Below are 110,871 nucleotides of genomic sequence, written 5' to 3' on the forward strand. Positions count from 1 at the left end.
GGGTGCGCGAGGTCCCGGGCGGGGCCTTCTCCGCGTACGCCTGCGGCGCGCTGCGCGGCGGCGACACCGTCGACGTGCTGCCCCCGCTGGGGCACTTCACCTCCGCGTTCGCCCCGGACCGGGTCCGCCGGTACGGCGCGGTGGTGGCCGGCTCCGGCATCACCCCGGTGCTCGGCCTGGCCGCGACCGCGCTGGCCGTCGAGCCGGGGAGCACCTTCACCCTGGTGTACGGCAACCGCACGGCGAACACGGTGATGTTCGCCGAGGAGCTGGCCGACCTGAAGGACCGCTACCCGACCCGGCTGCACCTGGTGCACGTGCTGTCCCGGGAGATGGGGGAGTCGGCGCTGCTGTCCGGGCGGATCGACGCCGACCGGCTGACCCGGCTGCTGGACTCGGTCGTGCCCGGCGACGAGATCGAGGAGTGGTTCCTCTGCGGCCCGTACGGGATGGTGGTGGACGCCAAGGCGGTGCTGGCCGGTCGCGGGTGCCCGACTCGGCGGTGCACACCGAGCTGTTCCACGTGGACGCCCCGCCGGAGCCGGTCCGCCGGGAGACCGACCGGCCCGGCGCCGGCGCCGAGGTGACGATCCTGCTGGACGGCCGCTCGTCGAGCTTCACCATGGGTCGGGACGAGCGGGTGCTGGACGCGGCGCTGCGGGTGCGTGGTGAGCTGCCGTACGCCTGCAAGGGTGGGGTCTGCTCGACCTGCCGGGCCAAGGTGACCGAGGTGAGGTGACCATGGCGCGCAACTACGCCCTGAGCCGGACGAGGTCGCCGCCGGCTACGTGCTGACCTGCCAGTCCAGCCCGGTCACCGACAAGCTGACCGTCGACTACGACGCCTAGCGGCAAACACCACAAGGTGCCGTGGCGGCGCGACCCCCGAAGCCGACGCGGCGCGCCACGTCCATTTCTTGTCCGAACGGTTCGGACAGCGGTAACCTTCAACTGCCAGGGGCACTAGCCCCGTGGAAGTGGACCCGGCAGCCTTCCGGACGGTGGGTGGGCCGGGTCTCGCGCTGTCTGCGCCTCGTCAGACCTGTCGCGACTCACTGACCATGCGACGGATGGAGTTCCTCCAGCGCCCGCCTTTGGCCCAGCACCACGCCAGCGCGTCGGGAATGGCCAGCAGGCACTCCTCGTGAGCACGCAGCTGGTCGTAACGCAGCCTCCCGTCCACCCCGCACTTCCTGACCTGCTCGAAGAGCAGGCGCTGATCGGCTTGGAAGGTCGAGTCGTCGCGTTCCAGGACGAGGGCGGGCAGCCCCGATCTTTGCCGCGTGCTCCACCAGAGAGACGAGGCATGCCTCGCGAGCGACCCTGGCGTTGCGATGGTGCTTCGCGTCGAAGATGACGGCGTGCGCGGAGAGCGCGAGAAGCCCGTCGACGATCTGACGGCGCCGGTCGTCCCTCTCCTTGTGGAAGTGGATACGGCGTTGGCCGGGCAGGATGAGATCACGAATCGACCGGCGCGCAGCGGTCAGATCGGCCGGGTGCATGACCACGGCGGCGACAAGAAGCCCTCGCTCCTTGGTCTCGTCGACGAAGACGTGCGCGGTCATGGGACGAGGCCGCCTTCCTGTCGCTGCTCAGACCTGGTCAGGCGTTGACGATTTCCCTGATGCGTCGAGCTTCTGGCGGGCGGTCAGGCCGGCGGGGTTCTTGTGCCGATGACGTCCAGCTCTGCCCGGACGTCACAGTCGTCCGGCTGTAGGACGGCATCGATCACACGCGCTCGAGGGCCGCCGTCCCGGACGTAGATCCAGACCGTCTGCGACTGCCGTGGCTCGGCGTTGAGCGCCGCGTCGAGCCGGTGGGAGGGGAAGAAGCCGAGGCCGGTCGCCCTGAGCGTGTCGGCGATCTCGGCCAGGACCCAGCGGCCGAGCTTGCGGTAGCCCAATTCGGTCCGCAACTCGCCGAGGGTCGCTTCCGTTAGTCCTCCGTCCGCTCGGCAACGGGCGGCGATGCCTTGAGCGTTTTCCGTCTCGCTCACATCCCACTCCAGTGCGTCGATGGATCTCGACAAGATGATGCGAGATGCTAAACATCTTGTCAACAACCGCCGAACATTTTATATCGATCTTGGCGATATGATTGAGCAGGTGGGTTCGGCTCACACCGGAGGGCCCGGTACGGCGGCTTCCATCGGTGGCGACGTACGCTCGGGGATGTGACGCGAACCGGGAGATCGACGACATCCTGCAACGCGGCGCGGACGGCGGGCGGATCACGCCCGAGGAGGCCCTGCTGCTCTACACCGACGCGCCCTTCCACGCGCTGGGCGAGGCGGCCGACGCGGTCCGGCGCCGCCGCTACCCGGACAACATCGTCACGTACCTGATCGACCGCAACATCAACTACACGAACGTCTGCGTGACGGCGTGCAAGTTCTGCGCGTTCTACCGGGCGCCCAAGCACTCCGAGGGCTGGACCCACCCGACCGAGGAGATCCTGCGCCGCTGCGGCGAGGCGGTCGAGCTGGGCGCCACCCAGGTCATGCTCCAGGGCGGGCACCACCCGGACTACGGCGTGGAGTACTACGAGGAGCTGTTCTCCTCGGTCAAGAAGGCCTACCCGCAGCTCGCCATCCACTCGATCGGGCCGAGCGAGATCCTGCACATGGCGAAGGTCTCCGGCGTGAGCCTGGACGAGGCGATCGCCCGGATCAAGGCCGCGGGCCTGGACTCGATCGCCGGCGCCGGCGCCGAGATGCTGCCGGACCGGCCGCGCAAGGCGATCGCGCCGCTGAAGGAGTCCGGCGCCCGCTGGCTGGAGGTCATGGAGCTGGCCCACCGGCAGGGCCTGGAGTCGACCGCGACCATGATGATGGGCACCGGCGAGACCAACGCCGAGCGGATCGAGCACCTGCGGATGATCCGCGACGTGCAGGACCGCACCGGCGGCTTCCGGGCCTTCATCCCGTGGACCTACCAGCCGGAGAACAACCACCTGAAGGGCCGCACCCAGGCGACCGCGCTGGAATACCTGCGGCTGATCGCGGTGGCCCGGCTCTTCTTCGAGACGGTGCCGCACCTCCAGGCGTCCTGGCTCACCACCGGTAAGGACGTGGGCCAGCTCGCGCTGCACATGGGCGTGGACGATCTCGGTTCGATCATGCTGGAGGAGAACGTCATCTCCTCGGCCGGCGCCCGGCACCGGTCCAACCTGCACGAGCTGATCGGCATGATCCGCTCGGCGGACCGGATCCCCGCCCAGCGCGACACGCTCTACCGCCGGCTCGCGGTGCACCACACGCCCGCCGACGACCCGAGCGACGACCGGGTGGTGTCGCACTTCTCGTCGATCGCGCTGCCCGGCGGCGGCGCCGGGAAGTCACTGCCCCTGGTCGAGGTGAACTGACGCGGCTCCACCGTTCGGCTGGACGGCCCGTCGATTCCGGTGAAGCTTCGGCGTGGATCTCGACGGGCCCGTCGGCGGGCCGCTAACGTGCCCGCTCGGCACCGTCCATCAGGGCCGCGAGCTGCCAGGTAACAGGTCGGCGGCGACCCGGTCGAGGGCGGTACCGCGCGCCGTCGCGGCGACTACGCTGGCGGCGTCCGGCGGACCGTCGTCCTCCATCGGCCCATGAGGGCCGTTCACATAACGCACCGCGGCAAGGGCGGGATGGTGACCATCCCGCCCTTGCTGTCGGTGGCGGTCAGTGGGAATTGCAACCGTACGGCGCTGGCGCGTCGATGCGTCGCTCCGGTACCGTCCGTTCGTTCCGTGCCCGATCGGCACGTCCCTACCCCCGGGGAACCATGACCTTCCGATACCGCTCCACGCTGGCCCGCGCCGGCGTGGTGGCCCTGCTCTCCACCGCCGCGCCGGTCGCGTTCGGCGTGCCGGCGCAGGCGGCCGACCTGGCCGACCTCGTCCTCGCCCCGATCAGCACCGGGCTGGCCAGGGGCGTCGAGGCGGCCCAGGCAAAGCCGGTCAAGTTCACCGTCACCAACGTCGGCACCGCCACCGCCAAGGACGTCAGCGTCCGGGTCAAGGTGGACGATCTCAACCCGAAGCGGGTGGGCTACCTGCGCCCGGCCGGCTGCCGGGTGGTCTCCCCGCAGCTCTTCGACTGCCTCCTGGGCGACGTGCCGGCCGGCACCAGCGAGGACTTCGGCATCCCGCTGTTCAGCACCGGCGGCAAGGGGACGGCGGCGTGCTGACCGTCGGCGTCTCCACCACCACCCCGCAGCCGAACACCGCCGACGACATCGTCGAGCTGCCGATCCGGGTGACCAAGCCGGGTTACGACCTCACCGCCTGGGTGCAGGACATCCAGGACAACGTCGTGGTCAACGGCGCGGTGCGGGACGAGCCGGACCTGAAGCCGGTGCGTCGGGGCAGGACGGTCCCGCTGGACTGGGCGGCCTACAACCACGGCAGCCAGTCGCCACCGTGTCGTCTACGGCCTCACGCTGCCCGCCGGGGTCGCCTTCGTCGACCTGCCGGAGGCTGCGTGCGCCAGGAGGTGCTGGGCAAGCAGCAGGCCGTCTGCGAGGACGCGGGCGCGGTGATCCGGCCCGGCCAGTACTACACCGCCGGGGTCACCGTGCGCGTCGGCGACGACGTGACCGACCGTGCTGCACGAGGGCGACTTCTTCGCCTACGGACTGGACCGCGCCGGGCACGCCGGACGAGGCGCCCAAGGCGGCCAGCCAGGCGCAACGACGCACCTTCGCCGAGGTCGACGAGCTGGACAACCACACCATCTTCGAGGCCTTCGTCGACCTGTCCGCCGAGCCCACGCCCGGCCCCAGCGGCACCCCGCAGCCGACGCCGACCGCCGAGCCGACCCCGAGCGGCGGCGCGACCGCGGTCCCGACCCCGACGGCGGGTGGCGGCAACGGCGGTGGCTCCGGTGACGGCGGCCTGCCGGTGACCGGTGTGCAGGTGGGCCTGATCGGCGGTGTCGGCGCGGTCGTCCTCGCCGCCGGTGCGGCGCTGATGATGCTGTCCCGGCGCCGCAAGGTGGTCCTGGTCGCCCCGACCGAGGAGCGCACCGAGGACTGACCGGAGACGGTTATTGGACGAGGGTGGGGTGGGCGACCACCCCGCCCTCGTCGCGTACCCGGGGGGAGCCGGGGCCGGCGTGGCTGGCAGAGTGGAGGGGTGAGCCGTACCCCGCAGGGCCAGCGCGCCAGCCTGGACAAGCAGCCGCACGAGGTCGCCGCCATGTTCGACGGTGTGGCGGCCCGCTACGACCTGACCAACACCGTGCTCTCCTTCGGGCAGGACCGGTCCTGGCGGCGGGCCACCCGGGCGGCGCTCGGCCTGCGCCCCGGCGAGCGGGTGCTGGACGTGGGCGCCGGCACCGGGGTGTCGACCGAGGAACTGGCCCACTCCGGGGCGTACGCGGTCGGCGCCGACCTGTCGCTGGGCATGCTGCACGCCGGCAAGCGCACCCGCCCGGCGGTGCCGCTGCTGGCCGGGGACGCGCTGCGGCTGCCGTTCGCCGACGCCAGCTTCGACGCGGTGACCATCTCCTTCGCGCTGCGCAACGTGAGTGACACCGACGCCGCGCTGCGCGAGCTGGCCCGGGTGACCCGGCCGGGCGGACGGCTGGTGGTCTGCGAGTTCAGCACGCCGGTGAACCCGGCGTTCCGCACGGTCTACCTGTCGTACCTGATGCGGTCGCTGCCGGCGGTGGCCCGCGCGGTGTCCAGCAACCCCGACGCCTACGTCTACCTCGCGGAGTCGATCCGGGCCTGGCCGGACCAGGCCGCGCTGGCCGCGCGGATCGGTGCGGCCGGGTGGGGCCGGGTGGCCTGGCGCAACCTGACCGGCGGCGTCGTCGCGCTGCACCGCGCCGTCCGGGACTGATCCCTCGGTCGACTCAAACCGACCATTTCGTGAATATCCGGTTCTGGTCTACTTTGTCCCGTAGGCTCGCCCCCATGACGGGATCGGACCAGGTCGCCACCGACGACGACGCCGCCGAGCTGATCGCCCAGCTCAGGGAGTTGGCCGGGGCGGATCCCGCGGACGTCCGTCAGGTCGTCGCCGAGGTGCTGGCGGCGTTGGACCGCGCGGCCGGGGGCGCGCTGCGCGACCATCTGCCCGAGGCGATCCGCCTCGACGCCGGCCTGGGGCCGGCCACGCCGGCCCGCCCGTGACCGATATCCACATCCTTACCGGCGGGTTTCCGTGAAGTTAGGCACCCCTGGTCGCATACAGGTGTAACGCCGGTCATAGACTCCAACCCGATCGGCTTGTGAAGCATTTCACGAGCATGCGGGAGGAGGCGCGGATGACCGCGGTGGAGAACGACGCCGACGTCATCGTCGTGGGCGCCGGTCCCGGAGGATCGGCCACGGCGTACCACCTGGCGCGGCACGGCGTACGCGTGCTGCTGCTGGAGAAGACGGAGTTTCCCCGGGAGAAGGTCTGCGGCGACGGGCTCACGCCCCGCGCCGTGCGGCAGCTGATCCGGATGGGCGTGGACACCTCGCCCGAGGCCGGCTGGCTGCACAACAAGGGCCTGCGGGTGATCGGCGGTGGGGTACGCCTGGAGCTGGACTGGCCCGACTGGCCAGCTTCCCCAACTACGGCCTGGTCCGGACCCGGCTCGACTTCGACGACCTGCTCGCCCAGCGTGCCGTCGCCGCCGGCGCGAAGCTGCGCACCGGGGTGAACGTCCTGACCCCGGTGCTGGACGCGGACGACCGGGTGATCGGCGTGCAGGCCGAGGTCGGCCCGGACAAGGAGCCGGCCACCTTCCACGCGCCGCTGGTGGTCGCCGCCGACGGGGTCTCCGGCCGCTTCCCGCTCGCGCTCGGGCTGACCAAGCGGGAGGACCGGCCGATCGGCGTCGCGGTCCGCCGCTACTACCGCTCGCCCGCCAAGCACGACGACGACTACCTGGAGTCCTGGCTGGAGCTGCGGGCCAAGGGCAACGACGCGCTGCTGCCCGGCTACGGCTGGATCTTCGGCCTCGGCGACGGCCGGGTGAACGTCGGCCTGGGCGTGCTCAACTCCTCCTCCGCGTTCGGCAAGACGAACTACCGGCGAGCTGCTTGGCCAGCCAGACTGGTGAGCCAGTCGCCGGTAGTTCGTCTTGCCGAACGCGGAGGAGGAGTTGAGCACGCCCAGGCCGACGTTCACCCGGCCGTCGCCGAGGCCGAAGATCCAGCCGTAGCCGGGCAGCAGCGCGTCGTTGCCCTTGGCCCGCAGCTCCAGCCAGGACTCCAGGTAGTCGTCGTCGTGCTTGGCGGGCGAGCGGTAGTAGCGGCGGACCGCGACGCCGATCGGCCGGTCCTCCCGCTTGGTCAGCCCGAGCGCGAGCGGGAAGCGGCCGGAGACCCCGTCGGCGGCGACCACCAGCGGCGCGTGGAAGGTGGCCGGCTCCTTGTCCGGGCCGACCTCGGCCTGCACGCCGATCACCCGGTCGTCCGCGTCCAGCACCGGGGTCAGGACGTTCACCCCGGTGCGCAGCTTCGCGCCGGCGGCGACGGCACGCTGGGCGAGCAGGTCGTCGAAGTCGAGCCGGGTCCGGACCAGGCCGTAGTTGGGGAAGCTGGCCAGGTCGGGCCAGTCCAGCTCCAGGCGTACCCCACCGCCGATCACCCGCAGGCCCTTGTTGTGCAGCCAGCCGGCCTCGGGCGAGGTGTCCACGCCCATCCGGATCAGCTGCCGCACGGCGCGGGGCGTGAGCCCGTCGCCGCAGACCTTCTCCCGGGGAAACTCCGTCTTCTCCAGCAGCAGCACGCGTACGCCGTGCCGCGCCAGGTGGTACGCCGTGGCCGATCCTCCGGGACCGGCGCCCACGACGATGACGTCGGCGTCGTTCTCCACCGCGGTCATCCGCGCCTCCTCCCGCATGCTCGTGAAATGCTTCACAAGCCGATCGGGTTGGAGTCTATGACCGGCGTTACACCTGTATGCGACCAGGGGTGCCTAACTTCACGGAAACCCGCCGGTAAGGATGTGGATATCGGTCACGGGCGGGCCGGCGTGGCCGGCCCCAGGCCGGCGTCGAGGCGGATCGCCTCGGGCAGATGGTCGCGCAGCGCGCCCCCGGCCGCGCGGTCCAACGCCGCCAGCACCTCGGCGACGACCTGACGGACGTCCGCGGGATCCGCCCCGGCCAACTCCCTGAGCTGGGCGATCAGCTCGGCGGCGTCGTCGTCGGTGGCGACCTGGTCCGATCCCGTCATGGGGGCGAGCCTACGGGACAAAGTAGACCAGAACCGGATATTCACGAAATGGTCGGTTTGAGTCGACCGAGGGATCAGTCCCGGACGGCGCGGTGCAGCGCGACGACGCCGCCGGTCAGGTTGCGCCAGGCCACCCGGCCCCACCCGGCCGCACCGATCCGCGCGGCCAGCGCGGCCTGGTCCGGCCAGGCCCGGATCGACTCCGCGAGGTAGACGTAGGCGTCGGGGTTGCTGGACACCGCGCGGGCCACCGCCGGCAGCGACCGCATCAGGTACGACAGGTAGACCGTGCGGAACGCCGGGTTCACCGGCGTGCTGAACTCGCAGACCACCAGCCGTCCGCCCGGCCGGGTCACCCGGGCCAGCTCGCGCAGCGCGGCGTCGGTGTCACTCACGTTGCGCAGCGCGAAGGAGATGGTCACCGCGTCGAAGCTGGCGTCGGCGAACGGCAGCCGCAGCGCGTCCCCGGCCAGCAGCGGCACCGCCGGGCGGGTGCGCTTGCCGGCGTGCAGCATGCCCAGCGACAGGTCGGCGCCGACCGCGTACGCCCCGGAGTGGGCCAGTTCCTCGGTCGACACCCCGGTGCCGGCGCCCACGTCCAGCACCCGCTCGCCGGGGCGCAGGCCGAGCGCCGCCCGGGTGGCCCGCCGCCAGGACCGGTCCTGCCCGAAGGAGAGCACGGTGTTGGTCAGGTCGTAGCGGGCCGCCACACCGTCGAACATGGCGGCGACCTCGTGCGGCTGCTTGTCCAGGCTGGCGCGCTGGCCCTGCGGGGTACGGCTCACCCCTCCACTCTGCCAGCCACGCCGGCCCCGGCTCCCCCCGGGTACGCGACGAGGGCGGGGTGGTCGCCCACCCCACCCTCGTCCAATAACCGTCTCCGGTCAGTCCTCGGTGCGCTCCTCGGTCGGGGCGACCAGGACCACCTTGCGGCGCCGGGACAGCATCATCAGCGCCGCACCGGCGGCGAGGACGACCGCGCCGACACCGCCGATCAGGCCCACCTGCACACCGGTCACCGGCAGGCCGCCGTCACCGGAGCCACCGCCGTTGCCGCCACCCGCCGTCGGGGTCGGGACCGCGGTCGCGCCGCCGCTCGGGGTCGGCTCGGCGGTCGGCGTCGGCTGCGGGGTGCCGCTGGGGCCGGGCGTGGGCTCGGCGGACAGGTCGACGAAGGCCTCGAAGATGGTGTGGTTGTCCAGCTCGTCGACCTCGGCGAAGGTGCGTCGTTGCGCCTGGCTGGCCGCCTTGGGCGCCTCGTCCGGCGTGCCCTCGGCGCGGTCCAGTCCGTAGGCGAAGAAGTCGCCCTCGTGCAGCACGGTCTCGGTCACGTCGTCGCCGACGCGCACGGTGACCCCGGCGGTGTAGTACTGGCCGGGCCGGATCACCGCGCCCGCGTCCTCGCAGACGGCCTGCTGCTTGCCCAGCACCTCCTGGCGCACGCAGCCCTCCGGCAGGTCGACGAAGGCGACCCCGGCGGGCAGCGTGAGGCCGTAGACGACACCGGTGGCCGACTGGCTGCCGTGGTTGTAGGCCGCCCAGTCCAGCGGGACCGTCCTGCCCCGACGCACCGGCTTCAGGTCCGGCTCGTCCCGCACCGCGCCGTTGACCACGACGTTGTCCTGGATGTCCTGCACCCAGGCGGTGAGGTCGTAACCCGGCTTGGTCACCCGGATCGGCAGCTCGACGATGTCGTCGGCGGTGTTCGGCTGCGGGGTGGTGGTGGAGACGCCGACGGTCAGCACGCCGCCGTCCCCCTTGCCGCCGGTGCTGAACAGCGGGATGCCGAAGTCCTCGCTGGTGCCGGCCGGCACGTCGCCCAGGAGGCAGTCGAAGAGCTGCGGGGAGACCACCCGGCAGCCGGCCGGGCGCAGGTAGCCCACCCGCTTCGGGTTGAGATCGTCCACCTTGACCCGGACGCTGACGTCCTTGGCGGTGGCGGTGCCGACGTTGGTGACGGTGAACTTGACCGGCTTTGCCTGGGCCGCCTCGACGCCCCTGGCCAGCCCGGTGCTGATCGGGGCGAGGACGAGGTCGGCCAGGTCGGCCGCCTGCGCCGGCACGCCGAACGCGACCGGCGCGGCGGTGGAGAGCAGGGCCACCACGCCGGCGCGGGCCAGCGTGGAGCGGTATCGGAAGGTCATGGTTCCCCCGGGGGTAGGGACGTGCCGATCGGGCACGGAACGAACGGACGGTACCGGAGCGACGCATCGACGCGCCAGCGCCGTACGGTTGCAATTCCCACTGACCGCCACCGACAGCAAGGGCGGGATGGTCACCCATCCCGCCCTTGCCGCGGTGCGTTATGTGAACGGCCCTCATGGGCCGATGGAGGACGACGGTCCGCCGGACGCCGCCAGCGTAGTCGCCGCGACGGCGCGCGGTACCGCCCTCGACCGGGTCGCCGCCGACCTGTTACCTGGCAGCTCGCGGCCCTGATGGACGGTGCCGAGCGGGCACGTTAGCGGCCCGCCGACGGGCCCGTCGAGATCCACGCCGAAGCTTCACCGGAATCGACGGGCCGTCCAGCCGAACGGTGGAGCCGCGTCAGTTCACCTCGACCAGGGGCAGTGACTTCCCGGCGCCGCCGCCGGGCAGCGCGATCGACGAGAAGTGCGACACCACCCGGTCGTCGCTCGGGTCGTCGGCGGGCGTGTGGTGCACCGCGAGCCGGCGGTAGAGCGTGTCGCGCTGGGCGGGGATCCGGTCCGCCGAGCGGATCATGCCGATCAGCTCGTGCAGGTTGGACCGGTGCCGGGCGCCGGCCGAGGAGATGACGTTCTCCTCCAGCATGATCGAACCGAGATCGTCCACGCCCATGTGCAGCGCGAGCTGGCCCACGTCCTTACCGGTGGTGAGCCAGGACGCCTGGAGGTGCGGCACCGTCTCGAAGAAGAGCCGGGCCACCGCGATCAGCCGCAGGTATTCCAGCGCGGTCGCCTGGGTGCGGCCCTTCAGGTGGTTGTTCTCCGGCTGGTAGGTCCACGGGATGAAGGCCCGGAAGCCGCCGGTGCGGTCCTGCACGTCGCGGATCATCCGCAGGTGCTCGATCCGCTCGGCGTTGGTCTCGCCGGTGCCCATCATCATGGTCGCGGTCGACTCCAGGCCCTGCCGGTGGGCCAGCTCCATGACCTCCAGCCAGCGGGCGCCGGACTCCTTCAGCGGCGCGATCGCCTTGCGCGGCCGGTCCGGCAGCATCTCGGCGCCGGCGCCGGCGATCGAGTCCAGGCCCGCGGCCTTGATCCGGGCGATCGCCTCGTCCAGGCTCACGCCGGAGACCTTCGCCATGTGCAGGATCTCGCTCGGCCCGATCGAGTGGATGGCGAGCTGCGGGTAGGCCTTCTTGACCGAGGAGAACAGCTCCTCGTAGTACTCCACGCCGTAGTCCGGGTGGTGCCCGCCCTGGAGCATGACCTGGGTGGCGCCCAGCTCGACCGCCTCGCCGCAGCGGCGCAGGATCTCCTCGGTCGGGTGGGTCCAGCCCTCGGAGTGCTTGGGCGCCCGGTAGAACGCGCAGAACTTGCACGCCGTCACGCAGACGTTCGTGTAGTTGATGTTGCGGTCGATCAGGTACGTGACGATGTTGTCCGGGTAGCGGCGGCGCCGGACCGCGTCGGCCGCCTCGCCCAGCGCGTGGAAGGGCGCGTCGGTGTAGAGCAGCAGGGCCTCCTCGGGCGTGATCCGCCCGCCGTCCGCGCCGCGTTGCAGGATGTCGTCGATCTCCCGGTTCGCCGTCACATCCCCGAGCGTACGTCGCCACCGATGGAAGCCGCCGTACCGGGCCCTCCGGTGTGAGCCGAACCCACCTGCTCAATCATATCGCCAAGATCGATATAAAATGTTCGGCGGTTGTTGACAAGATGTTTAGCATCTCGCATCATCTTGTCGAGATCCATCGACGCACTGGAGTGGGATGTGAGCGAGACGGAAAACGCTCAAGGCATCGCCGCCCGTTGCCGAGCGGACGGAGGACTAACGGAAGCGACCCTCGGCGAGTTGCGGACCGAATTGGGCTACCGCAAGCTCGGCCGCTGGGTCCTGGCCGAGATCGCCGACACGCTCAGGGCGACCGGCCTCGGCTTCTTCCCCTCCCACCGGCTCGACGCGGCGCTCAACGCCGAGCCACGGCAGTCGCAGACGGTCTGGATCTACGTCCGGGACGGCGGCCCTCGAGCGCGTGTGATCGATGCCGTCCTACAGCCGGACGACTGTGACGTCCGGGCAGAGCTGGACGTCATCGGCACCAAGAACCCCGCCGGCCTGACCGCCCGCCAGAAGCTCGACCGCATCAGGGAAATCGTCAACGCCTGACCAGGTCTGAGCAGCGACAGGAAGGCGGCCTCGTCCCATGACCGCGCACGTCTTCGTCGACGAGACCAAGGAGCGAGGGCTTCTTGTCGCCGCCGTGGTCATGCACCCGGCCGATCTGACCGCTGCGCGCCGGTCGATTCGTGATCTCATCCTGCCCGGCCAACGCCGTATCCACTTCCACAAGGAGAGGGACGACCGGCGCCGTCAGATCGTCGACGGGCTTCTCGCGCTCTCCGCGCACGCCGTCATCTTCGACGCGAAGCACCATCGCAACGCCAGGGTCGCTCGCGAGGCATGCCTCGTCTCTCTGGTGGAGCACGCGGCAAAGATCGGGGCTGCCCGCCTCGTCCTGGAACGCGACGACTCGACCTTCCAAGCCGATCAGCGCCTGCTCTTCGAGCAGGTCAGGAAGTGCGGGGTGGACGGGAGGCTGCGTTACGACCAGCTGCGTGCTCACGAGGAGTGCCTGCTGGCCATTCCCGACGCGCTGGCGTGGTGCTGGGCCAAAGGCGGGCGCTGGAGGAACTCCATCCGTCGCATGGTCAGTGAGTCGCGACAGGTCTGACGAGGCGCAGACAGCGCGAGACCCGGCCCACCCACCGTCCGGAAGGCTGCCGGGTCCACTTCCACGGGGCTAGTGCCCCTGGCAGTTGAAGGTTACCGCTGTCCGAACCGTTCGGACAAGAAATGGACGTGGCGCGCCGCGTCGGCTTCGGGGGTCGCGCCGCCACGGCACCTTGTGGTGTTGCCGCTAGGCGTCGTAGTCGACGGTCAGCTTGTCGGTGACCGGGCTGGACTGGCAGGTCAGCACGTAGCCGGCGGCGACCTCGTCCGGCTCCAGGGCGTAGTTGCGCGCCATGGTCACCTCACCCTCGGTCACCTTGGCCCGGCAGGTCGAGCAGACCCCACCCTTGCAGGCGTACGGCAGCTCACCACGCACCCGCAGCGCCGCGTCCAGCACCCGCTCGTCCCGACCCATGGTGAAGCTCGACGAGCGGCCGTCCAGCAGGATCGTCACCTCGGCGCCGGCGCCGGGCCGGTCGGTCTCCCGGCGGACCGGCTCCGGCGGGGCGTCCACGTGGAACAGCTCGGTGTGCACCGCCGAGTCGGGCACCCCGCGACCGGCCAGCACCGCCTTGGCGTCCACCACCATCCCGTACGGGCCGCAGAGGAACCACTCCTCGATCTCGTCGCCGGGCACGACCGAGTCCAGCAGCCGGGTCAGCCGGTCGGCGTCGATCCGCCCGGACAGCAGCGCCGACTCCCCCATCTCCCGGGACAGCACGTGCACCAGGTGCAGCCGGGTCGGGTAGCGGTCCTTCAGGTCGGCCAGCTCCTCGGCGAACATCACCGTGTTCGCCGTGCGGTTGCCGTACACCAGGGTGAAGGTGCTCCCCGGCTCGACGGCCAGCGCGGTCGCGGCCAGGCCGAGCACCGGGGTGATGCCGGAGCCGGCCACCACCGCGCCGTACCGGCGGACCCGGTCCGGGGCGAACGCGGAGGTGAAGTGCCCCAGCGGGGGCAGCACGTCGACGGTGTCGCCGCCGCGCAGCGCGCCGCAGGCGTACGCGGAGAAGGCCCCGCCCGGGACCTCGCGCACCCCGATCCGCAACCGGCCGTGCCGGGCCAGCTCGTCCGGGGTGGAGCAGATCGAGTACGACCGCCGCGCCTCCCCGGCCTCCGGGTCGGCGGCGCCCGCCGGACGCCGGACCGTGAGGTGCTGCCCGGCGGAGAACGCGAACGTCTCCCGCAGCTCCTCGGGCACCGCGAACGTGATCGACACCGAGTCGTCGGTGAGCCGGTCGACGGCGGCGACGGACAACGGGTGGAAGACCGGCCGGCGACGGACCGGCCGGGTGATGGTGACAGTCACAGCGCCTTCAGGTGGTCGAAGGGTTCGGAGCAGGAACGGCAGCGCCACAACGCCTTGCACGCGGTGGAGCCGAACCGGCTGACCTGCGTGGTGTCCGGCGATCCGCACCGCGGGCAGCGGACGGCCAGGGTCAGCGGCACCACGGTGTCGTCGCCGCGCGGGGCGGGCGGCGCGATGCCGGCGGCGGCGAGCTTGGCCCGGCCGGTGTCGGAGATCCAGTCGGTGCTCCAGGCCGGGCTGTAGACCGTGCGGACCTCGGCGTCCGGATGCCCGGCCGCGGCGAGCGCCCGCCGGATGTCCGCGCGGATCACGTCCATGGCCGGGCAGCCGGTGTAGGTGGGGGTGATGGTGACCAGGACCCGACCGGTGCCGGGCTCCTCCTCGACCGCGCGCAGGATGCCCAGCTCGTCGATGGTGATCACCCGGATCTCCGGATCCACCACCGCCGCCACGGCCGCCCTGACATCGCTCACCAGCGCGCTCCGGGGTGGGCGCGGTGCAGCACCTGCATCTCGGCCAGCAGGTAGGAGAGGTGTTCGGTGTGCACGCCGTCCCGGCCGCCACCCGGCGTCCAGCTCGTCTCCGGGCGGGTCAGCGTGGCCTCGTCCAGCACGGCGGCCACGGTGGCGTCGAAGTCGGCCCGCAGGGTGGCCGGGTCGACCGGCGCCGCCGGGTCCGGGACGAACAGCTCGTGCACGTACGGCCAGACCTCGTCCACCGCGTCCTGCATGCGACGGTGCGACTCGTCGGTGCCGTCGCCGAGGCGCTTCACCCAGAGCGAGGCGTGGTCCAGGTGGTACGCCGACTCCTTGCGCGCCTTGGCGCCGATGGCGGCCAGCCGGTCGTCCCCGCAACCGGACAGCGCGGTGTAGAGCGGGAGCTGCCAGGCGGCGAGGAAGAACAGCTTCGCCATGGTCACGCCGAAGTCGCCGTTGGGCAGCTCGACCAGCAGGCAGTTGCGGAACTCCCGGTCGTCGCGCAGGTAGGCCAGGTCGTCCTCGTCCCGGCCGGCGCCCTCCAGCTCGCCCGCGTACGTGAGCAGCAGCCGGGCCGCGCCGAGCTGGTCGAGGGCGATGTTGGCCAGCGCGATGTCCTCCTCCATCTCCGGCGCGCGGGAGGTCCACTCGCCGAGCCGCTGCGCCGCGACCAGCGCGTCGTCACCGAGGCCGAGCGTGAAGCCGAAGAGGTTCACCGAGCCGCCTTCCGTTCGCGACTGCGGGGCTCGCAGAACCGGCTCACTCCTCGCGCTCACAGGTGTGCCACCCCGTCCGGCACCTCGTAGAACGTCGGGTGGCGGTAGACCTTGTCGGCCGCCGGGTCGAAGAACGCGTCCTTCTCGTCCGGGCTGGACGCGGTGATCGCGCTCGCCGGCACCACCCAGATGGAGACGCCCTCCTGGCGACGGGTGTAGAGGTCGCGGGCGTTGCGCAGGGCCAGCTCCGCGTCGGGTGCGTGCAGGCTGCCGACATGGGTGTGCGAGAGGCCCCGCCGGGCCCGCACGAAGACCTCCCACAGCGGCGAGGATTCCTTGCTCATGCGGCGACCTTCTCCTTCGTCCGGGCCTGCTTGGCGGCGTACGCCGCGGCGGCGTCCCGTACCCAGGCGCCGTCGGTGTGGGCCCGCCGCCGGTGCGTCATCCGCTCCCGGTTGCACGGCCCGTCGCCCTTGATGACCCGCATCAGCTCGGCGTAGTCGGGCTGGGTGTAGTCGTACGCCTGCCGCTCGTCGTTCCAGCGCAGGTCCGGGTCCGGAATGGTCAGGCCGAGCACCTCCGCCTGGCCGACGCACATGTCGACGAAGCGCTGGCGCAGATCGTCGTTGGAGAAGCGCTTGATCTTCCAGGCCATGGACTGCGCGCTGTGCGTCGAGTCCCCGTCGGGCGGGCCGAACATGGCCAGTGAGGGGTACCACCAGCGGTCCAGCGCGTCCTGGGCCATCGCCTTCTGGGCCGGGGTGCCGTGCGCCAGCGTGTGCAGGATCTCGTAGCCCTGCCGCTGGTGGAACGACTCCTCCTTGCAGACCCGGATCATGGCCCGGGCGTACGGGCCGTAGGAGCAGCGGCACAGCGGCACCTGGTTGACGATTGCCGCGCCGTCCACCAGCCAGCCGATGGCCCCGACGTCGGCCCAGGTGAGGGTCGGGTAGTTGAAGATCGAGCTGTACTTCTGCCGGCCGTCGAGCAGCAGGTCCACCAGCTCGTCCCGGCTGATGCCGAGCGTCTCGGCGGCGGCGTAGAGGTAGAGGCCGTGGCCGGCCTCGTCCTGCACCTTGGCCAGCAGGATGGCCTTGCGCTTGAGGGACGGCGCCCGGCTGATCCAGTTGCCCTCCGGCTGCATTCCGATGATCTCGGAGTGCGCGTGCTGGGCGATCTGCCGGATCAGCGTCTTGCGGTACGCCTCCGGCATCCAGTCCCGGGGCTCGATCTTCTGGTCCGCGCCGATGACGTCGGCGAAGTACGCCTCGACGTCCTCGTCCGGTGCCGGGCCGCCGCGCCGGGCGCGCGCCGCCGCCTCGCGCAGTGCCGCCTCCGCGGCCTCCACCTCGCCGAGCAGGCCGCCGCCCGGACCGTCCTCGGGCGGGGCGAAGTCGTTGCCATACATGAGGCCAGTGTTACAGCTCGCGACGCGTGACACCAGAGGGTGTAACAGGATTCCGCAGCCACCTTCAGTGACCGGGTGGACGCCGACCGTGGTCGCGGCTGACCTGGGAAAACGCCTGTGACGTCGACCACTTGCCGAAGATGAAACCCCCCAAGGGCGGCATAGCGGTTCAATGTCCCGCCCACCCGGCGAGTCGGCGGGCGTCGGAGTCTGGCGTACGGACGGTCCGGAAGTAGACTTCCCCCGGCACACCGATCGGCTGCCGTTGATCGCCACAGCTCAGGCCACCGTCCCCCGGCCTTGTGGCGACGGGGCCGAAGACATGCGGAAGCGCCGGTCCCCCCGGCCAGACATCTGGAGCTCACCCACTCATGCGACCTCGCGTGACCATGGTGCTCGCCATCGTGGCGGTCCTCATCGGCGGCGTCATGCTGGTCCCCGCCGCGTACGCGAAGCTCTCCGGCGGCGACGGCGGAAGCGGCGGCATCGGCGGCGGCCAGCAGGTGCCGGCGCCGAGCCCGACCGCGCCGCCGGCCCCGACGCTGGCCGACGCCCCGGTCTCGGTGAACTTCAAGGGCGAGTTCTTCTCCTGGGCCCTGATGGACCGCACCACCGGCACCGTCACCGGCGCGCAGAACATGAACCGGACCAGCTCCACCGAGTCGATGCTGAAGACCTGGATCGTCTCCGACTACCTGCGCCAGCTCGGCGACAAGGAGCCGACCGCCGCGTTGAAGAAGGCGGCGAGCCTGGCCATCCGGGACAGCAACGACGACGGCGCGAACATGGTCTACCGGGCGGCCGGCGGGTCCTACAAGGCGCAGCCCGGCAACAAGCTGAACCCGGTGCTCCAGCGGGCCGTCAAGATCTGCGGGCTGACCGACACCCGGGCCGGCACCGTCCCCGACTACCTGGGCTGGTGGAGCTTCACCCAGATGTCCCCCCGGGACGCGGTGCGGCTCGGCGACTGCATCGCCGACGGCAAGGCCGCCGGCCCCAAGTGGACCAAGTGGGTGCTCAACGAGATGGCCAACGTCCGGGGCAGCATCAAGAGCCAGCAGTTGAAGTCCGGCGGCGGCAAGTGGGGCATCGTCGACGGGCTGCCCGCCTCGATCAAGGCCCAGGGCCCGGTGCACATCAAGAACGGCTGGACCCAGCTCGTCTACGACAACAACTGGCACGTCAACTGCCTGGCGGTCACCGACAAGTGGAGCCTCGCGGTGATGATGCGCTACCCGGGCAGCGCCGGGCTCTCGTACGGCTCGAAGGTCTGCGCGAGCGTCGCCACACAGCTCGTCACCCCGCAGCCCGGCGCGGCGCTCAAGGTGCCGCAGCAACCCGTCGGGAAGCTCTGATGGCCGGCGCCCGCCGACGGCCCGGCAGCCACCGCCGGCCGCTGGCGTTCAGCGCCGTGGCCCTGGCCCTGGTCGGCCTGCTGGTCCTCTCGCTGCGGCTGGTGCCCGGCTCGCCGTTGCGGACGACCTCCACCGCACACCCCGACGTGGCCGGTGACCGGTCCACCACCCAGCCCACCGACCGCAACGCCCGACCCCGACCCGCCCCGTCGCCGTCGCTGGAGCCCCTGCCGTTCGCGGCCCAGGACCTCGACGACCTCGACCTCAAGGGCTGGTACGCCTGGTCCGTCCTGGACAAGCGGACCGGGAAGATCATCGGCTCGACGAACATGGGCGAGACGAGCACCACCGCGTCGCTGATCAAGGCGTGGGTGGTCGCCGACTACCTGCGTCGCAGCGCCGAGGCGGGCAAGACCCCGAGCGACGCCAAGCTGGCCGACGCCACGAAGATCATTCGGGACAGCGACAACACCCGGGCCCAGGAGTTCTACGAGAGCGTGGGCAGCGCGGCGTCGATCAAGCGGCTCATCTCGATGTGCAAGCTGACCGACAGCAAGGTGGCCGCCGACGGCGGCTGGAGCCGGACGCTGCTCTCCCCGCGCGACACCGCGCGGCTCGGACTCTGCATCGACGACGGCCGGGCGGCCGGACCGAAGTGGACGAAGTGGCTGCTCAACGAGATGCGGCTGGTCCGCGGCGCCGGCGACTTCGGCATCCGCAAGGCGTTCCCCGCCGGCGAGCAGAAGAAGATCGCCATCAAGAACGGCTGGATCGACCGGCAGAAGGAAAAGGAATACCACGTCAACTGCCTGGCGATCGGTGACACCTGGACCATGGGCGTGATGGTCAAGAGCCCGTTCAGCGTCGGCGGGTGGGACTACGGCATGAAGGCCTGCGAGCAGATCACCGAGGCGCTGCTGCGTCCGGCGACCTGACCCGCGCCCCGGGCACTCAGCCCTGGAAGAACTCCGGGCCGCCCGCCGGCAGCGCCGGCACCTCCCCGTACGCGGCCGCCCGGCGGGCGAACTCGCGCAGCCCGGCCACCTGCCGCTCGCCCAGCGAGAAGTCGAGCGTGCGGAAGTAGGTGGCCAGGGTGGCCGCGTCGAACGGCTCCCAGCGGGCCGCCGCCTCGGCGACCTGGTCCAGCTCGGCCAGGCACAGGTCACGCGAACGCAGGAACGCCTCGTGCACCTCCTTGACCAGGCCGGGATGCGCGGCGGCGAACTCCCGGCGTACCGCCCAGACCGCGAACACCATCGGCAGCCCGGTCCAGTCGTGCCAGGCCTGACCCAGGTCGGTCACCGCGAGGCCCTTGCCCGGCGCCTCGTACAGCGCGCGCAGCGCCACGTCGCCGATCAGCACCCCGGCGTCGGCCTCCAGCAGCATCTGGGTCAGGTCCGGCGGGCAGCGGAAGTATTCCGGGCGCACCCCGTGCCGCTCGGCGAGCAGCACCTGGGCCAGCAACACCCCGGTACGCGAGGTGGAGCCCAGCGCCACCCGGGCGCCGTCCAGCTCGCCCAGCGGTCGGGTGGACACCACGTTGACCGAGAGCACCGGACCGTCGCTGCCCACCGCCAGGTCGGGCAGGAGCAGCAGTTCGTCGGCGTGCTTCAGGAACTCCACCAGCGTGATCGGGCCGATGTCGAGGTCACCGGCGACCAGGTCGGCGCTGAGCCGGTCCGGCGAGTCCTTGTGCAGGTCGACGTCGAGCAGCGCGCCGGACCGCATCAGACCCCAGTAGATGGGCAGGCAGTTGAGGAACTGGATGTGCCCCACCCGGGGGCGGGCGATGCGGTCGGCCATGACCCGACCGTATCCCCGCCGCCCGCGCCCCGCCCCACGGGCCGGCCGGTAAGTGGTTCATGCCGCACCGGGGGGAAGGAGGGGCCCCCTGTTAACGCATTAGGTAGAGGAGGGGGCCCCTGTTAACCGCCCACCCCCGCCGGGGACGGCGCGGCGACGGGGGCGGCGGAGCGGTCGGCGCGTACCGCGCGGCGGACCGGCCCGGCGAGCCCGACGACCACCAGCAGGCCGGCCACCCCGCAGCCGGCGACCAGCGGCCGGGGCCCGGCCACCTCCAGGAGCAGGCCGCCGACCAGGAAGCCGCCCATCCCGGCGCCCTGCACCGCCGCGCCGAACACCGCGAACGCCCGACCCCGGGCCTCCTCCGGCACCCGGCGCGCCAGCAGCAACTGGTCGAAGACGTTGTTGCCCCCGTTGGCCACGCCGCCGAGCAGCCAGACCGGCACGAGCAGCCACGCCACCGGCACCGCCGCCGAGACGAGCACCGCCAGGCAGCAGCCGCCGAGCAGCACCAGCCCGGCCCCGAGCAGCGCGCCGTCGTCGACGAGCCGCCGGGCGACCCGGGCGAACACCCAGGCGCCGACCACGATGCCCAGCGTCCAGGCCCCGGTGACCAGGCCGTACACGGTGGTGGAGCTGTCCAGCGTCTCCCGGATGAAGAAGACCTCGATCACGTTGATCGCCCCGACCGCGCCGACCACCGCGGCGACGCTGCCGACCATCACCATCAGCAGCGGGTCGCGACGCAGCCGCCACGCGGGCGTGACCGCCGTCGCGGCCCCGGCCGCCGTCGACCCACGCCCACCCCGCCGGGTACGGATGAGCAACCCGGCCACCACCAGCGCGAGGTAGGTGCCCGCGTCGACGAGCAGCGGCACCCGGGTGCCGAACTGACCGACGAGCAGCCCGGCCAGCGCGGGCCCGGCGAGCGCGCCCAGGGTGCCGGCGGTCTGGTTGAGCGCGCCGGCCCGGGGCAGGTCCGCGGGTCGGACCATCACCGGCACCAGCGCGGCGAGCACCGGCTGGGTGACCGCGAGCCCCGTGGCGAGCAGCGCCACCAGCGCGATGACCAGGACCGGGTCCCGCGCGTACGCGAGCGCCACGCAGATCCCCGCCTGGACCAGGCCGGCGGTGACCAGCAGGACCCGGCTGTCCACCCGGTCGGCGAGGCGGCCGGTCAGCGGGGCGAGCGCGACCAGCGGCAGTGTGGCGGCGAGCAGCAGCCCGGAGACGGCCAGGCCACCGGCCCCGGCGGACTGGAGCGCGAGCGTGAGCGCGGTGGCCGCGAGGAAGTCGCCGCAGCTGGAGACGCCCCGGGCGGCGGTCGCCAGCCAGACGTCGGACCAGCGCGACCCACCAGATGTGAAGGACATACTTCGAAAATATTCCTTCATACCTGCGTGCGCAAGACCCCGGCTCAGTCGATCGGCATCGCCCGGTACTGCATCGCGACCTTGCGGACCCCCGCCGGGGGATCGGTCCGGGCCCGCTGCCGATAGGGCGCGATCAGCTCCTGGATCGCCCGGTTGACCTCGACCAACTCCTCCGAAGTCAGCAGCAGCACGCTGTCGCTGAGCCAGGTCGCCTCGTACCACTCGCGCGGCTCGTCCGGCGCGCGACGCAGCCAGTCCCGGACCCGCTGGGCGTCGCGCACCAGGTGCGCCTCGACCAGCGCCGCTTCGGCCGCTCGCGTGTCCGGGTCGGCGTCCGGCCCCGCGTCGACCGAGTAGGAGGCGTTCACCGCCTCCCACACCCGTTCCCGCGCGTCGCCTCGACCCGGCGCCTCCCGCACCAGGCCGAACTTCGCCAGCTCGCGCAGGTGGTAGCTGGTCGCGCTCGGCGACAGTCCGGCGATCTCGGCGCACTCCGTCGCGGTCACACCGCCCTCCACCGCGCTGAGGTGTTCCATGATCGCCATACGGGCCGGGTGAGCGAGCGCCCGCATCACCTGCGGGTCGCTGATCGTCACCCGGCGCCGCTCCGGCCGTGCCTCCGTCATGCCTCCATGATTGCCGCCCGCACGTCCCTCACGGCACTCGGGGACGACGCGCCGCCTAGGCTCTCCGCTCACCGTCGAAAGGACACCGACCATGCGGACGTCCGTCGTCATCGGCCAGGTCCCCACCGGTTGGGACCTCGCCCGCAACCTCACCGGCATCGCCCAGGTCGTGGCCGCCGCCCGGCCCGGCGACGTCGTGCTCCTGCCCGAGGGCGCACTCTCCGGGTACGCTTCGGACCTGTCACCCCTGGCGCATCTCGACCTCGACGCTCTCGAACGGGGCATCTCCCGGCTGGCCGCACTCGCCCGCGAGAATGCCGTCCACCTCTTCTGCGGCTCCCTGATGCGCGAGGGCGGCGCCTGGTGGAACACCGCCCTCTACTTCGCGCCGGACGGCCAGCGGTGGACCTACCGGAAAATCAATCTGGCGATGAACGAGCGGGACGTCCTGCGGGCCGGCGACGAACTGCCCACGCACACGCTCAGCCTCCCCGAGGGAAGGCTGGAAGTCGGCGTGCAGCTCTGCCGGGAGATCCGCTACCCGGAGCAGTGGCAGTACCTGGCGCGGGCCGGGGTGGACGCATTCGTCTTCCTGACCAACGCGGCAAGCCCTGAGGCCCCGGCCGGGCTGTGGCGAAGCCACCTGATCAGCCGGGCCGCCGAGAACCAGCGCTTCGTCTTCGCCGTGAACGTTGCCGATCCCGCCCAGCACTGTCCCAGCATGGTGGTGTCGCCGCAGGGCGAGGTGCTCGGCGAACTCGCCCCCGGACGAGTCGGCACCCTGCGCGTCACCGTCGACCTGACCCAGGCCAGCGACTGGAGCATCGGCCAGCAGCGCCGGGACGTCGTCGACCTGGTCTACCGACCGCCGTACGGGCCGGACGGGCGGGGATCCGCGCATCGCTGACCGCCGCGGGGCGGGGCATCACGCCACCTTTCACCAGCCGTAAATCGGTGGCGCCGCAGCCCGGAGGGCCGTAACGTGGACGGCCGCCCGACGGCCGCGGTGAGCACGCACCGCAGCGGACGTCCCCGCGCCGGGAGCAGGCCAACCGCCCCGGACACGCGAGCGAGCATCATGTTGAGCCTTGGGAGTTCACAGTGCCCGCAACAGACCTGGAAGACGCCACGACCCTCGACGCCGATCTTGCCGCCGAGCGCACCCACCTGGACACGTCCCGCGCCGCGTTACGCCGGATGCGGGAACGCGCCGAGGCGCTCTTCGCCACCGGCGACAAGGTGGCCGGCGACGCCTACACCGCCGAGCAGCTCGGTCGGCACATGGCCCGCCGGGTCAAGGAACTGGCCGACGACCCCACCACCCCGCTCTTCTTCGGGCGGCTCGACTTCGGCGAGGCGGACCCGGACCACGCCGGGCGGGACTACCACGTCGGGCGGCGGCACGTCACCGACGAGCGGGGCGAGCCGCTGGTGCTGGACTGGCGGGCCCCGGTCTCCCGGTCGTTCTACCGGGCCAGCGCCCGCGACCCGCAGGGCGTCGCGGTACGCCGCCGGTTCGGGTTCAGCGCCGGCGTCCTGACCAGCTTCGAGGACGAGCACCTGGACCGGGGTGAGGAACTCGGCACCGCCAGCCGCATCCTCACCGCCGAGATCGAGCGCCCCCGCGTCGGCCCGATGCGGGACATCGTCGCCACCATTCAGCCCGAGCAGGACGAGCTGGTCCGGGCCGACCTGGCCGACTCGATCTGCGTCCAGGGCGCTCCCGGCACCGGCAAGACGGCGGTCGGGCTGCACCGCGCCGCGTACCTGCTCTATCTGCACCGGGAACGGCTGCGCCGCTCGGGTGTGCTGATCGTCGGGCCGAACCGGGCGTTCCTGTCGTACATCGCGTCGGTGCTGCCCGCGCTGGGCGAGGTCGAGGTCGAGCAGGCCACGGTCGAGGACCTGGTCGCCCGGGTGCCGGTCCGCGCGGTCGACGACCCGGCCGCCGCGACGCTCAAGCACGACGTCCGGATGGCCGAGGTGCTGCGCCGCGCCGTCGATGCCCACATCGGTACGCCGACCGAGCCGATCATGGTCTCGGACGGCTCGTTCCGCTGGCGGATCGGGATCGACCCGCTGCACCGGCTGGTCGCCGAGACGCGGCAGGAGGGGCTGCCCTACGCCGTCGGCCGGGAGCGCGTCCGGGCCCGGGTGGTGGGACTGCTGCAACGCCAGGCCGAGGCCCGCCGGGCGGAGTCACCGAGCGACGCCTGGCTGCGCCGGATGAGCCGGATCAAGCCGGTCACCGACCTGCTCGACGCGGTCTGGCCGGCGCTCACCCCGGAGGGGCTGCTGCACCGGCTGCGCACCGACGCCGACGCGCTCGGCGCCGCCGCCGACGGCCTGCTCACCGCCGAGGAGCAGGAGCTGTTCCGCTCCGGGAAGGTGGCGCGGACCGCGAAGGCGACCCGGTGGACCGCCGCGGACGCGGTGCTCGTCGACGAGGTGGCCGGGCTGCTGGAACGGCCCGCCGGCTTCGGTCACGTGGTGGTCGACGAGGCGCAGGACCTCTCCCCGATGCAGTGCCGGGCCATCGCCCGGCGCAGCGAGCACGGCTCCATCACGCTCCTCGGCGACCTGGCCCAGGGCACCGCGCCGTGGGCGGCGACCGACTGGCGGGAGTCGCTGGCCCACCTGGGCAAGCCGGACGCCGCGGTGGTGCCGCTGAGCGTGGGCTTCCGGGTGCCGGCCGCCGTGGTGGCGTTCGCGAACCGGCTGCTGCCGGCGCTCGCCGTCGACGTACCCCCGGCCCGGTCGCTGCGCCACGACGGCGCGCTCGACGTGCGTACCGCCGAGGACCTGACGGCCGCGACGGTGGCCGAGGTGCGGGCGGCGCTCGCGCACGACGGCTCGGTCGGTGTGATCGCTGCTGACTCCACAGTGGACACTCTCCGCGCGGCCCTCGCCGAGGCGGGCGTCGAGACCGCGACCGCCGACGACGTCGAGGCCGCGGCGCGGGTCACCGTGGTCCCGGCGACGCTGGTGAAGGGCTTGGAGTACGACCACGTCGTGGTCGTCGAGCCGGCCGCGATCGTGGCCGCCGAGCCGCGCGGCCTGCACCGCCTCTACGTGGTGCTGACCCGGGCCGTCTCCCGGCTGGCGGTGCTGCACCGCGAGCCGCTGCCCATGCCGCTGGCCGGTTGAGCCGGACGCCGCGCCCTCCGGTCAGGCGGAGAGGGCGGCGGCGATCCCGCGCAGCGGGCGACCCGACTCGGCGATCGGCACGGTGAAGGCCAGCCAGGAGCCGTCGGTGAAGTCGACGCGCAGCCGCTTCGGGTTGAGCCGGTGCCAGCCCACCCGGGCCGAGGCGACCTCGGCGCGCGACGCCGACCAGACGACCGCGGTCCGCGCCACGGCCCGCGCGTCGTCGGCCCGGCTGGACAGCACCGTCGTCGGGCCGCTCAGACAGGCGAGAAGTCGCCGGCCGGTGACCGCCAACACGACGTCGCGGACGGCCAGCTCCGGGTTGGGCGGGTTCAGCGCGTGGCACAGCCGGGACGCGGCGGAACCGGGCGCGCCGCGTCCGGCGACCCCCCACACCACCCGGTCCACCAGCCGGTCGCCCCGGTCCCAGACGATCAGCGGGGAGATCAGGTTGAACAGCACCGCCCCGACGTGCACCCGGCCGCCGGGCGCTTCCGGCGGAGCCGCGTCCGGTGGCACGGGCGGCTGGGCGCCGTTGGCGACGCCCGCCGTCGCGTGGGCCAGCACCCGCTCGCCCGGCTCGACGAGCCGGTCGATCCGGTCGCGGTATCCCGTCTCGTCCATCGGCTCAGTATCGGTCGTGGCCGTGGCGGTCGTGGGCCCGGACCGGGTGACGCGCACCCCCGGGCACGGGGCGGTGCGACTGGCGTGCGCACGGTAGACAGAGGAGGCACATTCCCCTCCGCCCGAGGAGTCCCCCGATGATCCTGGCCCGCGCCGAACAGGTGAGCCGCCGCTACGGCGAGGTGCTGGCACTGGACCGGGTCGACCTGACCGTCCGGTCCGGGGAGCTGGTCGGCCTGCTCGGCCCGAACGGCGCCGGCAAGAGCACCCTGATCAACCTGCTGGTGGGGCTGCGCCGCCCCACCGCCGGCCGGGTCGCACTGTTCGGCGGCGACCCCCGCGACCCGGCGAGCCGACGGCAGCTCGGGGTGACCCCGCAGGAGACCGGCCTGCCCGGCACGTTGCGGGTCGGCGAGGTGGTCGACTTCGTCTCCGCGCACTTCCCCGACCCGGTGCCCCGGGGCGAGCTGCTCGACCGGTTCGGCCTCGGCGACCAGGTGCGCCGGCAGACCGGCGGTCTCTCCGGCGGCCAGCGGCGCCGGTTGGCGGTGGCGCTGGCGTTCGTCGGCCGGCCCCGACTGGTGGTGCTGGACGAGCCGACCACCGGGTTGGACGTGGAGGCGCGGCACGCGCTCTGGGAGGCGATCCGGGGTTTCCACGCCGAGGGTGGCACGGTGCTGCTGAGCAGCCACTACCTGGAGGAGGTGGAGGCGCTCGCGCAGCGGGTGGTGGTGATCGGCCACGGCCGGGTGCTCGCCGACGACTCGGTGACGGCCGTCCGCGGCATCGTCGGCGTGCGCCGGGTCAGCCTGGTCGCCGACGACCTGCCGGCGCTGCCCGGGGTGGTGGCAACCGAACGCCTCGACGGCCGGGTCCACCTGCTCACCGCCGACGCCGACCAACTCGTCCGGGACCTGGTCACCGCCGGCGTGGCGTTCCGCGACCTGGAGGTCCGCCCCACCTCGCTGGAGGAGGCGTTCCTCGCCATCACGGCCGACGACCGGCCCGCGCCCACCCCCGCCGTCTAGGAGACCGCCGTGCCGCTCGCCCTCGTCCACGCGCGCTACCAGCTGATGGAGATCCTCCGGGTCCCGGTGGCCGTGGTGGGGAGTGCGTTCTTCCCCGCCGCCTCGATGCTCTTCTTCGTGGTGCCGTTCGCCGGCGACGACCCCACCGGTGCCAGCTACGCCACCGCCGCCATGGTCACGTTCGCCGTGATGACCGCCAACATCTTCCAGTACGGCGTGGGTGTCTCCGAGGATCGCGACCAGCCCTGGAACCCGTACACCCGGACCCTGCCGGCCGGGCCGGCACCGCGGCTGGCCGGGCGGATCCTGGCCGGCCTGGTGCTGACGTACCTGTCGATGGTCCCGGTGGTGGTGATCGCCGCGGTGGCGACCGCGGCCCGGGTGACCGCGCCGCAGTTCCTGCTCGGGCTCGGCGCCGTCGCCGTGATCTCGGTGCCGTTCACGCTGCTCGGCCTCTCGATCGGCTACTCGCTGCCGAGCAAGGCGGCGATCGTGGTGGCACAGGTGGTCTTCTTCCCGCTCGCCTTCGGCGGCGGCCTGCTCTCCGGGCCGGACGACGCACCCGGTTTCATCAAGGCGATCGCCCCCTACCTGCCGACCCGGGGCGCCGTCGAGCTGATGTGGGCGGCCGTCACCGACTGGCAGCCCGATCCCCGGGCGCTGGTGATGCTGGTGGTCTGGGTGGTGGCGCTCGCCGCGGTGGCCGGTTGGGCCTACCGGCGGGACGAGGGTCGCCGCTTCAGCTGACCTTTTGTCCGGTTCCGGCCCGAGGGTCGATCCGACGGTGCCACGATGCCGGCAGGCGGGCCAGTGGGGGCCGCCCCGGCGAGAGGGGCAACCGTGAACGGCGTCGAGCCCGGCACGCCCTGCTGGACCGACCTGGCCACCCCCGGCCTGGAGGACGCGAGACGGTTCTACCCGCAGCTGTTCGGCTGGACCGGACGGGTCTCGACCGAGCCGGACGCCGGCGGCTACACGGTCTTCCGCAAGGACGGCAAGGCCGTCGCCGGCGCCGGCCCGCCCGCGATGCCGGACCAGGTGCCGATCTGGTCCACGTACGTGGCGACCGACGACGCCGACCTGGTGGCCACCCGGGTCGAGGCGGCCGGCGGGCAGGTGGTGGTCTCCCCGTTCGACGTCGCCGGGCAGGGCCGGATGGCGGTGCTCGCCGACCCGGCGGGCGCGGTGTTCAGCGTCTGGCAGCCGATGGCGATGCGCGGGGCGGAGCTGTTCAACGTGCCCGGCGCCATGTGCTGGAACGAACTGGTCACGCCCGACCCGGAGGGCGCGCGGGAGTTCTACGCGCTGGTCTTCGGCTGGCATCCCGAGGAGCGACCGACCGGGCCGGTCGCCTACGTCGGGTGGCGCTGCGGCGCCCGCATCGTCGCCGGCATGCTGCCGCAGGCCGAGCCGCTGCCGGCCGACCTGCCGGCGTACTGGACGGTCTACTTCGCGGTGGCGGACGCCGACGCCACGGCGGCCCGGGCCACCGAACTGGGCGGCACGATCCTCGTCCCGCCCCGCGACAACCCGGCCGGCCGCAGCGCCGCCCTCCGCGACCCCCAGGGCGCCCTCTTCTCCGTCTCCACCCTCCGCTGACCGCCCCCGTGTAAGGAAGGGCCCCTTCTTAACAGGTGGCGTTAATAAGGGGCCCCTCCTCTACCGGAGGCGTTAATAAGGGGCCCTTCCTTCTACCGCCGGCGGAGCGGGACCACGTGCGGCCCGTGCGGGCCGGGGATGACGCGGACGTGGGCGCGGTAGTGGAGGCCCAGGAGGTGCTCCGTGAGCACCTCCTCGGGCGGGCCGGCGGCGGCCACCCGACCGTCGGCGAGCAGCACCAGCCGGTCGGCGTACTCGCCGGCGATGGAGAGGTCGTGCATGGTGGCGAGCACGGTCAGATCGTGCTCGCGGCGGAGCTGGTCGACCAGCTCCAGCACCTCCTGCTGGTGCCCGATGTCCAACGCGCTGGTCGGCTCGTCGAGCAGCAGCAGCGTGGCGCCCTGGGCCAGGGCCCGGGCCAGGAAGACCCGCTGCCGCTCCCCGCCGGAGAGGGTGGCCAGCTCACGTCGGCCGAATCCACCCAGGTCCAGCCCGTCCAGCACGTCGTGAACGGCGGCGAGGTCGGCGGCCGACTCGCGGCCCAGCGGCGGGATGTACGGGGTGCGCCCCAGCAGCACGTAGTCGAAGACCGACATGCCGGCCGGCACCACCGGGGACTGCGCCACGGTGGCCACCACCCGGGCCCGGTCACGGCGACGCAGCGCGCGGATCGGCGTACCGAAGAGGGCGACCTCGCCCGCGCCGGTGAGCAGACCGCCGACGGCGCGCAGCAGGGTGGACTTGCCGGCGCCGTTGGGTCCGATGACGGTGACCCACTCGCCCACCGCCACAGTCAGGTCGACGCCGGCCAGGATCGAGCTGCCGCCCAGCTCGACCCGCAGGTCCCGGACCCGCACCGCGGCGGCGGGCTCGGCCTCCCCGGCTCGCGAGCCCGGCTCACTCCACGCGCTCATTGCCCCACCCGACGGGCGGTACGCAGGATGAGGACGAAGAACGGTCCGCCGAGCACCGCGGTGACCACGCCGATCGGGATCTCGGCGGGGGCGGCGGCGGTGCGGGCGACCACGTCGGTCAGGGCCAGGAACGCGCCGCCGAAGAGCATCGACAGCGGCAGGATCACCCGGTGGCTGGCGCCGGCGAGCAGCCGGACGGTGTGCGGCACGATGATGCCGACGAAGCCGATCAGGCCGGACGCGGACACGGCGGCGGCGGTGCCGAGCGAGGCGGCGGCGATCAGCAGGTAGCGGGAGCGCTGCGGGTGCAGCCCGAGGCTGCTGGCCTCGTCGTCGCCGACGGAGAGCACGTCCAGCTCGCGCCGGTGCAGCAGCACCACCACTGCGGTGAGCGCGAAGTAGGGCAGCACCAGCCGTACGTCGTGCCAGCCGGCGGTGGCGAGCCGGCCGAGCAGCCAGGAGTAGACCTGCTGGATGGTGTCGGAGTGCTGTTGCAGCAGGTAGGTCTGCCCGGCGGAGAAGAACGCCGAGACCGCCACCCCGGCGAGGATAAGGGCGGCCGGTGAGCGGTCCCGCCCGCCGGCCGCGCCGAGCAGGTACGTCAGCACGACCGCGCCGAGCGAGCCGACGAACGCGGCGAGCGGGATGGTGACCGGCAACCCGGTCAGCGCGCCGCCGGCCCCGGCGCCGAGCACGATCGCCACGGTGACCGCGAACCCGGCCCCGGCGGCCACCCCGAGCAGGTACGGGTCGGCCAGCGGGTTGCGGAAGACGCCCTGGTAGCAGCCGCCGGCCAGGGCGAGCAGCGCGCCGACGAGCAGGCCGAGCACGACCCGGGGCAGCCGCAGCTCGGTGACGATGGCGACCTCCCGCTCGGTGAGCCCGCTGTCCAGGTGCACGCCGGGCAGCAGGTTGAGCAGTTCGGCCGCGACGCTGCCGGGCGGCAGGTTGACCGGGCCGAGCGAGACGCCGGCCACGAGCGCGACCAGGACCGCGGCGAAGCCGGCGAGCAGCCACCGCTTGCGCAGCCCGGCCGGCCGGGCCGGCAGCTCCGCCGCGCCGGAGCGTGGTCCGACCCGGCGGGGTCCGGGCAGCCGGCCGCCCGGCCGGGACGCGTCGGGCGTCCCGGCCGGCACGGCGTCCACCGGTCGCAGGGCCACGGTCAGGCCGGGACCTTGGCGGTGGCGTCGACGATCGCCTTGAGCAGGTCGACCACGCGGGGCCCCCAGCGCGAGGCGATGTCGTCGTCCAGCGCCACGATCTGGTTGTTCTTCACGGCGGTGACGCCGCCCCAGCCGCTGCGCGCCTTGACCGTGTCCGCGTTCTGCTGGCAGCACTTGGTGTCGGCGAGGAAGACGAAGTCGGGGTTCGCCTTGACGATGACCTCCTGGGACAGCTGCGGGTAGCCGCCGTTCTTCCCGTCGGCGTCGGCGGGGTCGGCGATGTTCTCCAGGCCGGCGAGCGCGTAGATGGTGCCGATGAAGGTCTTGCTGGTCGCGCTGTAGAGCTCGGGACCCAGCTCGTGGTAGTAGGTCAGCTTCTCGGCGCGCTTGGGCAGGTCCTTGGTGAGCGCGGTGATGTCGTCCTTCATCTTGCGCACCACGGCGTCCGCCTCGGCCGGGTGGCCGGTGAGCTTGCCCAGGTCGGTGAGCTGCCGGTACGTGTCGTCGAGCGTGCTCGCGGCCGGGGCGAGCAGCACCGGGATCTTGAGCGCGACGAGCTGGCTGGCGATCTTGTTGGTGTCGTTGGCGATCACCACGAGATCGGGGTTCTTGCCGGCAATCGCCTCGGCGTTGGGCTGGTAGCCGGAGAGGTCGCTCTTCGGCGCGTCCGCCGGGTAGTTCGACTGGTCGTCGACGGCGGTGACCTGCTTGCCCGCGCCGATCGCGAAGAGCATCTCGGTCGAGGTCGGCGAGAGTGAGACGATCTTCTCGGGTCGCTTCTCCAGTGTCAGGTTGCCCACGCTGACCGGGAAGGCGCCACCGGAGCCGCCGGCGGCGGGGGTGTCGGTGGCGGTCTTCTCGGCACAGCCGGCGAGCAGCAGCGCGCCGGCCGCGAGCGCGGCGGCGAAGAGCCGGGGGGTACGTCGGGACATCGATCCTCCTGTCGGTCGAGGAGCGTGGTGCTTCGCCGACAGGAGGAAAGGCCCGTCCGCGAGGCGCCCTTCCTCGAGAGCGCGTGTCGCGACCGGGCCGCAGGCGACCTGGCTCGTCCCACGTCCGTCGGCGCCGGCGGGAGGCCGACGCCGCGCGTACGGGGCATCACAGTTGCGGGACAGCGCCGGTTTCGCACCGGCTTCGCTGTGGCACGGTCGGTGCCACGGTAGCGCACGAGCAGCGGAGATCGTCCGGACGGGCGGGGTGGGTGGGGACCCCGGCGGGGGTGGAACCGGGGTCCCCACCCGGTGGTGAGGTCAGCAGTACTGGCTCTGCTTGTTGATCGCCCGGTACGGGCAGTCGGCGTACTCGGACAGCAGCAGCACGGCCTCGCGGTTGCGCGAGGTCTGCGCCGGGATCACCTCGTCGGGCGGGTAGAAGCCGCCGCCGGAGGCCGAGCCGGGGTACATCTCGAAGGTGTACGCCCAGATCTTGTGGGCGCCCCACATCCAGTCGATGCTGGTGCCGTCGGCGATGTAGAGGTCGCTGGACTGCTCCGGGGTGTAGCCGTTGGTCGCCGCCATCTGCCGACCGATGGTGGCGAAGGTGTTGTACTGGTCGGCGTTCATCCCGGTGGCGGTGTTGCTGTACGTGTAGCCGTACGGCCAGAGCACCAGCTGCGAGTAGGTGTGGAAGTCGATGTTCGCCTTGATCTGCTGCACGCCGCCGACGACCCGGCCGTTGACGAAGTTGCGCAGCGCCGCCGTCTCCGGGGCGGAGAAGGCGGACGGGCCGCGGTAGGTGTCCGACGACTTCGAGCTGGACGAGCCGCCGCAGCAGCCCCACTGGTAGCTCCAGTTGCGGTTCAGGTCGGTGCCGACGTACGAGGAGCCGCTGTTGGGCTGCCGGTTCTTCCGCCAGGAGCGGTAGGAGCCGGTGGCGATGTCGTACTCGCTGCCGTCCGGGTTGACGGTGGGGACGATCCAGATCTCCCGGGAGTTGACGATGTTGGTGATCCGGGAGTCGGTGCCGTAGTTGTCGGTGAACAGGTTGAGCAGGTAGATCGCCATCTCGACGGTCAGGTGCTCGCGGGCGTGCTGCTGGGCGTTGAACAGGATCTCCGGTTCGCTCTCGTCGGTGCCGACGTTGTCGGAGATCTTCACCGCCATCAGGTCCCGGCCCTGGTAGGAGGTGCCGATGCTGAGCTTGCGGGCGATGCTCGGGTGGTCGGCGACCACCTGGTTCACCACCGTGGTCAGCTCGGCGTAGTCGTGGTAGTTCGAGTCGGCGGGCGGGAAGGCGTACGCGGTCGCGCCGCCGGCCGGCGCCGGCGCGACGTCCTTCTCCAGCCGGAAGCCGAGCCGGGTGATCGCGGCGGCCTCGGCGCTGGTGGCCGTGACGTGCAGCACGCCGTGCTCGGAGTAGTCGATCGCGGCGCCGGTGCGGGCGACCGCGCTGCGGTCGGCGACGGTACGCGGGCCGAGCACCCGGTAGGCGACGGCGGCCGGTTCACCGGACCGCTCCGGGGCCGGGCGGGCGGCGGCCGGTCCGGCGGCCGCGGTGACGAGGGTCAGGCCGACGGCGGCGGCGAGCGCCAGCCGGCGGCGGAGCGGGGATGTGCGGAAGGCCATCGACAACCTCCTGGGGGTACGGGAGATCCCGTTGTCCGCACACTTCACCAGGAGTCACATGGTCATATCAACATCTGTCTTTCTGTGGGGGCATCCCGACCGGATCGTCACGCCGGCAATGATTTTCCATGCCTGAACATCTGGCGAAACTTCCCGCCAAGCGCGACAGTGAACGGCAACGATGCCGTTTCCCTGTGGAGCTGCCATGTTCGGAAGACCCCTGCGCGCGGTCGCCCTCGCCGGCCTCACCGCGCTCACTCTCCTCGGCACCACCGCGCCCGCCCAGGCGCACGGCCACCGGCCGGGTGTCACCCACGACGAACAGATCACGTTCCAGGAGTTCTCCCGCTACTCCGACTGGCGCGGCGGTTCCCACCAGGGCACCCGGGCCGTCCCGGGCCGCCACCCCGCGCTGACCATCGCCCGGCCCGCCGGCACGACCGAGTTCACCGACGAACACACCGGCACGACCCGGACCTGGGAGTACGCCACCTGGACCTCGCCCGAGCGGCGGATCGGGTTCGACGCCACCGAACTGGTCGCGTCGTGGAACGCCAGCACCCCGGCCGGCACCTGGATCCAGGTCGAGCTGCACGGCACCTACAACACCGGCGCGCAGACCCCGTGGTACGTCATGGGCCGCTGGGCCTCCGGCGACCAGGACATCAAACGCGCCACGCTGGACGGCCAGGGTGACCCCTGGTCGAGCATCTGGACCGACACGTTCTCGATCGACGACGCTGCGGCCGGGGTGCTGCTGCGCTCGTACCAGCTCCGGCTGACCCTCTACCGCGCGCCGGGGCAGGCCGCCGCGCCGCAGGTCCGGATGGTCGGCGCGATGGCCTCGAACGTGCCGGACCGGTTCACCGTCACCCCGAGCCGGGGCGGCATCGCCTGGGGCACCGAGCTGGCCGTGCCGCGCTACTCGCAGAACGTCCACATCGGCGAGTACCCGGAGTACGACGGCGGCGGTGAGGCGTGGTGCTCGCCCACCTCGACGGAGATGGTGGTCGAGTACTGGGGTCGCAAGCCCTCCGCCGAGGACACCTCCTGGGTCGACCCCTCCTACCCCGACCCGACCGTCGACCACGCCGCCCGGATGACCTACGACCACGAGTACGAGGGCGCCGGCAACTGGCCGTTCAACACCGCGTACGCGGCCGGCTTCCCCGGCCTGGAGGCGCGGGTCACCCGGCTGCACTCGCTGGACGAGGCCGAGCGCTTCATCAAGGCCGGCATCCCGGTGGTCACCTCGCAGTCGTTCCTCGCCAGCGAGCTGGACGGGGCCAACTACGGCACCTCCGGGCACCTGTTCGTGATCGTCGGTTTCACCGCCGACGGTGACGTGATCGTCAACGACCCCGCGTCCTCCTCCAACGAGGCGGTCCGCAACGTCTACCAGCGCGAGCAGTTCGAGCAGATCTGGCTGCGCACCAAGCGCTACCGGGCCAACGGCACGGTGGCCTCCGGCTCCGGCGGCATCGCGTACCTGATCAAGCCGACAGACCGGCCGTGGCCGGCGGTCCCGGGCTCGACCAACTGGTGATCCGGACCGGGGCCCGGCGCGTTCCCCGCGCCGGGCCCCGGTGCGTCGCGATCAGAGGGACGGGGCGAACGAGACGGGCTCGCCCTCGGGCTTGGCGCGGCGGTTGCGCACCGCCCGGAAGATGATCACCACCCACGCCACCAGCGCGGCGACGCCCGCCAGGGTCAACCCGGTGACCAGCAGGTACGTCGACCCGCCGGTGGTGGAGAAGACGCCGGCCCGGGCGCCGGTGTCCCGCGCCGGGGCGGTGCCGCCCACGGCGAGGCCGTCCGGGGCGTCGTAAAGGATGACGTCGGCGCGCCGGTCGTCACCCTGGTCGGCGGCGAAGGTGCCGCGCCACTCGCAGTTGCGCCGGCCGCAGTCCTCGTACACGGCGGTGAACGTGCCCGCCGTGCCGCCACCGTTGTGCGCCTGCCAGGTGGGCAGGAGGTCGGTGGCACCCATCATCAGCCCGATGCCGGCGATCACCGGCAGGCCGATCCAGACGAACACCTTGGTCCGCCATCCGTCGATCTTGTTCAGGAAACTCACGGCGGCTGACCCTAGCGGCCGGGTCGGGCAGCCGCTGCCCCGTTTTCCGGGCGGGCGGCGCGTCAGCCGTCCCGGCGCTCGCCCTCCGGCCCGGCCTGGTCGTCACCGGCGAGCGCGGACCGCAGCCGGTCCTTCTCCGCGCGGCGACGCTCCGACGCGTCGGCCATCTCCCCGGCCATCTGGTCCCGCCAGCCCTTGAGCAGGAAGAACGACAGCGCGGCGGAGAACACCAACGCCAGCATCAGCCGCAGGAACATGTTCATGTCGACGAACCAGAGGGCTGCCAGCACGGCGACGAACAGCCCGATCCGGCCCAGCGTGTACTTGACCGCCGCGCTCATGCCCGCAATTCCCACTCTCTCCGCGCCTCAGCCCGTCCGCCGGGCCAACCAGTGCACGCCATGAAACCAGATGACCGCGTAGACCACGGTGAACACCGCCGCGGCCAGCGCGCCGGTGAACAGCGCCGGCAGGCCGGCGGCCAGCCCGGCCACCAGCAGACCGGCGACGACGCCGACCGCGATGCCGACCAGCGCGGCCAGCACCCGGGCCGCGCCGAACTCCCACGCCCGGAAGTCGTCCCAGAACAGCCAGAGCGGCAGGATCACCGCCAGCCACCCGTTGGTGCGCCCGAAACCGCCGGCGCCCAGGGTGGCGAACGCCCACTCGAAGAGCAGCAACGCCAGCAGCCCGATCACCAGGCCGGCGAGGGTCACCCCGAGCAGGTCGCCGAGGGTGAGGATGCGCCCCTCGGCGTCCCGCCGGGGAAACGCGCGCTGCTGCTCCCGCGTGCTCATCGCCGGGTCAGGCCCAGACCTGCTGCGGCTCGGAGCGACGCTCGGCCATCGACGGCGCGGCGTCGTACTCGCGGACGGTCTCGTAGCGGGTGTTCCGCTCCACCGGCCGGAAGCCGGCGTCCCAGATCAGGTGGAGCAGGTCGTCCCGGTGCATGGTGTTCGGCGTGCCGTACGAGTCGGCGTCGTGGGTGATCTTGTATTCGACGACCGAGCCGTCCAGGTCGTCCACGCCGAAGTTGAGCGAGAGCTGGGCCACCGAGAGCCCGTGCATGACCCAGAAGCACTTCACGTGCGGGACGTTGTCGAACAGCAGCCGGGAGACCGCGAAGGTCTTGAGCGACTCGGCCGGCGAGGCCATCGTGGTGCTGGCCTGGATCCGGTTGCGGATCTTGCCGTCCGCCGAGTCGACGAAGTCGTGCTGGTAGCGCAGCGGGATGAAGACCTGGAAGCCGCCGGTCTCGTCCTGCAGCTCCCGCAGCCGCAGCACGTGGTCGACCCGGTGCCGGGGCTCCTCGATGTGGCCGTAGAGCATCGTCGACGGGGTCTTCATGCCCTTGGAGTGGGCGAGCCGGTGGATCCGCGACCAGTCCTCCCAGTGGCAGGCGTGGTCGACGATGTGCTGCCGGACCTCCCAGTCGAAGATCTCCGCGCCGCCGCCGGTGAGCGACTCCAGGCCGGCCTCCATCAGCTCGTCGAGGATCGCGTCGGCGGTGAGCCCGCTGATCTTCTCGAACCACTGCACCTCGGTCGCGGTGAACGCCTTGAGGTTGACCTTCGGCAGCGCGGCCTTCAGCTCGCTCAGCACCTTGGGGTAGTAACGCCAGGGCAGCGTCGGGTGCAGGCCGTTGACGATGTGCAGCTCGGTGAGCTGCTCGTCCTCCATCTCCTTGGCCTTGCGCACCGCCTCGTCGATCCGCATCGTGTAGGCGTCCTTCTCGCCCGGCTTTCGCTGGAACGAGCAGTATGCGCACGACGCGGAGCAGACGTTGGTCAGGTTGAGGTGACGGTTGACGTTGAACATCACCCGGTCGCCGTTGAGCTCCGTACGCCTGTGGTGGGCGAGCCGGCCCAGCCAGGTCAGGTCGTCGCTCTCGTAGAGGGCGATGCCGTCCTCGCGGGTCAGGCGCTCCCCCGCGTAGACCTTCGCTTCGAGCTCGCGCTTGAGTCCGGCGTCCATCCGAAAGCCACGTCCTTCCACCTGGGGTACCGATCGAGCGTACGTCGCGGGTCGGACGGACCGCCCACGCGGTCGGCGGCAGCGACCCGGTTCACCTCCCGTCACCCTCCGCACATCGACATCGCTGCGTCGGTGAGGTAAGACAGGGTGGGGCGGAACACACACCGGGGCCGTCCTGTCCCAACACGCCCACGACGCGTGGCGCGCACCAGACCGGACGGGGAGCGGAATGGTCGACAGCACCAAGGCCCGACGGCGACGAGGTCGGCAGCCGGTGATCTCACCGGTCCTGCGCCCGGCGCTCTGGTCCGCCCTCCTGGGGGCGGTCGCGGCCGCGGCGCTCGCCACCCCCGCCTGGGCCGACCCGCTCCCCGACACCGTGCCCAGCACCGGCTCCCGGCCTCAGGTCACCGGCACGCTCCAGTTGCCCACCGCGCCCGGCGCGGTTCCGGGCCAGCCCGGCGCCGTTCCCGGCCTGCCCGGCGCCACCGGCCCGGGCCGCACGCCCGGCCTCCCGGGCACCACGACCGGCGTCACCAACCCCGCCGACGGCCCGCTCATCGCGCAGATCAACCAGGTCGACGCGCTCGTCGCCCAGCTCGGCGACAACCTCCTGCGGGTCAAGGGGGAGCGCGACGCCGCGCAGACCGAACTGACCGCCGCCGCCGGCCGGCTCAAGGAGGCGCAGGACGCGCTCGTGCGCGCCAGCGACAACGCCAAGAGCGCCGCCGCCGACGCGGTCAAGGCCGACGCGGCGCTGCCGCCCGGCGAGTTCGGCAGCAGCCTGCGTGAGTTCGCCAACCTCCAGCGGATCACCCGGGGCGACCGGGCCGAGGGCGCGGCCACCACGTCGGTGACCGGCGAGCTGCTCCGGGCCACCACCGCCGAGCAGGTCGCCCGCGAGGCGCACGACGCGGTCCAGCGGCGGCTCACCGAGAAGACCGCGGAATACACCAAGGTCGAGACGGATCTGCACAAGCAGGAGGCGGCGCTGCTCAAGCTCCGCCGGGACAACGCCGCCAAGCTGCTGGACATCGAGCGCCGCGAGGACGTGGCCGAGCAGCGGCTCGGCAACTCGTACGTGGTCAACCAGAGCATCGCCGGCATGGTCGCCGACCCGCGGGCGCTCGCCGCCGTGCGCTTCGCGCTGGCCCAGCTCGGTGACCCCTACCTCTGGGCGGCCGAGGGGCCGGACCGCTTCGACTGCTCCGGCCTGGTGCTCGCCTCCTACCAGTCGGCCGGCTACCGCGGCCTGCCCCGGGTCTCCCGGGACCAGTACTTCGCGACCCGCGCCCGCACCGTCGACCCGAACGCCCTCCTCCCCGGCGACCTGCTCTTCTTCGCCTCCAGCGGCAGTTGGACGAGCATCCACCACGTCGCCATGTACATCGGCAACGGCAAGATGGTCGAGGCGCCGCGCACCGGCGACGTCGTCAAGATCTCGGTGGTCCGCTGGTCCCGGCTCTACGCCGCCACCCGCGTGGTCGGCGCGGTGCCCGCTCCGGCCACCCCCGTGCCGCCGCCGACCGTGCCGACAGCGCCGACCACCCCGGCCAAGCCCACCCCGACGCCGAAGCCGACGAAGACGGCGACGCCGAAGCCCACCGGCTCGCCGAAGCCCACCGACACACCGAAGCCGACGCCGACCACCTCCAGCCCGTCGCCCACGCCGTCGACCAGCACCACGCCGCCGGCCAGCCCGTCCGACTCGCCGAGCCCGACGCCGAGCCGCACCGCCGAGGCCGAGCCGACCGGCAGCGCGGCGGAGCCGAGCACGAGCAGTGCCGCGCCGTCGGGCACCGCGTCCGGCAGCGGATCCGCCAGCCCGAGCAGCGCCGACTGACCCAACCGTCCACTCCGGCTGTGCTCCCGGGCCGGAATATGGCACGGTGAGATCCGGGCAGTTCCGGCCGACGCCACGGTCGGGGCCGAGCGCGGGTGCGGAGGGCGAGATGGGCGATAACGAGGTTCCGGCGGAGACGGTCCACCCGGGATCCACGCCCGACCCCGCCGTTGACCAGGCCGAACGGGCACAGCCGGGCCAGGTGGCCGTCGCCCGGGCCCGGGTGAGCGTCGCCGGCTCGGCCGTGCCGCCACCGGACGAGGATCTGCCCGCGCCGCCGGCCACCGCCACCACCTACCGGGCCGGCGCCCCGGCGGACGCGCCGCCACCCCTGGACCGGCGCCGCCCCGGTGCGACGGTCCCGCCGTCCAGCTGGTCCGCCTTCGCGGCGGCCGACCACCCGGCCACGTCCACCGAACCGGCCGACCAGCCGCCCGCCGACCCGGCCGGCGCACCCGACGACGAGCCGCCCGCCGCCGTCCCGCCACCACGGGCCTCCGCCTCGGCCCGGGTGCCCGCGCCGCGGACGGAGACCCCGACCGGTGGCCCGGCCGCGGGGGACGGCCCGGCGAGCGCCGGGGGCACCGCCGACCGGTCGGGAGAACCGGGCACCTCCGCCGCCGCCGAGGTGCCGGCCGGACGCGACCCGTCGCCCGAGCCGGCCGGTCCCACCGCCACGGCCCCGCCGCCGACCGGCGTCGCGCACGCCCGGGCCAGCGTCTCGGTACCCGGCCTGAGTCCCGTCTCGGCCGACGAGGCCGCGGCCTCGGTGGCGGCCGCTCCCGCCGCCGCGCGGATCTACCGGGCGGGACCGGTCAACCCGGAACCGCCGGAGCCCGCACAGCCGCCGGAGCCGGCGGAGCCCCCGACGCCGCACGGCCCGGAGCCCGAGCCGGCGCCGACCCCGGTACCGGGTCCGACGCCTCCCTCGCCCGCGCCGCCCGTGCCCGAGCCGGAGCCGCCGCTGCGTCCGGAGCCGCCGCTGCCCGCGCCCCCGGCGCCCACGCCCGCGCCCCCGGCGCCCACGCCCGCGCCGCCCGTGCCCACGCCGCCGGCGCCCGCGCCCGTTCCGGGGCCGAACCCACCCGGACCGGTCCCGCCGATCCCCGGGCCGCCCACGCCGCCGCCGGGGCCGGCCGTACCCCCGCCCCCGCTGCCGCCCGGCCCGATGCCCGCGCCGCCGTTCCCGCCGCCGCCCGCCATGGCCGGCGCGCAGCCGGCCTGGGCCGTCGCACCCGTGTCGGCGCCGCCACCACCCGCCGCGCCCCCGGTGGTGCCGGCGCCGGCGCTGCCGACCTGGCCGCCGCCGGCCGCCCACCAGGCCGAACCGACCCGTCCGGTACGCCAGCAGTCGGGTGTTCAGGACCTGGCCTCGACCGTGTACGGCGGCACCGAAGGCCCCGGCTTCGCCACCGTCTCGCTGCCGCAGGGCGGCCCCTCGGAGACCTCCGGTTCGCTGACCGGGCACATCCTGGCCCAGGGCTGGGCCGAGGACTCCCCGACCACCCGGGCCAGCAACGCCAAGGTCATCATCGTGCTGGCCGTCGCGCTGACCATGCTGATCGCGATCAGTCTGCTCGTGGTCTTCCTGGCCAACGACGCATTGAGCGGGCTGACCGGCTGACCCGGGGGTGAGTCCGCCCACTACCACCTTGCGTCGAGGTGGCCGGTGCGGCGGAGCGCCGTACACTTGTCGGGATCACTGACCCGGCGCGACCGACTACGCGCCCATGGGCGATCTTGCGGGCGATTCGACGGCATGACTGCCGCGGCGGCCATCGCGAAGATGCGCCCCGCTCGAAAGGCATTTCTTGACCACCTTCGCTGCCCCCGGCACGTCCCCGTCCACCGACCCGATCCCTGAGGTCACCGACTTCGCCTCCCTCGGCCTGCCCCGGCCGGTGGTCGAGGCGCTCGCCCGCCAGGGCATCACCACCCCGTTCGAGATCCAGCGGGCCACGCTGCCGGACGCGCTCGCCGGTCGCGACGTGCTCGGTCGGGGCCAGACCGGCTCGGGCAAGACGCTCGCCTTCGGCCTGCCGGTGATCGCCCGGCTCGCCGACCGCAACCGGGCCCGGCCGCTGCACCCCCGCGCCCTGGTCCTGGTGCCCACCCGTGAGCTGGCCATGCAGGTCAACGACGCGCTGATGCCGCTCGGCAAGGCGGTCGGCATCTTCCTCAAGACCGCCGTCGGCGGCGTGCCCTACGACCGGCAGATCGACGCGCTGCGCCGTGGCGTGGAGATCGTGGTGGCCACCCCGGGCCGGCTCGGCGACCTGATCCAGCGCGGCGTCTGCCGGCTCGACGACGTCGAGATCACGGTGCTGGACGAGGCCGACCAGATGGCCGACATGGGCTTCCTGCCCGAGGTCACCGAGCTGCTGGCGAAGACGCCGGCGGACGCCCAGCGGCTGCTCTTCTCGGCCACTCTGGACAACGACGTCGACACGCTGGTCAAGCGGTTCATGACCGACCCGGTCACCCACTCGACCGCCCCGGCGACCGCCGCCGTGTCCACCATGGACCACCACCTGCTGCTGATCCCGCCGCACGACAAGTTCGCGGTCACCGCGGCCATCGCCGCCCGTGAGGGACGCACCATGTTCTTCGCCCGCACCCAGCTGGGCGTCGACCGGCTGGTCGAGCAGCTCGCCGCGGTGGGCGTACGGGCCGGTGGGCTGCACGGCGGCAAGACCCAGCGGATGCGCACCAAGACGCTCGCCGAGTTCCGCGAGGGCCGGACGAACGTGCTGGTCGCCACCGACGTGGCGGCCCGCGGCATCCACGTCGACGGCGTCACGCTGGTGCTGCACGTGGACCCGCCGAAGGACCCGAAGGACTACCTGCACCGGGCCGGCCGCACCGCCCGGGCGGGCGAGTCGGGCGCGGTGGCGACGCTGGTGCTGCCGAAGCAGCGCCGGACCACGCTGGCCATGCTGGAGAAGGCGGGCGTCGAGCCGGCCGAGACGCGGGTCCGCGCGGGCGACGCGGTGCTGGCCGAGCTGACCGGCGCCCGCGAGCCCAGCGGCGTGCCGGTCCGGGAGGAGCCGGAGCCGCGGCGGGGCGGCCCGCGCCGCTTCGGCGACCGCGACGGACGCGGCTTCGACCGGGGCGACCGCGACGGGCGCGGCTTCGACCGCGGCGGCCGGGGTGCCGGCGATCGGGACGGGCGGGGCGAGCGACGCTTCGGCGACCGGCCCACGGGCGAGCGACGCTTCGGCGACCGGCCCACGGGCGAGCGGCGCTACGGCGACCGGCCGACCGGTGAGCGGCGCTACGACGACCGTCCCACCGGCGAGCGCGGCTTCGGCGGCGACCGCCGCTTCGACCGGACCGAGGGTCGGGACGACCGCCGCTTCGGTGACCGGCCCGCCCGCGACGACCGGCGCTTCGGCGATCGGCGGCCCGACGACCGGTTCGGCGCCCGGCAGTCCGACGACCGGCGCTTCGGCGACCGGGCGGAGCGCGGCCGGACCGGCGGCGACCGTCCGTTCGGTGGCGACCGGCACCGTCCGGCGGGCGGGCCCGGTTACGACCGGGACGCCCGCACCGACCGGCGGCGTGACGACCGGCCGAGCGGTGGGCACGGCTTCGGCGACCGCCGCCACGAGGACCGCCCGCAGGGCGAGCGGCGCTTCGGCGACCGGGACGGCCAGGGCGAGCGGCGCTACGGCGACCGGGGCGACTTCCGCCCGGCGGAGCGTCGGGGCGGGTTCCGGCCGGAAGGGCGGGGTCGGGACGACCGGCCGCGCGACGACCGGCGCGGATTCGGCGGGCGCCCGCCGGCCCGCACCCACTGACGACCGACACCACCGCGAACGCCGCCGTCGAGCACCCGCTCGGCGGCGGCGTTCGCGCATCCGCTGCCGGTGCCGGCCGGCTCGCGTAACGTCCGGAGCATGCCGAAGTCGCTCTTCTGGGTCCGGACCGACACCGCCGGCTCCGAACACGTCGTGCTCGACGAGCCTCAGGGGTTGACCGCGCACGGTGTGGCGCTGGCCGTGGACCCGATCCCCTACACCTGCCGCTACCGCCTGACGCTCGCGCCGGACTGGTCGACCAGCCGGCTGGAGGTCGACGCCGACGGCGCCGGCTGGTCGCGGAGCGTGCGCCTGGAGCGGGCCGGCGACGGGTGGCGCGTGCGTACCGGCGAGGAGGGTGACCTGGACGCGGCGCTGCGCGCGGCCGGGCACCCCACGGCGGGCCTGCCCGGCACGGACGACCCGGACCGGTTGGCCGAGGCGCTCGACGTCGACCTGGGCGGTTCCCCGCTGACCAACACGCTGCCCATCCGCCGGATCGGGCTGGGCCGGCTCCCCGCCGACCTGGCCACCGGCGTGAAGGTGGCGTGGGTGCTGCTGCCCTCGCTGGCCGTGATCCCCGCCGAGCAGGTCTACACGTCGCTCGGTCCCGGCCGGGTCCGCTTCGCCGGCGACGGCTTCACCGCCGACCTGGAGGTCGACCCGGAGGGCTTCGTGGTGCGCTATCCCGGGCTCGCCGAGCGGGTCGACCCGCGCTGAGCGGTCAGGCCGGCCACACGCCGTCGGCCAGGAACCGGTCGATGGTGGCCAGGTGCGGGGCGAGGTCGAGCCCCTGCGCGGCCACCCACCGGTCGGAATAGTAGGTGTCGACGTAGCGGTCGCCCGGGTCGCAGATCAGCGTGACCACCGAGCCGGTGCGGCCGGCGGCGCGCATCTCCGCGATCAGCCCGAAGGCGCCCCAGAGGTTGGTGCCGGTGGAGCCGCCCACCCGGCGGCCGAGCACCGTCGAGCCGGCCCGCATCGCGGCCAGCGACGCGGCGTCCGGCACCTGGACCATCCGGTCGACCACGCTGGGCAGGAAGGACGGCTCGACGCCGGGCCGCCCGACGCCCTCGATCCGGGAGCCGCGGTCGGTGCGTACCGACCAGTCGCGGGCCTGCCAGGCGGGATAGAACGCGGAGTTCTCCGGGTCCACCACACAGAGCTTGGTGGGCAGCCGGCGGTAGCGGACGTACCGGCCGATGGTCGCGCTGGTGCCGCCGGTGCCGGCGCCCACCACGACCCAGGCCGGCACCGGGTGCCGTTCCAGCGCGAGCTGGGCGTAGATCGACTCGGCGATGTTGTTGTTCCCCCGCCAGTCGGTGGCCCGCTCGGCGTAGGTGAACTGGTCCATGTAGTGGCCGCCGGCGTCCTCGGCCAGCCAACGCGCCTCGATCACCACCTTGCCCGGGTCCTCGACCAGGTGGCAGCGCCCGCCCTGGAACTCGATCTGGGCGATCTTCTCGGGCGAGGTGGAGGCGGGCATGACCGCGATGAACGGCAGGCCGAGCATCCGTGCGAAGTATGCCTCAGAGACCGCTGTCGAACCGGACGACGCCTCGACGACAGTGGTGTCCGGGCCGATCCAGCCGTTGCACAGCCCGTAGAGGAACAGCGAGCGGGCCAGCCGGTGCTTGAGCGATCCGGTGGGGTGCACCGACTCGTCCTTGAGGTAGAGGTCGATTCCCCACTCGCGCGGCAGCGGGAAGGGCAACAGGTGGGTGTCGGCGGAGCGGTTGGCGTCCGCCTCGACCGCGGCGATCGCCTCGGTCACCCAGCGCCGGCTGGCCTCGTCGCACCGGTCGAGATGAGTCACGCCGGCAACGTTACAAGCGAGGTGGGCTCGGATCGGCCGGGACCCGGCGGGCCTGCCGCCGCTGGCCGGCCCGACCCGCCGCCCGCACCACCGGGGTGAGGGCCAGGGCCAACCGGGGGAAGGTGTCGAGGAGACGGACCTGCGCGCCGCGCCAGCGCGGCAGGCTGACCACCGGGCGGGGCCGGCGGGCCAGCCGTACGGCCCGGGCGGCCACCCGTTCCGGCGTGAGCAGCGCGCCGGTGAAGGACGCCAGCGCGCCCGGGTCGTCCAGCTTGTCGTGCAGCATCGGCGTCCAGATCCCGTCCGGGCACAGGCAGGACACGTGTACGCCCCGGACGCCCGCCATCCGCAGGTCGGCCAGGGTGCCGAGGCTGAACGCCAGCAGCGCGTGCTTGCTGGCCGCGTAGACCGTCTCCCCGGGCGCGGCGATCAGCCCGGCCAGCGAGACGATGTTGAGCACGTGCCCGCGGCCCTGCCGCCGCATGACCGCCAACGCCGCCTGGGTGCCGTTCATCGCGCCGAGCGTGTTCACCTCGACCACCCGTCGGCGGGTCGGCGCGTCGTGCGCCCAGGACGGGCCGGTGACCAGGATGCCGGCGTTGTTCACCCAGAGACCGAGGCCACCCGGCGCGTCCGCCGCCTCGGCGGCGACCGCCGCGCAGGCGGCCTCGTCGCGTACGTCGAGGGGGTGGGACCAGCCGCCCAGCGGCTCGGCGGCGGCGGCCACGGCCGTGGCGTCCACGTCGGTGAGCAGCACCCGCCAGCCGTCGGCGTGCAGCGCGGCGGCGGTCGCCCGACCCAGCCCGCCGGCCGCCCCGGTCACCACGGCGGCGCCCCGTCCCGAGGTCGTCATCGGCGCACCGTAGCCGTCCGCACCACCTCCGGGCCAGGGGTGGCGGTCAGGCGGGCGGCGGTTCGAGTGGTTGCGGGCGGTTCTCCCACTTGGTCGACAGCGCGATGCCGGTGCGGGTGGAGGCGACGCCCGGGGTCCGGTTGAGCCGGACGATCAGCTGCTCCAACTCGGCGATGGTGCCCACCCGGGCCTTGAGCAGGAAGGACTCGACGCCGGCCATGAAGTAGCAGGACTCGATCTCGGGGATCTGCCGGAACGCGTCGAGCACGTCGTCGGTGTCCGCGTCGGAGTCCTCGATGATGCCGATCAGCGCGGTCACGCCGAGCCCGATCGCCTCCGGCTCGACCTCGGCCCGGTAGGCCCGGATCACCCCGCTGGACTCCAGCTTGCCGACCCGCTCGTGCACGGCCGGGGCGGAGAGGCCGACCTGCCGGGCCAGTTCGGCGTACGACAGGCGGGCGTTGCCCCGCAGCAGCTCCACGAGGCTCAGGTCGATCGTGTCCACGGAGAGTGACCCTATCCGTTTGGGCGTCACCGGACGCGCTCGGCACCCGTTGAACATGACGTCACGTCGCCATTCACAAACGTGCGGTCACGGGGGTTCTACGCCGGTACCATTTACTAACTTCTCAGTGTGTGCGTTTTTCGCGTTTGGCGGACACGCCCGGTCGCTGGTGCTGTAATTGCCATACGTCCCTCATGACGGCTCTGGGCTCGCACCGGCCGGGGGCAGTGTGTTCAGCCGGGGGCTTCGTCGACGCGAGGAGGGGGCTGTGGACACTGGAGATCGCCTGCTGACACCGGGTGAGGTCGCTGCGCTGTTTCGGGTTGACCCGAAGACCGTGACCAGATGGGCAGCGGCCGGCCGGATAGGCAGCATCCGGACTCCAGGCGGGCATCGCCGGTTTCGGGAATCCGAGGTGCGAGCCCTGCTGGAAGGGGAGGGCATGCTGGACGAGGCGGACGACATGGGCAAGGCCCGCAACATGGGTCCGACCGCCTCCACCGGCCCCGGCCCGGCGAACGCCGGCATGTACTGAACGAGCGGGGCGCGGTGCGGCCGGTGGGCCGGGCCGCGCCCCGTCCGGTGTCCCCGGGGTCGGTCAGGCCGGGTCGGCGTCCCGCCGGGCCGCGGCCAGTTCACCGGACCACCGCCGGAACAGCGTGTGCGGGACGCCGAGCGCGTCGAGCACCTTGCCGGCCACGAAGTCGACCAGCTGCGCGGCCGAGGCCGCCGCCCCGGCGCCGTAGAAGCCCGGGCTGGCCGGCAGCACCACGGCGCCGGCGTCGTGCAGCGCGATGAGGTGCTCCAGGTGGCTGCGGGTCACCGGGGTCTCCCGGGGCACGACCACGACCGGCCGGCGTTCCTTCAGGTTCACCTCGGCGGCGCGCTGGAGCAGGTCCTTCGAGAGCCCGATCGCGATGCCGGCGCAGGCCGCGGTGCTGGCCGGCACGACCGCCATCCCGCGTACCGGGTAGGAGCCGCTGCTCGGGCCGGCCGCCAGGTCGCCGGCGGGCCAGTGCCGCAGGTCCGCGCCGGCGAGGTCGCGGCCGAGCCAGGCGGCCAGGTCCTCGGCCCAGTGCGCGTCGCGGAACGGCCGGCCGGTCTCGTCCAGGACGGTCAGCCGGGCGGCCCGCGACACGATCAGGTCCACCGCCTGGCCGGCGTCGAGCAGGCCCCGGACGACCGCCGCCGCGTACGGTGTGCCGGAGGCGCCGGAGACGCCCACCACCCATGGTTCGCGCATGCCGTCAAGCCTGCCTGGTCGCCGGGGACAGCCGGAAGGCGACCCCGGAACCGCGGCCCGGACCGTCCCGCTTTCGGCGTGCCCGGCCCGGATGTCCACCGGGTCGGCGGACCTTTCCACGGCATGGGATTCTCTGATCGGCGATCCACATCCATGGAAGGGCCCGGTGATGACGGCGGCGGTGCTGCGGGCGCTGCGCTCCGACTGCCCCATCGCGCCCGGGATCTCGCCGCACGCCGACGTCGTGCAGGGCTGGCTGGTCGGTCAACTCGACCGGCTCGGCCTGCCGCTGGACCCGGCCACCCGGCAGCGGCTCGTCCGGGCCGGCTTCGCCCGCTACGCCGGCCGGCTCTACCCGGACGCCACGGAACCCGACCTGCGGGTGCTGACCGCGCTGTTCACCTGGTTCTTCCTCGTCGACGACGCCTGCGACGGGCCGGACCGACTGACGCCGGAACAGATCCGGGCGCTGCGTGACGGCACGCTGGCGCTGCTGCGCGAGGGCCCCCGGGCCCGTCATCCCGGCTTCTCCGGCCCGCTGCGCCGGCTGCTGGTCCAGGCCTGGCGCGAGCCGCGTCGCCGGATGCCGGCGCGCTGGCGGCTGCGGTTCGCCGACGCCGTGGCCGACCACCTCGACGGCGTCGCCCGGGAGTCGGCGGCCACTACCGCGGGCCGGCCGCCGGGCGTCGCCGAGTACGTGCGGCTGCGCCGGGCCACCTCGGCGGCGTTCGTGTCGTACCCGCTGATCGAGTTCGCCGCCCGGCGACCGCTGCCCGACGCGGTCTACCACCACCCGGCGCTGCGCCGCCTGGCCGAACTGGCGAACGACCTGTTGTCGTGGTTCAACGACATCGCCTCGCTGGAACGCGACCGCGCCACCGGCGGCGGGCACAACCTGGTGCTCGCGGTGGCCGCCGAGCGGGGCGTGCCGCTGCCGGTGGCGGTCGACCTCGTCGCGGGTCACTGGCGTGCCGAGATGAGCCGGTTCAGCGCGCTGCGCGCGGCGGTCCCGTCGTTCGGTCCGGCGCTGGACGAGGCGGTCACCGCCCATCTCGACGGGGTGGCCGCCGCCGTGCGCGGCACCATCGACTGGACGCTGGAGAGCGCCCGCTACCCGGCCGCCGTGGCGACCTGAGCCACCCGTCGATCGGCCGGCCGGGTCACGGACGCAGGCCGAGCCGCACCACGAGGTCGAGCAGCGCGAGGACGAACAGCGCGATGCCGACGAAGCCGTTGGCGGTGAAGAACGCCCGGTTGACCTTGCTCAGGTCGGTGGGGCTGACCACCAGGTGCTGGTAGGCGAAGGCGACCGCGGTGAGCGCCAGCCCGATCCACCAGAGCCAGCCGAAGCCGACCAGCGCGCCGAACCAGATGAACAACGCGAAGGTCACCACGTGCGCGACGGTGGAGGCGTGCAGCGCGAACCGCCGGCCGTACCGGGCGGGGACGCTGTGCACGCCGATCTGCCGGTCGATCTCGGAGTCCTGGCAGGCATAGATCAGGTCGAAGCCGCCGATCCACAGGCCGACCGCGGCGCCGAGCAGCCACGCCGGCCCGGAGCCGGCGAGCGTGCCGGTGACCGCCAGCCAGGCGCCGACCGGGCCGACCGCCTGGGCCACCGCGAGGATGGCGTGCGGCCAGTTGGTGAAGCGCTTGCCGTACGGGTAGACCACCAGCGGCACCACGGCCAGCGGGGCGAGCGCCAGGCACAGCGGGTTGAGCAGGGCGGCGGCGGCCAGGAAGACCACCAGCGCGACGGCCGCGCCGGTCCAGGCCGTCCGCACGCTCACCGCCCCGGTGACCAGTTCCCGGTTCGCCGTACGCGGGTTGCGCGCGTCGATCCGCCGGTCGAGGATCCGGTTCGCGGCCATGGCGAACGTCCGCGCGCCGACCATCGCCACCGTGATCAACAGCAGGTCGAGCCAGCGCACCCGGCCGCCGTCGAGCCGCATCGCGGTCAGCGCCGACAGGTACGCGAACGGCAGCGCGAAGACCGAGTGCTCGATGGCGACGAGTTTGAGGAAGGACGAGACCCGGCCGGGCCGCTCCTGCACTGCCGCCGTCATCGGATCCCGTACTCCTTCCAGCGCTTGTCGACCAGCGAGACCACCTCGGGTGACATCCGCATCTCCTCCGGCCAGCCCCGGGAGTAGCCCTCCTCGGGCAGCTTGCGGGTCGCGTCGACGCCCGCCTTGCCGCCCCAGAACTGCTGGTAGGACGCGTGGTCCAGGTGGTCCACCGGCCCTTCGGTGACCATCAGGTCGCGGGCGTAGTCGACGTTGCCGAAGGCGCGGAAGGCGACCTCGTTGTAGTCGTGCACGTCGCAGTCCTCGTCGACGATCACGATCAGCTTGGTCAGCGACATCATGTGCGCGCCCCAGATCGCGTTCATGACCTTCTGCGCGTGCTTCGGGTAGCGCTTGCGGATCGACACGATCGCGCAGTTGTGGAAGACCCCGGCGGCCGGCAGGTCGTAGTCGACGATGTCCGGGATCAGGAAGCGCAGCAGCGGCGCGAAGATCCGCTCGGTGGCCTTGCCGAGGCCGTGGTCCTCCTGCGGCGGCTGGGAGGTGACGATCGAGTGGTAGACCGGGTCGCGCTGGGTGGTCATGCACTCGATGTGCAGCACCGGGAACGGCTCCACCGGCGTGTAGAAGCCGGTGTGGTCGCCGAACGGCCCCTCGGGCAGCCGCTCGCCCGGCTCCAGGTAGCCCTCCAGCACGATCTGCGCGTGCGCCGGCACCTGGAGCGGCACGGTCAGGCAGTCGACCATCTCGACCCGCTCCCCGCGCAGGAAGCCCGCGAACAGGTATTCGTCGATGTCGGCGGGGAGCGGCGCGCTGGCCGCGTACGCGACGGCCGGGTCGGCGCCGATGGCGATGGCCACCGGTAGCCGCTGCCCGAGCCGTTCGGCGACCGCGTGGTGCGCGGTGGAGTTCTTGTGGATCTGCCAGTGCACGCCGAGCGTGTTGCGCGAGTGCTGCTGAAGCCGGTAGAGCCCGAGGTTGCGCTTGCCGGTCTCCGGGTGCTTGGTGTGGGTCAGCCCGAAGTTGTGGAAGATCCCGCCGTCGCCGGGCCAGACCTGGAGCCCGGGGAGCCGGTTCAGGTCGACGTCGTCGCCCCGGTAGACGACCTGCTGGCAGGGGGCGGTCTTGACCTTCTTCGGCGGCATGGACTTGAGTTGCATGACCTTGCCGAGCCCGCCCATCATGCCGGCGAAGCCCTGCGGCAGCTCCGGCTTGAGCATCTCGCCGATCCGCTCGCCGATCTCGTCGAGCCGCTCGACGCCGAGCGCCATGGCCATCCGCTTCTCGGTGCCGAACAGGTTGATCACCACCGGCATCTCGCCCCGGGTGGGCCGCTCGAACAGCAGCGCCGGCCCGCCGTCGCGGACGGTCCGGGTGACCACCTCGCTGATCTCCAGGGTGGGGTCGACCGGGACGCTCACCCGCCGCAGTTCGCCCGCGCGCTCCAGCGCCGCGACGAAGTCCTTGAGATCGGTGTACGGGAAGCCACGCGCCATGCCTCCATCCTCCCCCACCTCCCTGAGGTGTAAGGAAGGGCCCCTTCTTAACGCCTGCGGTAGAGGCGGGGCCCCCTCTTAACACCCCGACCGCATGGACGGGGGTCAGCCGGGTAGTCCGCGGCATGGGCGGGGAACGGGTGCCAGCGGGCTTCACCGAGCAGCGGGTACGGGTCGGCGAGGTGACCTGGAACTACGTCCGGGGCGGCCGAGGGCCCACGCTGGTGCTGCTGCACGGCTATCCGCAGTGCTGGCGCATGTGGCGGCACCTGCTGCCGGAGCTGGCGCGGTCGTACGAGGTGATCGCCCCCGACCTGCGCGGCTTCGGAGACAGCGACGCTCCGCCCGGCGGGTACGACAAGAAGACCGTCGCCGCCGACCTGCACGGGCTGCTCACCGGGCTCGACCTGGCCGGGGACATCCGGCTGGTCGGTCACGACCTGGGCACCATGGTCGCGTACGCCTACGCCGCCGCCCACCCCGACTCCGTCGCCCGGCTGGTGCTCAGCGAGGCGCCGATCCCCGATGAGGGCATCTACACGATCCCCGCGCTGACCGCCGCCGGCCCGGCGGTCTGGAACTTCGGTTTCTTCAACGTCCCCAACGGCCTGCCCGAGCAGCTCGTCGCCGGCCGGGAGGCGCTCTGGGTCGACCGGTTCACCGACTCCATCATGGTCAACAAGGGCAGCCTGGGCCCGGACGACGTCGAGGAGTACGCGGGCCACCTGCGCGACGAGGCGCACCTGCGGGCCAGCTTCGCCTACTTCCGCGCTTTCGAGCAGGACATCGCGGACAACATGGCGTACCGGGCCACGAAGCTGCCGATGCCGGTGCTCGCCGTCGGCGCGCAGGCCAGCCTCGGCGGGCAGGTGGCCGAGCAGGTGCGCCGCTATGCCGACACGGTCACCGGCGAGGTGGTCGAGGAGTGCGGCCACTGGCTCTTCGAGGAGCAACCGGCGAAGCTCGCCGCCCTGCTGCTTCCCTTCCTGCGGGGCTGACGAGCGCCCGGGCAGGTCAGTGCCGGGGCAGCGGTCCCGGCTCAGGCGGCCGGCGCCCAGGCGTACTCCTGAAGGGGTTCGTCGAGCGGCGCGGCGGTGAGCCGGTTCGCGAACGTGGAGATGGTGTACGTGCCGACGCCGAGCACCACGTCGAGCGCGTGCCGGGGCTGCCAGCCGGCGGCGAGGAACGCGTTCAGCTCGGCGTCTCCGACCGCGCCCCGGTGGTCGAGCACGGCGACGGTGAATCGGCGCAGCGCCTCCAGCCGGGGCTCGGGCAGCGTCGTGCCGTCGCGCAGCGCCTTGATCAGCGCCGGGTCGGCGTCGTGCCGGGTGAGCGTCGCGGTGTGCATGGCCACGCAGAGGTGGCATCCGTTGCGGGTGGCCACGGTCAGCACGACCACCTCCCGGGCGACCGGGTCGAGGTCGGTGGCCTCGAAGGCCGCGTTGGCGGCGAGGAAGCCCTTGAGCAGCTCGGGCGATCCGGCCATCAGGCCGACGGCGGCGGGCAGGTGGCCCAGGGCGCGGCGGACGCCGGTCATCACCGGCCGGGCGGCGTCGGGCGCGGTGTCGAGTTCGTACGCGGTGAAGTGGGACATCGGAGGGCCCCTCTCGTAAGATGGTCAACGTGGTTGACGAAATAGTAAACGAGGTTGTCGAACATGACAACGCCTGACCGCCCCGGCTTCGTGCTGCCACTGCTCCTGCTCGCCGGCTTCCGCACGCTCGTCGACGACCTGCACGCCGAGCTGGCCCGCCAGGGGCACCCCGACCTGCGCCCGGCGCACGGCTTCGTCCTCCAGGCCGTCGGCCCGGCCGGCACCACCGCCTCCGACCTCGGGCAACGCCTCGGCGTCTCGAAGCAGGCCGCCGGGAAGACGGTGGACCGGCTGGTCGCGCTCGGCTACCTGGAACGGGTCGACGACCCGGCGGACGCGCGCCGCAAACTGGTCCGGGTGACGGCGAAGGGCCGCGACGGGCTGCACCGTTCCGCGGCCGTCTTCGACCAGTTGCGCGGGCGGTGGGCCGCCACGCTCGGCGCCGACCGGGTCACGGCCATCGAGGACGACCTGCGCCGGATGGTCCCGGCCGACGTGTTCCGCCTCGACGTGCCCGGCTGGTTCGGCGGGTGAGGAAATCCTCCGCCCCTTGACCGGCGGTCCGGAGCGGGCGCCGAATGGACGGATGGACGACGCGTACGTGGTGGGAGATCCGGACGGCCTGACCCCGCTCCAGGCCGAGATCCGCGACGCGGTGGCCCGCGAGCTGCACGCCCAGTTCGCGCTGCGGGCCGACCGCCTCGACCTGGCCGACCTGCCCGAGGTGGCCTACCAGGTCACCCGCCGGGTGGACGAGGTGCTGAGCGGGATCAGTTCACGCCGGCGTACGAGTGCAGACCGGTGAAGAAGAAGTTGACCCCGAAGAGGTTCATCAGCACGGTCAGGAAGCCCACGATCGCGATCCAGGTGGCCACGTTGCGCCGCACGCTCGGCGTCGCCCGGGCGTGCAGGTAGCCCGCGTAGACCACCCAGGAGATGAACGCCCAGGTCTCCTTCGGGTCCCAACCCCAGGCTCGGCCCCAGGCCGCCTCGGCCCAGATCGCCCCGGCGATCACCGCGAAGGTGAAGATCGGGAAGGCGAAGGCGTGCAGGGTGAAGGTCAGCCGCTCCAGGCCGGCCGCCGCCGGCAGCCGGCGGGCCAGGGTGTACGGGAAGCTGCGCCGGCCCTGCTCCCAGCCGGACCGCATCAGGTACGCGGCGGCGGGCACCACGCCCAGCAGGAAGATGCCCGAGGCGAAGATGATCGTCGACACGTGGATGATGAACCAGTACGACTGGAGCGCCGGCATCAGCGGCTGCACCTGCACATAGAGCTTCAGCTCGGCGAACGCCAGCAGCAGCACCATCACCAGCGTCAGGAACAGTCCGAGCCGGCGCAACGACGGCTGCTTCCAGAGCACCACGAGCCAGGCGGCCGCCCCGATCCAGGTGACCGTCAGCACGAACTCGTACATGTTGCCCCAGGGCATCCGCTCCGCGGCGAGCCCCCGGGTGACCACCGCGCCCAGGTGCAGCGCGGCGGCGAGCGTGGTGAGCCAGGCGGCGATCCGCCCGGCCAGGGCGGCCCGCGCGGCGGAGCGGTCGGGGCGCTCCGGCGCGACCGGCTGATCCACCGTCCCGCCGGCGCCGCCGACGCCCGCGCCGACCAGCTCCCGGGCCGGGGAGGCCGCGACCACCTTGCGGGCGTTGCCCACCGCGAACTCGACGGCGTGGCTGATCATCGCGACCAGGTACGCCAGGATCGCGAACGTGACCAGCTGGTCGGAGAGTGCGGACATCACTCGTCTCCTTCTCGCGCCCGCCGGTCGTCCGACTCGCCGCCGCTGACCGCGGCGACGAGCTGCGCGAACTCGTCGGCGAACCCTGGGTGCTCGGTGCGCGGCAGCCCACCGGCCTCCACCAAACTACTACCGCTCGTCGGAGATCCACCCTCGGGGGCGAAACCCGGAACCAGACCCGGCGGCGGCGGGCGAACAGCGAGCCCATCAGGCCGAGCAGCAGCGTGCCGCTGGCCACCAGCAGCAGCGTCTGCCCGGGCGCGTGCCGGACGGCGAGCGTGACGTACGGCTCGGTGCCGACGAACTCCAGCGTGCTGCCGTCGTCCAGGGTCCACGTCTCGCCCGGCCGGAGCAGCTTGGTGCCGATCTGCTTGAGCTTGCCGTTGGCGACCTGCCGCTGGTCGAGCTGGTAGACCGAGCCCGGGATGCCGGCGTCCAGCCCGAGGTTGCCCCGGTAGGCGGTCAGGTTCACCACCGGGTCCCGCTCGGCCGGGAACCGCGACGCGACGAACGGCGCGCTCTCCGGCGCGGTGGGCAGGTAGAGGCCGTCGAAGGCGACCTGCTGGTCCGGGGCTCGGGTGCCGGTCTTCGGATCGATGTTCGCGTCCGGGAAGATCGCCACCCCCTCCTCGGTCGCGTTCGGGTCGCCGGTGCGCAGGAACGGCTCGTCGCTGGTCTGGCTCTTGCCGTACCGGTCGGTGTACTTCAGCACCGGCGCGTAGCCGTTGCCGAGCAGGTAGACGTTGGCCGAGCCGAGCCGCAGCGGCGAGTTGACCGAGAAACCGGCGCTCCGGGCGTCCCGGCCCGGCTCGTCCACCGACACCGTGGCCCAGAAGCGGGACGCCTGCCCGGAGTCGAGGTAGTCGGCCTCGAACTTCTCCAGCGTGAGGCAGAACGGCGGCAGGTCGGCGCTGTCCACGCGGGGGCCGAGCGACGCCTCGGCGTACTGCTGGCGGGTGTTGCAGAACGCGTTGTCCGCGCCGGCGACCAGGATCCGGTTGCCGTGCCAGCCGTACCAGGAACCGAGCGCCACCCCGAGCAGGACGGCGACCAACGACACGTGGAAGAGCAGGTTGCCGGTCTCCTTGAGGTAGCCCTTCTCGGCGGAGACCTCGTTGCCCCGGACGGTGACCCGCCACCGGCCGCGGCGCAGCACCGCCGCGATCGCCTCGGGATCGGCGGCGGCCGGGGCCTCCAGCACCGCGTGCTGGGGCAGCCGGTCGAACCGCTTCGGGGCGGCCGGCGGGCGCATCCGCAGCGCGCGCACGTGGTCGCGGGCCCGGGGCAGGATGCAGCCGATCAGCGAGGTGAACAGCAGCAGGTAGATCGCGGAGAACCAGACCGAGCCGAAGACCTCGAACATGCCGATCTGGTCCAGCCGGGGCGCCAGGTCGGGGTGGTCGGCGAACCACTCGTTGACCTTCTCCGGGTTGACCCCGCGCTGCGGCAGCACCGAGCCGGGAATCGCGGCGACCGCGAGCAGGAACAGCAGGATCAGGGCGGTACGCATGCTGGTGAGCTGCCGCCACGAGTTGCGCAGCAGGGCCAGCACCGGGTTGACCCGTCGCCGGGGCGCCTCGGCCGGCGGGGTGGCCGGCCGGTCGTCCACGGTCGTCATCAGATGCTCACCTCGCCCACCCCGACGTGCGTCTGCAACCAGATCACCACGTTCTGCCAGCCGCCCGTGACCAGCGCCAGGCCGATCACGATCAGCAGCGCGCCGCCGATCCGGGTGACCCAGCGGCTGTTGCGCCGGACGGCACGGAACACCCCGAGCAGGCGCTGGAAGCCCAGCCCGAAGGCGACGAACGGTACCCCCAGCCCGAGGCAGTACGCCACGGCGAGCACCACGGCCCGGTCGGTGCCGCCCTCGGTGACCGCCATGCCGAGCACCGCGCCGAGCGTCGGGCCGGTGCACGGCAGCCAGCTGAGCGCGAAGACCGCGCCGAGGACCGGCGCGCCGAGCAGACCGGCGGCGGGCAGCCAGCGGATCCGGAACTCGCGCTGCATGCCGGGGACCAGGCCGAGATAGCCGAGCCCGAGCACCACCACCAGCGCGCCGATGACGATCTCCAGCGTGCGCTCGTACCGGAAGAAGAGCTTGCCGACGCCGGAGAAGAGGATCGCGGTGGCGACGAACACGGCGGTGAAGCCGGCGATGAAGAGCAGCGTGCCGGCGAGCACCCGCCCCTTGACGGCGACGGTGGTCCGCTCCGGCGCCCGTTCCACGACGCCCACCCCGGCGCCGCCCCCGGTGTTAAGCGGGGGCCCTTCCTCTACCGGAGGCGTTAAGCGGGGGCCCTTCCTTGCACCCTCCAGGTCGGAGCCGGCCAGGCCGGTCACGTAGGAGAGGTAGCCGGGCATCAGCGGGAGCACGCACGGGGAGAGGAAGCTCACCAGGCCGGCGAGGACCGCCGCACTCACCGCGAGCAGCAGCGGCCCGGACGAGGCGAGCTCAGCGAACGTCTCGCCCATCAGCGGGAGCCGTTCGGCGCCGGCCGCTCGGCGGCGATCTTCTCCACGATGGGCCGCAGCTCGTCGCGGGTCACGGCACGCCGGATCACCACGGCGATCCGGCCGTCACGGTCGAGCACCACCGTCGCCGGCGTGGTGTTCGGCGGGATGTCGAAGTTGAGCGCCTGGCGGCTGGGCGGGTCGAAGACGCTCGGGTAGGTGACCCGCCCCTCCTCGAACGCGATCGCCTTGTCCTTGCTGTCCTGCACGTTGATGCCCAGGAACGTCACGCCGGCGGCCCTGGTGGCCTGGTAGGTGGCCTCCAGGTCGTCCGCCTCGGCCCGGCAGGGCGCGCACCAGGAGCCCCAGAAGTTGACCACCACGACCTGGCCCCGGTCCTGGGAGATGTCGTAGCTGCCGCCGGTGAGCAGTTCACCGCTGACCTTCGGGGTCTTCGACCGCTGGTCGGGGGCGCAGGTGACGACGGAGCCGTCGGCGGAGCACCGGCTCTCCTGCGTGCCGGAGGAGCAGCCGACCAGCGCCGTACCGGCGGTGACGGCGGCGAGCAGGGCGGCGGCGAGCCTCCGGGTGAGCATCAGGCCCCCTTGGCCGTCCGGGCGGTCGGCGAGATCGCGATCAGGTGCGCGGCCGGCTCGGAGTAGCCGATGCCGACGATCTTCGCCCCGTCGAAGTGGAACGAGGTGAGGCTGGCCAGACCGCACTGCCGGCGGCGGGGGTCGTGCCAGAGCCGCTTGCGCTCGACGTGCCGGCGCAGCGTCCAGATCGGCAGCTGGTGCGAGACGAGCACCGCCTCGCGCCCCTCGGCGGCCACCCGGGCGGCGTGCAGCGCGGCGAACATCCGCTCGGCGATCACCTGGTAGGCCTCACCCCAGGACGGGGTGACCGGGTCCCGCAGTACCCACCAGTTGCGCGGGTCGCGGAAGGAACCGTCGCCGGGCGAGACCTTCTTGCCCTCGAACCAGTTCGCGCTCTCGATCAGCCGCTCGTCGACGCCGACGGAGAGGCCGAACTGGGCGGCGATCGGCTCGGCGGTCTGCTGGGCGCGTTCCAGCGGGCTGGCCACCACGTGCACCACGGTGCGCTCGGCCAGCGCCTGCGCGGCGGCCTTGGCCATCTGCACGCCCAGCTCGGAGAGGCGGAACCCGGGCAGCCGGCCGTAGAGGATGCCGTCCGGGTTGTGCACCTCGCCGTGCCGCAGCACGTGTACCACCGTCTCCGCCATGTTACCCCCCGTGTCCGGCCGCTGCCGCCGCTCGCGCCGCCCCCGGCAGGGCGGCCGCGATCTGCTCCCACGCGGCGTCGTCGATGGCCGCCGAGACGAACCACGACTCGAACGCGCTCGGCGGCAGATAGACGCCGGCGGCGAGCATCGCGTGGAAGAACGCCTTGAACGCCGGCACCTGCTGGGTGCGGGCGCTGTCGTAGTCGCGCACGTCGGCGTCGGTGAAGAAGATCGAGAACATGTTGCCGGCGGTGGAGAGGCGATGCGGCACACCGGCCTCCGACAGCGCCTCGGTGGCGAGCTTGCCCAGCGCCGCGGACGTCTCGTCGAGCCGGCGGTAGAGCGCGTCGTCGGCCAGCCGCAGCGTGGCCAGCCCGGCCGCGCAGGCGAGCGGGTTCCCGGAGAGCGTGCCGGCCTGGTAGACCGGGCCGGCCGGGGCCAGCCTCGCCATGATCTCCGCGCGCCCGCCGAACGCCGCGGCGGGCAGGCCGCCACCCATGACCTTCCCGTACGTCCACAGGTCGGCGTCGGAGGCGTCGAGGCCGTGCCACCCGGCGCGGGAGACCCGGAACCCGGTCATCACCTCGTCGACGATGAGCAGCGCGCCGTTCGCGTGGGCGATCCGGGCCAGCTCGGCGTTGAAGCCGTCGCGCGGGGCGATCACACCCATGTTGCCGGCGGCGGCCTCGGTGATGATCGCCGCGATGTGCGGGCCCTCGGCGGCGAACGCCTCCTCGACCGCGCGCAGGTCGTTGTACGGCAGCACGATCGTGTCGCCGGCGGCGGCGCCGGTGACGCCGGGCGAGTCGGGCAGCCCGAACGTGGCCACGCCGGAGCCGGCGGCGGCGAGCAGCGCGTCGGAGTGGCCGTGGTAGCAGCCGGCGAACTTGATGATCTTGGCGCGGCCGGTGAAGCCCCGGGCCAGCCGGATCGCCGACATGGTCGCCTCGGTGCCGGAGTTGACCAGGCGCACCTGCTCGACCGGCGTGCGCGCGATGATCTCCTCGGCCAGGTCGACCTCGCCCGGGGTGGGCGTGCCGAAGCTGGTGCCCAGCGCGGCGGCCTCGCGCAGCGCCTCCACCACGGCCGGGTGGGCGTGGCCGAGGATCAGCGGGCCCCAGGAGCAGACCAGGTCGACGTAACGGCGACCGTCGGCGTCGAAGAGCCAGGGACCCTCCCCCCGGACCATGAAGCGCGGCGTGCCGCCGACGGCACGGAACGCGCGCACGGGGGAGTTCACCCCGCCGGGCACGACGGCCTTGGCGCGGTCGAACAGGGCCTCGGAGGCCGGGGCGTCGGCCGGGTAACGGCCGGATCCGGCGGAAAAGGTCTCGGTCACGATGTGGCCATTGTGTCAGCGCCCGGCCGGTGGCCGGCAGCCACCCCGCAACGGGGGTTACCCGGCTCACGCCTGGTCGGGCCGGCGTGGAGGACCGACCGGCGGACCGCTCGACAGGCCCGGTCGTCGAGATCGCGATAGGCTGACCGGGTGGATCGTGCCGAACTGTCCATCACCGTACACCGGACGGGTGACGAAGCCGTGCTTCGCCTGGCCGGTGAGATCGACATGCTCACGGCCGCCCAGCTCTCGACGGTGGTCAACGAGGTGCTGGCGGATCCGCCCCCGCGCATCGTGCTCGACCTCGGCGGCGTCACCTTCTGCGACTCCCAGGGCCTCGGCACGCTCGTGGTGCTCAGCCGCAAGGCCAGCCACACGCAGTGCCTGCTGATCCTCACCAACGTCGGCGACTTCCTGCTGCGCGTCCTGGACATCACCGGCCTCCGCAGCGCCCTGATGATCCGCTGATCCCCCAACCCTCGCCGATCTTGCACGTCGAGCCCCCGGTGTGGGGCGTTCACCCCCTTTGTCGGGGCGGCAAGTGCAAGATCGGCGGGGTTGGCGTCACGTGACGGGGAGGTCGCGGCGGCGGAAGGTGAGCAGGCCGGTGGTGGTCAGGGTCGCGGCCAGGACGGTGAGCACGGCCAACGGCGTCGCGGTCCAGGTGGGACGCAGCACCTGCGGGGTGTGCGTGAACGGCGACAGGTCCAGCAGCCACTGGTCCAGCTCCAGCACCGCGCCGAGCTGGCCGAGCAGCACGCAGACCGCCAGCACCGCCCAGGCGGCCGGGGCGAGCCGGGGCAGCAGGCCGTAGAGCAGCACGGCGAGTCCGGCCAGCACCCACGCGGCCGGCACCTGGGCCAGGCCCGCGCCGAGCATCCGGCCCAACTGCCGGGGCACGTCGCCCACGCTGAACCCGTAGGTCAGGCCGGTGGCCAGGCCCGTCGTCGCCAACACCACCACGGGGCCGAGCAGCGCGAACACCACGTGCGAGAGCAGCCAGGTCGACCGGTGCGTCCCGGTGGCGAGCACCGGCTCCGCCCGCCCGGCGGACTCCTCGGCGCGCATCCGCAGCGCGGCCTGGATCCCGTACCCGGCCGCGGCCAGACCGGCCAGGCTCAGCGTGGCGCCCAGGTAGGCGTCGGCCAGCCCGGAGGCCCCACCGAGCCGCGCCATGATCTGCTCCAACTGCGGATTGCCCTCCACCGACCGGCCGGCCGCCTCGGCGGCGCCACCGAGGATCAGCCCCAGCAGGCCGAACCCGACCGACCACCAGAGGATCTGCCCCCGGTGCAGCCGCCAGGCCAGACCGAACGGGCCGGACAACGCGCCGCCCGCGGCGGCCGGCCCGAGCCGGGGCGGGAGCATCCCCGCGCCCAGGTCGCGGCGGACCGAGACCGGGTACGCGAGCGCGGCGAGCAGCACCGTGGCGGCCAGCGGCAGCAGCAGCACCCACCACCGGTCCCCCTCGTACGCGCGCACCCGCGCCGCCCAGCCCAGCGGCGACAGCCAGCTCGGCCAGTCGTTGCCGGCGGTGTCCCCGACCAGGCGCAGTCCGAAGGCGGCGCCGAGACCCGCGATGCCGATCCCCCGTGCCCCGCCGGCGGTCTCGGTCAGCTGCGCGGCCAGCCCGCCGAGCGTGGCGAACGCCATCCCGGTCAGCGCCACGGCGAGGCCGTACGCGTACGAGCCGGCGGCCGGCAGCCCGGTCGAGGCCAGGCCGGCGGCGGTGAGCAGGCCGAGCAGCAGGTCGGCCGCGTACGTGACCAGCAGCGCGGCGGTCAGCCCGGCGTACCGGCCGAGCACGCTGCCGCCGAGCAGCTCCCGCCGGCCGGCCTCCTCCTCGGTCCGGGTGTGCCGGATCACGGTGAGCAGGCTGGCCAGGCCGACGATCACCAGCAGGAAGCCGCTGCGCTGGGCGGTCAGCGCGCCCACGCTGTCGCCGTAGACCGGGCCGAGCAGCGCGACGATGGACGGGTTGCGGGCGGTGCCCTCGGTGTACGCGGCCCGCTCGGCCGCGGTCGGGAACAGCTCGAAGAAGCTGGCCGCGTACGACATCGGCAGCGCGGCGAGGACCAGCACCCAGAGCGGCAGCAGGACGCGGTCCCGGCGCAGGATCAGCCGGGCCAGGTGGCGGGTCCCGGTGAGCGTGCTCACCGGGCCACCCCCTCGGGCGTCGTCTCGTAGTGCCGCAGGAACAGTTCCTCCAGCGTCGGTGGCGTGCTGACCAGGCTGCGGACGCCCAGCTCGGTGAGGCGGCGCAGCGCGGCGTCGAGCGCGGTGGCGTCCACGTCGAAGCGCACCCGCTGCCCGTCCACCCGCAGGTCGTGCACGCCGGGCAAATCGGCCAGGCCGTCGAGCGGGGCGGCGACCTCGGCATCGATCGCGGTGCGGTGCAGGTGACGCAGGTCGCCGAGCGTGCCGGACTCGACCGCGCGGCCGGCCCGGATGATCGTCACCCGGTCGCAGAGCGCCTCCACCTCGGCCAGGATGTGGCTGGAGAGCAGCACCGTGCGGCCGTCCTGGCGGGCCCGGCGGACCCAGTGCTGGAAGACCTCCTCCATCAGCGGGTCGAGCCCGGAGGTCGGCTCGTCCAGGATGAGCAGTTCGACGTCGGAGGCGAGCGCGGCCACCAGGCCGACCTTCTGCCGGTTGCCCTTGGAGTAGGTGCGGCCCTTCTTGCGCGGGTCCAGCTCGAACGACTCCAGCAGTTCGGCTCGGCGCTTCGGGTCGAGCCCGCCGCGCAGGCGACCGAGCAGGTCGATCACCTCGCCGCCGCTGAGGCTGGGCCAGAGCGTGACGTCGCCCGGCACGTACGCGAGGCGGCGGTGCAGGGCCACCGCGTCCCGCCACGGGTCACCGCCGAGCAGTCGGACGGCCCCCGCGTCCGCCCGCAGCAGACCGAGCAGCACCCGGATGGTGGTCGACTTGCCGGACCCGTTGGGGCCGAGGAAGCCGTGCACCTCCCCGGTGCGGACGGTCAGGTCGAGTCCGTCGAGCGCCCGGGTCCGGCCGAACGTCTTCACCAGGCCGGACACCTCGATTGTGGTTTCCATGCTTCGGAAGCTACGCTCATTTCATAAACTTGTGAAGACAGTGAGACGTGAGAGACGATCGCGGGGATGAGCGCCGAGGAGACGACCATGAGCCAGCCGTCGCACCACGACGAGGAGGAGGTCCACCTCTTCGTCGAGCGGATGGCGATGGCCTTCGCCGACGTCGGCTTCCCCCGGATGGCCGCCCGGGTGCTGTTCACCGTGATGAGCGCCGACGACCCGCTCACCGCCGGCGAGATCGGCGAACGGCTGGGCGTGAGCGCGGCGGCCGTGAGCGGTGCGGTGCGCTACCTCACCCAGTTCGCCATGCTGGTCCGCGAGCCGGTCAAGGGCTCCCGGCGCGACCGCTACCGGATGCCGGACAACCCCTGGTACGAGGCGACCATCACCAAGACCACGCTCTACAAGACCTTCATCGACATCGCCGGCGGCGGCGTGGACGCGCTGCGCGGCCGGAGCACCCCGGCCGGCGAGCGGGTCGCCGAGATGCGTGACTTCTTCCTCTTCGTCCAGGAGGAGGTGGAGGCCCTCGGCGACCGGTGGCGGGCCCGACGCGCCGCCGCCGGGCACGGCGGCCCGGCCGACGGCTGAGCCGTCAGCGGGTGTTGCCCCAGCGGGCCTGCTCCAGCAGGTCCGCCGCGCGCTCCCGGGTCGCCGGGTCGTCGTCGGTCCGCAGCAGCGTCGTCGCCTCGTCGACCGCGTCGGTGAGGTGCCGCCACTGCAGGTCCCGCTCCCGCACCAGGTCCGACTGGGCGGCGAGCTGCCGGGTCTTCACCCACAGCTCGACGAAGACCGACACCTTGGCCCGCAGCACCCACGGGTCGAACGGCTTGGTCAGGTAGTCGACCGCGCCCACCGCGTAGCCGCGCAGCGCGAGCTGGGCGTCCTTGTCCGCCGCGGTGAGGAAGATGATCGGCACGTGCCGGGTCCGCTCCCGCCGCTTGATGTGGGTGGCGGTCTCGAAGCCGTCCATGTCCGGCATCTGGGCGTCGAGCAGGATCACCGCGAAGTCGTCCACCAGGAGCTGCTTGAGCGCGGCCTCCCCGCTCTCCACCGCGACCGACTGCACCGGGAGACCCTGGAGGATCGCCTCCAGCGCCATCAGGTTCTCCCGCCGGTCGTCCACCAGCAGGGCCTTGGCCGTCTGCGTCACGCGCTCTCCTCGCCTCGACTCCGGCCGATCCAGGACGCCATCAGCTCGATCAGCTCGTCCAGATCCACCGGCTTGGTGATGTAGTCGCTGCCGCCCGCCGCGAGCGCCGACTCCCGGTCGCCGGGCATCGCCTTGGCGGTCAGGAAGACGATCGGCAGGTCCGCGAAGCGGTGGTTGCGGCGGATCTGCGCGGTCGTCTCGTACCCGTCCTGGTCCGGCATCATGGCGTCCATCAGGACGATGTCCACCTCCGGATGCTCGGCGAGCTGGCGGACACCGTCCACCCCGTTGTCCGAGTACAACACGGTCATCCCGTGCAGTTCCAACGCGGACGTCAGCGCGAACACGTTCCGCACGTCGTCGTCGATGATCAGGACGGTCACGCCGTCCAGCCGCCGGGTCGTCGGCGTCTCCTGCGGCTGCGGCAGCTCCATCGGCATGAGCAGCGACGACGGCAGGCCCGCGCGGCTCGGCGACGGCGGTGCCGGCGCCACCACCGCGTCCGGCGCCAGCACGTCCGGTACGAAGAGGGTGAACGTCGAGCCCTGACCGGGCGCGGACGACACGGTGATCGTGCCGCCGAGCAGGCGGGCCAGGTCCCGGCTGATCGACAGGCCGAGGCCGGTGCCGCCGTAGCGGCGGCTGGTCGTGCCGTCGGCCTGCTGGAACGCCTCGAAGATCAGCGACAGCTTGTCGTCCGAGATGCCGATGCCGGTGTCGATCACGGTGAACGCGATGACGTGCTGGGCGTTGGTCAACGCCGGCACGTCGAAGACCGCATTGTCGGCCGCCGGACCGATGCGCAACGTCACCGCGCCGTTGTCGGTGAACTTCACCGCGTTGGAGAGCAGGTTACGCAGGATCTGCTGCAACCGCTGCGCGTCGGTGACCAGCGCCGACGGCAGGTCCTGACTGACCCGGACCTGGAAGTCCAGGCCCTTCTCCTCGGCCTGCGGCGCGAACGCCTGCTCCACGTAGCCGCGGATCTCGGCGAACTGGATCTCGGTGGGCTCCACGTCCATCCGACCCGCCTCGATCTTCGACAGGTCGAGGATGTCGTCGATCAGCGACAGCAGGTCCGACCCCGCACCGTGGATGGTCCGGGCGAACTCGATCTGCTTCGCGCTGAGGTTGCGCTCCGGGTTCTCCGCCAGCAGCCGGGCCAGCAGGAGCAGCGAGTTCAGCGGCGTCCGCAGCTCGTGGCTCATGTTGGCCAGGAACTCCGACTTGTACGCCGACGCCCGGGTCAGCTGCTGCGCCTTCTCCTCCAGGCCGAGCCGGGCCAGTTCGATCTCCCGGTTCTGCGTCTCGATGTTGGCCTTCTGCTCCGACAGCAGCTTCGCCTTGTCCTCCAGCTCGGCGTTGGTGCGCTGCAACTCCGCCGACTGGTCCTGCATCTCGTGCGCCAGCCGCTGCGACTGCGCCAGCAGCTCCTCCGTACGCCGGTTGGCCTGGATGGTGTTGACCGCGACGCCGATGGTGAGCACCAGGCGCTCCAGGAACGCCAGGTGCAACTCGGAGAAGGTGGTCACGCCGGCGAACTCGATCACGCCGAGCAGCTCGCCCTCGAACAGCACCGGCAGCACCACCAGGTCGGCCGGCGGCGTGTCGGCCAGCCCGGAGCGCACCACCAGCCGCCCGTCCGGCTGGGCCTTGACCCGGATGGTCCGGCGGGACAGCGCGGCCTGGCCGACCAGCCCCTCGCCCGGGCCGAACGTCACGTCGTGGCCCCGGGCCACGTACCCGTAGGAGGCGGTGAGCCGCAGCCGCATGCTGCCCTCGGAGCTGTCCGCCAGGAAGAACGCGCCGAGCTGCGCGTCCACCAGCGGCGTCACCTCCTGCATGATCATGCGGCAGACCTCGCCCAGGTCCCGCTGGCCCTGCAACAGGCCGCCGATGCGGGCCAGGTTGGAGTCGAGCCAGCCCTGCTCGGCGTTCTTCTTGGTCGTCTCCCGGAGGGTGACGATCATCTGGTTGATGTTGTCCTTCAGCTCGGCGACCTCGCCCTGCGCCTTCACGTTGATCCGCTGGGTCAGGTCGCCACGGGTCACCGACGTGGAGACCTGCGCGATGGCGCGCAACTGCGTGGTCAGGGTCGAGGCGAGCTGGTTGACGTTCTCGGTGAGGTCGCGCCAGGTGCCGGAGACGCCCTTCACCTGGGCCTGACCGCCCAGCTTGCCCTCGGTGCCCACCTCGCGGGCCACCCGGGTCACCTCGTCGGCGAACGAGGACAGCTGGTCGACCATCGTGTTGACGGTGTTCTTCAGCTCCAGGATCTCGCCCTGCGCGTCCACCGTGATCTTCTGGCCCAGGTCGCCCCGGGCCACCGCCGTGGTGACCGACGCGATGTTGCGGACCTGACTGGTCAGGTTCGACCCCATCGAGTTCACGTTGTCGGTCAGGTCCCGCCACGTACCCGAGACGCCCTTGACCTGGGCCTGGCCACCCAGCTTCCCCTCGGTGCCCACCTCACGGGCCACCCGGGTCACCTCGTCGGCGAACGACGACAGCTGGTCCACCATCGTGTTCACGGTGGACTTCAGCTCCAGGATCTCGCCCTGCGCGTCCACCGTGATCTTCTGCGACAGGTCACCCTTCGCCACCGCCGTCGACACCTGGGCGATGTTGCGCACCTGCGCGGTCAGGTTCGACGCCATCGAGTTCACGTTGTCGGTCAGGTCGCGCCAGGTGCCCGCCACGCCGCGCACCTGGGCCTGACCGCCGAGCTTGCCCTCGGTGCCCACCTCACGCGCCACCCGCGTCACCTCGTCGGCGAACGACGACAGCTGGTCCACCATCGTGTTCACCGTGGACTTCAGCTCCAGGATCTCGCCCCGGGCGTCCACCGTGATCTTCTGCGACAGGTCACCCTTCGCCACCGCCGTGGTGACCGACGCGATGTTCCGCACCTGACTGGTCAGGTTCGACGCCATCGAGTTCACGTTGTCGGTCAGGTCCCGCCACGTACCCGAGACGCCCTTGACCTGGGCCTGGCCGCCCAGCTTCCCCTCGGTGCCCACCTCACGGGCCACCCGCGTCACCTCGTCGGCGAACGACGACAGCTGGTCGACCATCGTGTTGACGGTGTTCTTCAGCTCCAGGATCTCGCCCTGCGCGTCCACCGTGATCTTCTGACCCAGGTCGCCCTTCGCCACGGCGGTGGAGACCTGGGAGATGTTGCGGACCTGGCTGGTCAGGTTGCCGGCCAGCTGGTTGACGTTCTCGGTGAGGTCACGCCAGGTGCCGGAGACGCCGCGCACCTGCGCCTGGCCGCCCAGCTTCCCCTCGATGCCGACCTCGCGGGCCACCCGGGTGACCTCGTCGGCGAACGAGGACAACTGGTCCACCATCGTGTTGACGGTGTCCTTCAGCTCCAGGATCTCGCCCTGCGCCGCCACCGTGATCTTCTGCGACAGGTCACCCTTCGCCACCGCCGTCGACACCTGGGCGATGTTGCGCACCTGGGACGTCAGGTTCGACGCCATCGAGTTGACGTTGTCGGTCAGGTCCTTCCACGTGCCGGCCACGCCCGGCACCTCGGCCTGGCCGCCGAGCTTGCCCTCGGTGCCCACCTCGCGGGCCACCCGGGTCACCTGCTCGGCGAAGAGCCGCAGCGTGTCGGTGAGCGAGTTCATCGTGTCGGCCAGCTCGGCCACCTCGCCGCGCGCCCCGACCGTGATCTTCTGCGACAGGTCGCCCTTCGCCACCGCGGTCGCCACCTGGGAGATCGACCGCACCTGACCGGTGAGGTTCGACGCCATGGTGTTCACCGAGTCGGTGAGGTCCTTCCAGGTGCCGGCGACACCGCGCACGTCGGCCTGACCGCCCAGCTTGCCCTCGGTGCCCACCTCACGGGCCACCCGGGTCACCTCGTCGGCGAACGACGAGAGCTGGTCCACCATCGTGTTCACGGTCCGGCCGATGCGCAGGTACTCGCCGCGCAGCGGGCGCCCGTCGATCTCCAGCGCCATGTGCTGGGAGAGGTCGCCGTCGGCCACCGCCACGATCACCCGGGCGATCTCGGTGGTCGGCCGACCCAGGTCGTCGATCAGCGAGTTGATCGCCCGCTGCCCCTCCGCCCAGGAGCCGTCCAGCCCCTCGTCGTCGAGGCGTTCGGTGAGCCGCCCGTCCCGGCCGACGATCCGGCTGATCCGGCGCAGGTCCAGGTGCTGCCGCTCCTGCATCGACACCACGTCGTTGAACGCGTCGGCGACCTCGCCGGACAGACCCGCCCGCCGGGGCAGGCGGACCCGGAGGTCACCGCGGGCCACCCGCTGCAGCGCCTCGACCAGCTCGCCGAGGAGCACCTCGTGGTCGGACGCGGACGGATCCGCGGTCACCGACTGTTTCGCCGTGGTCATCATTCCTCGCTCAGCTCGGGGCCCACCGGGTCGTGCCGACACGCGGCCATCCCATCATTGTGCCGCGCGTTCCGTCGAGGTCACCGCCCGCCGACAGCGCGTCACGCGCCGTATTCGCCCGACTGGTCGGTTCGGCCGGGGCGCTTGGCACCCGGGGCGGCGGCGGTAGAGGATACGAAGGTGTCAGCGGAGGTGGGGCCGACCCTGAGTGGCGGCACGGACGAGCACGTCCGACGCGTCCGCCTCCCCGCCGACCGGCGCACGCCCGCGGCCGCCCGGGCGCTGGTCCGCGCCATGCTCCTCGAGGCCGGCCTGCCCGAACTGCTCAACGAGGCGCTGCTGCTCACCACCGAGCTGACCACCAACGCGGTCGAGCACGCGCGTACCGAACTGGACATCGAGGTCGAGGCCGACCGCGCCGGCCTCACCGTGACCGTCACCGACTTCGCCTCCGGGCCGGTCGACGAGCTGACCGTCGGTGTGCGCAACACCACCTCCGACATCACCGAGGTGGCCGCGCGCGGACGGGGCCTGCTGCTGGTCGACCACTTCGCCAGCCGCTGGGGCACCACCTACCTCCCCACCGGCAAGGGCGTCTGGTTCCGGCTCGACCGCCCCGGCCCGCGCGGACCCGGCCGACCGGCCGGCGCCCGGGCCTGGGTGGCGACCGCCGGGACGGAACGGTCCGACGACGGTACGCCGAGCGCCGCCGCCATGAGCGAGCTGATGCAGACCACCCCCGACCCGTACGCCGACGACCCGCTGCCGGAGTTCGCCACCGGGCTGCTCACCCGGGTCGCCGAGATGGTGGGCGCCGCCGGCGGCACCGTCCGGCTGGACCGGGGCGACGGGCTGGGCACCCAGGTCTTCGCCCGCTACGGCCGGCAACCCCGGGAGGGCAACGAGCTGCTCCGCGTCCCGCTCGCCGTGCACCGCCCGTACGCCGGCGAGCTGGAGCTGGACGCGGCGCCGTCGACGTACGCCCGGCCGCTGGCCGTGCTCGCCGCCGAGCGGCTCTCGCTGCACCTGGAGAACGACCGGCTGCGCCGGGCCGACGTACGCCGCTCCGCCTGGCTCACGTTCCTCGCCGAGGCCAGCGAGCTGCTCGCCCAGTCCCTGGACGTCGAGTTGACCATGGCGCTCGTCCCGCAGCTCGTGGTGCCCCGGCTCGGCCAGTGGTGCGCGGTGCACACCACCGACGAGTGGGGGCGGCTGCGCCTCGCCGCGTCCAGCCACGCCGACGAGGCGATGCTGCCCCACCTGCACCGGGTGCTCCAGGAGACCGGCCCGGACTCGGTCCAGTCCCGGCTGCGCGAGGCGTCCCGCAGCGCCGCGCAGGTGCCGCTGGCCGGGCCGGTGGAGGGCATCGCCGTACCGTTGATCGCCCGTGGCCAGCGACTCGGCACCCTCGCGGTGGGCCGGCACCAACGGCACCGGCACGACCCGGACGAGGTCTCGGTGCTGGAGGACGTGGCCCGGCGGGCCGCGCTGGCCATCGAGAACGCGCGCATCCACGCCGAACGCCGCCGCGTCGCGCAGACGCTCCAGCAGTCGCTGCTGCCGCCGGTGCTCCCGGTGGTCGAGGGCATCGGCTTCGCCGCCGAGTACGTCCCGACCGGCGACGACGCCGAGGTCGGCGGCGACTTCTACGACGTGGTGCCGCTGCCGGACGGCCGCTGGCTGGTGGTCGTGGGTGACGTGTCCGGCAAGGGCGTGCAGGCGGCGGCCGTGACCGGCCTGGTCCGGGACGTGATCCGGGTCCTGGTGGGCGACGGCAAGCCCCTGCCGGAGGTGCTCGGCCGGCTCAACGAGACGCTCGTCGAACGCGGCGGCGGGCGCTACTGCACGCTGGCCCTGGCGGCGGTCGCGCCCGGCGACGGCGACCAGCTCGACGTGGCCCTGCACCTGGCCGGCCACGACCGGCCGGTGCTGCTGCACGGCGGTGGCGGCGCGACGTTCGTCGGCACCGGCGGCACCGCGCTCGGTCTGCTCGACACGATCACCACCCCCACCGCCGAGCTGGCGCTCAAGCCCGGTGACTCGTTGATCTTCTACACCGACGGGGTCACCGAGCGGCGGCGCGGCCGGGAGCTGTTCGGCACCGAACGGCTGCGCGAGTCGGCGGCGCCGCTGGCCGGCTACTCGGCCGACGTGGTCGCGGCACGGCTGCGCGCCGCCACCATCGCGTTCTCGGTGGAGCCGCCCCGCGACGACATAGCCGTCCTGGTCCTCCGCAACGACACCCCCTGACCAGCCCTCCTCCCCGCCCAACCCACCTGGTCCCGCCCCAGCCCAGCCCGGTTCAGCCCGCCTCGGCCCAGCCCTGCCGGTCGATCATGAAGTTAGCCGCATGAATCGCCCCGACCGCCCGCACCGAACTCGCGCGAGCCGACACCACTTCGCCGAAGCGGCGGCATCCCCACCATCGGGACACCGCCACCACGCCGAACTGGCGGGCGCACGCGACCAGTACCGCCGAACTGAGCGGGCGCGCGCGACCAGCACCACCGGCCCGGCGAGCGCGACCACCACCGCCGACCGGGCGCGTGCCACCACGCCGCCGGAGTGGCGTCAGCCCGCCACCACAACTGAAACGCGTCGAGACGTCGATGGCACCCAGAGCGGGTGGGGGCGGTCGTTCGCCGGGTCACGGGAAAAGAGCAGGCCGGGGCAGCCGTCGAGCACGCAGCACGGTGATCAGAGGCCGCCCGGGAGCCGACCGGGGGCGAGGCGGTGGTGCGGATCCAGGTGGGCCTTGGCGCTGCGCAGCCGGGGCAGCGCCGGCAACTCGCCCCAGAGGTCGACGGCGTGGCGCACCGGCGCGGGCGCCGCCACCACCACGCACCGGCCCTGCCGGGCGATCAGCACGCTGCGGACCGCGGTGAGGATCGAGGCGACCCGCGCGGGCGGCAGCGCGCCGGGCAGAGCGGCGTGGACGGCGCCGATCCCGGCGGAGCCGCGTACCGGCACGGGCGTGCCGGCCGCGTCGCGCAGCGCGTAGACGGCGGCGTGCAGGTCGTTGATCGGCACCTCGATGCGCAGCGCGGTGTCGCCCGGGGCGAACGGATAGCGCCCCCACCACTCGGGCGCGTGGTGGTTGACCACGGCCTCGGCCCCGAGCACGGCGGTCAGTCGCTGGGCCCGTTCGGTCACGTCGGCCGGACCGCCCTCCAGCAGCACCACCAGGCTGCCCGCCGCGGGCCGGCCGGTCACCGCCGGGTGGTCGGGTCGACCGGCGACCGAGGGGTGGCTCGCCGGGATCCGACGACGGGGCAGGGACACCGGCACCGGCAGGTCCAGCTCCACGGCGGCCGGCTCGACGCCGGCGGCGAGCACCGCACGGACCAGGTCGTGCACCTCCAGCGGGGTCCACACCGGACGGGACACCCAGAGCCGGCCAGCCGGCAGCGCCTGCACCCGCATGGTGGCCGACACCAGCACGCCGAGCCCGCCCTGCGAGCCGCAGAGCAGCCGGGCCACGTCCAGCCCCGGCAACTCACCCCGACCGAGCACGGCATCACCGCCGGCGCCGACGGGCGGGCCGCCCCCGGCCGGCGCACCGCCAGCGGACGAACCTCCACCGAGCGGACCACCCCGGACCGCCGACTCCCCGCCACCCAGAGAACCGCCACGCAGCGGACCACCGCCCAGGGAACCCCCGCCCAGCGGGCCACCGCCGGTGAGCGCACCCCCGCCGATGTCGAAGGCGCCCGCCGGCGCCGCCCGCCCGAGCCGCGCCGTGCCGGACTCACCCACGCTGACCAGCTCGCCGTCGGCGTCCAGGTAGCGAACGCCGACGAGCTGCGCGCACGGGCTGCCGTGCCGGTGGCGCAACGGGCCCGCCTCGTCGGCGGCGAGCACCCCACCCAGCGTCGCGCCGGGTGAGGGCGCGTCGACCGGGAGCCGCCGGCCGGTGCGGCCGAGTGCGGCCTGGACCGCCCGCAACGGGGTGCCCGCGCCGATCTCGGCCACGGCGGCGGCCTGCGGCTCGTGCCACACCCCGGCGAGCCGACCGGTGTCGAGCAGGATGTCGACCTGGCCCGGGGCGGCGCCCCAGTCGATCTTCGTGCCGGCGCCGCGCGGGACCACCGTCAGTTCGTGCGCCGCGGCCAGCCGCAGCACCTCGGCCGCGGCGTGCGGGCCGCCCGGCACGGCCACCCACCGGGCGGTGCGGCCGGCCACCTCGTCGGCCGGCCCGGCGAAACGGGCGAACGGCGGACCGCAGATCTCGGCCAGCTTCCGGGTGATGTCGAGGGCTCCGGGTCGGTCGGTGGAACGTGCAGCAGCCGCCATGGCGGTTATCGTACACATGTTCGAAAGACCTGGTGGCGGATCGGTGCGGCGCGGTCGCCCGGCGGTGGCCCGCCGACCGGTAACGTGGCGCCGTGACCACGACCCCACCACCTGTTGCCAAGCGCGTTCCGGCCGAGCGGACCCACCACGGCGACACGGTCGTCGACGAGTACGCGTGGCTCGCCGCCAAGGACGACCCGGACACGATCGCCTACCTGGACGCCGAGAACGCCCACACCGAGTCGCGCACCGCGCACCTGGCCGGGCTGCGCGCGGAACTGTTCGAGGAGACGCGCCGGCGCACCCAGGAGACCGACCTGTCGGTGCCGACCCGCAAGGACGGCCACTGGTACTACACCCGCACCGTCGAGGGGCAGCAGTACGGCGTGCACTGCCGGCGGGCGGTCCGCCCGGACGAGACCGCGCCCCCGGTCAGCGCGGACGGCGCCCCGCTCGACGGCGAGGAGGTGCTGCTCGACGGCAACCAGCTCGCCGAGGGGCACGACTTCTTCTCCCTGGGCGCGTTCGACGTCAGCCCGGACGGGCGGTGGTTGGCCTACTCCACCGACTTCTCCGGCGACGAGCGGTTCACGCTGCGGATCAAGGACCTGGTCACCGGCGAGGTGCGGCCGGACGAGATCCCGGACACGTTCTACGGCACGGCGTGGTCCGCCGACGCCTCGACGCTGTTCTACGTGACGGTCGACGACGCGTGGCGGCCGAACCGGGTGTGGCGGCACACGGTGGGCACCCCGTCGAGCGAGGACGTGGTGGTCCACCAGGAGGACGACGAGCGGTTCTGGGTCGGCGTCGAGCTGACCCGGTCCGAGCGCTTCGTGGTCATCGACATCCACAGCAAGATCACCAGTGAGGTCCGGGTGATCCCGGCCGCGAACCCGACCGGCGAACCCGCCGTCGTGGCCCCGCGGCGTCAGGGCGTCGAGTACGCGGTGGAGCACCACGGCCACCGCTTCCTGATCCTGCACAACGACGGTGCGGAGGACTTCGCGCTGGCGTACACGTCGGCGGACGCGCCGGGCGAGTGGACGCCGCTGATCCCGCACACCCCGGGCACCCGGCTGGAGGCGGTCGACGCGTTCGAGAACCACCTCGTGGTGTCGTTGCGCGCCAACGGGCTGACCGGGCTGCGCGTGCTGCCGGTCGGCAGCGACGACAGCTGGGACATCGACTTCCCCGAGCCGATCTACAGCGTCGGGCTCGACGCGAACCCGGAATACCGCACGGGCACGGTGCGGCTGCGCTACACCTCGCTGGTGACCCCCGACTCGGTCTACGACTACGACCTGGTCACCCGGGAGCTGACGCTGCGCCGGCAGAAGCCGGTACGGCCCGGGCCGGACGGGCGGGCGTACGACCCGGCCGACTACGAGCAGCACCGGGACTGGGCGCTGGCCGACGACGGCACCCGCGTACCGATCTCGCTGGTCTGCCGCCGCGACACCCCGCGCGACGGCTCCGCGCCCGCGGTCATCTACGGCTACGGCTCGTACGAGGCGAGCATGGACCCCTGGTTCTCGATCGCCCGGCTGAGCCTGCTCGACCGTGGCGTCATCTTCGCGGTCGCGCACATCCGGGGCGGCGGCGAGCTGGGCCGGCGCTGGTACGACGAGGGCAAGCTGCTGGCCAAGAAGAACACGTTCACCGACTTCGTGGCCTGCGCCCGGCACCTGGTCAAGGCGGGCTGGACGGCGAGCGACCGGCTGGTCGCCCGGGGCGCCTCGGCCGGCGGCCTGCTGATGGGCGCGGTGGCGAACCTCGCCCCGGACGCGTTCGCCGGGATCGTCGCGCAGGTGCCGTTCGTGGACGCGCTGACCTCGATCCTCGACCCGTCGCTGCCGCTGACGGTGACCGAGTGGGAGGAGTGGGGCAACCCGCTGGACGACCCCGAGGTCTACGCGTACATGAAGTCGTACACCCCGTACGAGAACGTGACCTCCGCCGACTACCCGGCGATCCTGGCCGTGACCAGCCTGAACGACACCCGGGTGCTCTACCACGAGCCGGCCAAGTGGGTCGCCCGGCTGCGCGCGCTCGCGCCGCAGGGCGACTACCTGCTGAAGACCGAGATGGGCGCCGGGCACGGCGGGCCGAGCGGCCGGTACGACGCCTGGCGCGAGGAGGCGTTCGTCAACGCCTGGACCCTCGACCGTCTCGGCCGCGCCTGACCTTCCGTGCAAGGAAGGGCCCCTTGTTAACAGGCGCCTGTTAACAAGGGGCCCTTCCTCTACCGGAGACGTTAAGAAGGGGCCCTTCCTTACACCGCAAGCGCGGCGGCGAGCACTGCCGGGTCGGCGTTGCCGCCGGTGACCACCGCGACGGTACGCCCGCCCGGCAGCTCGTCGCGGTGGAACAGCCGGGCGGCCAGCGCGACCGCGCCGCTCGGCTCGGCCACCAGGCGCGCGTCCCGCAGCACCCGTCCGGTGGCCGCCATGATCTCGTCCTCGGTGACCGTGACGATGCCGTCGAGCCGCTCCCGCAGGTGGGCCAGCGTCCGCGCGGACAGGTTGGTCCGCAGCCCGTCGGCGCAGGTCCGGTAGGTGCGGTCGACATCCCAGACCACCACCTCGCCGGCGGCGAGCGACTCCACGGCGTCGGCGGCCAGCTCCGGTTCCACCCCGATGACGGAGGCCGACGGGCGCAGCGCCTTGACCGCGGTGGCGACGCCCGAGCCGAGACCGCCACCGCCCACCGGCACCAGCACCACGTCGACGTCGGGCAGGTCGGCGACGATCTCCAGCCCGATGGTGCCCTGCCCGGCGATGACCGCCGGGTGGTCGAACGGGGGCACGAGCGCCGCCCCGCTCTCCGCCGCGATCCGCTCCGCCTCGGCGAGCCGGCGGGCCGGCGGCACCGTCCGCACGTCCGCGCCGAGCGCCCGCATCCGGGCCACCTTGACCTCGGGCGCGCCCGCGGGCACCACCACGACGCAGGGCACCCCGAACGCGCGGGCCGCGTACGCCAGCGCCTGCCCGTGGTTGCCGGAGGAGTGGGTGACCACGCCCCGGGACCGGACGTCCGGGGCGAGCCGGGCCACGGCGTGGGTGGCGCCGCGCAGCTTGAACGACCCCACCGGTTGCAGGTTCTCCGGCTTGAGCCACAGCTCCTCGTCCCAGGGCACCGGCAGCAGCGGGGTCCGCACCACGGTGCCCGCCAGGTCGTCGGCGGCGGTCCGGACGTCAGCGATCGTGATCAGCTCCATCGCACCATCCTGCCCGCACCTAGACTGCCGGGATGACCGACGAGGAGCAGCCGGCGGCGCGGCGCGGGCCGACCTGGTTGATCCTCCTGGTGGTCGCCGCCGCGCTGGCGGTCTGCTGCTGTTCCACCGTGATCGGGCTGGCCGTGGCCGGCTCGGCCGGGCTGCTCGGCCGCTGATCGGCCGGTCCTAGGTGGTGCGCAGTTCCTCCACCGAGGTGCTGGCGCGCAGAACCAGCAGGCCGGCGGCGGCGGTGGCCAGCACCGCCGCCAGCCCACCCGCCGCGAGCCAGGCCAGCTGCTCCCACGGCACGTCCGGCCGGACGACCACCTCCGGCACCCATTCGGTACGGGCGTAGCGGACGCTGGTGGCCGGATCGCCGCACAGGTCGGGACCGGCGTCGCAGACCGTGGTCCGGTAGCCGCCGCCGCTCGGGTCGGGGAGCAGTCCCCGGACCAGCAGGTATCCGACGGTCAGCGCGAGCCCGACCGCCGGCACGGCCGGGGCGAGCGACGCCCAGAGCAGCGACCGGCCGATGGTGGCGCGCGGCACGCCGGTGGCCACCTGGGCGGCGTACGCCCGGCGCCGGCTGGTGATGCCCTCGACCACGGCGACGAGCAGCCCACCGCCGGCGATCGCCATCGCCACCACGATCGCCAGGTCGACCAGGCCCATCGCGTTGAGGTAGAAGTCCGGGTCGGACAGCCCCGCACCGGTGCGGCGGGTCAGCTCGGCCTGGGCCAGGAAGTCGGCGCGGATCCCGGCGGCACCGGCACCGACGATCAGCGCGGCGAGCAGGGCGGCGAACGTGCGGCTGCCGGCCCACGGGTCGGCGGTGAGCCGGCGCGCCGCGAGCAGCGCGGCGGCGCCGCGCCCGTGCCGGTGCAGCACCCGCCCGGTCTGGTACGAGATCCAGCCGGTGCCGGACACCACGCCGATCATCGCGGTCAGCCCGCCGGCCATCAGCATCAGTGGCGCCACCCAGTCAGGCTCGACGACGTCGCGCTGCTCGTACCAGACCAGGACCGGGCGGATCGCGGCGAACATGGCCAGCGCGGCCAGGATGAGCACGCCGGGCCACGGCCAGGGGGCGCGGGTGCGGACCCGGCGCACGACGCCGAACGGGGTGGTGGTGACCCGCCGCAGCAGCAGCGCGCTCGCCAGCGCGGCGACCAGCGGCAGGCCGAGCACGACGGCGGTCGTGGCGGCCGGGGCCGGGAGCACGTCGGTGGGCAGGGGCAGCCGGCCGGTGGCGTCGGGCCGGTGCAGCAGCCGGCGCCCGACCAGGAAGACGGCGAGGCCGGTGACGGTGCCGAGCAGGCTCGCCACGCCGGTCTCGGCGACCGCGATCCGGGTGACCTGGCCGGGCGTGGCGCCGACCAGCCGGAGCGCGGCCAACCGCCGGTCCCGGCCCGGCGCGCCGAGGCGGGCGCACTGCCCGGCCAGCCCGAGGACCGGTATGCAGAGCAGCAGCAGGGCGAAGGCGACGCCGGGGCGCAGGCCCGGTTCCCGCAGCAGGGCGTTGGTGTACTGCTCGGACTGCGTCCAGGCGTTACCGGGCGGCTTGGCCACGGCCAGCACGGTGAGCGCGGCCAGCCCGGCGAGCGTCGCCAGCGCGGCGCTCACCGCGGTCAACGCCACCCGCGCGCCATCGGTGCGGGTGCCGGCGAGCGCGAGTCGCAGCAGTGTCGCCGGCCTCACCGCGTGCCGCCCGGCACCGCCGGGTCGAGGCCCAGCCCGGTGTGGTCGACCATCCCGTCGCGCAGGCTCACCTCCCGGTCCGCGTACGCGGCGATCCGCGGCTCGTGGGTGACCAGCACGACCGTGGTGCGTTGGTCGCGGGCCAGCCGGACCAGTTGGGTGAGCACCTGCTCGCCGGCGAGCGTGTCGAGCGCGCCGGTGGGCTCGTCGGCGAAGAGGACCCGCGGCTCGGTGACCAGCGCCCGGGACAGCGCGCAGCGCTGCTGCTGGCCGCCGGACATCTCGCCCGGTCGGGCGTCGGCGACCTCGGCCACGCCGAGCCGTTCCAGCCAGGTGAGCGCCGCCGTCCGTGCCGCTCGCCGCCCCGTGCCGGCGAGAAGCAACGGAAGGGCGACGTTCTCCGCCGCGGTCAGCTCGGCGACGAGCTGGCCGAACTGGAACAGCACCCCGAAGTCGGTGCGGCGCAGCCGGGACCGGGCCGCCTCCGACCACTGGTCGATCCGTTCGCCGCGCCAGGTGACCTGACCGGCGTCGGGGCGCAGGATGCCGGCGAGGCAGTGCAGCAGTGTCGACTTGCCGCAGCCGCTCGGGCCGGTGACGGCCACGATCTCGCCCTCGGCCACGTCGAGCGTCACGCCGCGCAGTGCGGGTGTCGGGCCGTAAGCCCGGACCACGCCGCGCGCTTCCAGGAACGTCACGAGTGCACCTCCCGGTGCCAGTCGGCGACCCGGTCCAGGGTGGTGTGCAGCCACCGCAGATCGGCGTCGAGATGGGCGATGGCGAAGTCGGCGGCGACCACCTCGTCGAGGCGGGCACCGGGTGCGCTCTTGACCGCGGTCAGCTCGCGCAGCCGCTCGGTGTGGGCGCGGCGCTGGGCGACCAGGTAGGCGCGCGCCTGGTCGGCGTCGGCCACCAGGAGCGCGACCACCACCTTGGCGAAGAGCGTGCTGGCCACGTAGGGCATCGGCGGTTCGACGGTGGCCAGCCACTGGTCGAGCGCGGCCCGGCCCGCGCCGGTGAGCGCGTAGGCGGTGCGGTCCGGGCCGCCCTCGCGGGCCTGACCGGCGGGGGCGACCAGGCCGTCCCGGTGCAGCCGGGCCAGCGTCGCGTAGACCTGCCCGAAGGCGAGCGGCCGGGCCCGGGGCAGCCGCTCGTCGTGGGCGCGTTTCAGCTCGTAGCCGTGGCGTGGGCCGGCGGCGAGCAGCCCGAGCAGGACGTGCTGGGTGGACACGCCCCTACTATTCACTCAGTGAATAGAACCGTCAAGCAGGAGGCGCCCAGGCCGGGTCGCGCCCGGTGCGGGCGAGCAGCGCCGCCAGCGTGGTCGGGGCCGCGTCGGTGGGCACCGGAGCGCCGAACGCGCCCATCCGCTGCCCCATGTCGCCCATCCGGTCCATGAAGTCGTGCCCCGCCGCCACCACGGACGGGTCCACCACCAGCTCCTGCCCGGTGGCCCGGGCCAGGTCCCAGCCGTGCACGGTGAGGTCGATCAGGGCCATCAGCCCGACCGTCTCCTGCGGCAGGCCCAGGCCGGGCGAGACACCCTCCAACGCCGCCGGGTCCGACCACGCCTCGACCAGCCGCGCCGCCTCGGTGGCGAACCGGTCCCGCCAGCCCTCGGTCAGGTGGTCGGTCTTGCCCGACCAGTCGACCTCCTCCCGCCGGGCCATCGCCTGGAAGTTGACCACCACGTCGGTCACGTGGTTCAGCAGGTCGCGCACGCTGTAGTCGGGGCAGGGGGTGGGCAGGTCGAGCTGGTCGTCGGCGACGCCACGCACCACCGCCGTCGTGCCCGGCGACGCGACGGACAGCAGCTCACTAGTCTTCGTGCTCATAGAGCCAGCGTATGAGGACGGTCTTGAAGAAATGCGACACGAACCACGGCGGGACAGCCGGGGGATCCTCGATCCCGACCGGCTGCTGCGGCAGGTCCGGTTCCGGCGCCGGTTGCCCGCGCCGGCGCTGCGCCCCTGGGTGGAGCACTACTGGCTGATCGACTGGGACCTGGCCGAGCCGTTCGACCAGCGGGTGGTGCCGCACCCGGCGGTCAACCTGGTGTTCCAGGCGCAGGAGGGCGGGATCGAGCACGCCGTGGTGGCCGGTGTGGACACCGGCCTCTTCACCGTCACGCTGCACGGCGCCGGGCGGGTCACCGGCGTCCAGTTCCGTCCCGGCGGCTTCCGCCCGTTCTGGGGGCGTCCGGTGGCCGAGCTGAGCGGCCGCCGCGTCCCGCTCGCCGCGACGCACCTGCCCGGGCCGGACCGGCCGGTCTGCCCGGGCACCGACGACGAGCGGTGCCGCCGGCTGGACGACCTGCTGGCCGCCGCGTCACCGGTCCCGGATCCGCTCACCGCCGAGGTCACCGCGCTGGTCGAGGAGATCCGCGCCGACCGGGGCGTGCTGCGGGTGGCCGACTTCGCGCGGCGGCACGCCGTCTCCACCCGCCGGCTCCAGCGGCTGTTCCTGGACCAGGTCGGCGTCGGTCCGAAGTGGGTGATCCGTCGCTACCGGCTCCAGGAGGCGATCGAACAGGCCGCCGCCGGGCCCTTGGACTGGTCGCGGGTCGCCGCCGACCTGGGGTACGCCGACCAGGCGCACCTGGTCCGCGAATTCACCGCCGTCGCCGGTGTCTCCCCCGCGGCGTACGCCCGCTCGCTGGTCACCGCCCGGCGGTGACGCCCGGCGGGTGACCGCCTCAGCGGCGGCGGACCGCGACGACCGCGACGTCGTCGTGGATCTCCGGCGGGGCCAGCTCGACCAGCAGCCGCTGGCAGAAGTCGTCGAGGTTGTCGTCGACCCGGGTGGCCACCACGCCGAGCGCCGCCATGCCGTCGTCGATGGTCGCGTCCCGCCGCTCGATCAGCCCGTCCGTGTAGAGCACCAGCGTGGCCCCGGGCGGCAGCACGAACTCCAGGTCGGGCGGGCGGGGCGCGCGGACGCCGAGCAGCGGCGCGGACTGGGTCACGAACTCCACCCGCCCGTCCCGGCTCAGCAACGCCGGCAGGTGACCGGCGCTGGCCAGCCGGACCAGCCCGGTGGGCGGATGGAGCAGCAGCACGCAGATCGTCGCCAGCTCGGTCGGCAGCAGGGCGCGCATCAGCTCGTTGACCCGGTCCAGGATCATGCCGGGCTGGTGCCCCTCCACCGCGTACGCGCGCACCGCGTGCCGCAGCTCGGCCATCACGGTGGCGGCGTGCAACGAGTGACCGGCCACGTCGCCGATCGCCACCAGCAGGTGCCCGTCGAGCATCACCAGCTCGTAGAAGTCGCCGCCCACCTCGGTCTGCGCGCTCGCCGGCTCGTAGCGGACGGCCAGGTCCAGGCCGGCGACCTCGGGCAGCCGCCGGGGCAGCAGGCTGCGTTGGAGCGTCACCGCGATCCGGTGCTCCTCGTCGAAGGAGCGCTGCGCCTCCACCGCCGAGGCGACGGCCTGAGCGAGCTGCACCAGCACCGGCGTACGGACGGTCTGGGTGGCGGTCGGCACCACCACGTAGAGCGGGGCCCGGTCCTCGCGCAGCCGGGAGGCGGCCACGGTCACCGTGTCGCCGTCCGGCCAGTCGGCGACCGACCAGGCGCCCGGCTCGTCGACCCGCACGCGGGTGCCGATCGGCACGCCGGTGTCGTCCACCACCCACGGCACGATCCGGGCCGGCGTGTGCGGGTCGGCGGCCACGCCCGCCAGGCAGTCCCCGTCGAACGTCTCGGCGACCACCGCCGCCGGCGCCCGGAAGATCCGGGCGGCGCCACTGGCGGCGGCCTCCAGCAGCCGGACGAAGTTCGGCGCGGCGTGCATCTCCACGGTGGCGTCGGCCAGCGCGGCGAGCCGCTCGGCGAGCTGCTCGGCCCGCCGCCGGGCCTGGTAGTAGCGCAGCACCGCGTGCGCGGTGGCGACCAGTTCCTCCGGCTCGATCGGCTCGGCCAGGTAGGCGTCCGCGCCCCGGGTCAGCCCCTGCGCCCGGTCGACCACGTCCACCGCGTGCGCCGAGACGTGGATGACCGGGGTGGAGGGGTGCGCCTCCTTGATCCGCTCGCACACCTCGAAACCGCTCATGTCCGGCAGCCGGACGTCGAGCACCACCAGGTCGACCGACTTCCGGGCCACCAGGTCCAGCGCCGAGGTGCCGTTCTCGGCCTCGACGGTGACGAAACCGGCCCGGTTCAGCCAGTTCACCAGCAGGTACCGCTTGGGGCCGCTGTCGTCGACCACCAGCACCGTCGCCGGCCCGCCGTCCACCGTCACGCTCCGCCCACGGGCAGGACGACGGTGAACGTGCTGCCCCGGCCCGGTTCGCTGGTCAGCTCCAGCGTCCCGCCGAGCAGGGCGACCAACCGCCGGGCGTACGGCAGGCCGAGGCCGGTGCCGCCGACCCGCGTCGTGCCGGGGACCTGGTAGAACTCCTCGAAGATCCGTTCGTGCAGCTCCGCCGGGATGCCCACGCCGGTGTCGGTGACCGACAGCGTCCACATGCCGTCGCGGCGCTCGGCGCGCAGTCGCACCTCGCCGCGCTCGGTGAACTTCAGGCCGTTGTGCAGCAGGTTGCGCAGCACCTGGGCGAGGAGCACCTCGTCCGAGCGGACCGTCGCCGGCGCCGGCGGCTCCTCGACCACCAGCTCCACCTCCGGCCGGGTGGCCAGCGCCCGCAACGTGCCGCGCAACTGCCCGAACACCGCGCGCAGGTCGACATCGGACCAGTCCGGCTCGATCCGGCCCGACTCGGCCTTGGCCAGGTCGAGCAGCTCGTTCACCAGGGCCAGCAGGTCACCCGCGGAGGACCGGATGAGGCCCACCTGGCGGGCCTGCTCACCGGTGAGCGGATCGGAGGCGGAGTCGGCCAGCAGCCGTCCCAGGCCGATGATCGCGGTGACCGGGGCGCGCAGCTCATGACTGACGTTGGCCAGGAACCGGCTCTTCGACTCGCTGGCGGCCCGCAGCTGGGCGGACTTCTCGTCCAGCTCGGCGTAGAGCGCCACCACGCCGCGGTTGGTCTCCTCCAGCTCCTCGGTGAGCTGGTTGTAGAGCGCCATCACGCCCCGGTTGGTCTCCTGGAGCTCGGAGTTGAGCACCGCCAGCTCGTCCCGCTGGCTGCGCACCTCGTCCAGCGCGGCGATGAGCTGGGCGTTCTGCGCGGCCAACTCGTCCAACGCGGAGCCCGGAGCGCGCTCGGCCAGCTCGGCGCGGAGCTGGGCGACGCGGTCCGGCGTCAGCTCCTCGGCGTGGTCCGGTACTCGTCTGGACATCCTCACGACGGTATCGCTCTCGACGGTCACCACCTGCAACGTGTCCACCAGACGCGCCACCGCGCCGGACTGCGGCTCGTACCGGCCTTCGGGCAGCGGGCGTACCGGGGCCAGGTCCACCCGGAGCACCCGCCGGCCGGTGGCGACGTCCCGGTCGACCGCGAACGTGACGTCCGCGCCGTCGACCCCGCGCAGCAGCTCCCGGGCGACCTCGCTGAGCGCGGTGGCGAGCCGTACCTGGTCCTGGTGTTCCAGGCCGACGGCCGCGGCGACCTCCCGGCCGCGCTGCCGGATCAGGAAGATGTCCTGCTCGACCCGGAGCGCCAGATGCAGAAGGGGTTCGCTCATGCCGTGCCGACCGGGCATGCCCTCACGGCCCTCGCTGCGCTCGGTGCGTTCGCTCATGCCGAGCCCCGGGCGACCAGGACGCACGCGTCGTCACGGCGGACCCCGGCGTCCCGGAGCAGGGTGGCGGCGACCAGCAGCGGCGCCCGCCCGGCCAACCCGGGGTAGTCGTCCAGGTCCCAGCGGTCCACCACGCCGTCACTGTGCATGACCAGGGTCGACCCGGGCGCGAACGGGTACTCGTACCCGCCTACCGCCGGACGCTGGTGGCCGGCGATGCCCGGCAGCGAGACCAGGCCCCGCCGCCGCTCGCCCGACGCGACGATCATGGCGGCGATGTTGCCCAGGCCGGCGTAGCGCAGCAGCCCGGTCGCCGGGTCCGGTTCGGCCACCGCGAGCGCCGCGCCCCGGGTGTGCGACATGCCCGCGTGCAGGTGCCGCACCACGACGTCCGGTGGTCCGACCGGCGCCGAGCGGAACGCGGCGACCGCGGCTCCGGTGGCGGCGGCGGCCAGCGGCCCGTGCCCCAGTCCGTCGCAGACCAGCACCTGCCGGCGGCCGTCGACCTCGCGCACCGCGTACCCGTCGCCGCTGTCCTGCTCGCCGGTGATCGGCCGGGCCAACCCGGCGGCCCAGTCCGGCTCCGGCGGCGGCCCGTCCCACACCTGAACGGTCAGGACGGTGCCCCGGCCGCTGAGCGAGTAGCCGTCGAACCGGCTCGCCTGCCGGACGATGGCGCCGAGGCCGATGCCGAGCGTGCCGACCGTGGAGTGACCGTCGGTCGAGGAGAGCGTGAGGTCGGCCATGCCGGGGCCGGCGTCGATGGCCACCAGCTCCACCCCGGCCCGCCCGTTGCGGCGCGCCGGGCGCAGCAGCAGCGTGCCCTCGCGGGCGTGCTTGACCAGGTTGCTGGTGATCTCGGCGGTGATGATGGCCAGGTCCGCGACGCGGTCCGCGCTCAGTTCGAGCTGGCGACCGAGGCGCTCGGCCGCCCGGCGTACGCCACCGGCGGTCGCGCCGTTGTCGACCCGGAACCAGACGCCGTGGTCGGGGACCACGTCGGCGGTCATCGCGACCACTTGGTGACGGTGATGGTCGTGCCCTCGCCGACGGCGGTCCGGATGTCGAAGTCGTCGACGAGCCGGCGGGCGCCGCTGAGGCCGAGTCCCAGGCCGCCGCCGGTGGTGTAGCCGTCGGTGAGCGCCAGGTCGAGGTCGGGGATGCCCGGACCCTGGTCGGCGAAGACGATGCGGACGCCGCGCCGGCGGCCGTCGGAGACGGTGCTCACCTCGGCGTTGCCCCCGCCGCCGTAGATCAGCGTGTTGCGGGCCAGTTCGCTGGCGGCGGTGACCAGCTTGGTCTGGTCGACCAGGGAGAGCCGGACCGCGACGGCGGTGGTACGCACCAACTGCCGTACCCGTACCACGTCCTCGTCGCTACGGATCGCCTGCGTCGCCGGCACCCCCAGGTCGACGCCCGTGGTCATGGCGTCGCCGTCGTCTCGGCGTCCTCGTCGCCGGGCGCCTCGTCCCAGTCGTCGGCGCGGCTGGCCGCGATCAGCTCCATGCCCCGCTCGACGTTGAGCGCGGTACGGATGCCGTTGAGCGACAGGCCCAGCTCGACCAGGGTGATGGCGACGGCGGGACGCATGCCGACCACCACGGTCTCGGCGTCCAGCACCTTGGAGATGGACGCGATGGTGGAGAGCATCCGGCCGACGAACGAGTCGACGATGTCCAGCGCCGTGATGTCGATGATCACGCCGTGGCAGCCGGTGGCGACGATCCGCTCGGCCAGGTCCTCCTGGAGCTGGACCGCCGTCTGGTCGGACATGTCGACCTGGATCGAGACCAGCAGGATGTCGCCGATCTTGAGGATCGGCACCCGCTCCATCACGCCTCCCGGCGTGCGCGGCGGGCGGTGGTCTCGACCCCGGTCAGGCGCAGCACGTGCCGCAGCGCGTCGGCCAGGCTCGCCTTGGTGGCGATGTCCCCGAACTCGATGCCGAGGGCGACGATCGTCTGGGCGATCTGCGGCCGGATGCCGGAGATGATGCAGTCGGCGCCCATCAGCCGGGCGGCCACCACGGTCTTGAGGATGTGCTGCGCGACCTGGGTGTCCACCGCCGGCACGCCGGTGATGTCGATGATCGCGTACGGCGAGCCGGTGTCGACGAGCGTCTGCAGCAGCCGCTCCATCACCACCTGGGCGCGGGCCGAGTCGAGCGTGCCGACCAGCGGGACGGCGACCACGCCCTCCCAGAGCTTGACCACCGGCGTGGAGAGCTCCAGCAACTGCTCCGCCTGGTCGGCGATGAGGCTCTCCCGGGCGCGGACGAACGTCTCGAAGGTGAACAGCCCCATCTGGTCGATCAGCGCGGAGAAGGCGACGAAGTCACGCAGGGTGTTGTCGTCCCGCCCCTCCTCCATCAGCTCCAGCAGGACGTCCTTGAGCGCGAACACGCTGATCGCGGTCTCGGTGGCGCTGAACCCCTGCCGGGCCCGATTGGTGGACAGCTCGGAGAGCACGGCACGCAGCTCACCGCCGTGCTCGCCGGCGAGGTCGGTCACGCCGTGCCGGCCGGCCTCGACCAGCGCGCGGTGGAGTTCCTGCACCTGGCGGTTCAGCTCGGCCCGGCTCAGCCGGCCGCGCAGCGAGCTGGCGACGATCTCCGTCCAGCGCTCGGCCAGCCGGTCGGCGTGCTCGTTCAGCAGGTGGGCGAGCCGACCACCCTGTTCGGCGCTCAACGCCATGGTGACCTCCCTGATCTGGACGGGCGGACTCTATCACCGGGGGTCACCGCACTAGTTGTCGCGGAGCAAAGAGATGATCGACGGCACCTGTGCCGGCTCCCGTTCTGCGCGAGACGCCCGTCGTGGGATACCGTTCCTCCGAACACAGGAGGTCGACGAATGTCCCTGACGGTGCACACGGAACAGCGCGGCGACGTGGTCGTCGTGTCGGTCGCGGGCGAGCTGGACATGGCCACGGCACCGCAGCTCCAGGATCAGATCACGGATCTGCTGGACAAGGGGCGCAGCCGGCTCGTGTTCGACCTGGCCGAGGTGTCGTTCTGCGACTCGACGGGGCTGTCGGTGTTCGTCCGCGCCAAGAACAGCTGCGACGAGGCCGGCGGCGTGGTCCGGCTTGCCGCCCCGCAGCGCGGCGTGCTGCGCATCCTCGAGGTCAGCGGCCTGGTCGAGGTGCTGCACACCTACCCGACGGTGGAGCAGGCCGTCGCCGGCGACCCCACCCCGGCCTCCTCCTGACTGAAACTTTTCAGCGCTCGTCCTCGATGTAGCGGGGACGGGCGATCACCATGCCCGCGGTCGTCTGCACGGCGAGCGCCACCAGCAGGAAGCCGATGGGGGCGGTCCAGCCGCCGGTCGCCTCGTAGAGGATGCCGACCAGCAGCGGGCCGAGCGCGGCGATCACGTATCCGGTGCTCTGCGCGAAGGCGGACAGCGCGACGGTGCCCTCGGCGGTCCGGGCGCGCAGCCCGATCGTGGTCAGGATCAGCGGGAACGCGCCCTGGCCGAGCGCGAGCAGCAGCACCCACAGCGGCGCCAGGCCGCGCGGCGCGAGCGCCAACCCGAGGTACGCGGCGGTGGAGAACACGGTCAGCGACAGCACCAGCGGTCGCAGCGTGGCCAACCGGCCGGCCAGCGCCGGCATCATCAGCGCCACCGGCACGCCCAGCGCGGTGACGCCGGCGAGCAGCAGTCCGGCGGCCTCCGGCCGGTAGCCGGCGTCCCGGAACAACTGGGCCAGCCAGCCCATGATCGCGTACCCGCTGAGCGACTGCGCCCCGAAGTAGACCGCCATGGCCCAGCCGAGCCGGGTCCGCCCGGGGCGCACCCGGGTCGGGGTGGCGACCGCCGCCGCCGGGGGCGCGGCCCGTCGCGCCGCGCGGGCCCGCAGCGCCAGCGGCACCCACGGGATCACGGCCAGCGCGGCCAGCCCGGCCCAGACGCCCAGCCCGGCCCGCCAGGAGCCGAAGGCGTGGGCCACCGGCACGGCGGACGCGGCGGCCACCGTCGTGCCCACCGTCAGGGCCATCGTGTACGCCCCGGTGACCAGTCCGGTGCGGTGCGGGAAGTGCTGCTTGACCAGCATCGGCAGCAGGATGTTCGCCACCGCGATGCCGGCCAGCGCGAGCGCGCTGGTGAGCACGAAGACCGCCGCCGACCCGGTGACCGCGCGCAGCACCTGCCCGACGGTGAGCGCGATCATGGCCAGGACGAGCACCCGGGGCGCCGCCCAGCGGCGGACCAGCCACGGGGTGAGCGCGCCCAGCCCGGCGAACGCGACGGTGGGCAGTGTGGTGACCACGCCGGCCATGGCGCCGGAGAGGCCGAGCCCGACGCGGATCTCGTCGAGCAGGGCGCCCAGGCTGGTCACCGCGGCCCGCAGGTTCAGCGCGACGAGCAGCATCCCGGCCAGCACGAGCAGCCCACCGCGCGCCGGACCCACGCCGGGGGCCGGGGCGGCGGCCGGGGCCGGACCGGGCGTGACGTCGGTGGTGGGCGCGGTCGCGGTGGGCACGGGTGGCGGGGTCATGACCTCGAACCTACAATCATGGGATGAATTTCGGCAGGAGGTGTAACCGGTGACACCCGCCGTGGATTCCGTCGCCGTGCCACCGCGCGGTCACCGGGTCCGGCAGACCATCGAGCAGCTCCGGGAGCGGATCCTGGGTGGCGAGTGGCCGGTGGGTGGGCGCATCCCCACCGAGCCGCAACTGGTCGCCGCGCTCGGCGTCGGGCGCAACACGGTCCGCGAGGCGGTTCGCGCGCTGGTGCACGCCGGGGTGCTGGAGTGCCGGCAGGGCTCCGGCACCTACGTGGTGTCGACCGACGAGCTGGCCCCGGTGGTGGCCCGCCGGCTCACCGACGACCGGATGGCCGAGGTGATCGAGGTCCGGCGCGCGTTCGAGGTGGAGGCCGCCCGGCTCGCCGCGCTGCGGCGTACCCCGGCCGACCTGGCGGCGCTCGACGGTGCGCTCGCCACCCGGGAGGCCGCGTGGCGCTCCGGCCGGGTGGACGAGTTCGTCGAGGCCGACGCCGCGCTGCACACCGTGGTGGTGGCCGCCGCGCACAACGCCATGCTCGCCGAGCTCTACGCCTCGGTCGGCGCCGCGCTGCGCAGCACCGTCGCCCAGGCCATGGGCGGCACGCTGGCCCCCGAGCGATACGTCGACCACGGTCGACTGGTGGAGGCGATCCGGGCCGGCGATCCGCAGCGGGCGGCGATCGAGGCCGGTGCTTTTCTCGAAGGACCCTCCCGGGCATAGGTTGTCCCCGACGGAGATTCGGACAGCACGGGAGAGCTGATGCTCAAGGGCTTCAAAGACTTCATCATGCGCGGCAACGTCGTCGACCTGGCGGTCGGCGTCGTCATCGGCGCCGCGTTCACCGGCGTGGTCACCCAGCTGACCAAGTCGTTCCTGGAACCGCTGGTGCGGGTGTTCATCGCACTGATCACCGGCAGCAAGGACGGCCTCAGCGGCTCGACGCCCAAGTTCCGGGGCATCCCGTTCGACTGGGTGGCGTTCGTCAACGCGGCGATCACGTTCGTGCTCACCGCGGCGGCCCTCTACTTCCTGGTCGTATACCCGATGAACCGGCTCGCCGAGCGGCGCAAGCGCGGCGAGGAGCCCCCGCCCTCCGCGCCCAGCGAAGAGGTGAAGCTGCTGACCGAGATCCGGGACGCGCTGCTCGCCGGCGGCCACGGCACGCCCGCGCAGCGCGGCGCGCTGGACGACGTGCTCGGCCGCCGGCAGGAGCCGCCGACCCCGCGCTGACGCCATAGCCGATCGGCCCCCGTGGGAATCCCGCGGGGGCCGACGTGTATCGAACACATGTTCGATAGAGTCCCGGCATGGAGCAGCGCAGGCACTGGTGGAACGGGAAGTGGGGACGGCTCGCCCGGCGGGACGTCTTCCTCCGGGTGGACGGCGACCGCTGGCACGTGGAGCAGCGCGCCGGCGGCGCCGAGGGGGTCTCCCGGTTCTACGAGCACGCCAGCGTGGAGGAGGCCGAGGAGACGGTCCGGGCGCTGCTGGAGGGGCCGGACACCTGGCGCGAGCTGTCCCCCCGCCCGCCGGGCGGCTGGGCCCCCTCCGTTTAGCGCCCGCGCGCCCCGGGAACCGCTCCTGCATGAGCCAGCAGCAGGACACCGTCTCCCGCGTCACCACCGGCATGCGGGTGGTCGACTCCACCGGCGTCGAGGTGGGCACCGTGGATCTCGTCCAACGCGGCGACCCGGCGGCGGTGACCGTGCAGGCGCCCACCCCGGTCGACCCGGGCGGCAGCCTCGACGAGCTGATCGAGTCGGCCGCCGTCGACGAGCCGGAGGTGCCGGCCGACCTGGCCGCCCGACTGCTGCGCGAGGGCTACCTCAAGGTCTCCACCGAGCTGACCCCGACCGGCGCGGTCTACGTGCTGGCCGACCGGATCGCCGGGGTGAGCGACGGCGCGGTACGCCTCACCGTCCCGGCCGCGGAGCTACCCGCCGAGGAGTGACCGCCAGGGCCGAATGCGCCGTTTCGGCGGTCCTGCGCGTCGAGGCCGGCCACGCTCGGAAACCGGCCTACGCTCGTCGGGTGCTGCTGACCTATGTGGACGAGTCGTACACCGATCGCTGGTACTGGGTCGGCGCGCTTCTGGTCCCGGAGGCTGTGGCCATCCCGCTCAGCACCGCGCTCGACGAGGTGATGACGGATGCGGCCAAGGCGTACGGCATCGGTCGAGCCGCCGAACTCCACGGGTACGACCTGTTCCAGGGGCGGATGTCCTGGGCGAGCGTGCCGCCACGCGCCCGGATCGCCGTCTACAACGCGGCACTCAAGGCGATCGGCACTTACGACGTCACTGTCATCCTGCGCGGTGTCGACCGGCACGGCCTCGCCCGGCGTTACGGGCTCACCCGCCCCGCCCACGAGGTGGTGCTGTCACACCTTCTGGAACGGGTGGACGGATACGCGGCGATGCGGGACGAATTGGCCCTGGTGATCGCGGACGAGGTCGACAACCCTGCCACTCACCGCTCGGACCTGACCCGCTACCGGGTCGACGGAACCGGGGGCTACCGTTCGCGGCGGCTCAGCCGGATCGTGGACACCCTGCACTTCGCCCCGTCGCACGCCTCCCGGTTGGTACAGGCCGTCGACCTGGTCACTTTCCTGTTCCGAAGGATGGCGAGCGGGGCGGGTGCGAATCCTCGGGAGGCGACGACCAACACGCGGTTGTGGTCCTGGGTCGAGCCGCGCCGGTACCACTCCTGGTGCTGGCATCCGACCGGACGGCCGACGCACGAAGGGCCCGCGTGAAAGCGGGCCCTAAGGCGGTTGCGGGAACCCTCGCAGGCCTCCTGCGCACTCCAGGTTAACAGTTCGTCACCCGGTCCGGCTGGGAAGCGACGGAGCGGATTCGGTCCGGGGCGGCTCGACCGGCGCGGATACGACGGCCCGGCGGCGGAAGAGCAGCAGCATCAGGCAGCCCGCGACCAGTCCCCAGAACGCGCCACCGACCCCGAGCAGGCTCACCCCGGAGGCGGTGACCACGAATGTCACCACCGCCGCCTCCCGCGCGTCCGGCTGGGCGACCGCCGCCGTGACGGCTCCGGCCAGCGCACCGAGCAGCGCGAGCCCGGCGACCGCCTCGACCAGCACCGGCGGGGAGAGCAGCACCAGCGCGGTCGCCACGCCGGCGCCCAGGCCGAGCAGCGCCAGGCCGATCCCGGCGGTGACCGAGGCGATCCAGCGCCGGTCCGGGTCGGGGTGGGCGTCCGGGCCGGCGGCGAGCGCGGCGGTGATCGCGGCCAGGTTCACCGCGTGGCCGCCGGCGGGTGCGCCGAGTGCGGTGGCGAGCCCGGTCACCCGCAGCGCGGAGCCCAGCGGGGCCCGGTAGCCGTAGCCGGCGAGCACGGCGACGCCGGGGACGTTCTGCGCGGCCATGGTGACCAGGAACAGCGGGAGCGCGAGGCCGACGACCGCGGGCAGCGTCCAGGCCGGCGCGGTCAGCGCGACCACGGGGGCCGCGTCCAGCCGGGCCGGCCCGGAGGTGGTCAGCGCGATCGCCAGCACGGCCACGGCGAGCGCGCCGGGGACCGCCCAGCGGCGGGCGAACCGGTGCAGCAGCAGCCAGACGAGCACCACCGGCCCGGCCAGGCGGGGCACCTCCACCAGCGCGCGTACCGGCGCGGTGCAGAGCGGCAGCAGCACCCCGGCGAGCATGGCGGAGGCGATGGGCCCGGGGATGGCGGCGACCGCGCGGCCGAGCGCGGGGATCAGCCCGGCCGCGACGATCAGCAGGCCGGCGAGGAGGAAGGCGCCGACCGCGGCGGGCCAGCCACCGGGGACCGGCCCGGTGGCCACCAGCAGCGCCGCGCCCGGCGTGGACCAGGCGATGGCGAGCGGCAGCCGGTGGCGCAGCCCGAGCCAGACCGCGCAGGCGCCGCTGGCCACGCAGAGCGCGAGCAGGCCGGAGGCGGCCTGGCGCGGGTCGGCGCCGACCGCGCGCAGCCCGGCCAGGACGACGGTGAACGAGCTGGCGAAGCCGACCAGGGCGGTCACCACGCCGGCCAGGACGGGTTGGAGTCGACCGGCCATGCATCCCCCTCCGGGTGTTCCGTTTACGGAACGACGCGATGTAGCACGATAACCCGATGGACGTCGGCCGGCGCATCCGCGCCCTCCGGATGGAACGCGGGATCTCCCTGTCCGAGCTGGCCCGGCTGGCCGGCGTCGGGAAGGCCACGCTCTCCGGCCTGGAGAACGGCGTCCGCAACCCCACCCTGGAAACCCTGTACGCGATCACCGCGCAGCTCGGCGTACCGCTGACCGCCGTGCTGTCCGCGCCCGAGCAGACGCCGACCGTACGCGGGGCCGCGGTCGGCGCCACGCTGCTGGAGGTCTTCCACGACCGTGACGCCACCTACGAGCTGTACCGGATGCGGGTCAGCCCGGGGCCGGCCCAGCTCTCCCCCGCGCACCAGGCCGGGGTCACCGAACACGTGACGGTCTTCTCCGGCGTGCTCCGCGCCGGGCCGGTGGACGCCCCGTCCACCGCCGGGCCGGGCGAATACCTGCGCTGGACCTCCGACGTGCCGCACAGCTACGCGGCGGTGGGCGACGACGAGGTCCGGGCGAGCCTCCTGCTCCGCTATCCGCGTCCATCCACACCGGACAGTTGACGCATACCCAGGATGCAAGCGGATGACATTTCTTTCAGCCGACCAGCCAGCGCGTGCAGACGCGGGGCCGGTCTTCTTGGCAAGCTTGACCCATGACGCTCATCCTCCGCTCGGCCATCCTCAACGACGTCGGCCTCGTCCGGACCAACAACGAGGACTCCGCCCTCGCCGGTGACCGCCTGGTGGCGGTGGCCGACGGCATGGGCGGTCTGCCCGCCGGCGAGGTGGCCAGCGAGATCGTCATCCGCATCCTGGACGAGCTGACCCCGCCCACCGGCGCCGACGAGGCGGCCGACGCGCTGCGCGCCGTGGTCAGCACCGCCAACCAGCGCATCCGCGCCGCCATCACGGTCGACCCGGCCCGCGACGGCATGGGCACGACGCTGACCGCCGCCCTGCTCGCCGGGGACACGCTGGTCCTCGCCCAGGTCGGCGACTCCCGGTGCTACCTGCTGCGCGACCACGAGCTGACCCAGCTCACCCGCGACGACACGTTCGTGCAGGCGCTGGTCGACCAGGGCGCGCTCTCCCGCGACCAGGCCCGGCACCACCCGCAGCGCTCTCTGGTCACCCGGGCCGTGCAGGGCTCGGACGCGCCACCGGCGGTCGGGGCGCTCACCGTGTTCGCCGGCGACCGGCTGCTGCTGTGCAGCGACGGCCTCTCCGACTACGTGGAGGACGCCGCCATCGCCGCGGCGCTCGCCACCTACGGTGACCGGCAGCAGTGCGGCGAGCAGTTGGTGAAGCTGGCCCACCAGGCCGGCGCGCCGGACAACGTCACCGTGGTCATCTCCGACGTCGCCGAGGCCTGATCCGCGCCGATTCGGGTTGCGACGCCCGCCGCCCCGGGTTGGGATGAACGGATGCGCATCCGCCGGTTGGCCGCCGAGGAACGACTGACCACCAGCTTCCCGCTCCAGGCGTACGCCTTCGAGGCGTCCCCCATGGCGGCGGCCCGGACCGACGAGTTCCGCGCCTACCTGCCCTACAACGCGGGGAACACCACGCTGGTGGTGGAGGAGGACGACGTCACCACGGCGGCGGTCTCGGCGATCCCGATGCGGCAGAACCTGCGCGGCGCGGTGCTGCCGATGGCCGGTGTCGCGGGCGTGGCCACCCACCCGCTGGCCCGCCGGCGCGGGCACGTCCGGACGCTGATGCACCAGCTCCTCGACGGGATGCGGGACGAGGGGCACCAGCTCACCGCGCTGCACCCGTTCCGCGCCTCGTTCTACGAGCGCTTCGGCTACGTCGGGCTGCCCCGGCGGCGTACCGCGGTGTTCGCCCCGGCGGACCTGGCGCCGCTGTTGCGGGCCGAGCTGCCCGACGAGCTGGTCTGGGAGCGGATCGGCGTGGGCTACCCGCGGTGGCGCGCCTACACCGACCGGTGCCTGCGGGAGCGGCACGGGTTCGCGGTCTTCCCGGACTTCCGTGCGGTCGGGCTGCGCGACCGGGACGACCGCTGGCTGGCCAGCGTGGTGCGCGACGGTGAGACGGTCGGCGCGGTCACCTACCGGATCGACGACCACGCCGGCACGCTGATCGCCGACGACCTGCTCTTCGACGACCCGTACGCCCGGGCGTCGCTGCTCCAGTTCTTCGCCCGGCACGTCGACCAGGTGGCCCGGGTCAGCGTCCAGCTGCCGCCCGACGAACTGCCCGAGCTGTGGCTCACCGACCTCGACGTGCACGTCGAGGCGCGGGTGTCGCGGCCCGACCCGACCGCGCCGATGGCCCGCCTGCTCAGTCTGGACGCGCTCGCCGACCAGCCGGTCGGCGTCGGCCGGGCGCTCGTCGAGCTGGTCGGTGACCGCTGGCTCGCCGGCCGGCACCTGCTCGACGGCGCCACCGGCAAGCTGGCGGTGCTGCCGGCGGAGACCGCCGCCGAGGGCAGCGTGCCGGCCGCTCGGCTGACCGCCGCCGGGCTGTCCGCCCTGGCGTACGGGGTGCTCGACCCGGCCGAGGTGGCCGTACGCGGCCTGGGCGAGGTGCCGGTGGACGCCGCCGTCGAGCTGCGCCGGCTCTTCCCCCGTGAGCTGCCGTACCTGTTCGCCGACTTCTGACCCGGTTGGGGGCGCCCGGCCGGGGGTAGGGTCCTGCGCGTGCCGGAGTGGTTGCAAGCGGGATTCTGGGGCCTGCTCGCCGGGTCCGCCCTGTTGATCGGGGCGGCCGTCGGGTTCTTCGCGCGGGTGCCGCGCCGGATGACCGCGTCGGTGATGGCGTTCGGCGCCGGCGTGCTGCTCTCCGCCGTGTCGTTCGAGCTGATCGCCGAGGCGCACGAGCAGGGCGGCCTGCTGCCGGTGGCGATCGGTGCGGCGGCCGGCGCGCTCGCCTACACCGGCGCGAACGTCCTGCTGGCCCGGCGGGGCGCGCGGCACCGCAAGCGCTCCGGCGACGAGCAGCCGTCCGAGCAGGAGCAGCCCGGCTCGGGGTCGGCCATCGCGGTCGGCGCGCTGCTCGACGGCGTACCGGAATCGGTGGTGATCGGCGCGAGCCTGCTGGCCGGCGGCCCGGTCAGCCTGGTCACGGTGATCGCGGTGTTCCTCAGCAACGTGCCGGAAGGGCTGTCCAGCGCGGCCGGCATGCGGCAGGCCGGGCGGACCCGGCGCTACGTCTTCGGGCTGTGGGCCGCCATCGCGCTGCTCTCCGGCGCCGCGTCGCTGGCCGGGTACACGCTGCTCGGCGGCGCCCCGCCCGAGGTGCTGGCCACCATCACCGCGCTCGCGGCCGGCGCGATCCTGGCCATGATCACCGACACCATGGTGCCGGAGGCGTTCGAGGACGCCCACCTGCTGGTCGGCCTGATCACCGTGCTCGGCTTCCTGGTGGCGTTCGCCCTCTCGCACGCCTGACGGCTTAGCGGCGGGTTAAGGATCGCCGGCGGAGTCGTGCCGGGACGGCCGGGCCTCCTAGCATCGGGCGGTGCGCGTTAAGTCCGCTGTCTCCCTGCTCGCCCTCGCCCTGGCCACCGCGACGCTGCCCGCGTGCGGCGGCGACGACCCGGGCGGCACGCCCGCGCCGGCCGCCGCCACCGGCTCCGGCGCACCGACCGGTCCGGCCGCTGCCCCGGCCGCCTCGCCGAGCGCCCGGGCCGGCCTCGGCAGCGCCACACCGAGCCCCAGCACGGCCCCCGTCGCGTTCCGCGCCGGCAACCCGGACGGGCGTGCCGCCGTCCCGGCCGAGGCGCGGGCGGTGGACACCTCGCGTCCGACCCGCACGGTCGGCAGCGGTACGCCGGCGAGCTGCACCTCCGCGGCGGTGGTGAAGGCGGTCGCGGCCGGCGGTGTGATCACCTTCGACTGCGGTCCGGCGCCGGTGACCATCACGATGAAGGCCACCGCCAAGGTGGTGAACTCGCACGGCCCCCGCGTCGTGCTGGACGGCGGCGGCAAGGTCACGCTGAGCGGCGGCGGCAGCCGGCGGATCCTCTACATGAACACCTGCGACCAGGCCCAGGGCTGGACCACCTCGCACTGCCAGAACCAGGACCACCCGCAGCTCACCGTGCAGAACCTGACGTTCGCCGCCGGCAACTCCACCGGCGACACCGCCGAGGGCGGCGGGGGCGGCGCGATCTTCGTCCGGGGCGGTCGGCTCAAGGTGGTCAACTCCCGGTTCGTCGACAACCGCTGCGACCGCACCGGCCCCGACCTCGGCGGCGCCGCGGTGCGGGTGCTGAGCCAGTTCGAGAACAAGCCGGTGTACGTGGTGAGCAGCACCTTCACCGGCGGGGTGTGCGCCAACGGCGCGGCGTTGAGCAGCATCGGCGTCTCCTGGACGGTGCTGAACAGCGTCTTCCGCGACAACCGGGCGGTGGGCACCGGCGCGAACCCGGCCCGGGGCGGCACCCCGGGCGGCGGCAGCGGCGGCGCGATCTACTGCGACGGCAACGAGTTCACGGTCCGGCTCGCCGGCACGGTCGTCGAGAACAACAGCGCCAACGAGGGCGGCGGCGCGGTCTTCTTCGTCAGCAACAACCGCACCGGCACGATGACCATCGAGGGCAGCACCCTGCGGAAGAACCCCAGCCGGGGCTTCGAGACGAAGGGCTTCCCCGGCATCTTCTTCCTCGGCGCCCGCCCCCCGACCGTCACCTCCTCCCGCCTGTCCTAACCCCGGGCCTCCCGCGCGCGTTGATCAAGGAGTTTGCGTCCCTGTCGATCTCCACCGGGACGCGAACTCCTTGATCAACAAGGAGCGGTGGGCCGGTCAGTAGGGGTTGGGGTGGCCGGGGAGGCGGCCCTTGGCGAGGGCGGCGGGGCGGCCGGCAAGGCTCGGGTCCGCCGACAGGGGCGGGGAGTCGGTGCCGGCCCTGGTGGACATGCCGGCGATCAGGTCCCGCAGGGCGGTCACGGTGTCGACCCGGGGCTTCCAGCCCAGCTCGGTCTCGGCGCGTCCGCTCGACATCAGCGGCACGTTCAGCGCCAGGTCGACCCAGCCGGTGTCGACCGGTTGCAGCCGGGCCCGCCACGTCACCGCCGCCGCCGCGCGCAGCACCGGCACCGCCACCGGCACGGTCCAGCCGTGGAAGTGCCGGGCCACCAGCTCCGGCGTCAGCACCGGGTCGGCCGCCACGTTGAACGCGCCCCGCGCGTCCCCCACGACCGCCCGGGCGTACGCGTCCGCGACGTCGTCGGCGTGCACCGCCTGCATCCGCAGTCGCCGGTTCGCCGGGACCAGCGGGATCCGGCCGTAGCGGAGCAGCCGCACCGGCACCAGCGGGCCGAGGAAGTAGCGGCTGATCTCCGTGCCGGCCTCGCGCTGGAAGATCAGCCCCGGCCGCAGCCGGACCACGCGCAGCCCCGGGTGCTCCCGCTCCACGCCGTCCAGCAGCGCCTCCACCTCGGCCTTGTCCCGGCTGTACGACGAGGTCTCCACCCCGGTCGCCGGCCAGTTCTCGCTGACCGGGTGGTCCTTCGGGCCGGGCGCGTAGGTGCCGACCGACGAGGCGTACACCACTGCGGGAACGCCGGCCCGGACGGCGGCCTCGATCACCGCGCGGCTGCCGCCGACGTTGGTCCGGTAGAGCGTGCGCCGGTCGTGGCTGGGCTGGATCTGCCAGGCCAGGTGCACCACCGCCCGCGCCCCGGCGAAGATCCGCACGAGTTCGTCGGCCGCGCCGGGCGCGCCGATGTCGCACGAGTGCCACTCCACGTCGTCGTACGGCTCACCGGCGTCCGGACCGGGCAGCCGGCGGGCCACCCCGACCAGTTCCGCACCCGCCTCCCGCCGCAGCCGACGCAGCACGGCGGTGCCCACGTTGCCGGTGGCCCCCACGATCACGATGCGCATACTCGGTGCGGTACCCGCTGAAGCGGACAGCAACCGCTCACGGACGGGGGTTCGTCCGACCACAACCACCGGGGTACGGACGACCGGGCGCGTACGCCCAGGGTGGTAACCCGATCGGCAACTCCGGCAGGACGACCCGGGGCCGGTCCCCTCCATACGCTGCCGCCTGTACCTGCCGCCCCCGATCCGAGGGAGTTCCGATGCCCGTCCGTCATCTGCTCGCCACCACCACCGCCGCCGCCCTGGCCGGCGGGCTCGGGTTCGCCGCCCCGGCCGCGGCGCACGTCTCGGTCGCCGCGGGTGGGATCGGCGGCTCCGGACGGTTCGGCGCCACCACGTTCGCCGCGGTGAGCCTGGCCGGCGCGATCATCGGTGGGCTGGCGGTGGCCCGCCCGACCTCGGGCGGGCGTGGCCGGGCCCTGCTGGCGCTGGCGGCTGGGCTGGTCGGCCTGGTGCTCAGCGCCGTGCACCTGGCCCTGACCTCCGACGGGTTCGGTAACGGGCAGGGACGGGCCGGGGCGATCGTCGGCGTGGTGCTGGGGGTCGTCGGCACGGGCCTGGGCGGGTGGGCGTCGGCCCGGGCCCGCCGCACCACCTGACCGCGACGCGGTCAGGAGGACGTGAGCCAGCCGGGCACGGTGAGCCCGGACTCGTACGCGAGCACCACCAGTTGCGCCCGGTCCCGGACCCGGGTCTTGGTCATGATCCGGCTGACGTGCGTCTTCGCGGTGGCCGGGCTCAGCACCAGCCGGGCCGCGATCTCGTCGTTGGACAGGCCGGCGGCGACCAGCACGAGCACCTCACGCTCCCGTTCGGTGAGCGCGTTGAGCCGTGGCCCCGGCTCCGGGTGCCGGGCGCGGGCGGCGAACTCCGCGATCAGCCGACGGGTGATCGCCGGCGCGAGGAGCGCGTCGCCCCGCGCCACCACCCGCACCCCGTGGATCAGCTCCGCCGGCTCCGTGTCCTTGACCAGGAAGCCGCTCGCCCCGGCCCGCAGCGCGTCGTAGACGTACTCGTCGAGGTCGAAGGTGGTCAGGATGATCACCCGGCCGTCACCGCGCGCGGTGACCTCCCGCGTGGCGGCCAGGCCGTCGAGATGCGGCATCCGGATGTCCATGAGGACGACGTCCGGCCGCAGCTGCCGGGCCAGCCGCACCGCGGCGGCGCCGTCGGCGGCCTCGCCGACCACCTCGATACCGTCCTCGCCGTCGAGAATGGAGCGGAAGCCCGCGCGGACCAGGTTCTGGTCGTCGGCGAGCAGCACCCGGATCACGCCGCGCCCTCCGGCTCCGACCGGGCCACCGGCACCCGGACCGGCGGCGGGCCCGGCCGCAGCGGGAGGCGGGCACGCACCAGGAAACCGCCGGCCGACCCGGCACCGGTGGTCAGCGAGCCGCCCAGCGCCCGGACCCGCTCACCCATGCCGAGGATCCCGTTCCCGGGCGGGGCCGAGGTGCCGGCGCCGTCGTCCTCCACCTCCACCAGCAGGTCGTCGCGGTCCGGTCGGACCCGGACGGTCGCGGTGGTCGCGGCGGCGTGCCGGGTCACGTTCGTCAGCGCCTCCTGGACGATCCGGTACGCCGTCAGGTCCACCTCCGACGGCAGCGGCCGGGTCTCGGCCACCTCGGTCCGGATCACCAGCCCGCACCGCCCGGCCGAGGTGACCAGCTCGTAGAGGCGGTCCAGCCCGGGGGCGGGCGGCGCGGCCTCCGCACGCAGGATCCCCAGCGTCGTCCTCAACTCCCGCAGCGTCTCCTTGCTCGTCTGCTTGATAGCGGTGAGCGCCGCCTCGGCCCGCTCCGGATCCGGGCGGTGCAGCGCCGCGCTCGCCTGCACGTTGATCGACGAAAGATGGTGACCGAGCAGGTCGTGCAGCTCGCGGGCGATGCCCAGCCGCTCCTCGGTGGCCCGGCGCCGGGCCTCCTCCTCCTTGCCCTGCTCGGCGGCGCGCACCCGGGCCCGCACCTCGGCCAGGTAGGCCCGGCGGTTACGGGTCACCCCGACGATCACCGCGACCAGCCACCCGGCGTGCAGCAGCGTCGCCCCGTTCCCCCCGGCACCGGTCCGGGTCCAGCTGTCGGCGACCGCGAAGGAGACGACCGAGGCCAGGCCGAGCCCCACCGCGACAGCGAGGTGCCCCTCGTCGACGACCGTGTACAACGCGACGACGAACACCAGCATGACCGGCCCGGGCCGGTGCAGCAGCACCCCGTAGGCGCTGACCGCGACCAGTGCCGCCGCCCCCACCGCCACCGGATACCGCCGGCGGGCGTACAGCGCGCCGGCGGCGGCCAGCACGACCAGCAGCGCCACCAGTTCGGCCGGGGTGTCGAGGCCGTCCGCCTGCACCAGCAGGCCGAGGAGGGCCACCAGGGCGACTGCCGGCACCAGGGCCACCGTCGCCGCGCGGTCGCGCCACCGCCAGCTCGACATGGCCGAAGCGTAGCCGTCCGCGCACGGCCCGGAGGGCCCCGCGCGGCTTGGATGACAGCGTCGACAAGATCGAGAGGCCCGGCGTACGATGCCCGCCCGGCTCATACGCTTCGGGTAGCCTGTGCTCTGCGGGCCGCTAGCTCAATGGCAGAGCTGTGGACTTTTAATCCATAGGTTCAGGGTTCGAGTCCCTGGCGGCCCACCACTTCCGCTTTCTGAGCTGCGGAAACAGCGGACGAAGATCATAGGGCACAACCAGGGCACAACTCAGGCATGATCTTGGTCGGCGCGAGGTGCGGATGACTTGCCGTCTGCCTGCCGCAGGAGGTTGCCGACCAGCCCGCGTGGGCGGTCCTTCTTCGGCAGCCAGTGCACGTAGGTCTCCAACGTGATCCGCAGGTTGGCGTGCCTCAGCGCCTTCTGCACCTCCTGGGGCTCGACGCCGTTGCTCATCAGCGTGGTGGCGAAGAAATGGCGCAGGGAGTGGAAGGTGCCTTCCTTCGGCCACCCGGCGGCCTGCCGCCAGTCCGCCCACAACTCCGACCAGTAGGTGTCCGTCAGGAGCTTTCCGCGTGCCGAGGTCAAGGCGGCCCGCTTCGCGGACCGCTCGCGCCGCCGAACCTGGGCCGGGCCGATGGGCCCGCCGCTCGCGCCTTAGGCCTGCGGCCACGGCGCGATCGGTGGTAGCCCGCCGGCGGCGCGACACACGAAGAAGCCCCGGGCCGCCATGAGCAGTGGCAGCTCCGGGGCTTCACGTTGGTCGAGACATAGACAGTGCCTCCGGCGGGGCGCTCGGGCGCTCTGGGATGGTGGCGCCATCCCGACAACCTCCGTCCGGGCAAAGCCGAGTGGGCGGGGCCTGCCCGGTCAAGGTCGTTCAGACGGTGGGGTGCTCCACCTTGACCGGGCAGGCCCCGCCCACTCCACCAGGTGCGGACGAAGGCCGACGGGATGGCACGGGTTGCAGGCGTAGCCGTGGCGGGGCGTTTTTGCTCCAGGTTGCAAGATTGTCCACGTGGATGAGTTCTGGAGTGGAGCGGCCAGCGCACTCGTCGGAGCCCTCGTGGGAGGAGTGGCCAGCTGGCTCGCTGCCTCCGTCCAAGTTCGAGGTGCGATCCGAGTAGCAAAGATGCAGGTGCAAGACAGCTTGGAGGCGCAGCGGATACTGCGTCGAGAAGAGTTGGAGCGCGAGGCATCAATTGCCTATTACCATCTTGCTGACAAACAGCATCAGGCGCTCTACGAGCTAGTAGAGCTTCATAGGCACGGTCCGCTTCCTGACGGCTCCTGCCCCGATCCTATTCGTCTGCCCGCCATACGTTGAAGATGCGATGTGGGACACTACCTGTGAAGTTCCTCGGTTTAACCCTACGGTGATGGGCGAGCCGGACGGAGTTCGCTGCAACTGGGCAAGAGCACTTGAAGGTGCTCTCGCTAGGCTCGACTACGCCACCGTATGCCTCGGCAATAAGCTCGAAGGGCGACCATATCCCAAAAAGTACTTTTGAGGTTGCAGCGACGAAACTGAAGCTGCGGCAGGCGCGAGATCATCCGGCCCAAGTGTGGCCCAACTGAGAGCCGCCAGGGGCGGCAGGCCTTGATAGGCGTTGGCGGCAGGCCTTGATAGGCGTTGGCAAAGCCTGCCCTGGTCGCAGTCTCGATCCGTCCGACTGATGGTGACCTCTCGTCAAGGTGGGCCCATGGTTCAAACCCTCGGTTCCACAAGTAGAGCGTCTACCTCGGCACCTGCTCGACCGCCGCCTCGCCGCGGACCTGGTCAGCAGGCCGAGCAGAGGACTGGGCCAGCATCTGCTGCTGGAGCGCCAGGTTCCTAGCTTCGAGTGACGCCAGCTTCGTCTGCATCGCCGCCTGCATCTGCTGCTGTCGAATGAGCGTCTGCTCAGCCTGCCTGCGAGCCGCTTCCGACCTCTGCTGGTCCTGCTGAGCAACGTAGGCAAAGGCCAAGGCCAATACCGCTGCCAGGGCAGAGATCAAAGTCCCGGCCGCGTTGAGCCAGTCTCTCGCCGTCACAAGGTGAGGTACGAGGCGATTGGCAGGGCGGCGGACCGGTGTCCCCTCCGCTTTCTCATCTGCCTTGCTCGGTGGCGCGGCCGGCGCAGGCGGTGGAACCAAGAGTCCCGTTGCCCGCTGGGACCAGGTTGCCCTCTCGATGATCTGGGACAGCGGTACAGCGTCGTTGATCAAGATGACCTCATCGTCCGAATGAAGATCGGAATCCATTTAGTGTCAGTTGTCGAGGATGGGGGGTCATGTCAAGGGCCGGGGCACGCTGTAGGCCTGGGGTCGCTGTCAGCCGAGGGGGTAGCTCGACATCTCGGAAGGACCGATGTTGGTGGGACGCTTAAGGTCATCGGGCACAACGCGGGCACAAGTGACCCTGGCAAGCGGCGTCAGTCGCTGTAAGACAGCAGAAGAGGTCGCCCAGGTCAGGGGCTCGACCTGCCCGATTCGAGATGATCGGCTGTACCCGAACGGGATTCAGGGTTCGAGTCCCTGGCGACCCACTGAAACGGATACTCAAACGGAGGGGTCTCCGGGCCATAACGCGGAGTTGCTCCGGCTTGCCCTGGTCATGGCCGTGGCCAGGTCGTCGGTGGTCGCGGCGAGCAGGTCGATGGCCTCGCGGACATAACGTCAGGCCGTCGTGACGCCGATCTCGGATCCGGCGGCCAGGCGGGTCAGGGTGTCGCCGTTGCGCAGCTGGGCCAGGGCGAGCTGGGCTTGCTGGCCGGGGTCGAGGCGTCGCCATCGGGACCGTCGCTGCTGGCGGCGGGTTCGGATGAGGTCGGCGAGGTGGTTCAGGCTGCGGGTGGACAATGGAATCGCGGCAGGGTAAGACAGCACAGCGAGGCTCCCGGTTGGGGCGTCTGATCTTGGTCGATTGCTGTCTTACCGGGGGAGCCTCGTCCTACCTGGACACCGGCCTCCCGTACCGCCCGTGACCTGCACCGTCACCATGAACAATGGCTCCATGATGGTGCTGAGGTGGTCGCGGATGCGGGCGACGGTGCCGCGGCGCTGACGCCGAGCAACGCAGGCGCGCGGCGCTGCTGTATGATCTCGCCGGGGCTGGGCTGCCGGAGTGACCGCGACCGCATCGTCCACGGCGACGCGGGACACCTCGTAGGCGGCTGAGCGGGCGGCCTCGCGATTGCCGGCGTTGTCCAGCCGCCCCAGCGGCGGTGGGCCGGCGGTCATCAGCGGGGGCCGAAGACCGTGCCCAGCTTGGACAGCCGAGCGTTGTCCAACTCCCACTGCAGCACGGTATCGAGCGTGTCGAGTGCCCGCCCCTCGACCGTGGCCTTTGTGCTCTGCAGGCCGTCAACCACCTCGGGCAGGGCCGCCACCACCGCTGCGGTGGCGGTCCGGAGGGGCTCTTCGGCGCCGTCGGCCACGGCCCGGATCAGGTTCACCACCGTAATGCGGGCGGTGCCCGCGTACCGCCCGGCGATCCGCTCCAAGCCGGCTGGCATTCCGGCCCCCGCCTCCCGCATGGCCGCGGACAGCCCGGCGAGGAGGAACTCGGCCAGTTCGCTGCGGCCCACGGCGAGACCGGGCAGCACCGCCGCGACCGCGGCCCGGGTCGCCGTCTCCGCGGGCGTCTCGGCGCCGCCGTCTTCCGGGGCGTCCGCTTGATAGGCCAGCCGCCGCCGACCCGCGGTGCTCATCTGGAACAGCACCATGAGCGTCATCGCCCGGTGGAAGTCACTCACCCCGTCGTTACCCGCCAGCGCGGCCAGCCGCGGCACCGCGCCCGGGGCGGCGGGCACCACCGAGCCCTGCGGGAACGCGTCGTTCGCGATCGCCACGATCAGATCGCCCACACCGTCGAAGGTGCGGCCCTCGAAGGGCACCACCTCGGCGGCCGCGCGAAGATCGGCGGCAGGGCGACGGAAACCACCGCACTTGAGTCCGGGAGGGGCGGGCAGAGACGGCACGGCGGCTGTCTGCCCGCCGACGACCTCCGCGCGGATCCGGTCGGCCTCGGTACGGTCGAGCTTATGCGCGAGGCCCTCCCGGGAGAAGCGTTCGATCGCCTTGTCCGGAAACTGGCCGCACGCCGAGTTGACCTGCCCGCCGTACTTCTGGGCAATGGCCGCAACGGCCTTCTTCTCGGCTGGTGAGACTTCCAGCGGACCCTCGTAGGGCGGGTCCACGGCTAGCGAGTGGGCTCGCCACCAACCGGCGAAGCGACTCTCCAGCGGGTCGATCGGCACCTCCCGTACCGCGACCAGCAGGTGGCCGCGCTCGGCCAGCTTCTCGGCGACGGCATAGGCCGAAACCTGATCCGGCACCGACACGACGAAGCGCATCTCACGAATCACGGCGGCATCCTATCGACGATCGGTCGGGCTGCCCGGGGCTCGGAGCAGCAGGGCGCCGCCGTGCACCACCTTCTACTTGTCGAGGTAGTGGCCGTGGCAGGCGGCGATCTCCAGGTCGCCGCCACGGACGCGGTAGATGAGCCGATGTTCGTCGTTGATGCGGCGGGCCATCTTCACGTCCCGGTGTAACCAGCCGTCGTAGTCCTCCCATGCGTTGGGAGTGAAAACGATGCGCAAGCTCATGCGGCTTCCTTGCCGGATTTCGAAGAGTGGGACCTCGATTCGAGCGGATGCTCCTCGAGTAGGCCGGCATCGGCTTGGGCGATGCTCTCCAGCAGTCGGCGGGCGTTCGAGGCGGAACCGAGAACATGCAGCGTCTCGTTCACAGCGTTCCATTCGTCGAGCGAAACCATGACGACGGCCCTGCCGCCGCGAGGGATGATGCGCTCCTCGGCATCATCGATCACCGCATCGACCACGGCGGCGAGGTTCTTGCGAACGTCGCTGATTGTCAACACCTTCATCTTGACCCCCAAGAGCACCTCGAATGACATCGCGTACGGCGGGGCAGGTCGCTTGCACCACCCAGCGGCCGGCGAAGCGAATCCGCGCACAGTGAGGCGTTGTACTGGCGCTCTACACTCCGGCTCGTGCTGATTCGCGATCTCCGGCTGGTGAATCGGCTCGGTGCGGCGTATCTGACCATGTTGACCGTCGTGTCGTCACTCGGCGGCGCACTGATCGCGACCACGTGGATCCGCGCCGACGTGGCGGCCGTGCCGGGCACGATCGTGTGGTGCCTCGCCTTGGTGGCGGCGGTGCTCGTGACGGCCTCCGCACAACCTCCGCGCATGGGCCTGCTGTGCCTGGCCTGGCTCTTGTCCGGGCTGCTCATGTTCGCCAGCGCGATGGGCTTCTACACCGCCGTCCTCGAAGCGCGCGGCGAGCGGGTCGAGACCACCGTGACGCAGGTACGCGACGGCACCGAGAAGGGGCGCCACCTCTACTACGCACTGGTGGATCCGGAGGGGACACGCATTCCCGGCGAGTTGGGGGCATGGCCGGGCGCGGAGATCGGCGCGAACCACAATCCCGAAGGCGAGGTCGGCGCGCGCGTCACGGTGATCCGGGACCCGGAGGGCTTGGTCGATCCCCGCCTGCCGGACGACGTCGATGGTTCTGTCGCGGTGCCCATCTGGCTCGTGGTCTTCACCATGACCGCCGTGGCCTGCATGCTTGCCGGACGACCGCTGAGGGCGAAGCCCGTGGTGCGCCGTCCTCGCGCGACTTCCGAGACCGGCCGTAGTCGAGCCCGTCAGCGACGGCGCAAGCGACGCCTCCGTCAGTCCTGACCTCACCAGGTGGTGTACACGCCGGCGCCGTCCAACCGCAGGGGCCGCTCCACACACCGAATGCCGCCCCCGGGCCTTGTGGTCGACGGTAGGCGGGGGAGCGGTGTGAGGTGCCGAGAGGTGTTTCCACTGCCGGAACCGAAAGCGTCCAGGTCGACGCTGGCCACAGCACTCCGCTCCAGCTCAGCGGCCCTCTACCGGGCCGGGCGGACGTGACGGCCGGCAGGTGGGATCCGGACCGGCGTGGAGACGGCGTAGGATTTCTGCTCCTGCACGGATTGGGGCCGTGACTCGGCCGGTCGCGCCGCTTCGGCCTCGCCGGGCGCCGTGGCGTCCGGGACGAAGGGTGGACACCCCGGATGCACCAGCGGATCCTGCTGCGCGCCCGCAAGGGCCCGTTCGACGTGGTCACCGCCGAGGAGACCTACGAGCGGGACTGGATCGGCAAGAACAGCGGCAACCTGGTCTTCAGCCACGCCGCGCACAAGCTCCTGGCCACCTCGACGGCGGAGATCACCCCGTCGCGGTTTCGGACGGACCCGCGCGATGCCGACGAGATCAACGAGAAGTACGACGCCTTCGTGATCCCGCTGGCGAACGCGTTCCGCCACGACTACGTGAACCGGCTCGAGTCGATGACCCGGCTGATCGAGCGGCTCAAGATCCCGGTGGTGGTGCTCGGGGTCGGGGCGCAGACCGACGTGGACGGCGACCGGGACTACCTGCGCCCGATCGACGAGCCGGTGAAGGCGTTCTGCCGGGCGGTGCTGGACCGATCGCACAGCATCGGCGTACGTGGCGAGATCACCGAAAGCTATCTGCGTACGCTGGGCTTCTCCGCCGTCGAGCAGATCGGCTGCCCGTCGATGTTCCTGCACGGCGACAGCCTCCGGGTGGAGAAGGCGAAGGCGACCCTGGGCACCGAGGACCGGCTCGCGTTCGTCATCTCGCCGTACGTCCGCGCGTTGGCCCCGATCGTCCGCCACCACCACCAGCGCTACCCGAACCTGTGCTACGTGGCGCAGGGCCTGTACACCCTCGGCACCCTGCTCTACGGCGACGCACCGAAGTTGCGCGGCAAGACCGACGACATGCCGATCCACACCTCGCACCCGCTCTTCGTCGAGGACAAGGTGCGGATGTTCATGGACCCGTGGCCCTGGATGGAGTATCTCGCCGGATTCGACTTCGCCTTCGGCACCCGGATCCACGGCACCATCACGGCGCTGATCTCCGGCACTCCCGGGTATCTCCTCGCACACGACTCGCGCACCCTGGAACTGGCCCGCTACTTCGACATCCCGCACCGGTTGATGCGCGACGTACCGGCCGACGTCGACGCCGCCCAACTCTACGAGGAAGCCGACTACACGGCCTTGAACGAGGGCCACAAGGAGCGGTTCGCACGGATCACCGCGTTCCTCGCCAAGCACGACCTCGGCCTCTCGTTCGCCGACGGGGACAGCGCCACCCGCTTCGACGAGCAGGTCCGCCAGACCGTCTACCCGCAGGCGGTCCGGCCGGCCTCCGCCTACACCGCGGAGGAACTGCTGACGCGCATCCAGTGGCTGCGGGACGAGAACCAGACGCTGCAGCAGAAGCTCAAGACACGCCGCGCGCAGCCACTGCGCGAGCAGGTCAAGCAGGCGGTGGGCAGCCGGGTCCGCCGGATGCTGTCGCGCTGACCGTCGTACGCCTGGTCGACGGCGAGTAGCCGGCGGCGCTTCCGCCGGATGCGCGCACAGCGTGGCGAAGCTGCGCTCGTACGCCCCTCCGCCGGTGGATGGCGAACGGCCCCGACGACGGTGTGTCGCCGGGGCCGGTTCATCCGGTACGGGTCAGGACTACGCGGTCGGGGCGAGGCCGATGTCGACGACGGTCTCCCCGCCGTCCTTCACCTCGACCACGGCGCTCCAGCCCCGGTTGTAGTAGCCGCCGGTGCTGCCGATGACGTCCGAGTCGGTGGCGTCGTCGCCGACGTCCGGGGTGGTGAAGCTGTACGGCACCCCGTCCTGCAGGTAGACGTTCGCCACGTAACGGCCCGGCTTGAGCCGGGTGAAGTAGGTGCCGTCGCTGTCGTTGGGGTAACCCCTCGGCACGTCCCAGCTCGGCTGGGTGCCCTCCAGCACGAACTCGATCTTGCCGATCTTCCCGTACGCGTTCGGTTCGTCCGCGTCGCGCTGGCCGTCGCGGTCGGTGTCGATCCAGGCGTGGCCGGTAATGACCCCCTCGGCGACGTAGGTGACGCTGCCGGTGGCGGTGTTGTTGTCCAGCGACGCCTCGGGGGTGGTGGCGGACGCGGTCGCGGTGAAGCTGAGTGGTCCGTCCGTGGTGCCGGGGTTCGCCTTGAGCTTCAGGTGCAGGTGGGCTTCGTCCGTGCCGATGTCCCAGAAGGGGCGGGTGCACTCGATGGAGCGGTCGTCCGCCGCGCCGTCGAGTCGGCAGGTCCAGTTGGCGTCGCCGGGGTCGAGGGAGGTCGGCTCGACCGTCGCCGGGAGCGGCACCCGGACGGCGACGTTCTCCGACGGGCTGCCGCCTCGGACGCCGAGGGCGACGGCCAGTTCGAACTCCTCGCCGGCCCGCACGTCCACGCGGCCGACCACGTCGGCCCCGTACAGGTCCACGTCACCGGTGGTCGGCACGACGTAGGTGAAGGTGGTGGCGCCGCTGTTGTTCGCCAGCGACCGCTCGGGGACCGAGGTCGACACCGATCCGGTCACCGTCCTGGTGTCGCCCACCGTCCCGGCCGGGAAGTAGGGGTAGAAGTTCAGGTAGGCGATCCCGCCCGCCGGGATCTCCCGGTCGTTCGTGCAGACCCAGGTGGAGGTGGAGAAGTCGCAGTTCCACTCCGGGTCCGTCGTCGACGCACCGGCGAAGGCGTCCGGCGGCATCTGGAAGGTGAAGCGGGCGCCGGGCGCCGGCGTGGTGCCGATGTTGGTCGCCCTGGCCTGGACGAAGCCGCGCGAGCCGTTGCCGCCCAGGTAGGAGATCTCGCCGCTGCCGAACTCCCACGAGAAGGCGAGGTCCGGCTTGGCGACGTACTCGACGGTCGCCGAGGCTGTGTTGTTCGTGGTCGACGACTCGCGGCTCCGCGTCGACGCGGTTGCCGTCACCGTCGTCTGGTGGCCGTCCGTGCCGGCCGGCAGGGTGACGTTCAGGACGAGAGCGGTGTCGGCGCCGGCCGGGAGGGTGCCGTACCTGCACTTGGCGGCCGTGGCGTCGCAGGTCCAGCCGCCGAGGGAGTCACCGAGGTCGAGAGTGGCACCGGACGGCAGGGTCAGCTTGAGGGTGGTGTCGGTGGCCTCGGAGCCCCCCGCATTGCGTACCGGAACGGTGAGGCGTACGCGACCGCCGGCCGGTCCCACCTCGCCCGGGTCGGTGGTGAGGCCCACGACGACGTCGGCGGGATTCGGCGCGGCGGTGGCCGCGCCCGGCAGAGCGGTGAGCAGTGACGCGACGACAGCGGTCGCGAGGGACCCCGCCCGCAGCGCGCGAAGGGTCCCGGTACCCACGTTGTGGTTGAACAATGAATTCCCCGTCTGGTCGGGATGGGACGACGGCCGAAGACGTACTGGAGGAGTCGGCCAGTCGTTCGGGATCTTTCCCAGTCGGTCAGTCAGGCGTCCCGGTGTCCACAAGCGTTACACCCGGACCACGCGGCGGGCCATTGTGGAATGTCGGCCGGGCTCGTGCCGAGCCGTTCACATCGGTAAGATCCGCCGGGTTGCTCGTCGAGCCGGAGATCGGGGCGGTGCGAATGGCGGATCAAGAGCGTACGGATCATGCTGCGGTCGGCCGGTCCCTGGAGGCCGCCATGCGCCTGCTCGGCCAGGCGACCGGCCCCACCGGGTCGGCGGATCCCACCTCCCCGGTCGAGGAGACCCCGCTGCGCGGGCGCGGCACGGGCGGGGACGGCCTGGTCGAGGCGGTCGTCGGCGGTTACGGGCGGCTGGAGTCGCTGGAGATCAACCCGACCCTGCTGCGCTCCGGCACGACGGCCATCGCCCAGTACGTGGTCGAGGCCGTGACCGCCGCCCAGGACGACGAGCGGCGGCAGCGCCAGGAGGCGCTCGGCGGTGAGGTCGACCAGGCGGCGCTGCACCGGCAGCTCGAGGGGGTCGCCGAGCAGGCCTGGCGAGGGCTCGACGGGATGATCGGTGACCTGGACGCGATGGTCCGCCGACTCGACCGCGATCGGCGGTGACCGGTTGACCGACGGGATCGAGGTCGACGTCGTCGCGCTGCGGTCGGCGGCCCGGACCATCCGGGGCGGCGGCGAGCGGCTCGCCGGCGAGGTGCAGCGGCTCCAGGGCACGGTCAGCGGCTCGGGCAACCCGTGGGGCGGCGACGAGGCCGGGAGCATCTTCGGGATGGCCTACACCGAGGTGCTCCAGCATGCCCTCGACGTGTACGCCTCGACGGCCGACCAGCTGGTGGACGTGGCCGGGCGACTCGACACGGTCGCCGCCGACCACGAGCGCACCGACATGGACAACGCCGCCCTCTTCAAAGGACTGGAGCTGCCCGGTGGGCCTGCAGTTACCACCTGAGCTGGCCGAGGCCCTCAACTGGGTGGGCTTCACCTGGCCCGAGGCCGACGAGGAACTGCTGGTCGAGGCGGCCCAGGCGTGGACGGCCTTCGCCGGGACGCTGCGCGCGGCGGGCGCCGAGGCGAACGCCGGCGCCGCGACGGTCGGCGTCGCCAACCGTGGCCGGGACGTCACCGCGTTCGACACCATGTGGCGGGGCGAGGAGGGTCCGACCCGGCGCGTCGAGGACGGTGCCGAGGCCGCCGAGCTGATCGCCGCCGCGCTGCTGGTGATGGCCGTGATCACGCTGACCCAGAAGATCCTCACGATCGTCCAGCTGATCATCGTAGTGGTCCAGGTCGCGATGGCCCTGGCGGCGGCCGCTCCCACGCTGGGCGGGTCGCTGGCGCAGATCCCGGTCACGATCGGCCTGGCCCGGGTCGCGATCCGCCGGATCATCAAGGAAGTCATCGACCGGGTCGTCAACGAGATCATTCCGCGGCTGCTCCGTCGCGCGAAGACGCTGCTCCGCCGGTTCACCCGCAAGCCGGGCCGTGGCCCGGGGCGGCCGCCCAAGGTGCCGGGGCCGCTGCGGGACATCCGCTACCAGGGCAAGCCGATGCTGGACAAGTACCGGTACGAGACCATGGGCGACCACCCGGGCAACCCGTTCCGGCCCAGCTCCGTCCGCCGGCTCGACGAGGCGCAACTGGAGCAGCACCGGGTCTACGTCGACTCGGACGGCATCATGCGCAGTGCCCGGGACGGGCAGCCGTTCGACACCCGCAACGCCAGCACGCACTGGAGCCAGGACGGGGGCCGGGCGATCTTCGTGATGGACGAGCGCGGCAACATCTACGCGTCGACCTACCAGGAGGTCGGCAAGTTCCACCACTCGACGCTGGGTAACGGCAAGCCGGTCGCCGCGGCCGGGGAGATCGCGGTGGTCGACGGTAAGGTGCAGTACGTGACCTCGGCGAGCGGGCACTACCAGCCGACTCCGCAGCACATGCGACAGGTCACCGACGAACTGGGCCGCAACGGCGTCAACAACGTTCCGCTCTTCGGCTTCGACGGCCGTACCCGGCTGAACTGACTGTCGGAATCGGAAAGGGTGTCTGCGAGTGGCCAGTGACGACTGGAAGGGCATCGTCAACCAGATCCTGTACGGGTTGATGTTCACCCCCCAACTGGATGACGACACCGCCGGCCAGATGGC

General features: G+C 72.9%; 109 protein-coding genes, 1 tRNA gene, 7 pseudogenes and 1 riboswitch (1 of these 118 only partly in view). Of the genes and pseudogenes, 52 read left to right on the forward strand and 65 right to left on the reverse strand.

Features of this window, described 5'->3' with window-relative positions:
• A pseudogene (locus GA0070622_RS00335) lies at positions 1–848 on the forward strand (2Fe-2S iron-sulfur cluster-binding protein); the annotation flags it as partial.
• Between the two features lie 485 nt (positions 849–1,333).
• The gene (locus GA0070622_RS32820; RefSeq protein ID WP_218060561.1) at positions 1,334–1,612 is read left to right on the forward strand and encodes a hypothetical protein; all 279 of its coding nucleotides are present in this window, start codon (positions 1,334–1,336) and stop codon (positions 1,610–1,612) included.
• A 35-nt stretch (positions 1,613–1,647) separates the two neighbouring features.
• Here the strand turns inward: GA0070622_RS32820 and GA0070622_RS00345 are convergent, their stop codons facing one another.
• Positions 1,648–1,914 carry a hypothetical protein gene (locus GA0070622_RS00345; protein WP_141684509.1) on the reverse strand — a complete coding sequence of 89 codons (267 nt, stop codon included), beginning with the start codon at positions 1,912–1,914 and terminating at the stop codon, positions 1,648–1,650.
• A gap of 100 nt (positions 1,915–2,014) precedes the next feature.
• Between GA0070622_RS00345 and GA0070622_RS32305 the strand changes: the two genes are divergently transcribed.
• From GA0070622_RS32305 to GA0070622_RS00370, 6 genes and pseudogenes are all read left to right on the forward strand, one after another.
• Positions 2,015–2,176: a hypothetical protein gene (locus GA0070622_RS32305; protein ID WP_176558742.1), complete on the forward strand. Its 162-nt coding sequence runs from the start codon at positions 2,015–2,017 to the stop codon at positions 2,174–2,176.
• Positions 2,151–3,362 (forward strand): cyclic dehypoxanthinyl futalosine synthase, encoded by a 1,212-nt coding sequence (mqnC, locus tag GA0070622_RS00350; RefSeq protein WP_091565144.1) that lies wholly within the window; start codon positions 2,151–2,153, stop codon positions 3,360–3,362. Before GA0070622_RS32305 ends, mqnC (GA0070622_RS00350) begins: the two co-directional genes overlap by 26 nt.
• A 401-nt stretch (positions 3,363–3,763) precedes the next feature.
• A pseudogene (locus GA0070622_RS00355) lies at positions 3,764–5,015 on the forward strand (cell wall anchor protein).
• A gap of 99 nt (positions 5,016–5,114) precedes the next feature.
• The gene (locus GA0070622_RS00360) at positions 5,115–5,825 is read left to right on the forward strand and encodes a demethylmenaquinone methyltransferase (protein WP_091565145.1); all 711 of its coding nucleotides are present in this window, start codon (positions 5,115–5,117) and stop codon (positions 5,823–5,825) included.
• A gap of 74 nt (positions 5,826–5,899) precedes the next feature.
• The gene (locus GA0070622_RS00365; protein WP_091565146.1) at positions 5,900–6,118 is read left to right on the forward strand and encodes a hypothetical protein; all 219 of its coding nucleotides are present in this window, start codon (positions 5,900–5,902) and stop codon (positions 6,116–6,118) included.
• A 134-nt stretch (positions 6,119–6,252) separates the two neighbouring features.
• A pseudogene (locus GA0070622_RS00370) lies at positions 6,253–7,013 on the forward strand (geranylgeranyl reductase family protein); the annotation flags it as partial.
• A 24-nt stretch (positions 7,014–7,037) separates the two neighbouring features.
• On the opposite strand, the pseudogene GA0070622_RS00375 reads toward GA0070622_RS00370, so the two are convergent.
• The 6 genes and pseudogenes from GA0070622_RS00375 to GA0070622_RS32310 form a co-directional block, all read right to left on the reverse strand.
• Positions 7,038–7,805, reverse strand: a pseudogene (locus GA0070622_RS00375) (geranylgeranyl reductase family protein); the annotation flags it as partial.
• A 134-nt stretch (positions 7,806–7,939) separates the two neighbouring features.
• Positions 7,940–8,158 carry a hypothetical protein gene (locus GA0070622_RS00380; RefSeq protein ID WP_091565146.1) on the reverse strand — a complete coding sequence of 73 codons (219 nt, stop codon included), beginning with the start codon at positions 8,156–8,158 and terminating at the stop codon, positions 7,940–7,942.
• Positions 8,159–8,232: 74 nt separating this feature from the next.
• Positions 8,233–8,943 (reverse strand): demethylmenaquinone methyltransferase, encoded by a 711-nt coding sequence (locus GA0070622_RS00385; protein ID WP_091565145.1) that lies wholly within the window; start codon positions 8,941–8,943, stop codon positions 8,233–8,235.
• A gap of 99 nt (positions 8,944–9,042) precedes the next feature.
• Positions 9,043–10,302: a COG1361 family protein gene (locus GA0070622_RS00390; RefSeq protein WP_091565147.1), complete on the reverse strand. Its 1,260-nt coding sequence runs from the start codon at positions 10,300–10,302 to the stop codon at positions 9,043–9,045.
• Between the two features lie 403 nt (positions 10,303–10,705).
• A complete protein-coding gene (mqnC, locus tag GA0070622_RS00395; protein ID WP_091565148.1) occupies positions 10,706–11,896 on the reverse strand; it encodes a cyclic dehypoxanthinyl futalosine synthase in 1,191 nt (396 codons plus the stop codon).
• Positions 11,893–12,054 carry a hypothetical protein gene (locus GA0070622_RS32310; RefSeq protein ID WP_176558742.1) on the reverse strand — a complete coding sequence of 54 codons (162 nt, stop codon included), beginning with the start codon at positions 12,052–12,054 and terminating at the stop codon, positions 11,893–11,895. The genes mqnC (GA0070622_RS00395) and GA0070622_RS32310 overlap by 4 nt, the downstream gene beginning before the upstream one ends.
• 19 nt (positions 12,055–12,073) lie before the next feature.
• Here GA0070622_RS32310 and GA0070622_RS00400 point away from each other — a divergent pair, with 19 nt between their 5' ends.
• Together GA0070622_RS00400 and GA0070622_RS00405 are read left to right on the forward strand one after the other, a co-directional pair.
• Positions 12,074–12,469, forward strand: coding sequence for a hypothetical protein (locus GA0070622_RS00400; RefSeq protein WP_091565149.1), 396 nt, complete (start codon positions 12,074–12,076; stop codon positions 12,467–12,469).
• Positions 12,470–12,506: 37 nt separating this feature from the next.
• Positions 12,507–13,034: a hypothetical protein gene (locus tag GA0070622_RS00405; protein ID WP_091565150.1), complete on the forward strand. Its 528-nt coding sequence runs from the start codon at positions 12,507–12,509 to the stop codon at positions 13,032–13,034.
• A 186-nt stretch (positions 13,035–13,220) separates the two neighbouring features.
• On the opposite strand, the gene paaE is transcribed toward GA0070622_RS00405, so the two are convergent.
• Genes paaE through paaA form a run of 5 tightly spaced genes read right to left on the reverse strand, consistent with a single transcriptional unit; the run spans position 13,221 to position 16,942 of the window.
• Positions 13,221–14,342 (reverse strand): 1,2-phenylacetyl-CoA epoxidase subunit PaaE, encoded by a 1,122-nt coding sequence (gene paaE / locus GA0070622_RS00410; RefSeq protein WP_091565151.1) that lies wholly within the window; start codon positions 14,340–14,342, stop codon positions 13,221–13,223.
• Positions 14,339–14,815, reverse strand: coding sequence for a 1,2-phenylacetyl-CoA epoxidase subunit PaaD (gene paaD / locus GA0070622_RS00415; RefSeq protein ID WP_091565162.1), 477 nt, complete (start codon positions 14,813–14,815; stop codon positions 14,339–14,341). Before paaD ends, paaE begins: the two co-directional genes overlap by 4 nt.
• Positions 14,812–15,570, reverse strand: coding sequence for a 1,2-phenylacetyl-CoA epoxidase subunit PaaC (paaC, locus tag GA0070622_RS00420; RefSeq protein WP_176710521.1), 759 nt, complete (start codon positions 15,568–15,570; stop codon positions 14,812–14,814). The genes paaD and paaC overlap by 4 nt, the downstream gene beginning before the upstream one ends.
• Before the next feature lie 20 nt (positions 15,571–15,590).
• Positions 15,591–15,878 (reverse strand): 1,2-phenylacetyl-CoA epoxidase subunit PaaB, encoded by a 288-nt coding sequence (gene paaB / locus GA0070622_RS00425; protein ID WP_088959289.1) that lies wholly within the window; start codon positions 15,876–15,878, stop codon positions 15,591–15,593.
• Positions 15,875–16,942: a 1,2-phenylacetyl-CoA epoxidase subunit PaaA gene (paaA, locus tag GA0070622_RS00430; RefSeq protein WP_091565169.1), complete on the reverse strand. Its 1,068-nt coding sequence runs from the start codon at positions 16,940–16,942 to the stop codon at positions 15,875–15,877. Before paaA ends, paaB begins: the two co-directional genes overlap by 4 nt.
• 371 nt (positions 16,943–17,313) lie before the next feature.
• Between paaA and GA0070622_RS00435 the strand changes: the two genes are divergently transcribed.
• On the forward strand, positions 17,314–18,297 hold the full coding sequence (locus tag GA0070622_RS00435; RefSeq protein ID WP_091565173.1) for a hypothetical protein: 984 nt from the start codon (positions 17,314–17,316) through the stop codon (positions 18,295–18,297).
• Positions 18,297–19,232: a serine hydrolase gene (locus tag GA0070622_RS00440; RefSeq protein WP_091565176.1), complete on the forward strand. Its 936-nt coding sequence runs from the start codon at positions 18,297–18,299 to the stop codon at positions 19,230–19,232. Before GA0070622_RS00435 ends, GA0070622_RS00440 begins: the two co-directional genes overlap by 1 nt.
• 16 nt (positions 19,233–19,248) lie before the next feature.
• Here the strand turns inward: GA0070622_RS00440 and GA0070622_RS00445 are convergent, their stop codons facing one another.
• From GA0070622_RS00445 to GA0070622_RS00455, 3 genes are all read right to left on the reverse strand, one after another.
• Complete coding sequence (locus GA0070622_RS00445; protein ID WP_091565178.1) at positions 19,249–20,100, reverse strand: menaquinone biosynthetic enzyme MqnA/MqnD family protein; 852 nt, start codon at positions 20,098–20,100, stop codon at positions 19,249–19,251.
• A 122-nt stretch (positions 20,101–20,222) separates the two neighbouring features.
• A complete protein-coding gene (locus GA0070622_RS00450) occupies positions 20,223–21,473 on the reverse strand; it encodes an MFS transporter (RefSeq protein WP_091565179.1) in 1,251 nt (416 codons plus the stop codon).
• 44 nt (positions 21,474–21,517) lie between these two features.
• The gene (locus tag GA0070622_RS00455) at positions 21,518–22,099 is read right to left on the reverse strand and encodes a winged helix-turn-helix domain-containing protein (RefSeq protein ID WP_091565180.1); all 582 of its coding nucleotides are present in this window, start codon (positions 22,097–22,099) and stop codon (positions 21,518–21,520) included.
• Positions 22,100–22,190: 91 nt separating this feature from the next.
• Between GA0070622_RS00455 and GA0070622_RS00460 the strand changes: the two genes are divergently transcribed.
• Positions 22,191–23,006 carry a carbon-nitrogen hydrolase family protein gene (locus tag GA0070622_RS00460; RefSeq protein WP_091565183.1) on the forward strand — a complete coding sequence of 272 codons (816 nt, stop codon included), beginning with the start codon at positions 22,191–22,193 and terminating at the stop codon, positions 23,004–23,006.
• A gap of 194 nt (positions 23,007–23,200) precedes the next feature.
• Positions 23,201–25,246, forward strand: coding sequence for a HelD family protein (locus GA0070622_RS00465; protein ID WP_091565187.1), 2,046 nt, complete (start codon positions 23,201–23,203; stop codon positions 25,244–25,246).
• Between the two features lie 21 nt (positions 25,247–25,267).
• Here the strand turns inward: GA0070622_RS00465 and GA0070622_RS00470 are convergent, their stop codons facing one another.
• The gene (locus tag GA0070622_RS00470; RefSeq protein WP_091565190.1) at positions 25,268–25,870 is read right to left on the reverse strand and encodes a hypothetical protein; all 603 of its coding nucleotides are present in this window, start codon (positions 25,868–25,870) and stop codon (positions 25,268–25,270) included.
• A 137-nt stretch (positions 25,871–26,007) separates the two neighbouring features.
• On the opposite strand from GA0070622_RS00470, the gene GA0070622_RS00475 reads away from it, so the two are divergent.
• Genes GA0070622_RS00475 through GA0070622_RS00485 form a run of 3 tightly spaced genes read left to right on the forward strand, consistent with a single transcriptional unit; the run spans position 26,008 to position 28,497 of the window.
• Positions 26,008–26,898 carry an ABC transporter ATP-binding protein gene (locus GA0070622_RS00475; protein WP_091565194.1) on the forward strand — a complete coding sequence of 297 codons (891 nt, stop codon included), beginning with the start codon at positions 26,008–26,010 and terminating at the stop codon, positions 26,896–26,898.
• Positions 26,899–26,907: 9 nt separating this feature from the next.
• Positions 26,908–27,645 (forward strand): ABC transporter permease, encoded by a 738-nt coding sequence (locus GA0070622_RS00480; RefSeq protein ID WP_091565198.1) that lies wholly within the window; start codon positions 26,908–26,910, stop codon positions 27,643–27,645.
• A 45-nt stretch (positions 27,646–27,690) separates the two neighbouring features.
• Positions 27,691–28,497, forward strand: coding sequence for a VOC family protein (locus tag GA0070622_RS00485; RefSeq protein ID WP_425412750.1), 807 nt, complete (start codon positions 27,691–27,693; stop codon positions 28,495–28,497).
• A 92-nt stretch (positions 28,498–28,589) separates the two neighbouring features.
• On the opposite strand, the gene GA0070622_RS00490 is transcribed toward GA0070622_RS00485, so the two are convergent.
• From GA0070622_RS00490 to GA0070622_RS00505, 4 genes and pseudogenes are all read right to left on the reverse strand, one after another.
• The gene (locus GA0070622_RS00490; protein WP_091565208.1) at positions 28,590–29,411 is read right to left on the reverse strand and encodes an ABC transporter ATP-binding protein; all 822 of its coding nucleotides are present in this window, start codon (positions 29,409–29,411) and stop codon (positions 28,590–28,592) included.
• Positions 29,408–30,505: a FecCD family ABC transporter permease gene (locus tag GA0070622_RS00495; protein ID WP_091576675.1), complete on the reverse strand. Its 1,098-nt coding sequence runs from the start codon at positions 30,503–30,505 to the stop codon at positions 29,408–29,410. Before GA0070622_RS00495 ends, GA0070622_RS00490 begins: the two co-directional genes overlap by 4 nt.
• Positions 30,506–30,573: 68 nt before the next feature.
• On the reverse strand, positions 30,574–31,506 hold the full coding sequence (locus GA0070622_RS00500; protein WP_091565211.1) for an ABC transporter substrate-binding protein: 933 nt from the start codon (positions 31,504–31,506) through the stop codon (positions 30,574–30,576).
• A 107-nt stretch (positions 31,507–31,613) separates the two neighbouring features.
• Positions 31,614–31,707, reverse strand: a riboswitch (cobalamin riboswitch).
• 120 nt (positions 31,708–31,827) lie between these two features.
• Positions 31,828–33,138, reverse strand: a pseudogene (locus tag GA0070622_RS00505) (M14 family metallopeptidase); the annotation flags it as partial.
• A gap of 205 nt (positions 33,139–33,343) precedes the next feature.
• Between GA0070622_RS00505 and GA0070622_RS00510 the strand changes: the two are divergent.
• Positions 33,344–34,684, forward strand: a complete 1,341-nt coding sequence (locus GA0070622_RS00510) for a C39 family peptidase (RefSeq protein ID WP_091565215.1) — start codon at positions 33,344–33,346, stop codon at positions 34,682–34,684.
• Positions 34,685–34,735: 51 nt separating this feature from the next.
• Here GA0070622_RS00510 and GA0070622_RS00515 read toward each other — a convergent pair whose 3' ends face one another.
• The 4 genes from GA0070622_RS00515 to mqnE form a co-directional block, all read right to left on the reverse strand.
• Positions 34,736–35,215 carry a hypothetical protein gene (locus GA0070622_RS00515; RefSeq protein WP_091565217.1) on the reverse strand — a complete coding sequence of 160 codons (480 nt, stop codon included), beginning with the start codon at positions 35,213–35,215 and terminating at the stop codon, positions 34,736–34,738.
• A gap of 62 nt (positions 35,216–35,277) precedes the next feature.
• Positions 35,278–35,556, reverse strand: a complete 279-nt coding sequence (locus GA0070622_RS00520) for a DUF4229 domain-containing protein (RefSeq protein ID WP_091565222.1) — start codon at positions 35,554–35,556, stop codon at positions 35,278–35,280.
• A gap of 27 nt (positions 35,557–35,583) precedes the next feature.
• On the reverse strand, positions 35,584–36,012 hold the full coding sequence (locus tag GA0070622_RS00525; protein WP_091565226.1) for a hypothetical protein: 429 nt from the start codon (positions 36,010–36,012) through the stop codon (positions 35,584–35,586).
• 7 nt (positions 36,013–36,019) lie between these two features.
• Positions 36,020–37,189 carry an aminofutalosine synthase MqnE gene (gene mqnE, locus GA0070622_RS00530; protein WP_091565229.1) on the reverse strand — a complete coding sequence of 390 codons (1,170 nt, stop codon included), beginning with the start codon at positions 37,187–37,189 and terminating at the stop codon, positions 36,020–36,022.
• Between the two features lie 229 nt (positions 37,190–37,418).
• On the opposite strand from mqnE, the gene GA0070622_RS00535 reads away from it, so the two are divergent.
• The 4 genes from GA0070622_RS00535 to GA0070622_RS00550 all read left to right on the forward strand — a co-directional run bounded on the left by GA0070622_RS00535 (position 37,419) and on the right by GA0070622_RS00550 (position 43,552).
• Positions 37,419–39,032 (forward strand): C40 family peptidase, encoded by a 1,614-nt coding sequence (locus GA0070622_RS00535; protein WP_176710397.1) that lies wholly within the window; start codon positions 37,419–37,421, stop codon positions 39,030–39,032.
• A 109-nt stretch (positions 39,033–39,141) separates the two neighbouring features.
• Entirely contained in the window at positions 39,142–40,656 is a 1,515-nt protein-coding gene (locus GA0070622_RS00540) for a hypothetical protein (RefSeq protein WP_091565232.1), read from the forward strand.
• Positions 40,657–40,843: 187 nt separating this feature from the next.
• Positions 40,844–42,832, forward strand: coding sequence for a DEAD/DEAH box helicase (locus tag GA0070622_RS00545; RefSeq protein ID WP_091565235.1), 1,989 nt, complete (start codon positions 40,844–40,846; stop codon positions 42,830–42,832).
• Between the two features lie 99 nt (positions 42,833–42,931).
• Positions 42,932–43,552, forward strand: a complete 621-nt coding sequence (locus tag GA0070622_RS00550) for a putative glycolipid-binding domain-containing protein (protein ID WP_091565240.1) — start codon at positions 42,932–42,934, stop codon at positions 43,550–43,552.
• A 4-nt stretch (positions 43,553–43,556) separates the two neighbouring features.
• Here GA0070622_RS00550 and cds1 read toward each other — a convergent pair whose 3' ends face one another.
• The 3 genes from cds1 to GA0070622_RS00565 are packed head-to-tail and all read right to left on the reverse strand — an operon-like array spanning position 43,557 to position 46,006.
• A complete protein-coding gene (cds1, locus tag GA0070622_RS00555; RefSeq protein ID WP_091565244.1) occupies positions 43,557–44,648 on the reverse strand; it encodes an L-cysteine desulfhydrase Cds1 in 1,092 nt (363 codons plus the stop codon).
• A gap of 10 nt (positions 44,649–44,658) precedes the next feature.
• Positions 44,659–45,501, reverse strand: coding sequence for an SDR family oxidoreductase (locus tag GA0070622_RS00560; protein WP_091565247.1), 843 nt, complete (start codon positions 45,499–45,501; stop codon positions 44,659–44,661).
• A 46-nt stretch (positions 45,502–45,547) separates the two neighbouring features.
• Entirely contained in the window at positions 45,548–46,006 is a 459-nt protein-coding gene (locus tag GA0070622_RS00565) for an Lrp/AsnC family transcriptional regulator (RefSeq protein ID WP_091565250.1), read from the reverse strand.
• Positions 46,007–46,274: 268 nt separating this feature from the next.
• On the opposite strand from GA0070622_RS00565, the gene GA0070622_RS00570 reads away from it, so the two are divergent.
• The gene (locus GA0070622_RS00570; RefSeq protein WP_091565253.1) at positions 46,275–46,541 is read left to right on the forward strand and encodes a BldC family transcriptional regulator; all 267 of its coding nucleotides are present in this window, start codon (positions 46,275–46,277) and stop codon (positions 46,539–46,541) included.
• Between the two features lie 63 nt (positions 46,542–46,604).
• Here the strand turns inward: GA0070622_RS00570 and GA0070622_RS00575 are convergent, their stop codons facing one another.
• Positions 46,605–47,249: a UbiX family flavin prenyltransferase gene (locus GA0070622_RS00575; RefSeq protein ID WP_091565258.1), complete on the reverse strand. Its 645-nt coding sequence runs from the start codon at positions 47,247–47,249 to the stop codon at positions 46,605–46,607.
• 169 nt (positions 47,250–47,418) lie between these two features.
• Here GA0070622_RS00575 and GA0070622_RS00580 point away from each other — a divergent pair, with 169 nt between their 5' ends.
• Positions 47,419–48,384 (forward strand): terpene synthase family protein, encoded by a 966-nt coding sequence (locus GA0070622_RS00580; protein ID WP_091565261.1) that lies wholly within the window; start codon positions 47,419–47,421, stop codon positions 48,382–48,384.
• 25 nt (positions 48,385–48,409) lie between these two features.
• Here the strand turns inward: GA0070622_RS00580 and mqnP are convergent, their stop codons facing one another.
• Together mqnP and GA0070622_RS00590 are read right to left on the reverse strand one after the other, a co-directional pair.
• Positions 48,410–49,336, reverse strand: coding sequence for a menaquinone biosynthesis prenyltransferase MqnP (gene mqnP / locus GA0070622_RS00585; RefSeq protein WP_369700192.1), 927 nt, complete (start codon positions 49,334–49,336; stop codon positions 48,410–48,412).
• Positions 49,312–50,772, reverse strand: a complete 1,461-nt coding sequence (locus tag GA0070622_RS00590) for a menaquinone biosynthesis decarboxylase (protein ID WP_091565268.1) — start codon at positions 50,770–50,772, stop codon at positions 49,312–49,314. Before GA0070622_RS00590 ends, mqnP begins: the two co-directional genes overlap by 25 nt.
• A gap of 125 nt (positions 50,773–50,897) precedes the next feature.
• Here GA0070622_RS00590 and GA0070622_RS00595 point away from each other — a divergent pair, with 125 nt between their 5' ends.
• On the forward strand, positions 50,898–51,770 hold the full coding sequence (locus tag GA0070622_RS00595) for an alpha/beta fold hydrolase (protein ID WP_091565272.1): 873 nt from the start codon (positions 50,898–50,900) through the stop codon (positions 51,768–51,770).
• A gap of 41 nt (positions 51,771–51,811) precedes the next feature.
• Here the strand turns inward: GA0070622_RS00595 and GA0070622_RS00600 are convergent, their stop codons facing one another.
• Positions 51,812–52,366 (reverse strand): carboxymuconolactone decarboxylase family protein, encoded by a 555-nt coding sequence (locus GA0070622_RS00600; RefSeq protein ID WP_091565281.1) that lies wholly within the window; start codon positions 52,364–52,366, stop codon positions 51,812–51,814.
• Between the two features lie 63 nt (positions 52,367–52,429).
• On the opposite strand from GA0070622_RS00600, the gene GA0070622_RS00605 reads away from it, so the two are divergent.
• Positions 52,430–52,900, forward strand: a complete 471-nt coding sequence (locus GA0070622_RS00605; protein ID WP_091565285.1) for a MarR family winged helix-turn-helix transcriptional regulator — start codon at positions 52,430–52,432, stop codon at positions 52,898–52,900.
• Positions 52,901–52,952: 52 nt separating this feature from the next.
• Positions 52,953–53,171, forward strand: a complete 219-nt coding sequence (locus GA0070622_RS00610; RefSeq protein WP_091565288.1) for a hypothetical protein — start codon at positions 52,953–52,955, stop codon at positions 53,169–53,171.
• On the opposite strand, the gene ccsB is transcribed toward GA0070622_RS00610, so the two are convergent.
• The 6 genes and pseudogenes from ccsB to hemL all read right to left on the reverse strand — a co-directional run bounded on the left by ccsB (position 53,137) and on the right by hemL (position 59,141).
• Positions 53,137–54,105 carry a c-type cytochrome biogenesis protein CcsB gene (gene ccsB, locus GA0070622_RS00615; RefSeq protein WP_091565291.1) on the reverse strand — a complete coding sequence of 323 codons (969 nt, stop codon included), beginning with the start codon at positions 54,103–54,105 and terminating at the stop codon, positions 53,137–53,139. The genes GA0070622_RS00610 and ccsB overlap by 35 nt on opposite strands.
• Positions 54,105–55,723 (reverse strand): annotated as a pseudogene (resB, locus tag GA0070622_RS00620) (cytochrome c biogenesis protein ResB). The gene ccsB and the pseudogene resB overlap by 1 nt, the downstream one beginning before the upstream one ends.
• Complete coding sequence (locus tag GA0070622_RS00625) at positions 55,723–56,580, reverse strand: cytochrome c biogenesis CcdA family protein (RefSeq protein WP_091565293.1); 858 nt, start codon at positions 56,578–56,580, stop codon at positions 55,723–55,725. The pseudogene resB and the gene GA0070622_RS00625 overlap by 1 nt, the downstream one beginning before the upstream one ends.
• Positions 56,580–57,155 carry a TlpA family protein disulfide reductase gene (locus GA0070622_RS00630; protein WP_091565294.1) on the reverse strand — a complete coding sequence of 192 codons (576 nt, stop codon included), beginning with the start codon at positions 57,153–57,155 and terminating at the stop codon, positions 56,580–56,582. The genes GA0070622_RS00625 and GA0070622_RS00630 overlap by 1 nt, the downstream gene beginning before the upstream one ends.
• A complete protein-coding gene (locus tag GA0070622_RS00635) occupies positions 57,155–57,802 on the reverse strand; it encodes a histidine phosphatase family protein (protein ID WP_091565295.1) in 648 nt (215 codons plus the stop codon). Before GA0070622_RS00635 ends, GA0070622_RS00630 begins: the two co-directional genes overlap by 1 nt.
• A gap of 1 nt (position 57,803) precedes the next feature.
• Positions 57,804–59,141: a glutamate-1-semialdehyde 2,1-aminomutase gene (gene hemL / locus GA0070622_RS00640; RefSeq protein WP_091565297.1), complete on the reverse strand. Its 1,338-nt coding sequence runs from the start codon at positions 59,139–59,141 to the stop codon at positions 57,804–57,806.
• Positions 59,142–59,291: 150 nt separating this feature from the next.
• Here hemL and GA0070622_RS00645 point away from each other — a divergent pair, with 150 nt between their 5' ends.
• A complete protein-coding gene (locus GA0070622_RS00645; protein ID WP_091565301.1) occupies positions 59,292–59,609 on the forward strand; it encodes an STAS domain-containing protein in 318 nt (105 codons plus the stop codon).
• Between the two features lie 96 nt (positions 59,610–59,705).
• Here the strand turns inward: GA0070622_RS00645 and GA0070622_RS00650 are convergent, their stop codons facing one another.
• Entirely contained in the window at positions 59,706–61,298 is a 1,593-nt protein-coding gene (locus GA0070622_RS00650) for an ABC transporter permease (protein ID WP_091565306.1), read from the reverse strand.
• Positions 61,295–62,197 (reverse strand): ABC transporter ATP-binding protein, encoded by a 903-nt coding sequence (locus tag GA0070622_RS00655; RefSeq protein ID WP_091565309.1) that lies wholly within the window; start codon positions 62,195–62,197, stop codon positions 61,295–61,297. The genes GA0070622_RS00650 and GA0070622_RS00655 overlap by 4 nt, the downstream gene beginning before the upstream one ends.
• A gap of 66 nt (positions 62,198–62,263) precedes the next feature.
• Here GA0070622_RS00655 and GA0070622_RS00660 point away from each other — a divergent pair, with 66 nt between their 5' ends.
• Positions 62,264–62,788: a GbsR/MarR family transcriptional regulator gene (locus tag GA0070622_RS00660; RefSeq protein WP_245666088.1), complete on the forward strand. Its 525-nt coding sequence runs from the start codon at positions 62,264–62,266 to the stop codon at positions 62,786–62,788.
• Positions 62,789–62,792: 4 nt separating this feature from the next.
• On the opposite strand, the gene GA0070622_RS00665 is transcribed toward GA0070622_RS00660, so the two are convergent.
• A complete protein-coding gene (locus tag GA0070622_RS00665; protein WP_091565313.1) occupies positions 62,793–63,350 on the reverse strand; it encodes a response regulator in 558 nt (185 codons plus the stop codon).
• Positions 63,347–67,711 carry a HAMP domain-containing protein gene (locus tag GA0070622_RS00670; RefSeq protein WP_091576683.1) on the reverse strand — a complete coding sequence of 1,455 codons (4,365 nt, stop codon included), beginning with the start codon at positions 67,709–67,711 and terminating at the stop codon, positions 63,347–63,349. Before GA0070622_RS00670 ends, GA0070622_RS00665 begins: the two co-directional genes overlap by 4 nt.
• Positions 67,712–67,891: 180 nt before the next feature.
• Between GA0070622_RS00670 and GA0070622_RS00675 the strand changes: the two genes are divergently transcribed.
• Positions 67,892–69,961, forward strand: a complete 2,070-nt coding sequence (locus tag GA0070622_RS00675) for a SpoIIE family protein phosphatase (RefSeq protein ID WP_091565318.1) — start codon at positions 67,892–67,894, stop codon at positions 69,959–69,961.
• Between the two features lie 447 nt (positions 69,962–70,408).
• On the opposite strand, the gene GA0070622_RS00680 is transcribed toward GA0070622_RS00675, so the two are convergent.
• Positions 70,409–72,004: an FAD-binding oxidoreductase gene (locus GA0070622_RS00680; RefSeq protein ID WP_091565321.1), complete on the reverse strand. Its 1,596-nt coding sequence runs from the start codon at positions 72,002–72,004 to the stop codon at positions 70,409–70,411.
• Positions 72,005–72,096: 92 nt separating this feature from the next.
• On the opposite strand from GA0070622_RS00680, the gene GA0070622_RS00685 reads away from it, so the two are divergent.
• Entirely contained in the window at positions 72,097–74,190 is a 2,094-nt protein-coding gene (locus tag GA0070622_RS00685; RefSeq protein WP_091565325.1) for a S9 family peptidase, read from the forward strand.
• Positions 74,191–74,279: 89 nt separating this feature from the next.
• Here GA0070622_RS00685 and GA0070622_RS00690 read toward each other — a convergent pair whose 3' ends face one another.
• Positions 74,280–75,224, reverse strand: coding sequence for a threonine ammonia-lyase (locus GA0070622_RS00690; RefSeq protein WP_091565329.1), 945 nt, complete (start codon positions 75,222–75,224; stop codon positions 74,280–74,282).
• A 32-nt stretch (positions 75,225–75,256) separates the two neighbouring features.
• Here GA0070622_RS00690 and GA0070622_RS32315 point away from each other — a divergent pair, with 32 nt between their 5' ends.
• Positions 75,257–75,400 carry a hypothetical protein gene (locus GA0070622_RS32315; RefSeq protein WP_176710398.1) on the forward strand — a complete coding sequence of 48 codons (144 nt, stop codon included), beginning with the start codon at positions 75,257–75,259 and terminating at the stop codon, positions 75,398–75,400.
• Between the two features lie 10 nt (positions 75,401–75,410).
• Here the strand turns inward: GA0070622_RS32315 and GA0070622_RS00695 are convergent, their stop codons facing one another.
• Genes GA0070622_RS00695 through GA0070622_RS00710 form a run of 4 tightly spaced genes read right to left on the reverse strand, consistent with a single transcriptional unit; the run spans position 75,411 to position 78,757 of the window.
• Positions 75,411–76,922, reverse strand: coding sequence for an FtsX-like permease family protein (locus GA0070622_RS00695; RefSeq protein ID WP_091565332.1), 1,512 nt, complete (start codon positions 76,920–76,922; stop codon positions 75,411–75,413).
• Positions 76,919–77,620: an ABC transporter ATP-binding protein gene (locus GA0070622_RS00700; protein WP_091565335.1), complete on the reverse strand. Its 702-nt coding sequence runs from the start codon at positions 77,618–77,620 to the stop codon at positions 76,919–76,921. The genes GA0070622_RS00695 and GA0070622_RS00700 overlap by 4 nt, the downstream gene beginning before the upstream one ends.
• Positions 77,617–78,153 carry a PadR family transcriptional regulator gene (locus tag GA0070622_RS00705; RefSeq protein WP_091565339.1) on the reverse strand — a complete coding sequence of 179 codons (537 nt, stop codon included), beginning with the start codon at positions 78,151–78,153 and terminating at the stop codon, positions 77,617–77,619. Before GA0070622_RS00705 ends, GA0070622_RS00700 begins: the two co-directional genes overlap by 4 nt.
• Positions 78,154–78,184: 31 nt before the next feature.
• On the reverse strand, positions 78,185–78,757 hold the full coding sequence (locus tag GA0070622_RS00710; RefSeq protein WP_091565342.1) for a TIGR03086 family metal-binding protein: 573 nt from the start codon (positions 78,755–78,757) through the stop codon (positions 78,185–78,187).
• A 31-nt stretch (positions 78,758–78,788) separates the two neighbouring features.
• Here GA0070622_RS00710 and GA0070622_RS00715 point away from each other — a divergent pair, with 31 nt between their 5' ends.
• Entirely contained in the window at positions 78,789–79,598 is an 810-nt protein-coding gene (locus GA0070622_RS00715; RefSeq protein ID WP_091565346.1) for a helix-turn-helix domain-containing protein, read from the forward strand.
• 19 nt (positions 79,599–79,617) lie between these two features.
• Here the strand turns inward: GA0070622_RS00715 and GA0070622_RS00720 are convergent, their stop codons facing one another.
• From GA0070622_RS00720 to GA0070622_RS00745, 6 genes are read right to left on the reverse strand one after another with little or no spacing between them, the layout of a single operon-like run.
• Positions 79,618–81,156 (reverse strand): SpoIIE family protein phosphatase, encoded by a 1,539-nt coding sequence (locus GA0070622_RS00720; RefSeq protein WP_091576685.1) that lies wholly within the window; start codon positions 81,154–81,156, stop codon positions 79,618–79,620.
• Positions 81,157–81,158: 2 nt separating this feature from the next.
• Positions 81,159–82,508: a sensor histidine kinase gene (locus GA0070622_RS00725; RefSeq protein ID WP_091576687.1), complete on the reverse strand. Its 1,350-nt coding sequence runs from the start codon at positions 82,506–82,508 to the stop codon at positions 81,159–81,161.
• A 53-nt stretch (positions 82,509–82,561) separates the two neighbouring features.
• Positions 82,562–83,575 (reverse strand): SpoIIE family protein phosphatase, encoded by a 1,014-nt coding sequence (locus GA0070622_RS00730; RefSeq protein ID WP_091576689.1) that lies wholly within the window; start codon positions 83,573–83,575, stop codon positions 82,562–82,564.
• The gene (locus GA0070622_RS00735; protein WP_091565349.1) at positions 83,572–83,991 is read right to left on the reverse strand and encodes an ATP-binding protein; all 420 of its coding nucleotides are present in this window, start codon (positions 83,989–83,991) and stop codon (positions 83,572–83,574) included. The genes GA0070622_RS00730 and GA0070622_RS00735 overlap by 4 nt, the downstream gene beginning before the upstream one ends.
• The gene (locus GA0070622_RS00740) at positions 83,988–84,398 is read right to left on the reverse strand and encodes an STAS domain-containing protein (RefSeq protein ID WP_091565353.1); all 411 of its coding nucleotides are present in this window, start codon (positions 84,396–84,398) and stop codon (positions 83,988–83,990) included. The genes GA0070622_RS00735 and GA0070622_RS00740 overlap by 4 nt, the downstream gene beginning before the upstream one ends.
• The gene (locus GA0070622_RS00745; protein WP_091565356.1) at positions 84,398–85,258 is read right to left on the reverse strand and encodes an STAS domain-containing protein; all 861 of its coding nucleotides are present in this window, start codon (positions 85,256–85,258) and stop codon (positions 84,398–84,400) included. Before GA0070622_RS00745 ends, GA0070622_RS00740 begins: the two co-directional genes overlap by 1 nt.
• 159 nt (positions 85,259–85,417) lie before the next feature.
• On the opposite strand from GA0070622_RS00745, the gene GA0070622_RS00750 reads away from it, so the two are divergent.
• A complete protein-coding gene (locus tag GA0070622_RS00750; RefSeq protein WP_088642031.1) occupies positions 85,418–85,774 on the forward strand; it encodes an STAS domain-containing protein in 357 nt (118 codons plus the stop codon).
• Positions 85,775–85,784: 10 nt separating this feature from the next.
• Here GA0070622_RS00750 and GA0070622_RS00755 read toward each other — a convergent pair whose 3' ends face one another.
• Positions 85,785–87,065: an MFS transporter gene (locus GA0070622_RS00755; RefSeq protein ID WP_091565361.1), complete on the reverse strand. Its 1,281-nt coding sequence runs from the start codon at positions 87,063–87,065 to the stop codon at positions 85,785–85,787.
• 49 nt (positions 87,066–87,114) lie between these two features.
• Here GA0070622_RS00755 and GA0070622_RS00760 point away from each other — a divergent pair, with 49 nt between their 5' ends.
• The 5 genes from GA0070622_RS00760 to GA0070622_RS00780 all read left to right on the forward strand — a co-directional run bounded on the left by GA0070622_RS00760 (position 87,115) and on the right by GA0070622_RS00780 (position 89,835).
• Positions 87,115–87,798 carry a FadR/GntR family transcriptional regulator gene (locus GA0070622_RS00760; protein ID WP_091565365.1) on the forward strand — a complete coding sequence of 228 codons (684 nt, stop codon included), beginning with the start codon at positions 87,115–87,117 and terminating at the stop codon, positions 87,796–87,798.
• Positions 87,799–87,837: 39 nt separating this feature from the next.
• Positions 87,838–88,308 (forward strand): large conductance mechanosensitive channel protein MscL, encoded by a 471-nt coding sequence (gene mscL / locus GA0070622_RS00765; protein WP_091565370.1) that lies wholly within the window; start codon positions 87,838–87,840, stop codon positions 88,306–88,308.
• Between the two features lie 77 nt (positions 88,309–88,385).
• Positions 88,386–88,634, forward strand: coding sequence for a hypothetical protein (locus GA0070622_RS00770; protein WP_091565374.1), 249 nt, complete (start codon positions 88,386–88,388; stop codon positions 88,632–88,634).
• Positions 88,635–88,663: 29 nt separating this feature from the next.
• Complete coding sequence (locus GA0070622_RS00775) at positions 88,664–89,029, forward strand: hypothetical protein (RefSeq protein ID WP_091565379.1); 366 nt, start codon at positions 88,664–88,666, stop codon at positions 89,027–89,029.
• On the forward strand, positions 89,026–89,835 hold the full coding sequence (locus GA0070622_RS00780) for a DUF3800 domain-containing protein (RefSeq protein ID WP_245666089.1): 810 nt from the start codon (positions 89,026–89,028) through the stop codon (positions 89,833–89,835). The genes GA0070622_RS00775 and GA0070622_RS00780 overlap by 4 nt, the downstream gene beginning before the upstream one ends.
• Positions 89,836–89,901: 66 nt before the next feature.
• Here GA0070622_RS00780 and GA0070622_RS00785 read toward each other — a convergent pair whose 3' ends face one another.
• A complete protein-coding gene (locus GA0070622_RS00785; RefSeq protein WP_091565387.1) occupies positions 89,902–91,116 on the reverse strand; it encodes a benzoate/H(+) symporter BenE family transporter in 1,215 nt (404 codons plus the stop codon).
• 56 nt (positions 91,117–91,172) lie between these two features.
• On the opposite strand from GA0070622_RS00785, the gene GA0070622_RS00790 reads away from it, so the two are divergent.
• The 5 genes from GA0070622_RS00790 to GA0070622_RS00810 all read left to right on the forward strand — a co-directional run bounded on the left by GA0070622_RS00790 (position 91,173) and on the right by GA0070622_RS00810 (position 95,813).
• Positions 91,173–91,700 carry a helix-turn-helix domain-containing protein gene (locus GA0070622_RS00790; protein ID WP_091565391.1) on the forward strand — a complete coding sequence of 176 codons (528 nt, stop codon included), beginning with the start codon at positions 91,173–91,175 and terminating at the stop codon, positions 91,698–91,700.
• A 92-nt stretch (positions 91,701–91,792) separates the two neighbouring features.
• Positions 91,793–92,512 (forward strand): PP2C family protein-serine/threonine phosphatase, encoded by a 720-nt coding sequence (locus tag GA0070622_RS00795; protein WP_091565397.1) that lies wholly within the window; start codon positions 91,793–91,795, stop codon positions 92,510–92,512.
• 51 nt (positions 92,513–92,563) lie between these two features.
• Positions 92,564–93,763, forward strand: coding sequence for a GNAT family N-acetyltransferase (locus GA0070622_RS00800; RefSeq protein ID WP_091565401.1), 1,200 nt, complete (start codon positions 92,564–92,566; stop codon positions 93,761–93,763).
• 39 nt (positions 93,764–93,802) lie between these two features.
• Positions 93,803–94,552, forward strand: coding sequence for a ZIP family metal transporter (locus GA0070622_RS00805; RefSeq protein WP_091565404.1), 750 nt, complete (start codon positions 93,803–93,805; stop codon positions 94,550–94,552).
• A 70-nt stretch (positions 94,553–94,622) separates the two neighbouring features.
• Positions 94,623–95,813, forward strand: coding sequence for a hypothetical protein (locus tag GA0070622_RS00810; RefSeq protein ID WP_091565407.1), 1,191 nt, complete (start codon positions 94,623–94,625; stop codon positions 95,811–95,813).
• Positions 95,814–95,909: 96 nt separating this feature from the next.
• Here the strand turns inward: GA0070622_RS00810 and GA0070622_RS00815 are convergent, their stop codons facing one another.
• Positions 95,910–96,992 carry an NAD-dependent epimerase/dehydratase family protein gene (locus tag GA0070622_RS00815; protein WP_091565411.1) on the reverse strand — a complete coding sequence of 361 codons (1,083 nt, stop codon included), beginning with the start codon at positions 96,990–96,992 and terminating at the stop codon, positions 95,910–95,912.
• 200 nt (positions 96,993–97,192) lie between these two features.
• On the opposite strand from GA0070622_RS00815, the gene GA0070622_RS00820 reads away from it, so the two are divergent.
• Positions 97,193–97,591 carry a DUF6223 family protein gene (locus tag GA0070622_RS00820; protein ID WP_091565416.1) on the forward strand — a complete coding sequence of 133 codons (399 nt, stop codon included), beginning with the start codon at positions 97,193–97,195 and terminating at the stop codon, positions 97,589–97,591.
• Between the two features lie 11 nt (positions 97,592–97,602).
• Here the strand turns inward: GA0070622_RS00820 and GA0070622_RS00825 are convergent, their stop codons facing one another.
• Together GA0070622_RS00825 and GA0070622_RS00830 are read right to left on the reverse strand one after the other, a co-directional pair.
• On the reverse strand, positions 97,603–98,265 hold the full coding sequence (locus tag GA0070622_RS00825) for a response regulator (RefSeq protein WP_091565420.1): 663 nt from the start codon (positions 98,263–98,265) through the stop codon (positions 97,603–97,605).
• On the reverse strand, positions 98,262–99,425 hold the full coding sequence (locus GA0070622_RS00830) for a sensor histidine kinase (protein WP_091565425.1): 1,164 nt from the start codon (positions 99,423–99,425) through the stop codon (positions 98,262–98,264). Before GA0070622_RS00830 ends, GA0070622_RS00825 begins: the two co-directional genes overlap by 4 nt.
• A 130-nt stretch (positions 99,426–99,555) precedes the next feature.
• Between GA0070622_RS00830 and GA0070622_RS00835 the strand changes: the two genes are divergently transcribed.
• Positions 99,556–99,630 (forward strand) — tRNA-Lys (locus tag GA0070622_RS00835).
• A 62-nt stretch (positions 99,631–99,692) separates the two neighbouring features.
• On the opposite strand, the gene GA0070622_RS00840 is transcribed toward GA0070622_RS00835, so the two are convergent.
• The 6 genes and pseudogenes from GA0070622_RS00840 to GA0070622_RS00865 all read right to left on the reverse strand — a co-directional run bounded on the left by GA0070622_RS00840 (position 99,693) and on the right by GA0070622_RS00865 (position 104,325).
• Positions 99,693–100,061: a tyrosine-type recombinase/integrase gene (locus tag GA0070622_RS00840; protein WP_091565429.1), complete on the reverse strand. Its 369-nt coding sequence runs from the start codon at positions 100,059–100,061 to the stop codon at positions 99,693–99,695.
• A gap of 1,098 nt (positions 100,062–101,159) precedes the next feature.
• Positions 101,160–101,666 carry a hypothetical protein gene (locus GA0070622_RS00845; protein WP_091565433.1) on the reverse strand — a complete coding sequence of 169 codons (507 nt, stop codon included), beginning with the start codon at positions 101,664–101,666 and terminating at the stop codon, positions 101,160–101,162.
• Between the two features lie 336 nt (positions 101,667–102,002).
• Positions 102,003–102,290: pseudogene (locus GA0070622_RS00850) on the reverse strand (transposase family protein); the annotation flags it as partial.
• A 353-nt stretch (positions 102,291–102,643) separates the two neighbouring features.
• Positions 102,644–103,771 (reverse strand): hypothetical protein, encoded by a 1,128-nt coding sequence (locus GA0070622_RS00855; RefSeq protein WP_091565437.1) that lies wholly within the window; start codon positions 103,769–103,771, stop codon positions 102,644–102,646.
• A 72-nt stretch (positions 103,772–103,843) separates the two neighbouring features.
• Positions 103,844–104,014 (reverse strand): type II toxin-antitoxin system YoeB family toxin, encoded by a 171-nt coding sequence (locus tag GA0070622_RS00860; protein ID WP_091565441.1) that lies wholly within the window; start codon positions 104,012–104,014, stop codon positions 103,844–103,846.
• Positions 104,011–104,325, reverse strand: a complete 315-nt coding sequence (locus tag GA0070622_RS00865; protein WP_218060562.1) for a type II toxin-antitoxin system Phd/YefM family antitoxin — start codon at positions 104,323–104,325, stop codon at positions 104,011–104,013. Before GA0070622_RS00865 ends, GA0070622_RS00860 begins: the two co-directional genes overlap by 4 nt.
• A gap of 96 nt (positions 104,326–104,421) precedes the next feature.
• On the opposite strand from GA0070622_RS00865, the gene GA0070622_RS00870 reads away from it, so the two are divergent.
• Positions 104,422–105,123, forward strand: a complete 702-nt coding sequence (locus GA0070622_RS00870) for a hypothetical protein (RefSeq protein WP_091565445.1) — start codon at positions 104,422–104,424, stop codon at positions 105,121–105,123.
• A gap of 359 nt (positions 105,124–105,482) precedes the next feature.
• Positions 105,483–106,808, forward strand: coding sequence for a polysaccharide pyruvyl transferase family protein (locus tag GA0070622_RS00875; RefSeq protein ID WP_091565448.1), 1,326 nt, complete (start codon positions 105,483–105,485; stop codon positions 106,806–106,808).
• A gap of 159 nt (positions 106,809–106,967) precedes the next feature.
• Here the strand turns inward: GA0070622_RS00875 and GA0070622_RS00880 are convergent, their stop codons facing one another.
• A complete protein-coding gene (locus GA0070622_RS00880) occupies positions 106,968–108,635 on the reverse strand; it encodes a DUF11 domain-containing protein (RefSeq protein WP_141684510.1) in 1,668 nt (555 codons plus the stop codon).
• 245 nt (positions 108,636–108,880) lie between these two features.
• Between GA0070622_RS00880 and GA0070622_RS00885 the strand changes: the two genes are divergently transcribed.
• The 4 genes in view from GA0070622_RS00885 to GA0070622_RS00900 are tightly spaced (at most 28 nt apart) and all read left to right on the forward strand, a layout consistent with a single transcriptional unit that may run on beyond the window.
• Positions 108,881–109,327, forward strand: a complete 447-nt coding sequence (locus tag GA0070622_RS00885) for a YbaB/EbfC family nucleoid-associated protein (RefSeq protein ID WP_176710399.1) — start codon at positions 108,881–108,883, stop codon at positions 109,325–109,327.
• Positions 109,281–109,673 carry a WXG100 family type VII secretion target gene (locus GA0070622_RS00890; RefSeq protein ID WP_091565459.1) on the forward strand — a complete coding sequence of 131 codons (393 nt, stop codon included), beginning with the start codon at positions 109,281–109,283 and terminating at the stop codon, positions 109,671–109,673. The genes GA0070622_RS00885 and GA0070622_RS00890 overlap by 47 nt, the downstream gene beginning before the upstream one ends.
• The gene (locus GA0070622_RS00895; RefSeq protein ID WP_091565464.1) at positions 109,651–110,748 is read left to right on the forward strand and encodes a WXG100-like domain-containing protein; all 1,098 of its coding nucleotides are present in this window, start codon (positions 109,651–109,653) and stop codon (positions 110,746–110,748) included. Before GA0070622_RS00890 ends, GA0070622_RS00895 begins: the two co-directional genes overlap by 23 nt.
• A gap of 28 nt (positions 110,749–110,776) precedes the next feature.
• On the forward strand, positions 110,777–110,871 hold the 5' portion of the coding sequence (locus tag GA0070622_RS00900) for a hypothetical protein (RefSeq protein ID WP_091565469.1). Its footprint extends 199 nt past the window's final position; the window shows 95 of its 294 coding nt (coding positions 1–95); its start codon is at positions 110,777–110,779; the stop codon falls past the right edge of the window.

The organism is Micromonospora sediminicola (genome assembly GCF_900089585.1).
Lineage (GTDB): Bacteria > Actinomycetota > Actinomycetes > Mycobacteriales > Micromonosporaceae > Micromonospora > Micromonospora sediminicola.

Coding starts and splice junctions, on each gene's coding strand:
- GA0070622_RS32820 (WP_218060561.1), top strand. CDS start 1,334: ATGGTGCTTCGCGTCGAAGATGACGGCGTGCGCGGAGAGCGCGAGAAG.
- GA0070622_RS32305 (WP_176558742.1), top strand. CDS start 2,015: ATGGATCTCGACAAGATGATGCGAGATGCTAAACATCTTGTCAACAAC.
- GA0070622_RS00365 (WP_091565146.1), top strand. CDS start 5,900: ATGACGGGATCGGACCAGGTCGCCACCGACGACGACGCCGCCGAGCTG.
- GA0070622_RS00380 (WP_091565146.1), bottom strand. CDS start 8,158: ATGACGGGATCGGACCAGGTCGCCACCGACGACGACGCCGCCGAGCTG.
- GA0070622_RS00390 (WP_091565147.1), bottom strand. CDS start 10,302: ATGACCTTCCGATACCGCTCCACGCTGGCCCGCGCCGGCGTGGTGGCC.
- GA0070622_RS32310 (WP_176558742.1), bottom strand. CDS start 12,054: ATGGATCTCGACAAGATGATGCGAGATGCTAAACATCTTGTCAACAAC.
- GA0070622_RS00405 (WP_091565150.1), top strand. CDS start 12,507: ATGACCGCGCACGTCTTCGTCGACGAGACCAAGGAGCGAGGGCTTCTT.
- paaB (WP_088959289.1), bottom strand. CDS start 15,878: ATGAGCAAGGAATCCTCGCCGCTGTGGGAGGTCTTCGTGCGGGCCCGG.
- paaA (WP_091565169.1), bottom strand. CDS start 16,942: ATGTATGGCAACGACTTCGCCCCGCCCGAGGACGGTCCGGGCGGCGGC.
- GA0070622_RS00435 (WP_091565173.1), top strand. CDS start 17,314: ATGCGACCTCGCGTGACCATGGTGCTCGCCATCGTGGCGGTCCTCATC.
- GA0070622_RS00440 (WP_091565176.1), top strand. CDS start 18,297: ATGGCCGGCGCCCGCCGACGGCCCGGCAGCCACCGCCGGCCGCTGGCG.
- GA0070622_RS00445 (WP_091565178.1), bottom strand. CDS start 20,100: ATGGCCGACCGCATCGCCCGCCCCCGGGTGGGGCACATCCAGTTCCTC.
- GA0070622_RS00450 (WP_091565179.1), bottom strand. CDS start 21,473: ATGTCCTTCACATCTGGTGGGTCGCGCTGGTCCGACGTCTGGCTGGCG.
- GA0070622_RS00455 (WP_091565180.1), bottom strand. CDS start 22,099: ATGACGGAGGCACGGCCGGAGCGGCGCCGGGTGACGATCAGCGACCCG.
- GA0070622_RS00460 (WP_091565183.1), top strand. CDS start 22,191: ATGCGGACGTCCGTCGTCATCGGCCAGGTCCCCACCGGTTGGGACCTC.
- GA0070622_RS00470 (WP_091565190.1), bottom strand. CDS start 25,870: ATGGACGAGACGGGATACCGCGACCGGATCGACCGGCTCGTCGAGCCG.
- GA0070622_RS00475 (WP_091565194.1), top strand. CDS start 26,008: ATGATCCTGGCCCGCGCCGAACAGGTGAGCCGCCGCTACGGCGAGGTG.
- GA0070622_RS00485 (WP_425412750.1), top strand. CDS start 27,691: ATGCCGGCAGGCGGGCCAGTGGGGGCCGCCCCGGCGAGAGGGGCAACC.
- GA0070622_RS00490 (WP_091565208.1), bottom strand. CDS start 29,411: ATGAGCGCGTGGAGTGAGCCGGGCTCGCGAGCCGGGGAGGCCGAGCCC.
- GA0070622_RS00500 (WP_091565211.1), bottom strand. CDS start 31,506: ATGTCCCGACGTACCCCCCGGCTCTTCGCCGCCGCGCTCGCGGCCGGC.
- GA0070622_RS00510 (WP_091565215.1), top strand. CDS start 33,344: ATGTTCGGAAGACCCCTGCGCGCGGTCGCCCTCGCCGGCCTCACCGCG.
- GA0070622_RS00520 (WP_091565222.1), bottom strand. CDS start 35,556: ATGAGCGCGGCGGTCAAGTACACGCTGGGCCGGATCGGGCTGTTCGTC.
- GA0070622_RS00525 (WP_091565226.1), bottom strand. CDS start 36,012: ATGAGCACGCGGGAGCAGCAGCGCGCGTTTCCCCGGCGGGACGCCGAG.
- mqnE (WP_091565229.1), bottom strand. CDS start 37,189: ATGGACGCCGGACTCAAGCGCGAGCTCGAAGCGAAGGTCTACGCGGGG.
- GA0070622_RS00535 (WP_176710397.1), top strand. CDS start 37,419: ATGGTCGACAGCACCAAGGCCCGACGGCGACGAGGTCGGCAGCCGGTG.
- GA0070622_RS00540 (WP_091565232.1), top strand. CDS start 39,142: ATGGGCGATAACGAGGTTCCGGCGGAGACGGTCCACCCGGGATCCACG.
- GA0070622_RS00550 (WP_091565240.1), top strand. CDS start 42,932: ATGCCGAAGTCGCTCTTCTGGGTCCGGACCGACACCGCCGGCTCCGAA.
- GA0070622_RS00560 (WP_091565247.1), bottom strand. CDS start 45,501: ATGACGACCTCGGGACGGGGCGCCGCCGTGGTGACCGGGGCGGCCGGC.
- GA0070622_RS00575 (WP_091565258.1), bottom strand. CDS start 47,249: ATGCGCGAACCATGGGTGGTGGGCGTCTCCGGCGCCTCCGGCACACCG.
- GA0070622_RS00580 (WP_091565261.1), top strand. CDS start 47,419: ATGACGGCGGCGGTGCTGCGGGCGCTGCGCTCCGACTGCCCCATCGCG.
- GA0070622_RS00590 (WP_091565268.1), bottom strand. CDS start 50,772: ATGGCGCGTGGCTTCCCGTACACCGATCTCAAGGACTTCGTCGCGGCG.
- GA0070622_RS00595 (WP_091565272.1), top strand. CDS start 50,898: ATGGGCGGGGAACGGGTGCCAGCGGGCTTCACCGAGCAGCGGGTACGG.
- GA0070622_RS00600 (WP_091565281.1), bottom strand. CDS start 52,366: ATGTCCCACTTCACCGCGTACGAACTCGACACCGCGCCCGACGCCGCC.
- GA0070622_RS00605 (WP_091565285.1), top strand. CDS start 52,430: ATGACAACGCCTGACCGCCCCGGCTTCGTGCTGCCACTGCTCCTGCTC.
- GA0070622_RS00610 (WP_091565288.1), top strand. CDS start 52,953: ATGGACGACGCGTACGTGGTGGGAGATCCGGACGGCCTGACCCCGCTC.
- ccsB (WP_091565291.1), bottom strand. CDS start 54,105: ATGTCCGCACTCTCCGACCAGCTGGTCACGTTCGCGATCCTGGCGTAC.
- GA0070622_RS00625 (WP_091565293.1), bottom strand. CDS start 56,580: ATGGGCGAGACGTTCGCTGAGCTCGCCTCGTCCGGGCCGCTGCTGCTC.
- GA0070622_RS00630 (WP_091565294.1), bottom strand. CDS start 57,155: ATGCTCACCCGGAGGCTCGCCGCCGCCCTGCTCGCCGCCGTCACCGCC.
- GA0070622_RS00635 (WP_091565295.1), bottom strand. CDS start 57,802: ATGGCGGAGACGGTGGTACACGTGCTGCGGCACGGCGAGGTGCACAAC.
- GA0070622_RS00655 (WP_091565309.1), bottom strand. CDS start 62,197: ATGGAAACCACAATCGAGGTGTCCGGCCTGGTGAAGACGTTCGGCCGG.
- GA0070622_RS00660 (WP_245666088.1), top strand. CDS start 62,264: ATGAGCGCCGAGGAGACGACCATGAGCCAGCCGTCGCACCACGACGAG.
- GA0070622_RS00670 (WP_091576683.1), bottom strand. CDS start 67,711: ATGACCACGGCGAAACAGTCGGTGACCGCGGATCCGTCCGCGTCCGAC.
- GA0070622_RS00680 (WP_091565321.1), bottom strand. CDS start 72,004: ATGGCGGCTGCTGCACGTTCCACCGACCGACCCGGAGCCCTCGACATC.
- GA0070622_RS00690 (WP_091565329.1), bottom strand. CDS start 75,224: ATGGAGCTGATCACGATCGCTGACGTCCGGACCGCCGCCGACGACCTG.
- GA0070622_RS32315 (WP_176710398.1), top strand. CDS start 75,257: ATGACCGACGAGGAGCAGCCGGCGGCGCGGCGCGGGCCGACCTGGTTG.
- GA0070622_RS00710 (WP_091565342.1), bottom strand. CDS start 78,757: ATGAGCACGAAGACTAGTGAGCTGCTGTCCGTCGCGTCGCCGGGCACG.
- GA0070622_RS00715 (WP_091565346.1), top strand. CDS start 78,789: ATGCGACACGAACCACGGCGGGACAGCCGGGGGATCCTCGATCCCGAC.
- GA0070622_RS00725 (WP_091576687.1), bottom strand. CDS start 82,508: ATGAGCGAACCCCTTCTGCATCTGGCGCTCCGGGTCGAGCAGGACATC.
- GA0070622_RS00730 (WP_091576689.1), bottom strand. CDS start 83,575: ATGACCGCCGACGTGGTCCCCGACCACGGCGTCTGGTTCCGGGTCGAC.
- GA0070622_RS00735 (WP_091565349.1), bottom strand. CDS start 83,991: ATGACCACGGGCGTCGACCTGGGGGTGCCGGCGACGCAGGCGATCCGT.
- GA0070622_RS00740 (WP_091565353.1), bottom strand. CDS start 84,398: ATGGAGCGGGTGCCGATCCTCAAGATCGGCGACATCCTGCTGGTCTCG.
- GA0070622_RS00745 (WP_091565356.1), bottom strand. CDS start 85,258: ATGGCGTTGAGCGCCGAACAGGGTGGTCGGCTCGCCCACCTGCTGAAC.
- GA0070622_RS00750 (WP_088642031.1), top strand. CDS start 85,418: ATGTCCCTGACGGTGCACACGGAACAGCGCGGCGACGTGGTCGTCGTG.
- GA0070622_RS00755 (WP_091565361.1), bottom strand. CDS start 87,065: ATGACCCCGCCACCCGTGCCCACCGCGACCGCGCCCACCACCGACGTC.
- mscL (WP_091565370.1), top strand. CDS start 87,838: ATGCTCAAGGGCTTCAAAGACTTCATCATGCGCGGCAACGTCGTCGAC.
- GA0070622_RS00770 (WP_091565374.1), top strand. CDS start 88,386: ATGGAGCAGCGCAGGCACTGGTGGAACGGGAAGTGGGGACGGCTCGCC.
- GA0070622_RS00775 (WP_091565379.1), top strand. CDS start 88,664: ATGAGCCAGCAGCAGGACACCGTCTCCCGCGTCACCACCGGCATGCGG.
- GA0070622_RS00785 (WP_091565387.1), bottom strand. CDS start 91,116: ATGGCCGGTCGACTCCAACCCGTCCTGGCCGGCGTGGTGACCGCCCTG.
- GA0070622_RS00790 (WP_091565391.1), top strand. CDS start 91,173: ATGGACGTCGGCCGGCGCATCCGCGCCCTCCGGATGGAACGCGGGATC.
- GA0070622_RS00795 (WP_091565397.1), top strand. CDS start 91,793: ATGACGCTCATCCTCCGCTCGGCCATCCTCAACGACGTCGGCCTCGTC.
- GA0070622_RS00800 (WP_091565401.1), top strand. CDS start 92,564: ATGCGCATCCGCCGGTTGGCCGCCGAGGAACGACTGACCACCAGCTTC.
- GA0070622_RS00815 (WP_091565411.1), bottom strand. CDS start 96,992: ATGCGCATCGTGATCGTGGGGGCCACCGGCAACGTGGGCACCGCCGTG.
- GA0070622_RS00820 (WP_091565416.1), top strand. CDS start 97,193: ATGCCCGTCCGTCATCTGCTCGCCACCACCACCGCCGCCGCCCTGGCC.
- GA0070622_RS00830 (WP_091565425.1), bottom strand. CDS start 99,425: ATGTCGAGCTGGCGGTGGCGCGACCGCGCGGCGACGGTGGCCCTGGTG.
- GA0070622_RS00845 (WP_091565433.1), bottom strand. CDS start 101,666: ATGGATTCCGATCTTCATTCGGACGATGAGGTCATCTTGATCAACGAC.
- GA0070622_RS00860 (WP_091565441.1), bottom strand. CDS start 104,014: ATGAGCTTGCGCATCGTTTTCACTCCCAACGCATGGGAGGACTACGAC.
- GA0070622_RS00865 (WP_218060562.1), bottom strand. CDS start 104,325: ATGTCATTCGAGGTGCTCTTGGGGGTCAAGATGAAGGTGTTGACAATC.
- GA0070622_RS00875 (WP_091565448.1), top strand. CDS start 105,483: ATGCACCAGCGGATCCTGCTGCGCGCCCGCAAGGGCCCGTTCGACGTG.
- GA0070622_RS00885 (WP_176710399.1), top strand. CDS start 108,881: ATGGCGGATCAAGAGCGTACGGATCATGCTGCGGTCGGCCGGTCCCTG.